The sequence below is a fragment of the Streptomyces sp. NPDC057702 genome, from assembly GCF_042799315.1.
Classification (GTDB): Bacteria; Actinomycetota; Actinomycetes; order Streptomycetales; family Streptomycetaceae; genus Streptomyces.
Window position 1 is genome coordinate 1 of record NZ_JBHVJC010000033.1, and the last position, 106,655, is coordinate 106,655.

Genomic DNA, 106,655 nt, shown 5'->3' on the forward strand with positions numbered 1-106,655 from the left:
CGGTCTCATTCCGAACCCGGAAGCTAAGCCTTTCAGCGCCGATGGTACTGCAGGGGGGACCCTGTGGGAGAGTAGGACGCCGCCGAACAATTTTTGAGAAGAGGGCCTTGCCCGGAGATTCCGATCTCCTGGGCGAGGCCCTTTTCGCGTTTGCCAAAAAATTCTGGAGATCGCGGTCCCCGACTGCGATGCTGGGCGTATGAACTACGTGGTCAGGGGCATCAAGAGCGACGAATGGGCCCGGCTCAAGGAGCTACGCCTGGCCGCGCTCGCCGATCCGGTCGCGCGTATCGCCTTCGTGGACACCCACGAACGGCAGATCCAGGAACCGGACACGCGGTGGCAGGAGCGCGCCGCGCAGGGCGAGGCCGGCGAGGAGCTGAAGACCTTCGTCGTGGAGGCCGGTGGCGACGGCCCCGACGGGCAGCCGCCGCTGGTGGCGATGGCCGTCGTCCTCGTCGAGCGCGACCGGGCGCAGACCCACCTGGTCGGCGTCTACATCCGCCCCGAACACCGGGGCACCGGACTCGCCCGGCGCCTGTTCGACACCGCGCTGGAATGGTCCTGGAACCTGCCCGAACCCCGCGTCGAGCGCGTACGACTGTGGGTGCACGAGGACAACGCCCGCGCGCGCGGCTTCTACGCCAAGCTCGGGTTCACCGAGACCGGCAACACCATGGCGTACCCGAACCAGCCGCGGGAGACGGAGTACGAGCTGGCCCTGGCCCGGCCGTAACCCCACGGGTGGGCCGCCCCGTGACCGGAGCGGTGCGCGGCGATGGCCGGTCGGTCAGCCGACGAGGCTGCCGTGGGTACGGGGCCAGCGGGCCCGCGCCTGCTCCGGCGAGCGCATCAGCGCCAGCGCGAGCAGGCCCCGCGCGGAGCCGCCCGCCACCAGCTCCGGCAGCGCGGGGAACGGCGCCACGCCCGCGACGTCGTCCAACACCAGCGTCAGCGGCGGGTCCAGGCGGCGGCCGGGAGAGCGCTCGGCCAGGCACCGGCCGTGCTCGACCACGCTCGCGACCAGCGCGGTCAACAACGGCATCGCCCCCGGCTCCGACCGCGGGTTCTCCAACGACTCGCCCACCACGTACAGCGTGCCGCCCTCGGCGATGAGGGAATCCAGGGCCAGCACGTCGGCCCGGCCGGCGTTGCACGCGTCACGGATGTGGATCGAGGACAGCGCGCCGAGCGCGCGGGCCGTCAGCTCCCGTGCCAGCTCCCGGCGCTCGGGGTGCGCGGTGAGTGTGGACTCCAACTCGCCGGCCATGCCGCTGGCCGCCTTGGCGTTCGTCCGCAGAATACGGACCGGCTCGTGCGCCGAGTGGCCCTGGGCCCAGCGGTGCACCTGGCGGAACGGGCGGCCGTCCACCGCCGCCGCGTGCAACCAGCAGCGCAGCAACGTCTCCGCCGCGTCGGCCGTGGTCGACTCGATCAGCGAAGCGGGGCGTACCGGAGCCAGTAGGGCTACCGAACGGGCCGCCGCCACCTCGCGCGCCTCGCAGCCCGTGGTCGGGTTCCAGCGCAGGCGGGCCGGGGTGTCCAGCAGATGGCTCGGGTCGTAGACGTGCACCGGGCCGAGCTTGGCGCGCGTCCCCGTGGTCTCCGCCCACAGCCTCGCGTCCCCGCTGGTCACCAGCAGCGGGCCGGGCGCCTCCAGGATCGCGTGCAGCGCCGTCTCCTGGCGGCCCTCGGGCGTGTCGAACCGGACCCGCGCCGGCGAGGACTCCGCTCCCGACCAGGTCGCGCCGCGTTGCGCGGGCACCCCGCCCGGCGCGGCGCCGGTGGCGTACGGGGCGGTCGGTCGCGCTTCGGGCGGCGCCGGGGCGGCCTCGGCGGCAGTGGGTGTGCTGGGCGGCTGGAGGGTGGCGGCGGCTGCGTGGTCGCCCGGGTCGGGGGGCGCGGGGTCGCTGGGCTGGGCCGGCTCGGGCCGCGTGGTGGGGAAGACGGCCGTGAAGTAGGCCGCCGGGTCGACGGGGGGCTGTGGTTCGGCGACCGGGGCGGGAGTGGCTCGCGGGACGCCGGGCTCCGGGAGGGCTTCGACGGGCCCCGTGACGGGCGGGTGCGGCGCGGTGGGCTCCGTACGCCGCTCCCGAGGCTCGACGGGCGCTCCCCGCTCGGCGGCGCTCGCCTGCCGTTCGGCGGCGCGGCGGGCCCGCAGCAGGCGGTAGCGGGCGAGGGTGCCGACCACGAAGACCGTGGCGACCACCAGGATCAGCACCTCGCTGATGAAGATGCCCCAGAACAGCCCGTACCCCGACAGCTGTGCCGGAGGCGTGTGCGGCCAGGCGGTGGCCAGGTCCCGCGGGTCGCCGACCAGGTGACGGGCGGCCAGCGGCGTACGGATGAAGGAGACGTTCTCGGGCCAGGCGCCGTGCGCGAACAGGCCGGCCAGGCCGGTGGCCGTCCACGTCAGCAGCGTCAGCCCGATCAGGAACAGCAGCGCCCCGACGAGCAGGCCGTCCGGGACGCCGCGCTCGGGCGCGCGGTCCCGCTTCGGGTCCGCCATCGCTAGGCCACCGTGGACTCGGACGAGGAGCCGGACGCGGGGGGACCGTAGGGGGCGTACGGGCCGTACCGGTCGTACTCCGCGGGGTCGCCCGCGAGGTCCTCCTCCGCCAGGTGCTGCTCGACGGCCGCCGCCGCCCGGGCCTCCGCCTTGGCCTCGGCCTCGGCCGTCAACGCGGCACTGATGGAGTCCTCGGTCATGGCGCGGTCGGTGTAGACCAGCGGGCGTTCGGCCTCGGTGATCAGGTGCTTGACGACCTGGACGTTGCCGTTGACGTCCCAGACGGCGATGCCGGGGGTGAGGGTGGGGATGATCTCCACCGCCCAGCGCGGTAGGCCCAGTACCCGGCCGGTGGCGCGGGCCTCGTCGGCCTTCTGGGCGTAGATCGTGCGGGTCGAGGCCATCTTGAGGATCGCCGCGGCCTCGCGGGCGGCGGCGCCGTCGACGACGTCAGACAGGTGGTGGACGACGGCGACGAAGGACAGGCCGAGCCGGCGGCCGAACTTCAGCAGCCGCTGGAAGAGTTGGGCCACGAACGGGGAGTTGATGATGTGCCACGCCTCTTCGACCAGGAAGATGCGTTTCTTGCGGTCCGGCCTGATCCAGGTGTGCTCCAGCCACACGCCCACGATCGCCATCAGGATCGGCATCGCGATCGAGTTGCGGTCGATGTGCGAGAGGTCGAAGACGATCAGCGGCGCGTCCAGGTCGATGCCGACGGTCGTCGGGCCGTCGAACATGCCGCGCAGGTCACCGTCGACCAGCCGGTCCAGGACCAGCGCGACGTCCAGGCCCCAGGCGCGTACGTCGTCCAGGTCCACGTTCATCGACTCGGCCGACTCCGGCTCGGGGTGGCGCAGTTGCTCGACGATGTCGGTGAGCACCGGCTGCCGGTCGGTGACGGTCTCGTTGACGTAGGCGTGCGCCACCTTCAGCGCGAAGCCCGAGCGCTCGTCCAGGCCGTGGCCCAGGGCGACCTCGATGATGGTGCGCAACAGGGCGAGCTGGCCGGTGGTGGTGATGGAGGGGTCGAGCGGGTTGAGGCGGATGCCGCCGTCCAGGGCGGCCATCGGGTCCAGCCGGATGGGCGTGATGCCGAGCTGCTGGGCGATCAGGTTCCACTCACCGACGCCGTCCTCGCCCTGCGCGTCCAGGACCACCACCTGCCGGTCGCGGAAGCGCAGTTGGCGCAGTACGTACGTCTTCTCCAGCGCGGACTTGCCGTTGCCGGACTCGCCGAGCACCAGCCAGTGCGGGGCGGGCAGCTGCTGGCCGTAGAGCTGGAAGGGGTCGTAGATGTAGCCCTTGCCCGAGTAGACCTCGCGGCCGATGATCACGCCGGAGTCGCCGAGTCCCGGCGCGGCGGTGGGCAGGTAGACGGCCTGGGCCTGGCCGGTGGAGGTGCGGACCGGCAGCCGCGTCGTCTCCACCTTGCCGAAGACGAAACTGGTGAAGGCCTCGGTGATGACGCCCATCGGATCGACCACGGTGCGGCCCCTATCGTCGGATGCCGGTCGCGAACGGCAAGGTGTTCACAAAGGCCCGGTGGTGTTCGCGGTCGCACCACTCCAGCTTGAGGTAGCTCTTGCCGGCCGAGGCGCGGATGGTGCGCTTGTCGCGGGCGAGGGCCTCGGGGGAGCGGGAGGAGACGGTGATGTAGCCGACGAGGTTGACCCCGGCCGCGCCGCTGGCGAGGTCGTCGCCGCGCTGGTCAAGGCGGCCGTGGGCGGCGATGTCACGCGGGTCGACCGTGCGGTTCATCTTGGCCTGGCGGCTGGCCTCCGCCTCGTCGTTGGTCTTCTCCGTCAGCATCCGCTCGATGGCCAGCTCGGTGGGCTCCAGGTCCATGCAGACCGCGACCGTACGGATCACGTCGGGCGTGTGCACCAGCAACGGGGCGAGGAAGTTGACGCCGACGGGGGTCATCGGCCACTCCTTGACCCAGGCGGTGGCGTGACACCAGGGGGCGCGGGTGGCCGACTCGCGGGTCTTGGCCTGGAGGTAGGTGGGCTCCATGGCGTCCAGCTCGGCCGGCCAGGCGTTGCGCTGGGTCATGGCCTGGATGTGGTCGATGGGGTGGTCCGGGTCGTACATCGAGTGCACGAGCGAGGCCAGCCGGCCCTGGCCCAGCGGCTGGCGGACCCGGATGTCGGCCTCGGTGAGCCGGGCGCAGATGTCGGTCAGCTCGCGCGCCATGACCACGGCCAGGCCCGCGTCGCGGTCGATGCGCTTGCCGCTGTGCCGGGAGGCGCGGGCCATGGCCTGGGCCTCGGAGGCCAGCTCGCGGGTGTAGTGCATGCAGGCCACGAGGTAGGCCCGGTGCTGCTCGGAGGAGGTGGAGACCATGGACTGGAGCTGGTCGTAGGAGTCCTTGAGCCAGTCGGGAGAGGCGGCGGCGCCGCGCCGCTCGACGTCCTTGGCGTGCGCGTCGGGGTCGGCGGGCAGCGTACGGGCGAGCATCTGGAGGCGGGTGACGAAGCCGTCGCCGTTGGCCACGTGCTTGAGGAGCGTGCCGAACCGGTCGACCAGCGCCTCCTGGTCCTCGCTGTCGCGCAGGCCCACGCCGGGGCCCTCGATCTCGATGGCGGCGGTGACCGTGCGCCGGTCGGCGTGCAGCAGTACGGCGATCTCGTCGGGGCCGAAGGGTGCCGCGAGCCAGTTGATGGTCCCGATGCCCGGCGGCGGGCCCACCTCGATCTCCCGGCCGTCGAGCTGGGTGCCGGCCTCGGCGGCGGCCGAGCGGTAGGCCGCGCCGCGGCGGGTGATGCGCCGGTAGGAGCGGTTGACCTCGAACCACTTGTAGAACGTGCGACCCCGGTACGGGACGTAGACCGCGCCGAGGGCCAGCGCGGGGAAGCCCACCAGGGTGATGATGCGCAGCATCAGGACGGGAACGAGCAACCCGCACATCATGCCGACGAAACCGCCCGCGATGATCAGGGCGATCTCGCCCGTCTCGCGGTTCTTGCCGACGATCGCGTTCGGGCGTGCCCGACCGATCAGATACGTGCGGCGGGGCGCGATGGGGTGGGACTGGGCCTCGATCGTCAACGCCGGTCACCTCCCGAGGTGTTGCTCGCATTGCTGGTGTTGCTGTTGCTGTTGTTGCGGTTCTGGGCGCGGGGCGCGGGGGCGGCGGGCGGGCGGTTGCCGCCGCTGTCGCCGCCCGAGCCGCCGCCACGGGCGCTGTGGGCGGCCACGCCGCCGGAGACGGGGTTGGCGGGGCGGGGCTGGGACGAGCCGCCTCCGCCGCCCTCGCCTCCGCCGCCGGCGGGCGGGCCCACGGCGCGGTTGCTGTGCGCGTTCATGCCCTGCTTGACCAGGGCGGCGGGCGAGCTGACGATCGCGGCGGCCTGCCGCGAGGCGGCGTCGCTGCTGGCGTTGCGGCTGTTGATGATCTCGTCGCCGAAGCCGGGGACGAAGCGGTAGATCATGGCGCTGGCGAAGATGGCCAGGATGATGATCGACAGGCCGGAGACCACGGCCGAGAACGCGTCCGGGCCCTCGTCGCCGGAGAGCGCCCCGGCCAGCCCGAGCACGACGACGATCACCGGCTTCACCAGGATGACCGCGATCATGAGGCCGGCCCAGCGGCGGACGTGGCCCCACATGTTCTTGTCGACCAGGCCCGCGTAGACGGCCGTGCCGAGCAGGGCGCCGACGTAGAGCAGGGCCGCGCGGATGACGAGTTCGAGGCAGAGCACACCGGCCGCGAGGATGGTCACCAGGGACACGACGATGAGCATGATCGGCCCACCGCCGATGTCCTCGTCCTTCTTGAGCGCCTCGGCGAACGAGCCGAAGAACGCGTCGTTGTCGGCCCCCGTCCCGGAGGCGATCACGTCGGTCACGGCGTCGGTGGCCGAGACGACGGTGTACAGCACCAGCGGCGTGAAGGCCGAGGCCAGCACCGTGAGCCAGAGGAAGCCGATGGCCTCGGTGATCGCCTCCATGAACGGCACCCCGCGGATCGCCCGCTTGGCGACCGCCAGCAGCCACAGGAGCAGGGTGAGCACGGTGGAGGCGGCGAAGACGATCGCGTACTGGCGCAGGAACGTCTCGTTGGTGAAGTCGACGCCGGCCGTCTCGTTCACCATGTCGGACAGCTTCCCGACGAGCCAGGAGGCGGCCTTGGCGCAGGACCTCGCGAGCGAGGCGGCGGGGTCTATGGGGGAGGTGGGGTCGCTCTTGCCGGAACCTCCGCCGCCGCCGTCATCGCAGAGGTCCTTGAACCCGTCGGGGTAGTCCTTGCAGGGGTCTTCACCATCGTCCGACGGCTTCGGTGACGGGTCGGCCGCCGCGTGTGTGGCCAGCAGCAGGATCGCGGTGGGGCTCAGGGTGAACAGCGCGGCCAGCGTGAGGGAGCGGCGACGTTTAACGGGCATAGGTGAACCCTCCGAACCCTTGAACGGCGTCGGCCATCTCTTCGGCCGATGACGCGGTCTGGTCCCGGCCGACGGGTGTCGGACCGTCTTGCTGCTGGTAGTCGGCCACCTTCCAGTCGCCGTTGATCCACTTGAGCTCGAACGTCTTGGTGTACCAGCCCTCGGTGACGGGCCTCTTGGAGTTCTCTCCGGCCAGCCCCACGAGCGTGGAGTACCAGACGGCCACGCTCGCGGTGTTGTCGGCGAAGTCGACGATCCGGGTGCCGATCGGGCTCGTCCGGCAGACGAAGGTCATGCCCTTGGGCGCCTTGCCGTCCTTGTCGAGCCCGATGGCGGTGCGGAGCCGTTCGCCGGAGTACACCTTGTCCAGCGGGGCCTGTCGCGCGGTGGCCACGTCGGGGGCGTAGACCGTGTTCACGATCGCGTGTCGGGTGTCCTGTGTGTACATCTCCACCGACCCCAGGGCCACCGCGTAGTTCGCCGCGGCGCTCTGGGCGCCCTGTTCCGTGCGGGGGAAGCCGGTGGCGATGCCGGTGGTGGTGTCCTTGCCGGTGACGGGGCGTTGGCCGGTGGGGGCGGTGGGTTGGGCCCGGGGGCCCTTGTCGCCGCCGGAGCCGCCGCCGCTGCCGCCGTCGGACTCGCCGTCGCCGTCGCCGCGGTTGGCGAAGGCGATGGCCGCGATGAGGAGCACGACCACGGTGACGATGGTCAAGAGGCCGCGGCTGGGCTTGGTGGTGGGGCGCGGGCGGCGGGCGGTGCCGAACGCCTCGCCGTCGCCGTCGGGGAGCCGGGTGCGGGTCAGTCGGCCGTCGGAGCCGGCGGGGTCGTCCGCGCCGTAGTGGTCGTCGCCGTGGGGACTCATCGCGTGCCCGCCCCTTCACCCGTGGCCTCGGCCGCCACCGCACGCCCGGGCACGGGCGCGCCCGCTCCGCGCGGGGCGACCGGCCGGGGAGGCGTCGTGTCGACCGTCGTCTGGTGCGCCGCCGCTCTCGCGGCGCCCGGGTACGACGGTAGCGGCGCGAAGCGCGGCGCGCGGGTGGTGGTGTGAGTGCACATCAAGCTGACACAACCTCAGCAGCGGGGCCAGGGGAATGGAGGGAGGTCGGGGTGGCGACGGCGCGGCGTGGCTGTCGCCGGTTCCGCCCGGGCCGCGGGGAGCGCGGAGGGCGGTCCGGGTGGCCTGGCGGAGTCGGCATCAGCGTGCGGCCTCGTGGGGAGGGAGGGGCGAGCGGGGGGCTCGTGGACGTGGGTCGGGGCGGAGCGGTGGACGGGGGCGGGGCTCGCCGCGAGGCGTTCGGGGGAGGTCCGGACGCGGCGCGCCCGTGCGGGCGGCCGGGGCCGCGTCCGCACGGGCGGGTTCGGTGGCCTAGACGGCCATGCCGTACACGATGGTGAAGAGCGTGCCCAGCGAGCCGATGATGAAGACGCCGGTCAGGCCGGCGACGATCAGGCCCTTGCCCTGTTCGGCGCTGAACGTGTCGCGCAGGGCCGTGGCACCGATGCGTTGCTTGGCGGCGCCCCAGATCGCGATGCCGAGGCACAGCAGGATGGACACGGCCATCACGACCTCGATCATGATGCGCGCTTCGTTGCCCAGGCTTCCGAAAGGCCCCCAGTCGGGGGCGATTCCGCCGATGATGGTGGTGATGTCGCCTTTTTCGGCTGCCAAGTGCATGTGAACTCACCGCCCCTTATGGGTAGTTGTGTACCGCCTTGTCGTGCGGCACGGGTCAGTCTCTATCTTCGCTGAAGTTGCCACTGTCGCATGTCGATTTGGCGGCATTTCTTGGCGGATCTCGTATCGGATCTGGGCCTTGCCGCTCTGACCTGCGGTCAAACCGTACAAACCCGGCCCGATGGAGCGTCAGTGCGGGGGGTGACCGTCACGCTGCGTGCCGTTTTCCGTGGCGGTGGGTGATGCGAGGGGTGGAGCGTGCTGAGCGCGGTGCGTCTACGGGTGTACCCGTCGGTGGCCCCGGGTACCCACCGGCCCGCCTCACCGCGCGAAGGCGTCGCACTCGCCCGCCTTGACGCCCACGGCGAACGCCTCCCACTTGGCCCGCGTGGTGACGACGACCTGGTCGCGGTCGTGGCTCTCCCGCGGGGAGCTCCGGTCGTCGGGTCCCGCGGCCGCCTCCAGGTACGCGGACGGGTCCTCCCCCTGGGGTGCGGCGCGCTGCCAGTCGAGCTGGTTGGTCTTCATCGCGTTCGTCCTTGTCGCGGGTGCCGGCGGGGCGGTGACGGGGCGTGGGGCCCGGGCGGCGGGGCCGCGCCGCGTGGTCGCAGGGGGGACTGTAGCCCTCCGGTCGGCGCGGGCGGTCGTCCGTCGGCCGCGTCGGCGAAGCGGACCTGAGCCGCCGCCGGCCCGGGCGTACGGCACCCTCGCCGGCGCCGGCTCGCACCGCCGGGCCCGGCGCCCGCCCGGGGTGGCCCGGTGGCGTCACGGGCGGGGTGCCTGGCGCCGGGGCGGTGTGTCGTGTGCCGTGGGCGTGCCCCGGCTGTGCCCCCGCCGTGCGTCGGTGGACGTCAGATGCCCTCTCGCCAAGGTGGTGGCCGCCGTCGTACCGTGCGAACCACGTTCGTGAAGCGGCCGGATGGGGGAGGATGGGCCGGTGCGTAAGAAGGTCTGGCTCGGTGTCAGCATCAGTATGGGGCTGTCCTTTTCCTTCGTCGCGCTGCTCGTGCTGGGGACGTACATGGTCGCGAGCAGGGTCACCCACGGTGGTGTCGGCGGCGACGTCCAGCTCGCGGAGGGAACGGTTCCGCCGGCGTACCAGGACCTGGTGCGCCAGCACGGCAACCGCTGTCCGGCCATCAACCCGGCGCTGCTCGCCGCGCAGCTCTACCAGGAGAGCGGCTGGAACCCCAAGGCCCGCAGCCCGGCCGACGCGCGCGGGCTCGCGCAGTTCATCCCGGGCACCTGGGCGGCGTACGGGGTGGACGGGGACGGTGACGGGAGCCGCGACATCTGGAACCCGGCGGACGCCATCCCCTCGGCGGCGGCGTACGACTGCGCCCTGGCCAAGTACGTCAAGGACGTGCCGGGCGATCCCACGCACAACATGCTGGCCTCGTACAACGCCGGTTCCTACGCGGTGATCAAGTACGGCGGCGTCCCGCCGTACAACGAGACGCAGAACTACGTGCAGCGCATCACCACGCTGGCCAAGAGCTTCGCCGCCCCCACGCGGCCGGTGGCCGCGTCCAAGCAGGCCGCCGCGGCGATCTACTTCGCGCAGAAGCAGCTGGGCAAGCCCTACCTGTGGGGCGGCAACGGGACGGCGGCCGACGGAGGACGGTTCGACTGCTCGGGTCTGACGAAGGCGGCCTACCGGTCGGTGGACATCGAGCTGCCACGCGTGGCCAACGACCAGTGGAACGCCGGGCCGCACCCCAGCCGCGACCAGCTGCAACCCGGGGACCTGGTCTTCTTCGCGTACGACCTGCAGGACCCGCGCTCCATCCACCACGTGGGGATCTACGTCGGCGGCGGCAAGATGATCAACGCTCCGTACACGGGTGCGGTGATCCGCTTCGACCCGATCGATACGCCGGACTACATCGGGGCGACCAGGGTCACCAAAGATGGCGCGAAAGCGCTCCCCGCGCCACGGGATCGCACCACCTGACGCCGCGCCGATCCCGTGCGCCGGCGGGGTCGGGGCGCTGACCGGAATCCGATCGACGCCCTCCATCGGGGTGTAGCGTGGCTGGAACTCTGCGTGATGCCGTCTTTCTGAGCTGCGACGATGGGTCACCCTTCGATAACGTCCTGGTGATCGTTGGGTGGAGAGTGGAACGCGCTGCCCCACACAGGCGTTTCTTTCGGGTGGAATAGCAGCACACTTCGTTTGTCGACCGCGGGGGCGGCCGGTCGCATGCGGCGACGGGCGTGACGGGCACAGAGATAAGGGGCCGCGGCAGATGGCTGGACTCGCACTGGGGTCCCCCCTGGCAGCAGACGCCAGGGAGGGGACGAACCCGGATGTCAGCCTGCTCTACGACATCAACGGTCTGGCCCAGGACGCGCCGCACTGGTTCGACCGTCTGATGGAGTTCGTCGGCGAGTTCGGCATCGTCTTCGGCCTGTTGGCGCTGCTGGCCGGCGCCTGGTGGAGCGCGCGGGGGCGCACCGACGCGGTCAGCGCGGTCGCCGGCCTGCTGTGGGCGCCGCTCGCCGCCGGCCTGGCCCTGCTGGCCAACATCCCGATCCGTGGCTTCGTGGAACGCCCCCGCCCCTTCGTGGACCACCAGGGGCTTGAGGTGCTGGTGGCGGGCAAGAGCGACTACTCGTTCGTCAGCGACCACTCCACGCTCGTCGCGGCCATCGCCGTGGGCATCTTCATGGTCAGCCGCAAGTACGGCGTCTTCGCGCTGGTCCTGGCGCTCTTCGCGGGCTTCTGCCGGGTTTACATGGGAGTGCACTACCCGACCGACGTGGTGGGCGGGTTCGCGCTGGGCACGGCCGTGACGCTGCTGCTCGCGCCGCTGGCCATGATGTTGCTGACGCCGCTGGCCACCACCGTGGCCGGCTCGCGGGCCGGCTGGCTGGTGCGGGCCCCGCGCGGTGCCGCGTCGGTGGACGCGACCGGCCCGGTGGGTCAGCGCGGGGCGGGTGGCGCCGCCGTCACACCGGTCGCCGACAAGCGACGCGACAGCGATCTGGCCGCCTGAGCCGCCCCTCCCGAGACAGCGCGCCGGCCGCGCCGGATCGTGGCGTACGCGCCGCGCCGGCCGCGGCCGGTCGTGTGTGCGGGGCCGGGCGCGCCCGGCCGTCGCGTGCCGGTCGCGTAGCGCGGACCATCCGACCCGGCCCCGCCCGTTCGTGACGCGCCGTGCGGGGCGCACCCGCCGTGTGCGGGCGGCCTCCTGACGGGGTGTCGCCGCTTTTCGGAGCGGTCCCGTCCGTACGGGGAGAGGGGGGCCTTAGGGGTCAGGCGGGGTCTGGTGGTTCACAGTGCCTGCGGGAAGGTGAACAGGCGGTGGGGGTCGTAACGCTTCTTCACGGTGGTCAGCCGGTTCGCGGCGGGGCCGTAGTAGGCCGTGCGCCAGTCCTTCAGGCCGGCGTCGGTGTAGTTCTGGTAGGCGGCGCCGGAGGCGTGGCGGCGCATGGCCGCGTGGGCGCTGTCCAGCCAGGAGGTCTGCGCGGTGCCCGGGCGGCCCACCGGCCACGCGGCCGTGTACTGGGCCAGCATCCGCGACCTGCGGTGGACGAAGGCGGTGGCCAGCGGCGCGACGCGGTTGACGGCGCCGCCCAGCGCGGTGAGGGCGACGCTGACCGAGCCGCCGCCGCTGCCCCGGCCGTACCGCTCCACCTGGTCGAGCAGCGCGCGGACGCCCTGCTGGTTCAGGGAGCGGTCGAAGAAGTCGGAGCGGGCCCCGTAGGTCTCCCGGCGCAGGGTGCCCGCCGCGGTGCGGCCCGGGGTGGTGCCCGGCAGGTGGCACTGCGCGGTCGAGGAGGTGGCGCAGCCGGCGTAGCCGCGCATGGCGTCCAGGTAGCCACGGCGGCGCAGGCTCACGCTCTTGGCGGGGGCGCCGGCCGCGTCGGCCAGCCGGTCGACGGCGTTTTGCAGGTCGCCGTAGGTGCCCAGGGAGAACGCGCTGACCGAGACGGTGGGGGTGCGGCCCGAGGTGGCGGAGAAGTGGACCGAGGACCAGATCTCGTCCGGCTGGGCCGGGCCCCAGGTCTGCCAGGCGCGCAGGACGGCCGCGGCCCTCGTCCAGGGCCAGGTGAGGTACGCGGTGACGCCGGGGGCGGCCCGGTGGGTGCGGAAGCGGAGTTCGGTCACGACGCCGAAGTTGCCGTTGCCCGCGCCGCGCAGCGCCCAGAACAGGTCCGCCTCCCGGTCCTTGGAGGTCTGCACGGTCCTGCCGTCCGCGGTGACGAGGGTGGCGCCGACCAGGCTGTCGGAGGTGAGGCCGTACGCGCGCGAGACCACGCCGTGGCCGCCGCCGAGGGTCAGGCCGGATATGCCGACGGTGGGGCAGGAGCCGGCGGGGATGGTGACGCCGTGGGCGCCGAGGTCGGCGTAGACGTCGATGAGCTTGGCGCCGGCGCCTATGGTCGCGGTGCCGGCGCCGGTGCGTATGGACTTCAGTCGCGAGACGTCGATGACCAGGCGGTCGGTGCCGCCGGAGTAGCCGGCGTAGCTGTGGCCGCCGCTGCGGATGGCGACGGGGGTGCCGTGCCGGCGGGCGAAGGCCAGGCACTCGGCGATGTCGGAGGTGTGGGCCACGTAGGCGACGGCGGCCGGGCGTTGGTGGTCGAAGCGGGGGTTGTAGAGCTGGCGGGCCTGGGCGTAGTCCGCGTCGGAGGGGCGGATCAGGCCGCCGCGCAACCCCTTGCCCAGCGCGCTCCAGTCGGCGGCCCGGGGTTTGCCCGCGCGGGCCGAGGCGGAGGTGACGGGTGGGGCGGCGGAGCGGGTGGCGCCGGCGGGGGTGCCGGTCTCCTCGCGCAGGGCGGGGGTGCCGGCCTTCTCGTTGCACGCGACGGCTCCCGTGGCCGCCACGGCCAGCCCGGTTCCGGCCGCCAGCAGTGTGCGCCTGTCCATCCTGCCCTCCGCTGCTCGATGTGGTCTTCCTCTACGCAGAGGGTGTGCGGGCCAGGACGGTTCCGTGGCGGTGGCGCCGAGTCCGCTTGACTGTACATGTCCATGACATTCTCGGCCAGGTCGCGGACCCGACACCACCCCAGGTCAGGGGCGTACGACACGCGGCGCGGCCCGACCCGGCAACGCGCGGGGCGGCTACCCCGGATGACGGTCGGGCAGGTGAGGCGCGCGCGCCCGCGTCAGGGGGCGCGCGTGATGGGTGAGTGCGCCGGAGTCAGCGCCGGTACGCCATTAATGGCCGGTATACGGAGGGCAGGGAGCGACGGGGCGCGGGGCCTGCGCCGAGCGGTGCTCGTCCGCGTCCGTGCGAGCTCGGGAGCGGGCTCTTCGCGCGGGGCCCGACCAGCCGCAGGAGCAGCGAGCCAGGCAGAAGGCGCCGGTTTCCGTAGTGGTCGTCTCGTGTTCTTCGGGGCCCGAGTCAAGCACGTACCCACGCTACCGGGCCGTGACGGGCCTCTGGGGCGATCGTTGAACGGAACATATTTCACCGTCGTCCCGACGGCCCGGCCAGCGCCGCGTTCGGCGCGGTGAGCGGGGTGCGGCGCGACGCGCGGGGTACGGGCGCGACAACGGTCAGGGGGTCGGACGTCGATGAGAGTCCAGAGATCGGTCCGCATGCCGGTACGACGGCACAGGTGCGGCGGCGGCGCGGTCGCCGCCGTGGCGGGTGGGCTGGTGGTCACGCTGGTGGCCACCGCCGGGTGCTCCTCGCGCACCGATCCCGAGGGGGCCGGCGAGGGGCTGGCCCAGGAGCGCGTCGCCGACGAGTGGGACATCGACGGCGGCCCGGCCGGCGCCCACGGCGCGGGGCGCACCGGGGGCAGCGAACTCCCCGAGCGCGAGGTGGGCGCCGCGCCGGCCGCGCTGCGCGAGGCCGCGGGGGCGCTCGCGCGGGCGGGCAGCGCACGGATGCGCACGTCGGTGGAGACGGACGCCGGCGCGACCCGGGTCGCGATCCAGGGCGGAGGCGGCTACGACTTCGCCCGGCGGATGGGGCGGCTGCGGGTGCGGCTGCCGAAGGACGCGGTGGGCACCGACGAGCACAAGCCGATCACCGAACTCCTCGCGCCCGCCGAGCTGTTCCTGTTCAACCGGGGCGCCGGGGTGCCCGACGACCGCTGGGTGCGCGTGGACAGCACGCGGGTCGCGGACGGCAACCTGGTCACCGGGGGCGCCACCGACCCGCTGGTGTCGGCCCAACTCCTGCGCGGCGCGCGGCAGGTCAGCGTCGTCGGGCGCGGGGCGTCGGCGCGCGGCGGGCTGCGGCACTACCGGGGCGTCGCCGACCTGGGAGCGGCGGCGCGGGCCGCGGAGCCGTACGCCCGGGGGGTGCTGCGCGCCGCGGCGCGCGGGTTCGCCACCGACGCGGTGCGCTTCGACGCCTTCCTGGACGCGCGGGGGCGGCTGCGCAAGATCCGCCACCGGTTCACGATGACCAACGCCGCGGGCGGGCAGCGTCGGGAGACGGACGTGGTCTCCACGACCGAGCTGTACGCGTTCGGTACGACGGTCGCGCTGCGCCCTCCCAAACCCGCGGATATTTATGCGGGCACGGTCGATTCGCCGAAGAATTAGCCCCGCGAACGGGTTCGGCCCATGGAAATGACCCATCCGTGCCATGTGCGCGGTGTGTGCCTGTCCCTACGCTGGAACGCTGGCGACACGGCCGGCGACCGGACCGGCCGGCGGGCCGGCACTCGGAGGAGGTGACACACATGGTGACGCGTCACGGGTCGTCGGTCTCGGACCATGTGGCCCTCGTCGAGATCGACCTGTACGGCGAGCTGATGATCGCCGCGTCGAACGTGGCCGAGGAGCGGATGAGCGCGGACCACATCGACGCCGTGCTGCGCGTCCATATGGACCGACCACATTCGGCCACTTCTGAGCCGGCTCATGAATGTGGGCATGACATCGGACACAGTGCGTCCTAAGTCGTGTGACACGACGTGCGGAGCCGGTGGCGCGCGTCGGTGACCGGCCCTGGAGGCGGGCCGGCGCGGACCGCCGCGCGGTGCGCGTCAGGTGCGCAGCAGTCGGGCGATGGCGGCCGTGGCCTCGGCGACCTTGGTGTCGGCCTCCTCCCCGCCGCGCACCGCGGCGTCCGCGACGCAGTGCCGCAGATGCTCTTCGAGGAGTTGCAGGGCGAAGGACTGGAGCGCCTTCGTGCTGGCCGAGACCTGGGTGAGGATGTCGATGCAGTAGACGTCCTCGTCGACCATTCGTTGCAGGCCACGGATCTGGCCCTCGATGCGGCGCAGCCGCTTGAGGTGCTGGTCGCGCTGCTTGGTGTACCCGTGTGGTCCGGGCGGGCTGCCCGCCGAGGCGCCGGGCAGGGTCCCGGCCCCGTGGCCCGCGCACGACACGGTGGTGTCACGGGTCTGGTCGGGGGCGCCGTCGGCGCGGGACACTGTGACCTGCGTCGCCGCCGTGACCTCGCCGGTTTCGGCTGAGGTGGTGGCGGGCAGGGCGTCGCTGGGAGCTTGGGGCTGGTCGCCATCGCGGGCGGCCCCGCTGTCGGCTGCCGTCGTCGTCATGGCGTCCTTTCGACCGGTGAGAGCCTCATATACCCCTACGGGGTACATGGTACCGAATGGAGCTGATGGCGGCCGGGCCCCGTTATAGGCACTCTGCCCGATAGGCGACACTGGTGGAATGCCGGTTAGCCATGGCCGGATGTTGTGCCTAGCATCAACGAGACCGAATCCGCTGCACCCAGAGGATGCCCCAGTGCGCTTTCGTCTGACCCCCAGGGAGACGAGCTTCTACGACATGTTCGCCGCGTCAGCGGACAACATCGTGACCGGCTCCAAGCTCCTCATGGAACTGCTCGGGGCGGACTCCTCCGCTCGGGCCGAGATCGCCGAGCGCATGCGGGCAGCGGAGCACGCGGGCGACGACGCCACCCACGCGATCTTCCACCAGCTCAACTCGTCCTTCATCACGCCCTTCGACCGCGAGGACATCTACTCGCTGGCCTCCTCGCTCGACGACATCATGGACTTCATGGAGGAGGCCGTCGACCTGGTCGTCCTCTACCAGGTGGAGGAGCTGCCCAAGGGCGTCGAGCAGCAGATCGAGGTGCTGGCCAGAGCGGCCGAGCTGACGGCCGAGGCGATGCCGAACCTGCGCACCATGACCAACCTCACGGAGTACTGGATCGAGGTCAACCGGCTGGAGAACCAGGCGGACCAGATCCACCGCAAGCTCCTGGCCCATCTGTTCAACGGCAAGTACGACGCGATGGACGTGCTCAAGCTCAAGCAGATCGTGGACGTGCTGGAAGAGGCGGCCGACGCCTTCGAGCACGTCGCCAACACCGTCGAGACCATCGCGGTCAAGGAGTCCTGACCCCCGGTGGACACCTTCGCGCTCGTCGTGACCATCGGGGTCGCGCTCTTCTTCACGTACACGAACGGCTTCCACGACTCCGCCAACGCCATCGCGACCTCGGTGTCCACCCGGGCGCTGACGCCGCGTGCCGCGCTGGCCATGGCCGCGGTGATGAACCTGGCCGGCGCCTTCCTCGGCAGCGGGGTCGCCAAGACCGTCAGTGAAGGGCTGATCCAGACGCCCGAGGGCGACAAGGGGATGGGCATCCTCTTCGCCGCGCTGGTCGGGGCGATCGCGTGGAACCTCGTCACCTGGTACTTCGGTCTGCCGTCCTCGTCCTCGCATGCCCTGTTCGGCGGCATGGTGGGCGCCGCGCTGGCCGGCGGCATCGATGTCATCTGGTCCGGGGTGATCGAGAAGGTCGTCATCCCGATGTTCGTCTCGCCGGTCGTCGGCCTGGTTCTCGGCTATCTCGTGATGGTCGCGATCATGTGGATGTTCCGGAACGCCAACCCGCACAAGGCCAAGCGCGGCTTCCGTATCGCGCAGACCGTCTCGGCGGCGGGCATGGCGCTGGGACACGGTCTTCAGGACGCGCAGAAGACGATGGGCATCGTGGTGATGGCCCTGGTCATCGCCGACGTGGAGGATGCGGGCGACCCCATCCCGGTCTGGGTGAAGATCGTCTGTGCGCTGATGCTCTCGCTGGGCACGTACGCGGGCGGCTGGCGCATCATGCGCACGCTGGGTCGCCGCATCATCGAGCTCGACCCGCCGCAGGGCTTCGCGGCCGAGACGACGGCCGCCTCGGTGATGTACACGGCGTCGTTCATGTTCCACGCGCCGATCTCCACGACGCACGTGATCACCTCGGGAATCATGGGCGTGGGCGCCACCAAACGGATCAACGCCGTCCGCTGGGGTGTCGCCAAGAACATCATCGTGGGCTGGTTCATCACGATGCCGGCCGCGGCGGTGGTCGCCGCGTTGAGCTACTGGGTCGTCCAACTGGCCTTCGGCTGATCCGCCGGCCGCCGTCGAGGACGGCGTACCACCTTCGTCCGCGCGCCTGACGCGGCGCGCACGGGGGAACACGGGCCTTCGCGACATCTGTCGCGGGGGCCCGTGGTGCGTGCGGGGCCGGTGTGGGGCGGGTCGCCGGGTGGGCCTGGCGGGTGGGTCGGTGGGGCTGTGTGGTGCGTCGCGGTGGGCTGGGGTCAGCCGTCGCGGGCCGGGGCGCGGCCGGGGCGTTGGCGGGGCCGAAGCGGCCGGGGGCCGGATCGGGGCCGGGCGTGGTGACCGGGTTCGACCGCCGGGGGTTGGCTGCCGGGGGCGGGCCGTTCGGCTGGCCGGTTCGGTGTGGCCGGGCCGGGCCGGGGTGGTGGGTCGGTGGTGGCGCGTGGGTCGAGGACGGTGCGGCCCGCCCCCCGGGAGCCAGGGGGCGGGCCCTTCGCCTTGCGGTGGCACCGCCATGCAGCACCGCAAAGCTGCTCTTTCTCGGCCCGCCCCGTGTGGTGTGCTCCGGGGCGGGCGCCGGGCCGGTTAGCCGAAGCGGCCGGAGATGTAGTCCTCGGTGGCCTGCACGGACGGGTTGGCGAAGATCCGCTCGGTCTCGTCGATCTCGATGAGCTTGCCGGGCTGGCCGACGGCGGCGAGGTTGAAGAAGGCCGTACGGTCCGACACGCGGGCCGCCTGCTGCATGTTGTGCGTCACGATGACGATCGTGAAGCGCTCCTTGAGCTCACCGATCAGGTCCTCGATGGCGAGGGTGGAGATCGGGTCGAGCGCCGAGCACGGCTCGTCCATCAGGAGCACCTGCGGCTCGACCGCGATCGCGCGGGCGATGCACAGACGCTGCTGCTGGCCACCGGAGAGGCCGGAGCCGGGCTTGTTCAGCCGGTCCTTGACCTCGTTCCAGAGGTTGGCGCCCTTGAGGGACTTCTCGACGACGTCGTTCAGCTCGCTCTTGCGGTACGAGCCGTTCAGGCGCAGCCCCGCCGCCACGTTGTCGAAGATCGACATGGTGGGGAAGGGGTTGGGGCGCTGGAAGACCATGCCGATCGTGCGGCGCACGGAGACCGGGTCGACACCGGAACCGTAGAGGTTCTCGTCGTCCAGGAGCACCTTGCCCTCGACCCGGCCACCGGGGGTGACCTCGTGCATGCGGTTGAGGGTGCGCAGGAAGGTGGACTTTCCGCAGCCGGAGGGGCCGATGAAGGCGGTCACGGAGCGGGGCTCGACGGTCATCGAGATGTCCTCGATGGCCTTGTGCGAGCCGTAGTACGCGGTCAGGCCGCTGACGTCGATGCGCTTGGCCATGTCAATCACTTCTTTTCTACGTCGACCCCGCGGCGGCGGAGCCGGAATGCGGGGCCTCAGCGGCCGGTCTTCGGGGCCTTCCAGCGAGCGATGCCGCGCGCCACCAGGTTCAGGATCATGACGAAGGCGATGAGCACGAGTGCCGCTGCCCAGGCCCGGTCGTAGGACGCCTCGTTGCCGAGGCTCCACTGCTCGTAGATGTAGAACGGCAGGGACGACTGCGCACCCTCGAACGGGTTGTTGTTGATGACCTTCTCACCGAAGACCAGCAGGACGATCGGGGCCGTCTCGCCGGCGATGCGCGCGACGGCGAGCATGACGCCGGTGGTGATGCCGCCGATCGCGGTGGGCAGGACCACCTTGAGGATGGTGCGCCACTTGGGCACGCCGAGCGCCAGTGACGCCTCGCGCAGCTCGTTCGGGACGAGCTTGAGCATCTCCTCGGTGGAGCGGACCACGACCGGCATCATCAGGATGGCCAGCGCCATGGCACCGGCGAAGCCCGAGTAGTCGAAGTCGAGGATGATGATCCACAGGCTGAGGATGAACAGGCCGGCGACGATCGAGGGGATGCCGGTCATGACGTCCACGAAGAACGTGACCGCCTTCGCGAGCTTCCCGCGCCCGTACTCCACCAGGTAGACGGCGGTGAGCAGGCCGATGGGGGCGGCGATCAGGGTCGCGATGCCCACCTGCTCCAGGGTGCCGATGATCGCGTGGTAGATGCCGCCACCGGGCTGGGTGGTCAGCACGCCGTTCATCGAGTGGGACAGGAAGGCGCCGTCGAGAACCTTGCGCCCGCGGTTGATCGTCTCGTACATGAGCGAGGCGAGCGGGACGATCGCCAGCACGAAGCAGACCCAGACCAGGCTGGTCGCCAGCCGGTCCTTGGCCTGCCGCTTGCCTTCCACCTGGGCGGTGAGGGCGAAGGTGATGGCCACGAACAGGACGGCCGATATCAGGCCCCACTGGATCCTGCTGTCCAGGTCGGCGGCGAGACCGATGCCGCAGCCGAGCGCGACCGAGAGGGCGACCAGGGCGATCGGCGACCAGACGGGCAGGCGCGGCTGGTACAGCGACGACTGGCGCGGGGCGCTGTCGGGGGTGGCGGTCTTGTCGACCAGGGTGCTGTTCTTCATGCCCCGCACCTTTCGATGATCTCTCCGCCCACACGGCGCGAAGGTGCGGCGAGCTGGTCCGTCTGCGGCTGGGTGGCCAGGGGGGCGTGGCTCATGCGTTGGCCCCCGAGTACTCCTTGCGGCGCGCGACGATCAGGCGGGCGGCGCCGTTGACGACGAGGGTGAGCAGGAAGAGCACCAGACCGGAGGCGATCAGGGCGTCGCGGCCGTCGTCGTTGGCTTCCTTGAAGCCGCTCGCGATGTTCTGGGCGATGGTGCCACCGCCGGGGTTGAGCAGGCTGGCCTGGATGTCGAAGCTGGTGGAGAGCACGGTGGCGACGGCCATCGTCTCACCGAGCGCGCGGCCGAGGCCCAGCATGGAGGCGCTGATGATGCCGGAGCGGCCGAAGGGCAGCACCGACATCCGGATGACCTCCCAGCGGGTCGCGCCGAGGGCGAGCGCCGCCTCCTCGTGCATCTTCGGGGCCTGGAGGAAGACCTCACGGCTGACGCTGGTGACGATCGGCAGGATCATGATCGCCAGCAGGATGCCGATGGTGAACAGCGAACGCGGCGTGGTGTCGTCGTACGCGAGGATGCCGGTCCAGCCGAGGTAGTCGTCGAACCACTTGTAGAGCCCTTCGAGGTGCGGCACCAGGAAGAGCGCGCCCCACAGGCCGTAGACGATGCTGGGCACCGCGGCGAGCAGGTCGATGACGTAGCCGAGCGGCGCGGCGATCGCGCGCGGGGCGTAGTGCGAGATGAACAGGGCGATGCCGACGGCCACCGGGACCGCGATGGCCATCGCGATGATGGCGCTGACGACGGTGCCGAAGAGCAGGACCGCGATGCCGAAGGAGGGCTTGGCGCCGTCGGCGTTCCACTCGAAGGTGGTGAGGAAGTTGCCCTCGTTCCTGCCGAGCGCCGAGGCGGCCCGGACGGTCAGGAAGATGGCGATGGCGGCCATGACGACCAGCAGGGCGATGCCGGAACCCCGGGAGAGGCCGAGGAAGATCCGGTCACCGGGCCGGGTGGCCTTGCCCGAGTTCACCTTCTCCGCCGCGAGCGGCGGCTGCTTCTCGGGTGGCGGACTGGTGGGGGAGGTGGGTGTTATGTCCATGTGTTTCTCCGGTCTGCGGAGCCTGGCTGCGGCTCCTGGCGCGGCGGTGCACCGGAAGGCGCGGCTGGCCCCCTGTGCGGTGCCGCACGCCCACCTGGGGTGCGAGCTACCGGGGACCAGCCGCGCTCGGGGTTAGGAGAGGGTGGCGACGGTGTCGCGGACCTTGGTGGCGACCTCGGTCGGCAGCGGAGCGAAGCCGAGCTCCTTCAGCGAGCTCTGGCCGCCTTCGCTGGCGGTGTAGCCGAGGAAGGACTTGAGGGCCTCCAGGCTGCCCTTGTCGTTGCCCTTGTCGCAGGCGATCTCGTACGTGACCAGGGTGATCGGGTACGCGCCCGCGGCCTTGGTGTCGTACGCGAGCTTCAGCGCGAGGTCCTTGCCGGTGCCGACGATCTTGGCTTCGGCGATGGCCTTGGACGCGTTCTCGACGGTGGCCGGGACGGCGGTGCCGGAGCCGGTGTCCAGGTCGACGGTCTTGGTGCCGTTGGAGGCGGCGTACGAGAGCTCGAAGTACGAGATCGCGCCGTTGACCTGCTTGACCTGCGCGGCGACACCGGAGGAGCCGTCAGCGGACAGGCCGCCCTTGCCCGCCCACGCCTTCGCCGGCTCGTACGGCCACGCCGAGGGGGCGGCGGCCTTGAGGTACTTGGTGAAGTTGTCGGTGGTGCCCGAGTCGTCCGAGCGGTGGAACGCCTGGATCTTCAGGTCGGGCAGGTTGGCGTCGGGGTTGAGCTTGGCGATCGCCTCGTCGTTCCACTTGGTGATCTTCGAGTCGAAGATCTTGGCGACGGTCTCGGCGTTGAGCGTCAGCTTGTCCACGCCGCTGACGTTGAAGCTGATCGCGATCGGGCCGCCGACCATCGGCAGGTTGATGCCCTGGCCGTCCTTACAGACCTTCTTCGACGAGGCGACCTCCTCGGGCTTCAGCGCCGAGTCCGAGCCCGCGAACTGCGTCTTGCCCTGCAGGAACTCCTGGATACCGGCGCCCGAGCCGGTGCCCTTGTAGTTGACCTTGATGTCCTTGCAGTCGTTGCCGAAGTTCTTGACCCACAGGTCCATGGCGTCGCGCTGCGCGGACGAACCGGAGGCCAGGAGGTTGCCCTTGCCCTCGCACTTGATCGCGCCGGTGGACGTCTTCTTGTCGCCGTCCCCGCTGTTGTCGTCCGAGCCGCACGCTGTGAGGACCAGGGCGCCGGACACGGCGAGGGCACCGGCGGCGATGGCGCGAAGCCGGTTCTTGCGCTGAAGCTTCACTTTCGGGAGTTCCTTCCAGAAGCCGCCGGTGGGGACGGCGTGCGAAGAGAGTCGATGACGTGGCAGGGACTACGTAAGTAACTGCCTGGCGCGACGCCCACTGATTGGTGCGACTCGCACTGCGTAAGGCCGAAATTAGGCAGATCAGGTGAAGCCGTCGATTGGCATGAGTGAACGGGGGGTGAACCTCACCCATCGGTGTGGTGGCCTTCCCGGAGAACCCGACGGAGGGGGTGAATCAGTGGTGCTGAGCTGGCCCTTCGGTGGTGCGGGGGTGTCCGCGCGGCGATGGGTCGTTGGTGGCCTGTTGGGGTCGGCGCGTACGGGTGTGGCGCGAGGTTCGGGTGTGCGATCCGGGGCCTGGGGTGCGGGGCGCCGGGGTGGCGTCCAGGCCCCGGGGCGCGAGGGCGGGTGCGGGCGCCGTGCGGTGCGCGCCGGAGTGGCCGGGGGCGGGGCACGGGTCGGCGGTGGGCGACGGGCCCGTTGGGTGGGGCGGGAGAGCCCGAGGTGGTCCGTGTGGGGGAAGGTGGTCCGGCTCCCCTCAGGGTTTTTCCACAGCCCTGTCGTTTGTGGGCGTGACATGGCACGATCCGGCGTTACGTGTCAGTAGGTCCGGTGATCGCGCGGGGAAACGGAGGCCGACCGGTGCGACGGGAGCGGGAGAGGTACGGACGGAGCGGGGTGCGCTCCGGACGCGGGCTGGTGAGCGCGACGGCGCTGGTGTGCGCGGTGGTCGGGATACTGGCGACGCCCGGGGTGGCGCAGGCGGCCCCCGACAAGCCCAGACCCAGGAGCGCCGAGGAACTCGCGGAGGTCCACCGCCGCGTCGAGGCCCTCTACCAGGAGGCGGAGCGGGCCACCGACGCGTACAACCTGGCGCGGGAGCGGCAGCGCGCGCAGGAGAAGGAGCTGGGCCGCATCGCGACGTCCGTCAGCGCCGCCCAGCGGGAGATGGCCGCGCTGCGCAAGCAGGCCGGGGCGATGGCACGGGCCCAGTACCGCGGCGGCGGCATGCCCCCCGAGGCGCGGGTGCTGCTCAACACCGACCCGGAGGGCTTCCTGGACGGCGTGGCGCTCGTCCGCAAGGGCCAGCACGCCACCAAGGGCGTCCTCGGCAGCCTGGCCCGCACCCAGACCCAGCTCGACCGGTACGCCAAGGACGCCACCGCCAAGTGGACCCGCCTCGAACAGACCCGCACCCAGCGGGACGCGGCGCGTAAGAACGTCAAGGGCAAGCTGGACGCGGCCAGGAAGCTGGAGTCCCAGCTCGCCGCCGAGGAACGCGAGCGGCTGCGCGAGCTGGAGGCCAGGAAGGCGGCCAAGGCCCAGTCGACCTGGCTGCGCTCGGGCGCGCTCAAAGGCGCCAAGGCCACCGCGAGCCCGGCCGGTGAGCGGGCGGTCGCCTTCGCCACGGAACAGATCGGCAAGCCGTACGAGTGGGGCGCCGAGGGCCCCGGGACCTTCGACTGCTCCGGGCTGACCCTGCGGGCCTGGGAAGCGGCCGGCCAGACCATCCCCCGCACGTCACAGGAGCAGTGGAAGCGACTGCCCCGGGTGGACATCAAGGACATGCGCGCGGGCGACCTGATCATCTACCACCGGGACGCCAGCCACGTCGGGATGTACGTGGGCGACGGCACCATCGTCCACGCCCCGCGCCCTGGCCGGAACGTGACCCTGGCGGGCGCCGGCTCGATGGAGATCCTGGGCGTGGTGCGCCCCGACGCGCCCCGCGACTGACGCACCCCACCAGGCGGCGCGGCGGCCCCCTCCCGGCGCGGCGGCCGTCCCGCTCGGCGACCCCGGACCGGGCCACCGACGCGCGCCGGACACCCGGCCGGGGCGCGGCGAGGGAGGGTGACCACCAGGCGCCGGCGGGAGAGGAGCGGCGGCGGGAGAGGGGCGGCGGCCGGGCGCGGCCGGGCCGCGGCTGTGGGCGGGGACGCGGACGTGTGAGGGGTGCGCGGCTGGGCTGACCGGGCGGTGGGCCGCCGGGGCGCTGGGTCGCTGGGCTGCCGGGCCGCTGCGGGTGCGGTTTCGCCTGACGGCCGGTCGGGGCGGGAGGTGGGGGAGGGGCGGGGAGGGGGGAGGGGGAGGGGGAGCCCCCCATTGGCGCGTAACCGTCCCGGTCCGTGGTCCGCCCATACCCGTACGGGCCACGGCATATGACCCTGGCCAGCGTGCCGGGTGGCATTCCGTTGTGCCGTCAGGGTTCGCTAGGGTCGCCAGGCAGCACCCGGCCGCACCCGGGCCCAGCCGAACCGACGGTTGCGGCGCGCGTGGTCGGGGCGGGCGGTCACATGCCGCCCGGAGCCCGGCCACCCGCGTACCGACGCCCGCTCCGCGCGGCCGACGGGGCGCGACGATCGGGCCCGAAAGCCCCCCACACCATGGGACAGCCGCGACGCGTCAGGCACCACGGGCCGACCGCGACCGTGGCCAGGCGCCATGGACGGGGGCGGATCGCGACGCGTCTCGGGGGAGACAAGGAAATGGATCGATGCCCGTACCGGCACCCGTACCCGTGCCGCGCCAGCGAGAGGCATCGGCTGCCGCGTTACCCAAGCCGCCGGGCCCGCTGCCGGACCCCGGGATCAGCCTGCTGGTGATCGAGGACGACCCCGCCGGGGCGCTCGCGATGCCGGAACTGGTGGACGCCGAGGGCAAGCCGGTCCGGGTCAGGACGGCCCGCAACCTCACCGAGGCGGAACGGCTGCTCACCGACGAGGCCCAGTGCATCGTCCTGGACCTGGCCTTGCCCCGGCCCGACGACGGCGAGGCGTGCGAGGGCGAGACCGACGAACTGGAGACGCTGCGCCAGGTGTTGCGCATCGCCCCGGGGCACGCCGTGCTCGCGCTGACCGCCGAGGAGGACGCGGAGCGCGCGGCCGAGGCGGTGCGCGTCGGCGCCCAGGACTACCTGTTCCGCGACGAGCTGGACGACCGGGTGCTCAGCCGCGCGGTGCGGTACGCGGTGGAGCGCAAGCGCGCCGACCGCGCGCGCCGCCAGCTCAGCGAGTCGCGGCTGCGCGCGCGGGAGAACGCCCGCCTGGAGCGCGGGCTGTTGCCGACCCCGCTCCTGGAGGGCTCCGACCTGCGCTTCGCCGCCCGCTACCGGCCCGGTCGCAGCCGCGCGCTGCTCGGCGGGGACTTCTACGACACCGTGCGCACGCCCGACGGGGTCGTGCACGCGATGATCGGCGACGTGTGTGGGCACGGCCCGGACGAGGCGGCGCTCGGCGTCGAACTGCGCATAGCGTGGCGGGCGTTGACGCTCGCCGGGTTGAGCGGGGACGCCCTGCTGGGCACGCTCCAGGAGGTGTTGGAGCACGAGCGGGACGACGAGGAGATCTTCGCGACGCTGTGCACGGTGGACATCGACCCCGACGGCCGCCGCGCCGGGCTGTGCCTGGCCGGCCACCCCGCCCCGCTGCTGGCCCACCACGGGCAGCCGCCGAGCCTGCTGCCGTACGAGGACGGCGGCCCCGCGCTCGGCCTGCTCCCGGGCGCGCGCTGGCCGCGTCGTGTGGTGGAACTCGGCTCGCGGTGGAGCCTGATGATGTACACCGACGGGCTGATCGAGGGCCGCGTCGGCGCGGGCAGCGACCGCCTGGGCGAGGAGGGCATGGTCGAGCTCATCGGCGCGCTCCGGGCGGCCGGTCTGACGGGTGAGACGCTGCTGGACGCCGCGGTGACGCAGGTGCGCGAGCTCAACGGCGGCGAGCTGACGGACGACGTGGCGGTCCTGCTGCTGGGCAGCGGCGACGCGTGACGCGGCCCCGGGCCGCGCGCTCGGGGCGGGCCCGCGCGGGGGAGCGGGCCGTGGGCCGGGGCTGGCCAGGGGCTGACCCGTGGCGACGGCGCTCGCGGCGACGACGCTCCTGGCGGGGCGGCCTGGCGGGTGCGCTCTCGGCGGGTGCGCTCTCGGTGGGGGCGCGGGCCGCGTGGGGCGGCCGTGGGGGAAGTCGGGGTGTGGCGCGCGGGGTCAGCCGGCTCCTCGTACGGCGCGCCGGCTCCGCGCGCGGGGCTCAGCGGCCGTTGAACGGGCCGTACGGGCCGTCCGAACTGGAGCCACCGCGCCGACCACGGCCACCGGAGACCTGCCGCAGCGCCGGCCGCACGTCCACCATGTACACGATCGTCGCGATGAGCCCGATGATCGGGATGAACGAGATCACGGGCAGGAACAGGTTCGATGCCGTCGCGATACCCAACAGGATCAGCCAGAAGGGCTTGCTCTGCTTGTCCGCCGCCCGGTACGCGTCCTCGCGGCGGGTCGCCGCGTCGATGAAGGCGAACAGGCTGAAGAGCAGCAGGCCCCAGGAGACCCAGTACAAAAGCTCGTTGAATCCCTGCACCAGCACGTCATCCACCGCCTGAGATGTAGTGATCGTTCGTCGCGTCCGTCGGGCGTGTCAGCGGCAACGGTACCCGTACGGACGAACGCGCACGCGGGGCACGCGCGGCCCGCCACCAGACCGGCGTCTCCGTGGTCCCGCCGTCCCCCGCACCCCCGCCGGGCCCCCGTCGGCGCGGGTTCCCGGTCGGGGGCGCGGCGGGCGCGGTCGTCACTCCGCGGGCTTGGGCGCGGGCTGGTCCGTCGCCGACCCGCCGGTCGGCCCGGCGGCCGGGGTCGCGTCCTGGTCACCGGCCGGCGGCGTGGCGGGCGCGGTCCGCTCGCCGCCGGGTCGCTCGTGGGCGGGCCGGGCGGCCGGGGCGCTGCCGCCTGCCTCCGTGACGCTCGTGCCGTTCGCGCGCCGCGCGCCCCCGCCGTCGACCGGACCGCCGTTCGCGCCGCCGTTGACCTTCGCGGCGCCGACGCCCTTGGCCTCGCTCGCGCTCACCGCGCCGGCCCGGGTCTGGGTCTCGCCCGTGGGCGCGGGGGCCTGCTGGGCCGCGCGGGCCTTCGCTGTGCGACCCGAGGGGGTGGTGGGCGGCGGGGTGGCGATGCGGTGGGTGGGGCGGGTGCGGGCGGGGCGCGTGTCCCGGGTGGTGCTCAGTTCGCTCGGCGCGGCCTCGACCTCGGGCTCCTCGTCGGCGGCGTCACCGCGCCAGGTCCGCACAGCCCCCCGACCGCGTACGGCCAGCTCGTCGTAGGTGTCACGGGCCCGCACCGCGTACTCGGCGACCCGGCCCACGCCCTGCAGCGTGAGGTCCTGCGCCGTCTCGCGCAGTTTCTTGATGTCGGTGTCCAGGCCGCTCAGCAGCTCGCTGACCCTGGCCTGGGTCTGCTGCGCCTGCTGGGAGACCCGCTCCTGTACGGCCTTGGGGTCGGTGTCCCGGACGGCCGCGATCCGCTCCGGGGCCTCGGCGAGCAGCTTGTCGAACAGTGCCGGGGCCTCCTTCAGCTTCTCGGCCGCGAGGTCGGCGGCGCCCGCCACCACGTACAGCGGGGTCGGGTCGGTGATGCGCTTGCGGAGATCGTCGGTGCTGGCCATGACGGATGTCCTCCCGGATGGATCAGGGTGTGCCGTGCGGGTGGGCGGCGCGTGCGCGTCCGCCGCTGTGGCGTGGGTGCCGTCGTGCGGGGTGGGCGGGGCGGGGGCGCCGAGTGGTCGGGGTCGGGTCGGACGCGGGCGGCGGTTGCCGGCCGTGCCGTGGGTGGGGCGAGTGGGGTGATCGAGCTGGTCAGCCGCGCCGGCCGGCCTGCGGGTCGTCGCTGGTCGGGCCGGTGCCGGTCGGGCCGTCGCGGTCGGCCGGGTCGCCGCTGGTCGCGCCGTCGGGGCGCGGGGGCGTCGAGTCGTCCGGGTGGGGCGCGGCGGTGTCGTCGGGCGCGCCGCTCGCGTGGTGCCGGGGGCCGCTGTCGGCGGCGTCGGCTATCCGGTCGCGGGGGGTGGCGGCCGACGTGGCGAGGCCGGGCGTGGCGGCGGTGGCCGGGGCGTCGGCGGCGGGTCTGTGGCGTCCCGGGGCGGGAGTCGGGCGGCCCGGCTCGGTGCCGTTCTCCTTGCGGAAGGACTCGTAGATCTGGAGCAGCACCTGCTTCTGCCGCTCGGTGAGGGTCGGGTCGGTCAGGATCGCGCTGGTGACCTCGGCTTCGGCCCGGTCCCGCGCGTCGAGGATGCCGGCCTGGACGTACAGCGTCTCGGCGGAGATCCGCAGTGCCTTGGCCAGCTGCTGGAGGATGTCGGCGCTCGGCTTGCGCAGGCCGCGTTCGATCTGGCTGAGGTACGGATTCGACACCCCCGCCGCGTCCGCGAGCTGCCGCAGCGAGAGCTGGGCCGTGCGCCGCTGCTCGCGCAGGAACTCGCCGAGGTTGCCCACGTTCAGTGCTCCCATGACGGCGATGCTGCCCCCCGCCGCTAACTTTTGCAAGCGGACGCTTGCAAAAGTGGTGCGTCCCACGCGGGCCCTGAGCGAGACAAGTGGGCGCCCGAAATCTCGCTGAACCTGAGGCACCCCAGCTCAGAGGGCTGCCCTGGCTCAGGTTCGGAGAGACCGGACAGCCGCCCTCCGGGTCGCCTCGGGGGAACCGTAGGGGGCGGTGGCCGCGTCCCTCCCCCACGTACCTGATCACGGACGTGGACGGAGGGACGGGGGTGGCGGAGGTGGCTGACCGGTATCTCTATCTGGCGCGGCACGGTGAGGCGACGGCGGACGAGACGGCCCTGACGGACGCCGGCCGGCGGCAGGCGGTGCTGCTGGGGGAGCGGTTGCGCGGTACGCCGCTGTCGGCGATCCACCACGGGCCGCTGCCCCGGGCCCGACAGACGGCCCGGCTGGTCGCCGCCCAACTCGATGACGTACCGCTGTACGCGTCGGAGGTGGCCGGCGACTACGTCCCCCACGTGCCGGCGGCGGACGAACTGCCGGCGGACGCGGCCGAGCGCCTGCTCGCCTTCCTGGCGCGGATTCCGGCCGCCGAGCGCGAGCAGGGCCCGGAGCTGGCCCGGCGGGCGCTCGCGCTGTTCACCGGGCCGGTCGAGGGCGACCGGCCCCGGCACGAGCTGGTGATCACGCACAACTTCCTCGTCGGCTGGCTGGTCGGGGCCGCCCTCGACGCGCCCGCCTGGCGCTGGCTGGGCCAGAACCACGCCAACGCCGCGCTGACGGTTATCCGTTACGCGCCCGGCCGGCCGTCCGCCGTGCTCGTCTCCAACGACACCCGGCACCTGCCGCCGGAACTGCGGTGGACCGGCTTCCCGCCCGAACTCCACGTCTGACGGCCCGCCGTGGCCCGCGCCACCCCGGGCCGATCCCCGGGGGCCTAGTCGGTCGGGGGCCCGAACCAGCGGGGCAGGTGGGCGAGCAGGTCGCGCTGCGAGTCGCCGGCCCAGGCCACGTGGCCGTCGGGGCGCAACAGCACGGCGGGGGCGGCCAGTTCCTCACTGGTGTCCACGACGTGGTCGACCCGGTCGGCCCAACCGGGGACCCGGAGCCGACCGGTCTGGTCGAGCAGCAGCCCGCGCCCGCCGTGCAGCAGCCCGTACAGGCGGCCCCGCTTCAGCCCGACGTCGCGCTGGCGCCGGCCGAGCAGGGGGTGGCCCTCGCCGAAGTCGTAGCGCACCGCGAGCGCGGTGATCTTCTCGATCAGATACTGGTTGACCTCCTCGAACCCCATCAGCTCCCGGACCAGCCGGCGTACGGCCACGGCGCCGGGTTCGGCCGAGAGCAACTCGGTCTGCGCGCGGGTGTTGTCCAGCACGGCGGCGGCCACCGGGTGCCGCTCGGTGTGGTAGCTGTCCAGCAGCCCCGCCGGTGCCCGACCGCCCACCTCGGCGGCCAGCTTCCAACCGAGGTTGAACGCGTCCTGGATGCCGAGGTTGAGCCCCATCCCGCCGGTCGGCGGGTGGATGTGGGCCGCGTCGCCGGCCAGCAGCACCCGGCCGGTCCGGTAGCGCTCGGCCAGCCGCGTGGCGTCACCGAAGCGTGAGAGCCAACGCGGCGAGTGCGCGCCGAAGTCGGTGCCGGCCACCGCCCGCACCCGGGCCTTCAACTCTTCGAGCGTGGGTGGTGCCGCGCGCCCCACGCTCACCCCGTCGGCGGGCACGATCAGCCGGTACACCCCGTCCCCGAGCGGCATCGTGCCGAACCGGACGCAGGTCTTACGGGCCTCACCCACCACCTCCGCCAACTCTTCCGGCGATACGGTCACCTCCACCTCGCCCAGCAGCGTCTCGGTCCGGCTCGGTTCGCCGGGGAAGCCGACGCCGAGCAGCTTGCGCACCGTGCTGCGGCCCCCGTCACAGCCGACGACGTACCGCGCGCGCAGCGAGGCGCCGCCCCCGCCGCCCGCGTCCCCCGTGCCGCCCGGACCCTCGGCGGCCAACTCGACACTCACCCCGTCCGCGTCCTGGCGCAGCCCGACGAGTTCGCGGCCACGCCGGATGTCGACGCCGAGTTCGACGGCGCGCTCGGCCAGCAGGCGCTCGGTGGTGCTCTGCGGAATGGCCAGGACGTAGGAGTGCGCGGTGTCCAACCGCTCGGGCCAGGGCCTGTCGATGCCGGCGAAGAAACCACCGACCGCGAACCGCTGCCCGAGCGCGAGAAACCGTTCCAACAGTCCGCGCTGGTCCATCAGCTCGACGCTGCGCGCGTGCAGGCCGAGTGCGCGCGAATGCGTGGGCGGCACGGCCTCCTTTTCCACCACGACCACGTGTACGCCGTGCAGCCGCAATTCACTGGCCAGCATCAGCCCGGTCGGCCCGCCGCCGACCACGATGACGTCAATCAAGAAATCCCCCTGGGACGAAAGTGCTCCACCGGCCGACCCACCCGCCACCGTGGCGTACGCGCCACCCGGCGCGTACCGCGTACGGCACCGAACTGCCTGGTCACCGGCCTCGGTCGGCAATAGTGCGGGATGCCCCGGGCCTTGCCGCAAGCCCCCCGGTGCGCTATATGTTGACAGTGGCGAGGAGCGGGAATCCGCCGGTCTGACGGCGGCGTGACCTCCTTGGCGGCGAATGGTCGACCACCGTCTTTCCCCGGCGCGATATCGCGTGAGCTGTCCGCGTTCCGCGTGGTCCGGCGGCCCGTGCTTTCGACGCGTTCCGTGCTTTCCCCGCGTTTCAGGTCCCCCGGAATGCGACCGCCCGCGCGGATTTCTGCGCGGTTCCGTGCCGCACCGTGCCGCCGTTTCGTACGCGTTCTGCCGTGCCGTGGTGCTCTTCGCCGCCGTTCGGCGTCCTGGGGTGTCATGCGGCGCCGTTCGCCGCCCTGACGCGCCGGGGTGCCCTTCCGGCTGTCGCGCGGGCATCTCGCGTCGCGGGCCCGCCCCCCGCTCGCGCGGGGTCGATAAGGAGTTGCGCGGTCGGTGTGTCGTGGCGATGTTCTTGGGCGGGTGGTCGGCTCGGACCACCGTGTGGGGAAGGGAACGGGGACGCGGATGCGGATCGTCGGGTTACGCCGGTTCGTCGCCGCCCGCACCCTGTCGATGCTCGGCGACCGGGCCGCCGAGACGGCGTTGCCCCTCGTCCTGCTGTGGGTCACCGACGACCCGGTGGTGGCCGGACTCGTCACCGCCGCCAACATCCTGCCCACCCTTCTCTTCGCGCTGCCCGTCGGCCAACTCGCCGACTCGCGCGAACGCCGCCGGCTGATGGTCTCCGCCGACCTGTGGCGGGCGGCCCTGGGGCTCGGCCTGGTGGGGGCGCTGGCGATGCCGGAGCCGTCGGTCGCCCTGCTGGTCGGCATCGCCTTCCTGCTGGGCTGCGGCGACGTTCTCTTCTCGGTGGCTGCCCACGCCTACCTGCCGGCCCTGGTGCCCTCCGCCCGGATCGTGCGGGCGAACGCGGCCGTGGAGGCGGGAGACGCGGCGGCCACACTCGCCGGGCCCGCCCTCGCCGGCCTCCTGATCTCCCGTTTCCCGCACCCGGTGGCCCTCGCCGTCAACGCGGGCTCCTTCGCCCTCTCGGCGGCCCTGCTGGCCCGGCTGCCCAAAGACCCCGCGTGGCGGGCCCGCGACCTGGCGGACGTGGACGCCGGCGGGCGTGGAACCGACCCCGCCCAGGGCGCTGACCTGGGGAAAGAGATTGGCTCAGGGGCCGGGGCCGGGGCCGGGGCCGGGGCCGGGGCCGGGTCCCGGGTCGAGGCCGGGGTCCGGGTCGGGGCCGAGGAGGGCGCGGGGTCGGTGTGGGGGCGGCGCGATGTGTTCGCGGGGTTCCGGTGGCTGGTGGGGGAGCGCCGCCAGCGGCTGCTGCAACTGGCGTTCGCGTATCTGCATGTGGCCGCCGGCGCCGCCGTCCTGGTCGTCGTCGCGCTGTCCGTACGAACCCTGCACCTGGCTCCCGCGCGGGTGGGGCTGGTCCTGTCGGCGGCCGGGGTGGGCGGGTTGCTGGCGACGCTGGTGGTCGTGCGGTACGTCGAACACTTCCCCTGGGGGCCGCTGTTGGGGTGTGCGCTGTGCGGGCTGGCGGTGTCCTTCGGGTGGCTGGCGACGGCGCGGGGATTCGGGGACACCTTTCTCGCGGTGCTGTGCCTGGACGCCTGTTCCGCGCTCGCGTTCGTCACGGCCGGCTCGGCCCGGCAGGTGTTCACCCCGCCCGCCCTCCTCGGGCGGCTCACCGCCGCGAGTGGCCTGGTCAACGCGGCGGTACGCGCCGCCGGAGTCCTGGCCAGCGGCGTCGCCGTGGCCGCCCTCGGCCCCCGCGCAGCCGCCGCCGCCCTCGCCGGCACCGGCCTGGCCTGCGCGTTCCCCCTCCTCCTGGCCCGCTCGGCCCGCACCCCGATCACCGCCGACCCGGCCCCACCCCCCGACCCGGCACGGCCCACCGCGCCCTGAGCGGGACCGCCGCGCCCTGAGCGGGACCGCCGTGGATCTGGACCCGTCGCGCTGTGGGCTGGCCCCACCCCGAGCGCGACCGCCGTGGGCACCTCCACTGTGGGCCGGCCCCACCCTGAGCCGGCGACATCCTGGGCCCGTCACACCCTGAGCCGGCGCCACCCTGAGCGTGACCGCTCCGGGCACGTGGTGGTCGCCGCGTACCGGCTACTCGGCACGTGGGGTGGCGAGTTGAGTTCGCGAGCGGGTGCTGCCCGGTGGGCGGGGCTCTCTCCCGTCTGCCGCATGGAGCACACCACCTTCCGCGAGCGTCACCACCGCCGGCCCGGGCCGCGAGGTGGGTCGACGGAGCATCGCGGGCTGGTGGGGGCTGTCGCCCTCGCGGTCCTCGCGCTGTTCAGCGGCGCCTTCGTCGCGCTGGTCGGGCCGTGGCTCGCCATGGCCCGCGACCCCTGCCAGGACGGCGTCCGTGGCCCGTTGGCCTTCGGGGCGGCGGTGTTCCCGCTCGCGCGGTGCGGCGGTCCGCTCGTCGCGGTGGGCGCCGTCGCCGCCATGGTCGGTACCCGGCGCGCGGCCGGGGCGTGCGGTGTCGGGCTCGGTGTGCTGGCGCTGCTGTTCGTCGTGATCCTGGCCCTGGGGCAGGTGGCGGCCTGAGCGGGGCCGCGCCGCACAGCGCTTCGGGCCGCGCCCCCGAGGAACCCGTAGGGGACCGTCCCCTTCTCGCCGGATCGGTCTCGCACGGCCGGCAATCGCGTCAGGGTGCCGTACGCGAGGTGTGCGGCCATGCACCCTGGGCACTCGCTCCTCCCGTACGGGGCCACGGGGTTCGGGGCGGGAGACGCGACATGGTGGTGGCACTGACCGGCGGGACGGGCTTCGTGGGGGCCCGGGTCTGCGCGGAGTTGTTACGGCGGACGGACGGCGCGGTGGTCTGTCTGGTCCGGGCGCGGGACCCGGAGGAGGCCGAGGGGCGGATACGGGAAGCGTTGGCCGGGCTCGACCCGGCGGCGGCCGAGTCGCCCCGGCTGCGGGCCGTGCCGGCCGACCTCTCGGCCGACCGGTTGGGGCTGGAGGGGGACGCGTACCTGCGGTTGGCCGACGAGGTCGGGGCCGTCTACCACTGCGGGGCCTCGGTGCACCTGGCCGCGCCGTACGAGCGGGTGGCGCCCATCAACGTCGAGGGCACCCGACGCGTGGTCGACTTCTGCGTCACGGGCCGGCCCAAGCACCTGCACCACGTGTCCACGCTGGGGGTCTTCCTCGCCGCGCGCGAGGCGGGACTGGACCGGGTGGACGAGTCGACGGAGCCGACCCTCCACACCTGCGGTCCCTTCGGCTACCCGCGTACGAAGGTCGAGGCCGAGCGGGCGGTGGCGGCGGCCGTGGCCGAGCGCGGGCTGGTGGCCACCGTCTACCGGCCGGGGCTCGTGCTGGCCGACTCGCGCGACGGGGCGGCGCCCGCCCACGACTTCACCACCTGCGTCATCGCCGCGGCCGTCGTCACCGGCTGCTACCCCACCGCGCTGGGTTCGCTGCCGGCCGCTACCGTCGACCACACGGCGCGGGCCATCGCCGCCCTGTCCCTGTCGCCCCGGGCTGCCGGCAGCGTCTTCCACGTCATGCGCCCGGCGCCGCTGCCCATGCGGGAACTCTTCGAACGGGCCCGCGCGCACGGGTACCGGCTCCGCGAGGTCAGCGGGGAGCGGTGGCACCAGGCCCTGCGCGAGCACCAGGACAACCCGTGGGCGCGCGCCGCGCACAGGCTGCGGATCGCCACGTACACCCTCGGGCTCACGCCCGACCGGCTGCCACCGGAGGTGGGCGGCGACGCGTCCGTTCGCGCCGCGGGCGCGGCAGGCGTGACGGCGCCGGACACCGGCGACGCCTACTTCCACCGCCTGTTGACCCGGCTGGAGAGAGACCACGGCGCGTCACTCACCTGAGTCCCGCGCTCGCCCGACCAGCGATCGGGCGATGTGATGAGTTGGCGGGTTGGTGGGTCCGGCCGGTTGGTTGGAAGGTTGGCCGGCCGGGCGCGCCGGTCGGTCGCGTACGGGGTGGCGTAGGGGAGGCGTACGGGGTGACTCCGGGGCGGGCCGCTCAGCCCTCCGGGTAGAACACGAACAGGGTGCAGCCCGTCGTGGTCTGGGGGACGTGGGAGGTGCCGGCGGCGGCGTGGATGAAGGAGCCGGCCGGGTAGTCGCGGTCACCGTCGTTGAAGGTGCCGGAGACCACGAACACCTCCTCGGGGCCCGGCTCGTGCACGTCGATCCCCTGCCAGCTCGCGCCCGGGTCCATCTCCAGGAGGTGGGCCATGGCGCCGTTCTCGCCGCTCCACAGCGGGCGCAGCCGGATGCCGGGGAAGAGTTCGCGTACGGGGGCGTCCCGCACGTGGGACCACACATAGGAGAGGGCGTTCCGTTCTGTCGTCATGCGCCCAGCCTGTCGGGCGGCGCGGCCTCCGCCGAGTGTCAGGAATGACATCCTGCGGTACTTTCCTGCCATGCATCGCGTCGCGGCGCTCGTACGCCCACCGCAGTCGACCTTCGAACTCGCCTGTGCCGCCGAGGTGTTCGGCATCGAGCGGAGCGGGCTGCCGACGCGGTACGCGTTCGGCGTGTGTGCCGAGCGCCCCGGGCGGGTGGCCACGCGCGCCGGCTACGACATGCTCGTCTCCGACGACCTGGGCGCGCTGGACGCGGCGGACACCGTGGTCGTGCCGGGGTGGCTGCCGTTGGGGGAGCCGCCGTCGCCGGCCGTCGTGGCCGCCCTGCGCCGCGCGCACGACCGTGGGGCGCGGGTGGTCAGCATCTGTTCCGGCGTCTTCGCGCTGGCGCACGCCGGGCTGCTCGACGGACGGCGGGCGACCACGCACTGGGCGCACGCGAAGGTGTTGGCCGCGCGCTTCCCCGCCGTCCGGGTCGACCCGGACGCGCTGTACGTGGACCACGGCGACGTCGCCACCAGCGCCGGTTCCGGGGCGGGCGTGGACCTGTGCCTGCACCTGGTACGCCGCGATCAGGGCGCCCGGTACGCCGCCCACGTCGCGCGGACCATGGTCATGCCGCCACACCGGGAGGGCGGGCAGTCGCCGTACGCGGCCCCGCCGCACCCCGAGCAGTTCGACGGCACGTTGGCGCCGCTGCTGGACTGGGTCACGGGCCGGCTCGACGAACCGGTCACCGTGGACGACCTGGCGGCCCGTGCGGGTGTCTCGGCGCGCACTCTGGCCCGCCGCTTCGCCGACCAGCTCGGCACCAGCCCGGGACAGTGGCTGTTGGCCCAACGCATCGGTGCCGCCAGGGAGTTGCTGGAGTCATCCGACCTGCCGCTGGAGGCCGTAGCCCGACGCGTCGGACTCTCCTCGGCCACCAATCTCCGCCGCCGTTTCGTCGGCGCCCTCGGGACGACTCCCGGTGCCTACCGCCGAGCGTTCCGAGCCACCCTGCCCTGACCCCGCCCGCCCCCGCGTCTGCCCCGCCCGACCCTGCCGACCCGGCCCTACCCCGCCCCGACTCGGCCCCACCCTGCCCTGCCCCGACTCGGCCCTACCCTGCCCTACCCTCCCCTGACCCCGCCCTACCCGACCCTGACCCCGCCCCGACTCGGCCCTGCCCTACCCGGCCCTACCCCGACCTGTCCCTGCCCTGATCCGACCCCGCCCTGCCCTACCCTGCCCCTCCCCTGACCCCGCCCTGCCCCGACCCGCCCCTGGCCCTGCCCGCACCCGGTCGCGTACGCCGCGCTACGGGGTCACCCCGACGCGACCCCGGCTCGCCCCCTGCCCCCGCCGCCTGCCTCAGGGTGCGTACGACGCGTCGCGTGCTCGCCGGCGCGTCGCGCGTTCGGTGGTGATCTTGCTCGGGGTGCGGGGGCGGGCTAGGGTCGGCCGGGTGACTGCCGGGTCGGCCATGGGCCACACACGAGTGAGGCGCCCGGCCTCGGCGTGAGCGCGGGGCGGGCCCGAGCCCCGCCGACCCTTCTCCGTATCGCCATCCGGCGCCCTCGCGCGGCGCCCTCCGCTCATCGGCCGACACTTCGGAGAATCGCCTCACATGTCGCATGACCAGCAGCAACACCCGTCCACTTCCGAACTGCCCATCACCGGGGCCGAACTGCCCACCACCGGGGCGTTCCTGAACCACACCGTCGTCCACGCCCGTGACCGGCGGGTCTCGGCGGAGTTCCTCGCCATGGTGCTGGGGCTGACCGTCGACGCCCCCTTCGGCCCCTTCCTCCCGGTCGAGTTGGGCAACGGCGTCACGCTCGACTACTACGAGACGCGCGACGAACCGATCCAGGGGCAGCACTACGCGTTTCTGGTGCCCGACGACCGGTTCGACGCGATGGTGGCCCGCCTGGAGTCGGCGGGAGTGACGTACTACGCCGACCCTTCGCACACCCAACCCGGCCAGATCAACCAACTCTTCGGCGGGCGCGGGGTGTACTTCGACGACCCGGACGGCCACAACATGGAGATCATGACCCGGCCCTACGCGCGGGCGTGAGCGGGACGGCGCGAAAGGGGCCGGACATGACGGCTGACTGGCGGAGCGACCGGATCGGCAGCGCGCTGCGGGGCGAGAACCCCACGGTGTTGCGGCGGTTGGGCTCGGGGTTCGCGGTGATCGGGGACGTGCAGTTCCTCCCGGGGTACGCCGTGCTGCTCGGTGACGACCCCGCGATCGAGCGGCTGTCGGAGCTGCCACGGGAGCGGAGGCTGGGTTTCCTGTCCGACATGGACCGGCTCGGCGAGGCGGTCGAGCGCGCCTGCCGGCGACTGGACCCCGCGTTCCGGCGGGTCAACCTGGAGATCCTGGGCAACGCCGACCCGTTCCTGCACGCGCACGTGTGGCCCCGGTACGCGTGGGAGCCGGCCGACCTGGTGGGCAAGCCCGTGTGGCGGTACCCGGCCAAGCGGTGGAGCCAGCCGCGCCACGCGCTCGGCCCCCAGCACGCGGCGCTGCGCGCGGCGATCGGCACGGAACTCGACCGCCTCACGCCCTGACCCGTCCGTCCCCACACGGCGGCGCCCCCCGCCCGCTCCCGGAGGGAGCCCGCCCGGTGCCGCTCCCCGCCACCACCGTCCGGTGCCGCTCCCGCCGTCTCTTCCACCGCCTTTCCGCCGTCTCTTCGGTGGGCGGACGGTGGGGCGGACGGGTCGACGTCGGGGGCCCACGCGGGGTCGGGCCCTGGCCGGAGCACCTCCGGTCAGGGCCCGACCTTGACCCTGTCATTGGTGTCAGCCTTTAGCGTCATCCACGTGACCTGGTCATTCGCGCACCCCGACGCTCGTGCTGGCGCCCGCCCGCCCGAGGGGCCCGCCGTTCGGCGGCCCTCGGAGCGTGGGCGCGCGGCGGCCGTGCGTACGGGGTGCGGCGGCGCGGGCGGCGGGTTCCGGGGCGGGTGACGGCCCGCTCACCCACGTGCGACGGCGCGCTCGTGGCGCACGACGTACGGCGGACCGCGTACGGCGCGGCTGGTCGGCCCCTTCCGGGTGCGGTCGGCGACCCGAGCCGCTCGGTCCGAGTTCCGCTCGCTCCCCTCCGTTCTTCGCTTCCTCTCTCCTTTCTTCCTCCTTGAACCTCTCAGCACCTCGTAGGAGCCCCTCATGACGTCTTTCGTTGTTCAGCGCGACGGCCAGGCGGCCACTGCGGAAGAGTTGACGCCGCTCGCGTTCGCGGGTTACGCGCACTTCACCGCCGCGCAGGTCAGGGACGGTCGGCTGCGGGGGCTCGATCTGCATCTGGAGCGGCTGCGGGTGGCGTCGGACGAGTTGTTCGGGCGGGCCGTGCCCGAGGAGCGGGTACGGGAGTACCTGCGCGCGGCGTTGGCGGCGGGGCCGGCGGACGTCTCGCTGTTGGCCACGGTCTACTCCCGGGCGGGCGAGTTCGCCGCGCCCCGGGCCGACGTCGAGCCGACGGTGCTGGTCCGCACCGGGCCACCCTCCTCCGGGCCGGCGGGGCCGCTGTCGCTGACGACGGTCACGCACGAGCGGGACCTGCCGGGGATCAAGCACGTGGGGGAGGTGGCCAAGACGTACCTCCTCAAGCAGGCCGTCGCGCAGGGCTTCGACGACGCGGCCTTCCTCGACCGGCGGGGCCGGATCAGCGAGGCGACCATCTGGAACCTGGCGTTCTGGGACGGCGACGCCGTGGTGTGGCCCGACGCCGCGATGCTGCGCGGCATCATGATGGGCGTGGTCAGCCGGCAGTTGGAGCGGCTCGAGGTGCCGCAGCGCGTCCGGGAGGTCACGCCGGCGGACCTGCCGTCGCTGGCCGGCGCCGTGGTCATGAACTCCTGGACGCCCGGCGTGCCCGTGCGCCGGCTGGGCTCCGTGGAGTTGCCCGAGGCCCCCGCGTTCGTCGAACTGCTCCACCGCGCCCACGAGGCGGAACCGCTCACCGCGCCCTGAGCTGGGCCGCGCGGGCGGGGCGGGCCGCGCGGGCGGGGCGGGCCGCGCGGGCGGGGCGGGTCCCGTCGGCGCGGCGGAAGGGGGCGCGCGCGTGAGACGGCTGCTCCCCGGTGGGGCCCCGGCGCCCACGACCGGGGTGCTTGGCCGATGCCGGCCGGGTGGGCCTCCTCCGGCCGCTGACTCAGCCCGCCCCGACCCTGCCCTGACCCGCCCCTGCCCCGACCCGACCCCGCCCGACCCCGACCCGACCCTGACCTAGCCCGGCCCCGCCCTGACCCGATCCGACCCGGCCCCGACCCTGCCCCCGACCCGGTCTGACCTCGCTCCGCCCCCCCCGCGAGGGGTCACCTGCGGTGTCGCCGCCAGCGGGTGAGTACGCCGTGGGTGGGGCCGGCGAAGAGCAGGGCGCACAGCAGGCCGAGCGCGAGGAGTGCCACGTCGCCCGAGCGCGATGCCAGCGCGCCGGCGGTGAGGGCGGTCGCGGCGAAGCCGTTGAAGATCCCCACACAGGCCCACTCCGCGCCGGAGGGCCGCCCCCGGGGCCCGCCGTCGGCCGGCGGGTCAGGGGAGGGCGAGCCTCCCGCCGGCGCCCGCCACGCGCGTACGTCGCCGACCAGCAGCAGGGCCAGCAGGGCGAAGTGCAACGCGCCGAAGCCGGCCACGCCCAGTTCCACGCCGAGGCCCTGCTCGTCCAGCACGACCAGCAGCACGCAGCCCGTGCCCAGGGCCGCCACCCCGCACCGCAGCCCGATCGCGGACAGCGTCGTCATCCAGGGGGCGTTCCGTACCCGGTCGAGCAGCGGTTGCCGCGCCCGCTCGGGCGGGTGCGCGCGCCGCCGCCCGGCCCACCACAGGAGCCGTCCCAGCCCGCCGACGAACGCGCCCGCCACCGCGAGGGCGAACCCGTCGTGCCACGGCGGTTCGAACGCCACGGCGCCGCCGAGGACGACACCGGCGGCGCCCACCACCTCCAGGACGCGGCCACCCACGCGCAGGAGCCGGCCCCGCCGCGCCCGCACGTCGGCCATGGAACTCCCTCCCCCTCGTGACGGTCGGGCCCGCTGCCGCTGCCGCTGCCGCTGCCGCTGCCGCTGCCGCTGCCGGCCGACCGGCCCGTCCGTCCGGCCCACGCCCCACGAGGCGAAGGCTGAGCGACGATCGGAAACGGGTCCCGGCCGGCCGACGGCCGCGCCGCCCGACAGGCTGCCGGAGGCCGACCGGCGCCGACGCTAGCCCCACCACTCGGGGAGGGGACCCGAACCCCTGGCCGGCGCCGGTCGTGGACGGGCCTTGGCCGGGGCCGGCCGGGCACGGCGGTGAGCGGGTTGGGTCGGGTGCGGCCCCTGGCCGGCCGCGCGTGAGGATGAGCGGGTTGGGCCGGGTACGGGCCGTGGTCCGGGCGGTCGCGTGTGAAAAGCCCGGGGCGGGTCGTGTACGCGCTCTGGGGGCCGGCCGCGTACGAGGGTGAGTGTGATGGGTCGCGTATGAGCCCTGGCAGGACGGCTGTGCGCGGGAGTGGCTGGGTCGGGTACGGGCCGGGGCCGGCCGCGTACGAAAGAGCCCGAGGCGGGTCGCGGACGAGCCCCGGCGGGGCCAGCCTGGGACGAAGGCGATCGGGGTCGGTCGCGTACGGCGGTGGTCCGGTCATGACCGGGTACGGGAGCGACCGTCGGGCGCGGCTCGACCCCCGCCGACACCGGCCCCGGGAGAGCGAGGGGCCGGGTCCCGGCGCGGGGGCCCGTTCCCGATCACGCCCGACCGGCGTCAGGTCCCGGCAGTGGCCAGGGGTCCAGGACGGCCAGGTCGAGCTGGCAGAGGCGGGCGGGGTCGGCGATCACCTCGTACGCGGCGACGCGGTCGTCCCGCACCGTGACCACGATGGCCAGGCGGAGTCGGCCGTGCGGGGCCACGACGATGCCCACGTGCCCGTCGACCAGCGCGGGTACGGCGCGGCGTGAGCCACGGCCGAAGACCAGCGTCGTCTCGGCGACCGCCCGCGCGCCGCGTACCGTCGTCGGCGCGCCGGGTGGCAGGGCGGCGGGGTCGGCCCGGCGGACGACGTCGGGGGCGAGCACGGCGAGCAGCGCGGACAGGTCGCCGGTGCGCGCGGCGGCCAGGAACGCCTCCACGACGTGCCGGTGCCGGGCCAGTTCGGCCGCGTCGACGGCGGGGGTGCCGCGCACCTTGTGGCGGGCGCGGCTGGCGAGCTTCTTGGTGGCGACGGGCGTACGTTCCACGATCGGCGCGAGCTGCTGGAACGGCACGGCGAACAGGTCGTGCAGCACGAACGCGACCCGCTCGGCCGACGTCAGCGTGTCCAGGACGACCAGCAGCGCCCGCCCCACCGAGTCGGTTAGCAGCGCCTCGTGTTCCGGGTCCGTGCCGGGGCGCGGCCGGCCCGCGCCGGGCCCCTCGCCGGCGCCCCCGGGCGCGCCGTCCCACCGGTCGGGCAGCCGCGCGCCCACCAGGTCCTCCCGCCGCGCGGTGCGCGTACGCAGCATGTCGAGGCAGATCCGGGACAGCACGGTCGTCAGCCAGCCGGCCAGATTGGCCACGTCGCTGGTGTCGGTCCGGCTCAGGCGCAGCCAGACCTCCTGAACGGCGTCGTCCGCGTCGTCGCCCGAGCCGAGCATCCGGAAGGCGACCGCCCGCAGCCGGCCACGGTGGGGCTCGAACCGCTCCGCCAACCCTTCCTGCCCGTCCATCGGTCACCTTTCGTCGTCGCGTCCCGTCGCCCTGATGACGTACGCACCCGGGCCGAGGTGACCGAGCCTGCCGCAGTCCCGCGCGCCCGGCCCGCCGACGAGGAGAGACACGCCATGAGCACGACCCCCACGACCCCTACGGGATCCGCCCGCTCCACGACCTCCACGGGACCCGCCCCCTCCACGACCCCTCCGGGATCCGCCCCACCCAGGACCCCTACGACCTCCACGACCGGCGGGTTCACCGCGCCGCCGGCCGCCGAGCCCGCCGGTGCGCCGCCCCCGGTCGCCAGCACCCCTGCCACGTCCGCTACCTCCGCCGTGTCCGCCACCGGCGTCACCTCCGCCGCACCGCCCGCCGCCGCACCGCCCTCCGCCGCACCGCCCGCCGGTGCGCAGCCGCTTCTCCGTGGCCTGGACATCGGCGGGTTGCGGCTGCCCAACCGGGTGGTGATGGCCCCGATGACGCGGGCCCGGACGGCGAACGCGGCGCTGGTGCCGACCGCGCTGCACGTCACCTACTACGCCCAGCGCGCCAGCGCGGGCCTGATCATCACCGAGGGCACGTGGGTGAGCGAGCGGGCGATCGGCTTCACGCACGTACCGGGCGTGTACCACGACGAGCAGGTCGCCGGGTGGCGACGGGTCGCCGACGCGGTGCACGCGCTCGGCGGGCGCGTCGTCCTCCAGCTCTGGCACACGGGCGCGGCCTCGCACCCCGACCACCTCGGGGGCGCGCTGCCCATGGGCCCCTCGGCGATCGACCCGCGGGTGCGGTGCTTCACCACCGGCGGGTTCCGGAAGTCCGTCGTGCCCCGCGCGATGACCCGCGCCGACATCGACGCCACGGTCGCCGACTTCCGCGCCGCCGCGCGACGGGCACGGCGCGCGGGGTTCGACGGCGTGGAGATCGGTGCCCTGGGCACGTTCCTGCTCGCGCAGTTCCTCAACCCGCGGCTCAACCACCGCACCGACGCGTACGGCGCGGGCCGGGCGGGCCGGCGACGGCTGCTCCTGGAGATCGTCGACGCGGTGACCGACGCGTGGCCGGGCGGCTGTGTCGGCGTACGGATCTCGCCGTTCTGGGACGACGGCGAACGGTTCGTCGCCGACGCGCCCCTGCTCGCCGACTACGACGAACTGGTAGCCGAGCTCAGCGACCGCCCCGTGGCCTACCTGCACCTACGGGGCGCCGACCCGGCCACCGCCGGCGCCCCCGACCTCGCCGGCTTCGCCCGCTACCGGCCCCTGTTCGACGGCCCGCTGATCGTGAACAACGGCTTCGACCAGGCGTCCGGCAACGCCGCCCTGGACACCGGCCTGGCCGACGCCGTCTCCTACGCCCGCGACTTCGTCGCCAACCCCGACCTCGTCACCCGCTTCGCCCTGCACACCCCCCTGGCCACCGGCGACCCGCGCACGTACTACGGGGGCGGCGCGCAGGGGTACGTGGACTACCCACCGAGCGGGTGGCACGAGCCCGCCGGCTGACCCGAACCACACGCTATGCCCGATACGGGGTGACCTCCCGGCGGAGTGGCCTCCCGGCGGGGTGGCCTCGCGGCGGAGTGGCCTCCCGGCCGGGGGAAGGGGGCTTGCCTGGGGGGCTTCTGGCGAGGGTGCCCGCCGGCGGGTGGCCTGCCGGCGGGGGAGCGGGGCTTCCCGGCCGGGAGCGGGGGGCCCTCTCGGTCGGGGTGGGGCGGGTTGGCCTTGCGGGCGGGTGGAGGGGGCACCCTGTGCCGAGGGTTTCCGGGCTGGGAGCTTCCGGTGGGGTTTTCCCGGCCGGGTGGAGTGGGCTGGTCCCTCGGTCGGCGGCGGGGTGGCCTCCCGCGTCGGGGTTTCCCGGTGGGGGTTTCCCGTCGGGTGCGGAGGGGAGTGGCCTGCCGGCCCGGACAGGGGTCCTCCCGGCCAGGGGCGGAGTGGGCGGCCCTCGCGGCCGGGTGGGTTGGTCTGCCGGCCGGAGTGCTCTCCCTGCCGAGGAGCGGAGTGGGTGGCCCTTTCGGCCGTTCGGTGGGGTGGCCTTCTGGTGGGGGCTCTCAGCCGGGGAGCGGGGTGGGATGGCCCTCCCGGTCGGGTGGAGAGGGTGACCCTCCCGGTCGGGTGGGGGAGGGGTGGGCCGGCCCTCGGGTGTCCCGTGCCCGGGTGGTGCGCGGATCGCCGTGGGCGTGGAGGTGCCGGCCCGGGGGTGGCCTCCCCGCGCGGCGGACCACGGCGCGGGGGCGGCTCGCCGTGCGGGGGCACCCAGGACACGTGGGCTCCGCCGTGCGCGGCGCTCGGTCGGGCCGGCCGCTGAAGGTACTCGCCGCCCGCCGCTCACGCCCGGGATATTCGCGTGCCGCCGCCGCGTAACGCCGCATACGCTGCGGCGATGCCAGCACAGCAGCCCGCCCCGGACCCCCGGCCCACGCCCGGCGGCGCACCCGCGCCCCATGCAGTGCTCAGCGACGGGGTCGAGCTCCAGCTCCTGGCGCCTCGGCACGCGCCGGCGTTGCTCGCCTTCGAGCGCGCCAACCGCGCCTACTTCGCCGCGTCGATCCCCGATCGCGGTGACGCGTTCTTCGCGGAGTTCGCCGCGACGCACCGGAGCCGGCTCGCCGAGCAGATGGCCGGCGTGTGCTTCTTCCACGTCCTGGTGACCGCCGACGGCGAGATCGTGGGGCGGATGAACCTGGTGGACGTGGCGGAGGGCGGCGCCGAACTCGGGTACCGCGTCGCCGCCCGAGCCGCCGGCCGTGGCCTGGCCACCGCCGGGGTCCGCGCGGTCTGCGCGCGTGCCGCCACGGAGTACGGGCTGACCACGCTGCGCGCCGCCACGACGCGCGACAACGCGGCCTCCCGCGCCGTGCTGGCCCGGACCGGCTTCGCGCCCGCCGGCGAGACCACGCTGAGTGGCAGGCCCGCCCTGCGTTTCGTACGCGACCTGCGGGCGTGACCCGTCGCGTACGCCGTACGCTGCCGCGCCGGCACCGGCCCGAGGACAATGCGGCCTGAGGGCGCGGCCCGAGACCGGACCGCCCGGCGCCCGGGGCGAGGGGAGCGGCACATGACACAGCGAGACCACGAGCCGGAACACCAGCGACGCGAACACCAGCAGCGCGAAAACCGGCCGGAAGACCAGCGGCAGGACGGACAGCGACAGCCGCACCCCCCACAGCCACCGCGACCCCCGCAGTCCCCGCAGCAACACCAGCGGGAACCGCAGCCCCGGCCCGGCCAGCGGCAACAGGGAGGCGAGCAGCGGCAACGGGCCGGTGCCCAGCCACCAGGCGCCTCCCAGCGGCGGGCTGAGCACCGGCAACAGGCCGAGCGCCAGCAGCGAACCGGGCCCCAACAGGCCAGCCCCCAGCCACCGGACGGGCCTCAGCGACAGGCCGAGCGTCAGCAGCAGGCTGCCCCCCAGCCACCGGGCACGTCCCAGCAGGAGACCGCGCCTCAACAGCAGACCGGGTCCCAGCGACAGGTCGGTCCCCAGCAAGAGGCCGGTCCCAGGCGCCAAGCCGATCCCCAGCAAGAGGCCGGGCGGCAGGCGCGGGGTGGGCGAGACGGGCTGGGCGGGGCACCTGGGGCACCTGCGGCGGTCGGGGCGGGGCGATCCGGGGTGGTGGGAGACGTGGTGGGGCGGTTCGCCGCGCTGACGACGGCGCACGTGGCCGACGCGTGCGTCCGCGCCCGGGTGGCGGTGCGCTGCGCGCCCCCGGCCGTCCGGGCCGTGGCGCCGGGCGGTCGTCTCGCCGGGCGCGTCCTGCCCGCCCGGCACGCGGGCAGCGTGGACGTCTTCCTGGAGGCGTTCGAGGCGGCGCGCCCCGGAGACGTGCTGGTGGTGGACAACGGCGGGCGGCTCGACGAGGCGTGCGTGGGCGATCTGGTGGTGTTGGAGGCCCGGGCCGCCGGGCTGGCTGGTGTCGTCATCTGGGGGTTGCACCGCGACACGGCGGACATCCGGGTCATCGGCGTACCGGTCTACAGCACCGGCGCGCTGCCGACCGGCCCGCTCAGCGTCCGGGAGCGCCCGGCCGACGCGCTGGACGCCGCCACCGTCGGCGACTGGACCGTGAGCACGGACGATCTGGTCCTCGCCGACGACGACGGCGTACTCTTCGTCCCTTCCGATCGGGCCGAAGAACTGCTCGCGCTGGCCGAGACGATCCGCGACACAGAACGGCGCCAGGCCGAACAGATCCACGCCGGCCACACCCTCCGCGCCCAGGTGCGTTTCGACACGTACCTCGCCCAACGCCGCCAGACGCCGACCTTGACCTTCCGCGACCACCTGCGCACCGTCGGCGGCGCGATCGAGGAGTAGCGCAAGGCGGCAGGATCAGAGGCCGGCGCGTCACTCGTACGAGGGAGTCCAACTCGTCCGGGGCATACGGCGGTTCCGGCGCCACCCGCTCGGCGAGGAGCGACGGGGCACTCCTTCGCGGTGCCCGCCCTTCGAGCCGTGGTCGGCACCGCTGGCGCGCCGGTGCCGGTGGTCGGGGTGGGTGCGGGGTGGGCCCAGGGTGTCGCTCGGTGGCGCGCTGGTTGTGGCGAGGCCGCTGGCGGTGGAGGGGTGGCTGACGCTGAGGGGCCGTCAACGTCCCCCGGTGTGACGGCTCGACGCCGCGACTGGTCCGTCCGGGCCCGCGCCGGCGTCCCGCAGTCTGGGGGTACGTTCGCGACATGACCCCCCAATCTCGCACTTCCCTCCCACGTCAGTACTGGACGGACGTGCAGGGCATCGGTACCGGCCGGCCGACCATGGGGTGCCCGCGCCAGTGCGGCGCGTACCTGGCGGCCGAGCCGTACCGACGGCTGGTGCGGTGGAGGTGTGAGAACCCCGCGTGCGGGTACGTCGCGTACTCCTAGCGCGCCACCCGAACCCGGGGTGTGGCGTGGCCCGGCGGGCCGGTGCGGGCGGGGGCGGGGCGGTGGCCGTCGCGGGGCGGCGCGTCGGTGGCGGCGGCAAGGGCCCGGCGCGCGGTGGCGGGCGGGGGGAGTGTGGGGAATCGCTGGACCGGAAGGCGCGGGTCACCGCAGGCTTGCGGGCATGAACGACTTCTCCCCTTCCGTCTCACGGACCTCAACGGCCTCTTCCGGTGCGCTCGCCGCCGGAGGCACCCCCGGAGCGCTCGCGTGGTACGCGCGGCCCGCCGCCCGAGGCTGGACCTGTTCCCCCGCGCCGGTCGCCGCGCGCGCCTTCCACGCCGCACTGTCCGGCTACGCCCCCACGCGCCTGGTCGAACTGCCCGCCCTCGCAGTCGAGTTGGGCGTAGGTCGTGTCTTCGTCAAGGACGAGTCGGCGCGCCTCGGGCTCCCCGCGTTCAAGGCGCTCGGCGCGTCCTGGGCGCTGCACCGCGTCCTGGCCGAACGAGCGGACGCGACGGGTGAGCCGAACACGGCCGCTGGGGCGGGAGGGTCGGCTACGACGGGTGCCGCCGCGAACGGGTCGGGTGCGGCGAACGGGTCGGGTGTCGTGGACGGGGCGGGCGCGGCGGGTGGCGCGGGCGCGGGGCGCGCGGCGGGCGAACCCGTCACGTTCGTCACCGCCACCGACGGCAACCACGGTCGGGCCGTCGCGCGGCTGGCCCGGCTTCTCGGGCAGCGGGCCCACGTCTTCACCTCGCACGGCGTGCATCCCGCCGCCGTAGCCGCCATCGCCGCCGAGGGCGCGCGCGTCACCCGGGTGGCCGGGCCGTACGACCAGGCCGTACGCGCGGCGGCCGAGGCCGTAACCGCCGGCGCCCCGGACGCGGGCACGGCTGGGCATGCGACGGCCGGCGTCCCGGAGACCGGCGCGGGCACGGTGGCCGCCGCCCCGGATACGCGCACGGGGCGGAGTGCGGCGGCCGGCGCGGTGGCTGGCGCCCCGGGGGCGGGCACGGGCGCGTCGGGCGCTGGCGTGGGGGCCGGCGCGGGCGCGTCCGGGGCCGACACGGGAAACGGTGCGGGCGCGGAGGGTGGTGTCGTGGGGGTTGGCGTGGAGGCGGCGGCCGTCCTCGTCCAGGACAGTGGGTGGCCCGGTTACGAGCGGATTCCCGGGTGGATCGTCGAGGGGTACGCCACCCTGTTCGCGGAGGTGGACGACCAGTTGGCGGCGGCCGGTGGCGGCGGGCCGGACCTGGTGGTCGTCCCGGTGGGTGTGGGCTCGCTCGCCCAGGCCGCCGTCACCCACTACCGGGCCGCGCCGGCCACCGACGCCGTGACCCCCGGCCCGGGCGCGCGGGCCGGTACCGCCGTGCTGGCCGTCGAGCCCGAGGCGGCGGCGTGCGTGCTGGCGAGCCTGCGCCGGCGCGAGCGGGTCAGCATCGACACCGGCGAGACCGCCATGGCCGGCCTCAACTGCGGCACCCCCTCCAGCCTCGCCTGGCCCGTGCTGCGGGACGGGTTGGACGCGGCGGTGGCCGTCACGGAGGCACAGGGCGCGCGGGCGGCGGGCGACCTCGCCACGCTCGGCGTCTCCGCCGGGCCGTGCGGCGCCGCCTCACTCGCCGGCGTACGGGCCGCGCTCACCGGCGCGGGAGCGGCCGACCGACGCGCGGAGCTGGGCCTCGGCCCCGCGTCCACCGTCGTCCTGCTCAACACCGAGGGCACCGAGGCCAACCCACACGGCCCCACCTCGCCACACTGACCACACCCCCGGCCGGACCGCCCTCCGGCCATCCGGCCGCGCCCCCGCCCCGGCCGGCCCCCCGGTCGGGGCGGCGCCGGCCGCGCCGTACGCGCCCCCGGCCGCCCGCCGCGAGGGCGCGTACGACAGGCCGGCGCTCCCGTCCGTCACCGCCTCCCTGCCCGTCACCGCCTCCCTACGCCCGCGAACGCTCTGCCGGCCACCCGCTCGTCACCGCCTCGGCCGCGCCCCCGGGCAGCCCCCGGCCTTCGGGACGTCCCCGGCTCCGGCGGCAGCGTGCTAGCGGTCCAGGACCAGCAGCACCTGGCCCGGTTTCAGCGAGTGTTCCGGGCCGGGGGTGGGCACCAGGCGGAAGCCGCACCGCTCCAGCAAGCGCACGGACGCGACGTTGCTCGCGAACGGGTCGGCGTACAGCGGGCGGTGGGGCACCAGGTCGAGGTAGCGGGCGAGGGCGCGGGTGCCCAGACCCCGGCCCCAGAAGGGGCGGCCGAACCAGTAGCCGACCAGGTGGCGGCCCTCGTCCTCCCAGCTCACGATGTTGCCCGCGACCTCGCCGTCGGCCAGCACCGTCTGTGTGAACGTCGTCGGGTCGCTCAGCACCCGGTTCTCCCAGTGCGTCATGAACCGCTCCCGCTCCCGGGAGGGGAAGTGGGCCCGCCGCGCCGCCTCCTGGTCCTGCTCGAAGGCGAAGAACACCTCCAGGTCCGCTCGCTCGACGTCGCGCAGGCCCACGTCACCGATCCGCGTCGCGGCCCCGTCGCCCCCACCCCGGATGGCGTTCGCACTGGTCATCGTTGAACTCCTCGCATCGATCGGCGTGCGGGTCCGCCCTTCGGCGACCACCGCTTCGGAGTCTCGCACCCCCCTCTGACAATCACCCCGACCACCGACCTCCCGCGAGGCCCCGCACGCGGGGCCCCACCCGCCACCGCCCGACCCGACGCGGGGCCGGCCCGCCAGGCCCGACGGCCACGCCAGCCCCGCCCGAGGCCCACCGCCCCGGCCCCGCGCGAGACCCCCCGGGGGGTGCCCCGCGGACCGAGCCCCCCACCGGCTCCGCTAACCCAGCTCAGCCGGCCGGATGTTGTGGTTGAGGCGGAACAGGTTGCGCGGGTCGTACACCGCCTTGAGCGCGCGCAACCGCGCGTGGTCCGTGGCGTCGTACGCGCTTCGCACCAGCTCCTCGGCCGCGTCCGCCACCGCCCCCGCGCCGTCGACCGGCGTCCCCGCGCCCCCGGCCGCGCCCCGCGCGCGCTCCCCGCTCGCGCCCATGAACGTCAGCGAGCGGCCGACGGTGCTGGGCGCGGCGGCGCCGAGCAGGCGCCCGTGGACGGGGCGCAGGACATCCGTGGTCAGCGGGCCGCGCAGGGGCGACAGGACGCCGAGCAGGTACGCCGCCTCGCGCAGGCCGACCGCGTTCGGGGTGGGGCCGCGCCGGGCCAGCGCCCCGCCCAGGTGGCGCACCTCCACGATGCACGGCACGCCGCCCGGCCGGGTCACGTCGAGGATCGCCTCCAGCGTCGGCTCGGTCAGCTCGTCGAGCAGCACGGTGTCCCCGTCGTAGGGCATCGGGTTGTCCGGCTCCTGGAAGATGCTGGCGCACGCGGTGTACGGCATCTCGGCCAGCGTGTCGATCAGCCGGGGGCCCACCGCGCGCAACGGCGCCACCAGGCGCTCGCCCTCCTCGGCGGTCCCGGTGTACGCCACCCGTACGTGCACGACCAGCCGGCCGCGCAGCGGCTCGGGCAGGGCCGGCACGTCGGGCGCCGGGAACAGGGCGATGGACGACGTCAGTTCCTCGGGCAGGTCGGCCGTCCAGTCCCGGTAGGCGCGCAGGACGTCGGCGCCCTGGGTGGCCCCGTCGAAGTAGAGGCCGCCGCCGTAGAGCCGGGCCACGGGGAAGAGTTCGATCTCCACCCGGGTGACGACGCCGAAGTTGTCCCGGCCGCCGAGCAGCGCCCAGAACAGGTCGGGCTCGCTCGTGGGCGTGACCCGGCGCGGCGTCGCGTCGGGCGTGACCACCTCGATGGCGCGGACCCGGTCGGCGGCGAAGCCGTGGCTGCGGGCGAGCAGGGGGACGCCGCCGCCCAGGAGGTAGCCGACGACGCCGACGTGCGGGGCCGAGCCGTTCAGCGGCGCGAGGCCGTGCCGCGCGGCCTCGGCGACGACCTCGCCCCAGCGGACGCCGGCCCCGATCCACGCGGTCGCGGCGGCCGGGTCCACGCTGACGCCGCCCAGGCCACGGGTGGTGATCAACACGCCGTCGGCGCTGGCGACCGCTTGGCCGTGCCCGGTCGACTGGACCGCGACCGGCAGCCCGCGCGCGCCCGCGAAGGCCACCACGGTCGCCACGTCCGTCGCGTCCGCGACGCCGGCGACCAGCGCCGGCCGGTGCTGGACGGCGCTGTTGAAGGTGGCGCGCCCCGCGTCGTACCCCGCGTCACCCGGCCGGAAGAGATCCCCCTTGAGCCGGGCGGCCAGCGCGTCCAGCGCCGTGTCGAGCGTGCCCGCCCCGAACTCCTCGGCCAGCGGGCCCGGCGCGCTCCACCGCGCGTCGCGGCCCAGCCAGGCCGCCAACTCCTCGTACGCCGTGGCCCCTTCGGGCGCCGACAGCGCGGGCCCGAACGGCACCCCCGCGCCCCGCCGCGCGGCCGGCAGCAGCTGGCGGGCCGTCCCCAACGTGAACTCGGCCAACTCCTCGTCCAGCGCCCGCCCGTCCCCCAGGGCACGCGCCAGGTCCCACGCGTGGGCGACGACGTCCAGCACATGGGCCGCCAGCACCTGCCGCCCCGGCACCTCGCCCCACGGCATCCGCACGGGCGCCGCGAGCGCCGCGCCGTCGGCCCAGGCGGCCAAGAGTTCGGCCCGCGCCCCCGCGTACGCCGCGGCCCATCCGTCGTCCGGCACCTCGACCCCGGCGCCCTCCCGCCCGCTCAGGCCCTCGGGCGCGCCGCCCCCGCCCGCCGCCCCGCCGGCGCTCGCCGCGCGCCCCAGCCCGGCCGCGCCGCGCGTGCCCGCCACCACGTGCCCGACCAGCGCGCGTACGTCGAAGCCGGTACACGGCGTGGGCGCCTCCCACCGCCCCGGGCCCACGGCCTCGATCAGGGCGGCCAGCTGGTCGGCGGCGCGCTCGTAGTGCGCGCGGGGATCCACCTGGGTGTTCGCTGTGCTCACGTGGGCTCTCTCCGTTCGGTCGGGGGCGGTTGGCCCGTGCCGGCGGCGCCGGACACGGGGGCGGCACGGCACGGCGCACCGCGAACCGGCGCGCCGGCGACGTACCGCCGACCCATGACGGAGGCTTCCGCCCTAACGTGACACGTGCCGTCAGGTTTTCCCGACCGGACTGCGAGGATCGGCGGATGAAGTCGGACCGCCTGCTGTCGATCCTGCTGCTCCTCCAGACCCGCCGCCGGGTCCCGGCCGCCGAACTGGCCGAGCGGCTGGAGGTGTCGGTACGCACCATCTACCGCGACGTCGAGTCACTGTCCGCCGCCGGCGTCCCGGTCTACGCCGAACGCGGCCGACACGGCGGCATCGCCCTGCTCCCCGGCTACCGGACCGACGTCACCGGGCTCACCTCGCACGAGGCCCGAGCGCTGTTCGCGCTGACCGCGCCGGGCGGCCACAGCGCGCTGGGCCTGGACGGGGCGTTGCGCTCCGCGCTGCGCAAGGTCATGGTCGCGCTGCCCGCCCCGCACCGGCCCGCCGCCGAACTCGCCAGCCGGCGCATCCTCATCGACCCGGACGGCTGGCTGACCGGGCCACGCCCCGCCGTCGACCTGGCCGCGCTGGAGACGGCCGTGTTCACCGACCGCCGACTGCGCCTGCGCTACCGGCACAGCGGCGCCACACACCCGCGCACCTACACCGTCGACCCCTACGGGCTCGTCGCCAAGGCGGGCACCTGGTACCTGGTGGCCGACCGGGGCGAGGCCCCGCGCCTGTTCCGCGCCGACCGCGTCGTCGCCGCGACCGTCACCGACGAACCGATGCGCCGCCGGCCCGGCGTGGAACTCGCCGACGCGTGGGAGTCGCTGCGGCGTGACGTCGAGGAGCGCCCGGTGGCGATCCGCGTACGGGCCAGGGTGCGGCGTACGCGGCTGGACATGTTCGTCCGCATCGTCGGCTCACTGCTGGCCACCCGGGTCGAGGTGCTGCCCGCCCCCGTGGACGCGACGGACGGCGACCCGGCCCGCGAGGGGGGCGACGGGACGGCGGACGCCCGGGCGTGGGCGGAGGTCGAGATCGGCTACGCCGTGCTGGGCGCGACCCGCCAACTCCTCCAGTTCGGCGCCGACGTGGAAGTCATCGACCCGCCGACGGTCCGCGGGGAACTGGCCGCCGCGGCGGCGGAGATCGTCGCCCGCTACGCCACGGGGGCGAGTGAGGTCGACGGGTCGGCGAGTTGAGGCGTTCGGGGTGGCCGGGGGCGGGGCGGGCCCCGTCGCGGCGGGTTGCCGGGTTGGGCCGCCGGGGTGTTCGGGAGCGACGCCCTCGCGAGCGCGGGAGGGGGCGGCCGTCGCTGGGTGGTGGGGTCGGCCGGGGCACGAGCGGGGGCGGTTCTCGGGGCCGGGCGGTGGGCTGGCGGACGCGACCGGCGGCTGGGCCGGCCGCCGTCCCTGAAGGCCGGGGTGGGGCCGGGGCCGGGCGGTCGTGACCCAAGGTCGGGGCGGGGTCGGCCCGGCTGGCCCGCCGCGCGGGGAGGGTCTCGCGCGCGGGCGTGCCCGGATCGGTGACTCCGAGGTAAGCACTCACTTTTTTGTACGTACTTGTCGGGCCGGCGCGGCCGGGAGAGTCTGATGGGGCGCGCCCGGCACCGACCCGTGGCCCCGGTCCACCCGGGCCGTGACCGCACCCGGCACGGCGAGCGCATCCCCCCCGCGCCCCCCACGACGCGCACACCCACCCAGCAACACGAGCACCGGCCAGCACAGCACCAGCACCAGCACCAGCCACGACCCGGCGAGTTCGGTGCCCCGGCCCCGTAGCGCCGGTCGCGCACCCGACACCACGACCGCCCCCACCATCCGAGGAGCCCCGTGTACCCACGCCGTACGACGCGGCAGCCATGCCGTACGACACGATCCCCGCACGTCAGCGCCGCATGGCGGCCGACGCGTCGGACCTGAGGACCACCGCGCGCGGGCCCGTCGGCCGCCGTCGGGTGGGCCGGCTGTGCGGAGCCGGCCCACCCGGGGCCGGGCCCGAACCACGCCGCCGCCCCGGAGCGCACCGGCCGAGCGCTCGCCGACTCTCCGTCGAGACGTGGCAGGTTGTCGCGGGGCGAGGCGGATTAGGAGGCAGCCGCGTGTCGCTCGGCGCCGGGGTAGTCGATGCCGAGGCCCACCATGCGGCGCGTGCCCCAGGCGCCGAGCGGGCCCAGCGCGGCGTTGAGCTCCCTGCCCGCCGTGGTCAGTGAGTACTCCACCTTCGGCGGCACCTCGTCGTACACCTCACGGTGCACGACGCCGTCCGACTCCAGCTCCCTGAGCTGCTGGGCGAGCACCTTCTCGCTGATGCCCGGCAGCAGCCGCTTGGTCTCGCCGAAGCGTCGTGGCGCTTCGTGGAGGGCCCACAGGATCAGGACCTTCCACTTGCCGTCGATGACGTCGACGGCGGCGTCGAGGCCGCACACGTACGGCCGGTTCTTCTTCGTCAGCGGTTGTTCGCTCATCCCCACCTCACCGTGGCCCGTTCCTGGCGCAACGCGTGCCGGGTCCGCGCTGTTCCGGCCGGGCGCACCATCCTCGTCCCCCTCGCGGGACCAACGCACCCATTCCGGTACGCAACCGCGCGGGACCGCGACCGCCGCGTGCCCCCGCCCACCCGCCAGCCCGCTCCCGCCCGCCCCCGCCGACATCCCGCTCATCCGGACACCACCCGCCTCCACGAACTCGCCAACCCAGCACGGCGTTCGGCGCGCCGCACCCACCCCTCAACCCCGACCGACCCGCCGTCCATCCCGAACCGCCCGTACCGCCGCCGAGCGGCACCGTCCCAGCACACCCACGCCTCACCCAAGGAGCCCGCCATGACCTCGACGCCCGCGACGCCCGAACCCGCCACGGACGCCTCCCCCCGTACCGCCGCCCCCGTGACCGTGCTCGGGCTCGGGCCGATGGGGCGGGCGCTGGCCTCGACGTTCGTCGCGGCCGGCCACCCCACCACGGTGTGGAACCGCACCGCGGGCAAGGCCGACGAACTGGTCGCGCGGGGCGCGACGCTCGCGGAGACCCCGGCCGCGGCCGTCGCGGCCAGCGAACTGGTGGTCATCTGCGTGATCGACTACGACGCCTCGGACAGCATCCTGGAGGCCGCGGGCACCGCCGTCGAGGGCCGCACGCTGGTGAACCTCACCGCCGACTCGCCCGACCGCGCCCGCACCGCGGCGACCTGGGCCGCCGAGCGGGGCGCCGACTACCTCGACGGCACGATCCTCACCCCGACCGTCACCATCGGCACGCCGAACGCGGTCTTCCTGTTCAGCGGCCCCGAGGCGCTGTACGAGCGGCACCGCGAGACACTGGCCAGCCTCGGCGGCTCGGCCACCTACCAGGGCACCGACCACGGCCGGGCCGCGGCGTACGACGTGGCGTTGCTGGACTTCTTCTGGACCTCGGTCAGCGGCCTGCTGCACGCGTTCGCGCTGGCGAGGAAGGAGGACATCACGGCCCGCGAGCTGGCCCCGTTCGCGCGCGGGATCTTCGACATCCTGCCGCCCATCCTGGACCTGCTCGCGGGCAACGTGGACGACGGCGTCTACCCCGGCGACGACTCGCACATCATCTCGGTCGCGGCCGGCATCGACCACGTCATCCACGCCGCCGACGACCGGGACCTCGACACCGGGGTGCTGCGCGCCGCGCGCGCGGTGGCCCAGCGGGCCATCGACGAGGGCCACGGCACCGACGGCATCGAGCGACTCACCGAGGTGCTGGGCCGCACGGGCAAGTAGCCGAACGCCGGCGGCGGTTCGGCGGGTCCCCGCCCGCCGGCCACGCGCGGCGGATCGGCGGGTAGCGGAACGGGGCGCCCGGTCGCGGCGACGGCCGGGCGCCCACGCGCGGCGCGACCCACCGGCCAACCAGGCCCGCGCGGGCCGGGGTTCGAGCGTGTGGCCGAAGCGGCCCGGTGCGGACCAGCCCTGACCCCGGACCCTGACCCGACCCCGGCCCCCGAACCCGAACCCGAACCCGGCCCCCGACTCCACTCCCGGCCCCGACCCTGGCTCTCACTCAGACCAGGCCGCACCCTCACTCCGGCTCCGGCTCCCACTCCGACTCGTGTCCGGTTGGTCAGGGCTCCGGTGCCCGGGGGGCGCGGCGCGTACCGGAGTGGCAGGTGGCCGAGCGGCAGCCGGGGGCGGGCTGTTCACGCGAGGTCCGCGCGGCCGGCGCGGGCCGCTCGGCGCGCGGGGTGAGCGGGGTCTGGTACCAGCGGCTCATGAACGCCACGGCGGGCCTCCTGTGGTCACGGTCGGGCGGCGGCGATGCGGGGGCGTGGGGGCGGAGGGAGTGCGGTGCGAGGTGGGGGTGGGGGTGGCGCGGGCGGGTCGGCGGGGCGGGGGAGCCCCGGGCCGCCCGCGCCACGTACGGGATGGCCGACGCGCTACCCCGCGTACGGGTGGTCCTTCTTCGCCTCGCGCAGCGCGCGGCCCCACCAGACGAGCTGGTCGAACAGCGCCTTGGCGGCGGCGTTCGGCGCCTCCGGACTCTTCAGCCCGCCGTCCTGGTCGAAGAGTTGGCCGGCCATGGTGAAGCTGACGGTCTCGCGGACGGTGACCGAGTGCAGCTCGGCGAAGACCCCCCGCAGGTGTTCCACGGCGCGCAACCCGCCGGAGACCCCGCCGTACGAGACGAACCCGACCGGCTTGGCCTGCCACTCCGCGTGGTGCCAGTCGATGGCGTTCTTCAGCGAGGCCGGGTAGCTGTGGTTGTACTCCGGGGTCACCACGAGGAAGGCGTCCGCCGCCGCCAGGCCGGGGGTCAGCTTGGCCAGCTCGGCCGTCGCCTCCGGGCCGGGGGACTGGCCGTACGCGGGCATCGCGGTGGGCAGCGCGATCTCGGCGAGGTCGATGACGTCGAGCTCCAGGCCACCGTGCTGGCGGGCCCGCTCGGTGATCCAGTCCGCGACGACGGGGGCGAAGCGGCCACCACGGTTGCTGCCGATGATGATGGCCAGGCGGATGGTGGTGTCGGACATGAGGTCTCCTCGGAAGGCGGGTGGGCGAGGGGGCGTACGGCCGGCGTCGGCGCGGGCCGTACGGTCACGGCACGGGCCCCGACAGCGCGGCCGTGCCTCGGCCCGGAGCGGGGTGACCGCCGCCCTCGGGCCGATACACAAAGCCTCCGACTTAAACGTTGGTTGAAGTCAAGCTACGGTGAGCGGCATGACCCAACTCTCCAAGAACCGCTACGAACTCACCGTCGGCGAACTCTCCGAACGCAGTGGCGTGCCCGCCTCCGCGCTGCGCTTCTACGAGCGGCAGGGGCTCATCAGCAGCCGACGTACCAGCGGGAACCAGCGCCGGTTCGCCCGGGACACGCTGCGCCGGGTCGCCTTCGTCCGGGTCTCGCAGCGCGTGGGCATCCCGCTGGCGACCATCCGCGACGTACTGGGCCTGCTCCCCGAGGAACGCACGCCCGACCGCGACGACTGGGCGCGGGTCTCCCAGTGCTGGCAGGCGGATCTCAACGGGCGCATCCGCCAGTTGGAGCAGCTCCGCGACCACCTGACCGACTGCATCGGCTGCGGCTGCCTGTCCATCGACCGCTGCGCGCTGGCCAACCCGTACGACCGACTCGGCGCCGAGGGCAACGGCCCCCGCCGACTGCTGACGGCCGCGACCGACGACACCACCCCCGCCGAGGGAACCGACCCGACCAGGTCGCCCCAGCACGCGACCGCCGCCCCCCGACGCGCACCGGCCCGCCGCACGACCCCCGCCACCACCCCCGAGTACGACTGCGGCACGGGCTGCGAGAGCGTGTGCGACTGCGCCACGGGCTGCGAGAGCGTGTGCTGACCCCTCCCCGCCACCACCGGAGAAGCCCACACCGGGCCGGCAGCGGGCCTCGTCGCCTCGTCGCCTCGCGGCGGGCCACCTGGTAGTGCTGCGGCCTTGCGACGGACCGGCCGGTGCCGGGCCGTGTGGCGGCGGGCTGCTTGGTGTCGGTGCGGCCCCGCATCGGGTGCGGCCCGCTGTCGGTGCCATCTCGCGTTGACGCGGCCCCGCGTCGGGCCGGCCGGTGCCGGGCTCCCTGGTGTCGGTGCGGCCCCGCGGCGAGTTGCCCGATATCGGTGTGGCCACGCGTTGGCACCGCCCCGCGTTGACGCGGCCCCGCGTCGGGCCGGTTGGGGAGAGGCCGACGGGCGCCGGCCCGGTGAGCGCCGGCCCAGCGGGGCCCAGCCCGCCCCGCGACCGACGTGCCCGGGAGGTGGTCCGGCTCCGGTACGCGCGAGCCTGCGAGGCCACCTCGCTCCGGCAGCGGCCCGCCTGGGAAGCCGCTTCGCTCTCTGGCAGGCGCCCGCCCCGCTCCGGCGGCGCTCCGCCCGGGGATGGGCGCCGCCGCGACAGGGCCCCGCTCGGGAGCCCGCCACGCTCCGGGAGGCACCCGGGTGGGAGGCCGCCCCGCCTCGGTAACGGCCCACCCCGGGGAGGCACCTCGGTGCGGTAGGTGCCCGTGGAGAGGGCCACTCCGTTCCGACCGGCGCCACTCGGGGGGGGGACACTCCGCCCCGTAAAGCACCCGCCAGGAAGCCCACCCCGCTCCGGCGGACCCCCGTCCGGACCGCCAGCTCACAGCACCTCGCCCGGTCGAGCCCCCGCTCCCACCGGCCTTCGCGCGGACAGCCAGCCCACAGATCCGCGCCCGGGGGGACCACCGCTCCGGCGGCGCTCCGCCCGGGGTGGGCAGCCCGCCACGATAGGGCGCCCCGCTTTCGTGAAGCGCCCGGACGGCCACCCCGCTCCCACCGGCCTCCGCCCAGCCAGCCAGCCCACAGGCCCCCGCCCGGCCGGGCACCCCGCTCCGGCAGCGTCCCGCCAGGGGACCCCCACTCGGGACGCGCGCCGCCGCGACAGGACCTCCGGATCGAGCACCCCCCACAGGTGCAGCCCGCGGGGGCGCCCCGGCTCAGAAGACGTCCGCGCACCACGGGCGGCGCCCGGTCCGCAGGAGCGTGTCGGCCAGGGTGGCGGCGCCCGTACGGTGCTCCTCGACGCGGCCGAGGGTGACCAGCCGGGCCGTCGACTCGTCGCCCAGCCACAGCGTTCCGAGTTCGCCGACGTCCATGCTCAGGTCGGGCTCGCGCGTGGTCGGGGCGCAGCGCGCGCCGTCCGGCCCGGCCTCCAGCGCGAATCGCCCACCGGCCAGGCCCGCCGCGTCGTGGACGTCGAGTACGAGCGCGCCCGCGACGGGGTAGGTGCGGGCCTCCAGCAGGCGGGGCACGTCGAGCGGGCGTATCCACAGCCAGTCCGCGTACGACTGGGGGGTGGCCGCGCGCGGGTCGCCGAGCAGCAGCGGCATGACGTCGTCGGGGGCGCGGTACCAGGTGTCGACGCGGACCACCCAGTCCACCGAGAACAGGAAGTACCACAGGGCGCTCTCCGCCGCCGGCGTGGTCGCCAGCAGCGAGCGCACCCGGGCCGTGTTCTCGGGCACCTTCGCGGCCCAGTGCTGCTCGACGGTGTACGTGAGCAGGCCCTCGACGGTGCCGTCGGGGCCCCGGTACAGCGCGTGGAACGGCTCCTTCCACGGCGTGCCCGGGTAGCGCAGGTCGCCGGTCTCCAGGCGCCACGCGCGCTCGTCGCGGTTGACCATGCCGTGCAGCGAGCGCCGCAGCCGGTCGTGCAGGGCGGGGCCCTCGGCGAGCATCTCCGCGCCGTCGACCATGTCCACGCGCCCGCCCGCGTCCGCGATCCGCGCGGCCCGGCCCTTGGCCGAGAGGGTGCCGGCGTCCCCCGGCCGGGCGTAGTTCGCGTTCAGCCCGGCCCTGGCGACGTCCACGGTCCACCGACTGGTCCAGGCGCCGGGGCCGAACCCGTACCGCCCGTAGATCGGGTACTCGGCGGCGATCAGCGTGGCGGCGGCGTCGCCGCGCTCCTTGGCGGCGCGCAGGTCGCGGTCCATCATCGTGGTCAGCAGCCCACGGCGGCGGTGGGTGGGGACGATGCTGACATTGGTGATCGCGTTGGTCGGCACCGGAGCGCCGCCGACGGCGGTCAGCTCCTGGGAGAAGCTGCGGAAACAGCCCACGCACCGGCCGTCGTCGAAGGCGCCCTGTGTGCGGTCCAGGTCCAGGCCCGGCCGGCGCAGCTCCGCCTCCTCCTGGCTGATCGCGGGCTCCAGCAGGAAGCCGGTGTGACGGGCACGGAGCCAGTCGGAAACCTCGGATTCGGTGATGGTGCGAATATCTAGCGACATGAGAGCACGCTAGGTATCAGCGGCCCCGGCTGCATCACATTTCGCGTGGACCTCACGAGCCCGCCATGTCGCAGCGGCCCCAGCGGGCCCCGGCTCTCAACGGGCCCCAGCTCTCAGCGGGCCCCCTGCGGCACGCGACACACCAAGCTCCCCGTCGCTGTCCTGCGTTCGGCCGGCCCGACGCCGCCGTACGTCGCTGTGCCGCCACAGCCGAAGCCCGCCGCAGCCCGGCCCCGCGTACCGTACGCCGCTGCCCCGTCACGGCCGGGGCCCGCCACGGCCCGAGACACGGCCAACCTCCCCGGGCCCCGGGTACGGCGCCGGGCCCGTGCCCCGAAAGGCGCCGCCCCGGCTCCCCCCGAGGTCCGTGCTCCGTGCTCCGTACGCCGTCGGCCCCGTACCCCCACGCGTCGCCGCGTGCCACGGGCCCCCACGCCGCTCAGAAGGCCGCCCGTACCTGACCGACCCGCTCGCCGCCGCCGAGCAGCGGTACGTCCGCGATCCGGGCCAGGACCGGCGCGTCCACTCCCATCGCGGTCAGCGTGCGCGCGAGGACGGGGCCCAGCGCGCGCGAGGCGCCGTCGTCCAGCTTGAACGCCAGCGCCCGCCCGTCGGCCAGCGCCACCGCCTGCACCGCCTCGGCGCCCATCTTGGCCAGCGTCCCGGGCAGCTCGCGCATCAGCCAGGTGTCCGCGCGGCGGGTGCCCGCCACGTACTCGGGGTGGGCCCGCATCGCGTCCGCGACCCGCCGCTCCGCGCTGCCCGGCTCGGCGCGCACGAACGAGCGGAACGCGCGGGCCAGGCCGGTCAGCGAGAGCGCCAACAGGGGCGCCCCACAGCCGTCGACACCCACCTGCGTCACCCGCTCCCCGCTGGCCTCCTCCACCACCTGGTGCACCAGGCGCTGGAGCGGGTGCTCGGGCGCCAGGTAGCTCTCCAGCGGCCACCCGTTGCGGGCGCTCGCCGCGAGCATCGCCGTGTGCTTGCCCGAGCAGTTCATGGTCACGGGCTCCCGCACCTGCCCGGCGGCCAGGTACGCCTCCGCCTCGACCGGGTCCAGCGGCAGGTCCGGCGGGGTCCGCAGGGCGCTCTCCGGCAGGTTCGCCTCGGCGAGCATCGTGCGCACCAGGTCCCGGTGGAAGCCCTCGCCGGAGTGGCTGGCCGCCGCCAGCGCCAGCCGCTCGCCGGACAGCTCAAGGCCGGCCCGCAACACGGCCGCGGCCTGCATCGGCTTGTTGGTCGAGCGGGGGAAGACGGGGGTGTCGACCGCGCCCAGCGACCACTCCACGCCGCCGTCGGCGTCGAGCACCACGAGCGAGCCGCGGTGGCGGCCCTCGACGAAGCCGGAGCGTACGACCTCGGCGAGGACCGGGGCTATGTCGGTCGGCTGGGCGGCGCCAGCGGCGGTGGCGGGGGAACCTGGGGAGGAGGTCATCGTCGGCCTTCCTGCGTACGGTGCGGGCGGGGAGTGCGACCTCCCCGGGCACCTCTACGGGAGCAGGTCGTCGACTTGCGCTTCCCCCTCACGGTACCTGCGCGTGATCTCGGCCCCGCAATCGTCGGCCGTGCGCTGCAACTGCTGCCGACGGCCGGAAACCCGCTGCTCGTAGGCAGTGAGGCGGCCGATGGCGCGATCCAGCTCCTCACTCGTCCTGGCCCGCAGGTCCGACAGCTCGACCTCGGCCAACATCTCCTCGGCGAGCTGCCGGTACGGGCCGCTGCGCGGCGCGCCCAACGTCACGTGGCGGGCCGAGGACCGGTGCCGCGTGGGCCCGTCGGTCAGGATCTCCGAGAGCCGGTCCACGACCGTGCGCGGCGCCTGCGTGACCGGCGCCGGAGCGCTGGGCGCCGCGCGGTGGGCCAGCTCGGCGCGGATGATGTCGATCCGCCCCTGGAGCAGCCGGCGCACGTAGCTCAGGTCCGCCTCCTCCGCCTGCGAGCTGCGGCGCAGCGCGCGCAGCTCGGCCAGCCGCAACCCGTCCAGGGCCAGCACGGTCGCGGTGGCCTCCACGAGAGGCCCGGGCCGCCCGCCCGGCGAGCGCGTGTGCGGTACGTCCACCGTCCCGCCGAACCAGGTGTCCCGCACCGGGTCAGCGACGGCCCGCGGCGGGTACGCCGAGGCCCCCGGGGGCGTCGCGGACGACGACCGAGCGGTTGGTACGGAGCCGGGAGACTGTCCGGCGCCGGGTGTAATCATGCGTTTCCGTCCCCTCAAACGGTGCGCGAGCTGGTCGCGTTGTCCACATAACGCACCGCCTGCACGCATCGTGCCACTCTGCGCGGTCCGTCCGCACTGACGGGACACCCGAACAGCCCAGATGGCGGCAGGGCATCATGGTGCACATGCGTGCTGTGATACAGAGGGTCGACGGGGCGAGGGTCACCGTGGACGGCGAGACGACCGGCGAGATCGTCGGCGAGGGCCTGTGCGTCCTGGTCGGCGTGACACACGAGGACACCCCGGCCAAGGCCGCGCAACTGGCCCGCAAACTCTGGTCGGTGCGCGTCCTGGACGGCGAGAGGTCCTGCTCGGACGCGAACGCCCCGCTCCTGGTCATCAGCCAGTTCACGCTCTACGGCGACGCCCGCAAGGGCCGCCGCCCCACCTGGAACGCCGCCGCCCCCGGCCACCTGGCCGAACCCCTGGTCGCCGAGGTCGTCACGGCCCTACGCCAGTTGGGCGCCCACGTCGAAACGGGCCGCTTCGGCGCCGACATGAAGCTCTCCCTCACCAACGACGGCCCGTTCACGGTCCTGGTGGAGGTCTAACGGGGCGAGGCGTCGGAGGCGGCAGCGGGGTCCACGGCCTCACGCACCGTCTCCACCCGCCGCAGCACGCTCTCGGCGAGATCCCGGAACTCGCGGTAGCAGGTCTGCACGTACGTCTGCGTACTGCCGAGGGCCCCGTCCGCCGCCTTGAGGTCGAACATCGGCTTGCGGGCGTCGTGGGCGAGCGGCATCAGACTCCGGTAGTTGCGCAGGGTCGCGATGCGGTACTGGTTGTCGTCGTGCAGGGGTGCCGCCTGGTCGAGGACGGCGGAGGAGTAGACGGTCGGGATACGCTGCAACCAGCGCTCGTACGCCTTGACCGGCCGGTCAAGGCGCATCTCTGGCTGCATGATGACGTACCCGAGAGGGGCCATCGTCGCGGCCGGGGCGGGGATGTGCGCGGGCACCTGCGGAAGGACGAGCGTCTGCCAGCTGCGACGCCATCCGCGCAGTGTCGGACCCAGGTTGCTTAGCCCCTTGAGCGAGAAGAGGTCCGCCGCGAGCGGCATGAGCACGGAGTCGGCGGCGATGAGCGCGGCGCGGTTGATGGCCCCGAGGTTCGGGCCGACGTCGATGAGCACCACGTCCGCCTCGATGGCCGTCGCCGCGTGCTTGACGACGCGGTGGAACGCGGTTGTCGTGCGCACCGCCGCAGGGTCTCCGGCGAAGGACTTGAACCATTCGTTGGACAGCTTGTCCTCGAAACGGCTGAGGTCCAGACTGCCAGGCAGTAGCCATAACCCGGACTTCAGTCGAACCGGCTGCACGTGCGCCGCGTCTCCGGTGCCTTCCAGGATCGGCCGCACCGCGTCAGCGATCGTCTGACCCATCTGGACCCTGCCGGTGCCAGGCAGGGTGGCGAACGCCTCGCCTTGGTCGATCAACTCGGACGGCCTGTCCCACAGCTCTTCGATTTCGCTCTCGTCCAGACACATGGCCGTCAGGTTGGCCTGCGGGTCCAGGTCCACGGTGAGGACCTTGTACCCGAGCCGGCTGAGCATGTGGGCGAGATGGTAGGTGAGGGTCGTCTTGCCGACCCCGCCCTTGTTGTTGAACAGCGCGATGGAAGTCATGCGGCTCTCCGGATGGTCACGGCCCAGGATGCGTGGTCGACCCGGCAGCCGGCGGTAGACAGCGGCTCATCTACGCCCGAGCCCGGCCGAAGCGGTCGACGTAGCCTATGCCGCGCGGCGTCGGCGCGCCCGAGGCTTGCGAAGGTCGTCAGCGCGGTCTAAGTTGCCCTCCCGCGACTGCCTGGGCGATCCCCCCTAAAGCGCGCGTTGACGTGGACCGTCGGTCGACCAACCCGCTGTCGCGGGCCGAGCCGGGTGTGCCGGCCCGGCCCATCAGCGTGGCCCGCACCGCGCCCCACCCCCACCCCCGCACCGCGCCCCACCCCCGTGCCCTGCGGCCGGGGTGGGGGCTGGGCGGCGGGGTTACGGCTCGACCACGGCCTCCTGGGCCGCTGCCGTGGTGCCGGCCAGGAGGGGGGCGTCGAGGGGGACGTTGCGTTTGACCAGGGCCAGGGCGATGGGGCCCAGTTCGTGGTGGCGGGCCGAGGTGGTGAGGAAGCCGAGTTGGCGGCCTTCGGGGCCGTCGGAGGCCAGGCGGAGGGGGGTGCCGTGCGGGGGGAGGTGGACCTCGCTGCCGTCCAGGTGCAGGAAGACCAGGCGGCGCGGCGGTTTCCCCAGGTTGTGGACGCGGGCGACGGTCTCCTGGCCTCGGTAGCAGCCCTTCTGGAGGTGCACCGCCGTGCCGATCCAGCCCAGTTCGTGCGGGATCGTCCGGTGGTCGGTCTCCAGGCCGAGCCGTGGCCGGTGGGCTTCCACGCGCAGCGCCTCGTAGGCCAGGACGCCGATCGCCGGGCCGTGCGCGTCCGCGAAGGCGGCGAGGTCGGCGCGCGGGACGAACACGTCCCGGCCGTGGGGCGTCTCGCGTACGGTCGCGGTGGCGAAGGTGGTGGAGAGGTCGGCGATCGAGCCGGCGGGCAGGTGGACGACCGCGAACTCCTCGGTGCGGTCGGTCACTTCCACCCGGTAGAAGAACTTCATGCTCTCCAGGTAGGTGATCAGCTCGGTCTGGGTGCCCGGCTCCACGTGGGCCCAGACCGTCGTGCCGTCGTCCACCAGGTACAGCGCGTGCTCGATGTGACCGTTGGCGGAGAGGATCAGCGACTCGGTGGCGTGCCCCACGGGCAGGTCGCTGACATGTTGGGTGAGCAGCAGGTGCAGCCAGCTCAGCCGGTCGTCGCCGGTGACGGTGACCACGCCCCGGTGGGAGAGGTCGACGAAGCCGGTGCCGTCGGCGAGCGCGCGCTGCTCGCGGAACAGGTCGCCGTAGTGCCCGGCGACCCCTTCGTCCGGGCCCTCCGCCGGTACGGCGCCAGGCAGCGACAGCAGCGGACTGGCGGGTGATTGTCGCAGCATGCCCCCAGCCTACGGCGCCGGCGGCGGCTCCCCACCGGGTTCCCCGTCGTCCGTGCACTTCGCACACCGCCCGAAGATCGCGAAGTGCTTCAAATCGGTGTCGAAGCCGAAGCTCTCCCGGAGCTGGCGGGTGAACTGCTCGGCGATGGTCTGGTCGGCCTCCAGCACGTCCGTGCAGTCCCGGCACACCAGGTGCAGGTGGTGGTGCCGGGCGGCCAGGTGGTAGGTCGGCGCGCCGTGCCCCAGATGGGCATGGCTGAGCAGGCCCAGGTCCTGTAGCAGTTCCAGCGTGCGGTAGACGGTGGAGATGTTCACCCCGCTCGCCGTCCGGCGCACCTCGGTGAGGATGGCGTCCGGGGTGGCGTGCTCCAGGGTGTCCACGGCCTCCAGCACGAGCTGCCGCTGCGGGGTCAGCCGGTAGCCGCGCGCCCGCAGATCGCTCTTCCAGTCGGTGGTCGCCACGCCGCCAGTGTAAGTGACTTAGGTCTCCCTTACTTCTTCTCGTTCCCGTCGAGTCGCACGCCGCGCAGGTACGTGCCGAGCGAGACGACGGCCGCCGCGTTGCGCGGGCTCTCCACCAGGTCCACGTAGTCCAGGGTGAAGATGCGCTTGTTCCTGATCGCCGAGACGTTGGCCAGCGGCGGGTAGGCGAGCAGGAAGTCGCGCTTCTGCTGGGCGCTGGTGTCCCCGTAGTCGTTGATCACGATCACCTCGGGGTCGCGCTCGACGACGGTCTCCCAGCCGACCGCCACCCAGGAGTCCTTGAGGTCCTTCATGACGTGGTCGCCGCCGGCCTTGGTGATGATGTCGTGCGGCCCGGCGTACTTGCCCGAGGTGAACGGCTTGTCCCGCCCGTCGTCGTACAGGAAGACCGTCGGCCGCTTCGTGGGCGCCTTCGCCTGGGTGTCGGCGATCTGCTTCTGGTAGGTGCTCACCAGCTTCTCGGCCCGCTCCTCCACGTCGAAGATCTTCCCGAGCGTGCGCAGGTCGGTGTAGAGCGCGTCGAGCGGGGACATCACCCCGCGCGCCTTGCCCACGCCGTTGCGGCAGGACTCGGTGAGCAGGTACGAGCCGATGCCGAGCTTCTTCAGCGCGGCGGGCGTGAAGCCCTCCGACTCGCGGAAGCCGTAGTTCCACCCGGCGAAGACCAGGTCCGCCTTGGCGTCGAGCACCATCTCCCGGTTGATCTCCCGCTTGGCGAGCCAGGGCACCTTGGCGTAGGCGTCCTTGTACGGGACGGCGTCCAGGTCGCCCTTGTCGTCGGGCATGACGTAACCGGCCATCCGGCCTTCGAGGCCGAGCGCGAACATGATCTCGGTGATGCCGACGTCGTTGGTCACCACGCGCTCGGGCGCCTTGTCGTACGTCGTCCTCGTGCCGCAGTTGGTGATGGTGACCGGGTAGTGGCCGTCGCCCTCGCCGGCGGCCTTCTCGTCCTTCTTCCCGTCGTCGGAGACGTCGGCGCCACAGCCGGTGACGGTCAGGGCGAGGGCGAGCGAGGCGGCGACGGCGGCGGGGGCACGGAAGCGGGATATGCGCACGGGACTTCCTCAGCAATGGTGGGACGGGACGGGGGGGCGGGCTGGTGCGGGGGTGTACGGGCAGCTCAGGGAGCCGGGGCGGGGGCGCCCTGGGCGGGCGTGGCCTCGGCGGGCGGTGTCGGGGTGGCCCGCGCGGGGGCCGGTGCGGGGCGGGGGGCCGGCAGGCGGTCGAAGAGCAGTTGCGGGACGCCGCTGACGGGGTGGCGCACCTGGTGCCCGCGGACCTGGAAGACCTCGGCGAGCAGGTCGGGCGTGAGCACCTCGTGCGGCGGGCCCGAGGTGACGATGCGGCCCCGCGCGATGACGTACAGCAGGTCGCAGTGCTGGGCCGCCAGGTTCAGGTCGTGCAGCGCGGTGAGCACGGTCAGGCCGGCCGTCGCGGCGCCGGGGCGCGGGGCGGCGGGGTCGGCCACCGGGACCGGGCCGGTGCTCGTGGCCGACTCGGTGGGGTCGGCGGGACCGGTCGGGCCCGTGGGGTCGGTCGGGTCGGCCGGGTCCTTCGGGGTGGCGCTCGTGGTCGGGCCCGTGGGGGAGGCGGCGCCCGGTCGCGCCGCCGCGTCCGCGTCCGCGCTGGCCCGGAGCAGGGCGAGCACCTCCAGTTGCTGGGCGATGTCCAGGTGGTTGGTCGGCTCGTCCAGGACCAGCACGCGGGGTTGCTGGGCCAGCGCGCGGGCGATCAGCACGCGCTGCTTCTCGCCGCCGGACAGCGTCAGGAAGCCCCGCTCGGTCAGGTGCCCGGCGCCGACGGTGGCCAGCGCCTCGGCACAGGCCCGCGCGTCGGCCTCGGACGCGCGGCCGGTGGCGCTCTGGTGCGGTAGCCGCCCCATCGCCACCACCTCGCCGACCGTGAAGTCGAACTCGCTGGAGGACTCCTGCGGCAGCGCCGCCAGCCGCCGCGCCCCCTCGCGCGGCTTGAGGGCGTGCAGGTCGTCCCCGTCCACCAGGACCGCACCGGCGCTGGGCCGCAGCGCCCGGTACGCGCAGCGCAGCAGCGTGGACTTGCCGCTGCCGTTCGGCCCGACCAGGCCCACCACCTGCCCGCTGGCGACCCGCACGGTGGCGTCGGCGACCAGCTGGGCGCTGCCGATGTGGACCGAGACGTTCTCGATGTCGATGCGCATCAGGCGCCTCCGCTGCCGGACTCGGGACGGGCGTGGGGGTGCGGGCGCACCCGCCGGTGGCGGGCACCCGGGTCGGACGAGGCACACCGGACACCCGTGGCGTACGCGGCGCACGGGGTGTGCGGGCCGTACGAGGCGTGCGGGGCGTGCAAGGTGCGCAGGGCGTACGAGGTGTGCGGGGCGTGCGGCGGGTACGAGGCGTACGGGGCGGGGGTGGGGGTGGGGGTGGGGAAGCGCATCACGAGCCTCCGAAGGTGTAGCCGCGGCGGCGCATCAGCAGCACGAAGCAGGGCACGCCGACGACGGCGGTGATCACGCCGACGGGCAGTTCCACGGGGGCGAGCAGCACCCGGGAGAGGATGTCCACCCAGACCAGCAGCACCGCCCCGAGCAGCGGCGCGACCGCGAGCACGCGCCGGTGGTCGGCGCCGACGAGCATCCGCGCGAAGTGCGGCACCATCAGGCCGACGAAGCCGATCGCCCCGCTGACGGCCACCACCGCGCCGGTCACCGCCGCCGTGGAGAGGAAGAGTTCGCCGCGCAGCCGGCGGGCGTCCACGCCCAGGGCCGCGGCGGTCTCGTCGCCCATCGCCATCGCGTTGAGCCGGCGCGCGGACCACAGCAGGTGGGCCAGGCCCAGGGCGACGACGACGGCGGCGATCGGCAGCGACTGCCAGGTCGCCCCGCCCAGGCTGCCGAGCAGCCACATCATCGCCGAGCGGGCCGCCTCGCCGTGTTCGGCGCTGAAGACCATCAGGGTGGTGACGGCGGAGAAGCCGTAGTACATGGCCGTCCCGGTCAGCACCAGCCGCAGCGGGGTCAGCCCCTGCGGGGTGCGGGCCGCGGCGTACACCAGGGCCATCGAGGCCAGCGCCGAGGCGAACGCGGCGCTGGACAGCGCCCAGATGCCGAGCCCGCTGAGCGCCCCGAACAGCAGCACGGCGTTGGCGCCGACCGCCGCGCCCGAGGAGATGCCCAGCACGAACGGGTCGGCCAGCGCGTTGCGCACCATGGCCTGCACGGCCACGCCGATCCCGGCTAGGCCCGCGCCGACCACGGCGGCCAGCAGCGCCCGGGGGAACCGCAGCTCCCAGACGATGGTGTACGGGGCGACCTCGTCGGAGGCGATGGTGCCCCCGCCGAGCCCGGCCCACAGGTAGCGCACCACCTCGCCCCAGGTCAGCCCGGAGGAGCCGAACGCGACGCCGCACACCAGGGAGAGGGGCAGCGCGACGACGAGCGCGATGATCAGCGGGAGGAGGGGCAGTCGGCGGGGCGGGCGCCGGGTCGCGGGCGTGCCGGGCCGGCCGCCCGCCCCGGGTGGGGCGGCATCCTCGGTCGTGGTCGCCACGGGGGCTCCCCCTTCACCTCGGGCCGCGCGACCGTACGGTGAAGGAGCGGCCCGGAGCGTACGCCGAGTGCGTCCCCTCGCAGTCCGCGGCGAGTTGTCCTGGAACAGACGCCACCACGGGTATTCGGGCTCGCGGCACGCGTCCCTGGGGACGCGCGGTGCCGCCTACCGTTGCGGGTCAGCGCCGGACTCTCACCGGACTTCCCCCGTGGGGCGCGTATGGAGTTGTGGGGCCCGCGTCCGCCCGCCGCGCGGGCGAGCGCACCGGGCCCGGGGCCCGGCCTCGCGACCTCGGGCCGCGCTCGCTACCGCACCACGGCCGGCCCCCGGCGTCACCGGGCGCGGCCGAACGGACACGACACGCGGTCCGCCGCGCCCCGGTCACCTCGGCGGGCCGGGTCCCGCCGCGCGGGATGGCGTACGCGGTCGGGCTCGGGCGCGGTCGGCGCGGGTGAGGCTACTTGAAGAAGGCGATGCCGTCGTCGGGCAGGTCCTTGAGGTCCTTGGCCCACTCGCTCGGGTCGACGACCTTCTTGAGGTGGGCCGACATGTACGGGCGCAGCGGCACCTCGGGGGTGGCCTTCTCGCCGACCCACATCAGGTCGCTCTTGACGTACCCGTACAGCCGCTTGCCGCCGGTGTACGGGCCGGCGGCGGCGGTGCGCGCGACGGCGTCGGTGACCAGGTCGATCTGCGGCTTCTGGTCGGCCAGCTCGCCGTACCAGATCTCCACGACGCCCTGGTCGCGGATCATGACGACCTCGACCTTGCGCTCCTTGTCGATCCGCCAGTACCCGGACTCCGACTCCAGCGGGCGGACCTTCTTGCCCTTGTCGTCCAGCTCCCAGGTGTGCGAGACGTACTCGACGAAGTCGCGGCCGTCGTGCGTGAAGGTCGCCTCCTGCCCGAAGTTGCACTTCTCGGCGCCGGGGAAGTCGAAGACGCCCGCGCCCTCCCAGTTGCCGAGGAGGAAGGCGAGGGGCACGAGGTCCGGGTGAAGGTCGGACGGGATCTCGATCATGAACTCAGGCGATCTGTAGTGAGGACGGGGACGGCACGTCACGCCCGCGGGTGCCGGGCGCTGCCGCGGGGGCCCGCGCTACGGCGCGGGCGCGAGAGGTCCGTCAGCGCTGGCCCTGGTACAGCTTGAACAGGGTGAGCCCCGCGAAGGCGGCGATGAGCACGGCCATCAGGGCCAGCAGCAGGGTGAAGACTGTCTCAAGCACGAGCGCGCTCCTCGGACACAGTGTGGTGTTACGGACCGGACCCGAGTCTAGTCCGCGCCACGACGGCCGGCGCTGTGAGGTCCGCCGCCCCCTCCGTACGCGGCGATGCCGCCCCCGCTGTCCCGGTCGCCCCGGCGCGCCGGGCCCCTGGCGCCGGGCGGACCCGGGCCGCGGGTGCCCGTGCCGTGACCCCCGGCGCGACCGGGTCGGGGCGCGCCTACAGTGAGCGCATGGCGAAGAAGCTCGTGATCAAGGTGACGGCGGGCGCGGACGCGCCCGAGCGGTGCTCGCAGGCGTTCACGGTGGCGGCCGTCGCGGTGGCCAGTGGCGTCGAGGTCTCGCTCTGGCTGACCGGGGAGTCCACCTGGTTCGCGCTGCCCGGCCGGGCGGCGGAGTTCGAGCTGCCGCACGCGGCACCGCTGCCCGAGCTGATCGACGGCATCCTCGGCGGCGGTGGCGTGCTCACCGTCTGCACGCAGTGCGCGGCCCGCCGCGACATCGAGGAGTCCGACCTCATCCCCGGCGCCCGCATCGCCGGCGCTCAGGTCTTCGTGAGCGAGATCATGCCCGACGGCGTCCAGGCCCTCGTCTACTGACCGGGCCGGGGAGTGGTTCCCCGACCCGTGAGCTCGCGGGGGCGCCGGCCGGGGACGGTCCCGGAGGCGCCGGGCGCTCCCCGGGAGGGCCGCCCGCGGACCGCCCGCGATCCGGTGCGGGCCGGTCGGGAGCGCGCCGACCGTGGAGGAACTGGACGGGAGCCGCTGGCCGGACGTGTCGGCGAGCGGTCGGTCACGGGCCGGGCGGGGGCACTGGCCGGGCGCCGGCGGCAGTCGACCCGGCGACGGCGAAGCGGTGGCCGCGCGCCCTGCCGTGAGCTGGTGGGAGCCGGGCGGCTGGGGCGGCCGGGCCAGTGGAGAGGGGCGCCGCCTGGCCCGGCGGGCGCGCGGCGCGGTCGGCCGCGTCCCGCTCAGCGGTGGTGTTTGCCGTCCAGCTCGTCCCACCACGCGTCGGACTGGGCGTCGCCCGTGCGGGCGCCGTGGTCGGCCGAGGCGCCGCCGCGCGCGGGGGGTGGTGACGGGGGAGCCGCGTCCTGGCGGGGGTCGGGCCAGGGGTCTCGCCCGGTGCTGTCGGGGTCCGGGTCGGTGCGTTGGCGGGGTGGTTCCGGGCCGGGTTCGTCGAACCACCGGTCGTCGGGGCCGCGTCGGTTGGCCACGATCGCCGCGATCGGCGGCAACACCATGGCCACCACGCACATGCCGACCGCGACCGGGATCGACCACAGCCGTACCACGGCCCATGCCAGGACGAAGAGCGTCAGGCACGTACCCATCATGAGGAAGTAGCCGCGTCGCCGCCGCGCGTACATGCCTCCAGCGTACGACTGGTGGGCGCGCCCGCACCCGGTGCGCGGACCGGACGGTGCGAGGTCACTTCCCCGCCCCGCACCGGCCCTGCCCATCGCGCTGCCCGCCCCCGAGCGGGCAGCGCGATGTCCCCGACACCGCGCGCACGAAGGGCCGCACCCCGGTACTCAGGCGTCCAACCCGTGGGGTGCGGCCCTTCGGCCACGCTGGCGCGGGAAGCGTCAGACGGCGATGGCGACCTCCGCCAGGCCGCCCTGCTGGGCGACGACGGTGCGGTCGGCGGTGGCGCCCGGCACCAGGGCGCGCAGCGTCCAGGTGCCCTCGGCCGCGTAGAAGCGGAACTGTCCGGTGGCCGAGGTGGGCACCTCGGCGGTGAACTCGCCGGTGCTGTCGAGCAGGCGCACGTAGCCGGTGACGGGCTCGCCGTCGCGGGTCACGCTGCCCTGGATGGTGGTCTCACCGGGCTTGATGCTCGCCGCGTCCGGGCCGCCGGCCTGGGCTCCACACATGGGTGTCTGTCCTTACGTCAGGGAGAAAGAAGGTCGCGAGGGACCGGAAGGGGAGGGAGAGCGGGGTGGGCGGTGGCTCAGGAGCCCGAGCCGACCTCGATCGGCACGCCGACCAGCGAGCCGTACTCGGTCCAGGAGCCGTCGTAGTTCCGCACGTTGCTCTGGCCGAGCAGCTCGTGCAGCACGAACCAGGTGTGAGCGGAGCGCTCACCGATGCGGCAGTAGGCGATGGTGTCCTTCGCCAGGTCCACGCCCTCGCCCTCGTACAGGGCCTTGAGCTCGTCGTCCGACTTGAACGTGCCGTCGTCGTTGGCGGCCTTCGACCACGGGATGTTGCGGGCGCTGGGCACGTGGCCCGGGCGCTGCGACTGCTCCTGCGGGAGGTGCGCCGGGGCGAGCAGCTTGCCGGAGAACTCGTCGGGGGAGCGCACGTCGACCAGGTTGAGCGAGCCGATGGCGGCCACGACGTCGTCACGGAACGCGCGGATCGAGGAGTCCTGGGGCTTGGCCTGGTACTCCGTGGCCGGGCGGGTGGGGACCTCGACGACCAGGTCGCGCGAGTCCAGCTCCCACTTCTTGCGGCCACCGTCGAGCAGCTTGACGTCCTGGTGGCCGTACAGCTTGAAGTACCAGTAGGCGTACGACGCGAACCAGTTGTTGTTGCCGCCGTACAGCACGACCGTGTCGTCGTTGGCGATGCCCTTCTCGGAGAGCAGCTTCTCGAAGCCCGCCTGGTCCACGAAGTCGCGGCGCACCGGGTCCTGGAGGTCGGTCTTCCAGTCGATCCGGACGGCGTTCTTGATGTGGTTCTTGTCGTAGGCCGAGGTGTCCTCGTCGACCTCGACGATGACCACCTTCGGGTCGTCGATGCGGGCCTGGACCCACTCGGCGTCCACCAGGACGTCGCTGCGGCTCATGCTGTTCTCCTCCGGGGCAGATACGGATGGTGCACGGTTACGCGGGAAGGCGAACCGGCAGGCGGCGGCGGAATGCGCGGCGCTGCACGGGGGTGGGGTACGAAGCCGGGCCCGGCGGGCGGGTGGTGGGGCGGACCTGCGGGACGTGCGCGGTGCGTCCCCAACGACGGGGCCTCGTTCAGGCGGGGCGACAGAGCATGGCGGCGACGCGGCACAGGTCTACTGCCCGCCGCTTCGTGAGATCCGCCTGTCGCTTCATGCGTTCGATCGTAAGGACGGGGGGCTGGCGTGTCACCGATGTGTCGCATGTTGAGACGGATATGCCTGGCATGCGAGACGGTGAAGGGGTGGAAGGGGCGGGAAGCCCGGCGTGGTGCGGGGTTTTCCCGTGCTCCATCTGCACTGCGGACCCGCCCGTCTCAGGGGCTGGACACTCGCGTATCGGCAGGCGTCGTCGCCCGCGTCGGGCCGGCCCCGGTCACTCCGATCCGTCGACTCGCCGCCGCGCCCCGGCGGAGTCCTCGCGGCGCGCCCGCCCGTTGGTGGGACGCGGGGAGGGCGGCCCGGGTGCCGTGGGGCCCGCCCTCCCCGCGTCCGGTGCGGGCGCTCAGCCCGTCAGCTCGACCGCCTGGCCCTCGGCCTCGATGTCCACGCCGTCCGGGGTGGTCTCGATCGACTTCAGGTCCAGGCCGGCCGGCAGCCCGTCCACCTTGCGGTCGATGTCGGTGCGCTGCCGGACCTTGTCCTCCCAGCCCGGCACCGCGCCGGCGGGGATCTTCTCGGCGCGCAGCCGGATGGTGTCGCCGTTGACCACGGTGACGCTGCCGTACGCGCTGATCTTGAAGCCGAGCAGTCCGCCGCTGATCTTCACCCGGCTCTTGCCCTCGGAGTCCTTGCCGGCGTAGCCGACGGTGATGCCGGGGCCGGCGGCGTCGGAGAGGTCGGCGTAGCTGACGTGGGCCCGGCCGGTGGCGTGCTCGGCGACGGCGGAGGAGAAGTTGTTGGAGACCTTGACGTCGCGCATGGTCGCCTTCATCTGGCTGATGTGGATGGCCCGACCGTTGTCCTCGCTGGTCAGCCCGTCGAACGTAACCTCGATCTCGTCGAACTTCTTGCTCGCGACCTGGGTCAGGAAGGGGAAGCCCTTGATCGACACCTCGGGGGTGCCGGTCAGGTTCTCCTTGCTCTTGATCTTCTTGGCCGCCTCGGACTCCACGACGTTGACCGCGATCCGGTCGGCGGCCACGAACAGCCCGCCCAGCACGATGACCAGGATCAGCAGGATGCGCAGGCCACGCCCGCGACGGCGGCGCGGCGTCGGGGCGCCCCGGTCGTCGTAGTCGCCGTAGCCCCCCGTGGGCGCGGCCCCGTGGGCGTCGTACCCCTCGCCATAGCCACCGGCCCCCTGGTGGTACGGCGCGCCGCTCGGGCCGCCTCTGTTCGCTGCGTCCGTATGCGCCGCGTCCGACATGCTTCGCCCCCCAGAGTCTCGGTCAGGTGTGTCTCAAGGCTGTGAGCCTAGCCGTACGCGTCCGATATCAGCCGAACGTGCGCTCGTATCCGGGGGGCCTCGCGAGGAAGTCCGGCCGGTTTCCGCGCCCGACGTCCGGCCTTCGTACGCTCGCCGGGTGTCGACGGGGCCGGCCGGGTCAGCCCAGGGCGCGCCCGAGCACGTACACGGCGGGCGCCGAGGCCGTGAGCGGCAGCACCACGCCGGCCGTGAGGTGCACGAACCGCGACGGGTAGTCGTAGCTGGCCACCCGCAGTCCCACCAGCGCGCACACCCCGACGGCCAGCCCGAGGGCCGCCCCGGCCGTGCCGAAGTCGGTGGCCCGCCCGAGGGCGAGGCCGGCGCCGGTGGCGGCGGCCAGCGCGAGCGGCACCGAGACGAGGCCCGGCAGCGGGAGCGCGCGGGCCAGCGTCGCGGCGCCCACGCCGGCCGCGCCGATCACGACCGGGTCGGCGTCGCTGGCCAGGTAGCCGGCCGCGACGACGGCGAGCGCCGCCGAGGTGGCGGTGGCGGTCAGGCCGTACAGCCGCTCGTCGGGCGGGCTGAGGTTGCGCAGCTGGAGCACGATCACCAGCAGCAGCCAGCAGCCGAGGGTGCCGATGAGCACCGTGGGCGCCTGCTCCCGGTCGGTGGTCAGCAGCCCGATGTCCGCGGCGACGCCGGCGAGGAAGGCCAGCGCGATGCCCTGGCGCGCGGGCCACATGCCGTTCAGCCGGAACCAGCCCGCCGCCGTCACCGCCTGCGTCAGCACCACGGCCACCGCCAGCGCCGGCTCGGCCACCGGCGCGGTCGCCGCCAGCAGTCCGGCCAGGACGAGGGTCAGCAGCGCGGGCTGGAGCCCCGGCCCGAGGATCTGCGGCCGGCCCTCGGCCCGCGCCTTCTCGGCCGCCGTCATCGGCGCCGGGGCCGGCGCGTCGGCGCCTCCCGTCCCGGCGCTCGCCGCGCCGCCCCCGTCACTGGCGGCGGCGTGGCCGCCCCCACCGGGGGGCGCGTGCTCGGACGCGGGGGCGGGGGAGGCGTACGGGGTGGTGTCGTAGGGCGCGCTGTCGTGCGCCGCCTGGCCGTGCGCCGGGCCGCCGCGCGCCCCGCCGCCCGGCCCGGCGTACGGGTGCCCGCCGGCGACGGGCCCGCCGGTGTCGTAGCGGGGGGTGTCGTACGGGGTGCCGCCGTACGCGGCGGGGGCCTGCTGGCCCGGCCCGGTCTGGTGGCCGTGCCCGGTCTGGTGGCCCTGGCCGGCGGGGTGGCCCTGACCGCCCTGGCCCTGACCGCCCTGGCCCGGCCCGTAGGTCCGGGCCTCAGCTCCGTACGCCTGGGTGTCGGCCCCGTACGCCTGGGCGGCAGCTCCGTACGCCTGGGTGTCCGCTCCGTACGGTGTGGTGCCGGGCGGGTAGGAGTCGGCCCGCGCCGGGGTGGTCGGGCCGTGGCCCGGCGGGGCCTGCCAGTGCCGCGCGGCCGGGTCCTGCGGGAGGTGCCCCGACTGGTCCTGCCCGCCGGCCTGTTGGTGGCCCTGGGGGGTCGGGCCGGGGTGGCCGTGGGGCGTCGGGTAGCGGGCGCCGGTGGCCGGGTCGGCGTAGTCGTCAGGGCCCGGGGCGGGCGTGGGCCGCTGGTAGGGGTGGTGCGGGTGGGGGGCGTAGGGCTGGGCGGTCGGGTACGCGGCCGGCTCGTCGTCGTAGCTGGGCCAGACCGGTTCGCCGGGGTAGCTTCCGTAGCCGCCCTGCCCGACGCCCGCGTCCGGCGCGCCGTAGCCGGCGGCGGTGCCGTGTGTGCCGTAGCCGGCGTACGGGTCGTGGCCGGGCTGGGCGCCCTGACCGTGTCGGGGGTCGTAGCCGGGGTGTGGGGGGTGGCCGTGCTGGGCGCCGTGGCCGCCGTACTCCGGGTACCCCGACCCGGGGTCGCCCGCGTACGGCGCGTGGTCCGCGTATCCGTCCGGCTGGGCGTACGGGGCGGGGGCCGACGGGTACGGGCCGGGGTGGCCCGTGGCCGGGTCGTGGGGTCGCCGGGCGGACGCCGGGTCGTGGGGCGGGTACGTGGCGTCGGGTGTGGGCCGCTGGCCGGGCGGCTCGTGCGGCGGGTAGGCGTCGCCCTCGTACGGGCGGTAGGGGTCGTTGGGCTGGTCGCTCATGGTCGGGGGCTCACCCGCCCGCGAACGGGGGGAGGACCTCGACCGTGCCGCCGTCCACCAGGTGGACGGTGCCGTGGTCGCGGGTGCCGACCGGGTCGCCGTCGATCAGGAACGAGCAGCGCAGCAGCACCCGGGCGAACTCCGGCCGCGCGCGATGCCGGTCGCGGGCCGCGTCGAGCGCCTCGGCGAGCGTGCGCGCGGCGTACGGCTCCTCCGAGGTGCCCGCCGCCGCCTTGGCCGCCGCCCAGTACCTCATGGTCCCGGTCGGCGGGGCCACCGTGTCCGTTGCCGCCATGGGACTCCCTCGTCTCGTTCCGCTCGTAGCCGTCGTCGCGCCCGCCCGTCCCGGGGACGGCGGGCGGGGCCCGCCCGGCACACCGGGCGCGCGCCGCCCTCCATGATGACGCCTGTCGCCCGCCCCGCTTCCCGCGCCCGCCCCACGGCGGGGGCCCGAGGCCCCGGACCCCCACGCCAGGTCCCGCCTCCCCCGTCAGGGCCCGCCTCTCCCTGTGAGGGGCCCGCGCCCTACGTCAGGGCCCGCCCCGCCGAGCCGGAGCCGGCCCCCGGCGCCCACTCCCGGGTCCCGCCGCGTAAACCCCGGGCTCGGTGCACGGGGCCTCACATAGGGTGCGCGATGTGTTGGTCCGACTATTGCGGGCGTACCTGCGGCCCTATGCGCGCCCGATCGCCGCCATCGTGGCGCTCCAGTTCATCCAGACCCTGGCCACCCTCTATCTGCCGACCCTGAACGCCGACATCATCGACAACGGTGTCGTCAAGGGGGACACGGACTACATCCTGCGCGTCGGTGGCGTGATGCTCGCCGTGACGTTGCTCCAGATGGCCTGCGCGATCGGCGCCGTCTACCTGAGTGCCCGCACCGCCATGGCCCTCGGCCGGGACGTGCGCGCCGCCGTCTTCGAGCACGTGCAGTCCTTCTCCGCGCGGGAGTTCGCCCACTTCGGCGCGCCCTCGCTGATCACGCGTACCACCAACGACGTCCAACAGGTGCAGACGCTGTGCCTGATGACGTTCACGATGATGGTGACGGTGCCGATCATGTGCGTCGGCGGCATCGTGATGGCGCTCAACCAGGACGTGCCGCTCTCCGCGCTGCTGCTGGTCATCGTGCCGGTCCTGGGGGTGGTCGTGACGCTGATCGTGCGCCGCCTCAAGGACGCCTTCCGGGGCGTCCAGGAGAACGTGGACAAGGTCAACCGGGTGCTGCGCGAGCAGATCGCCGGCATCCGGGTCATCCGCGCCTTCGTCCGCGACCGGTACGAGCGCGAGCGTTTCGCGGGCGCCAACACCGACCTGATGAACGTCGCGTTGCGCGCCGGCCGGCTGATGTCGCTGCTGTTCCCGGCCGTGATCCTGGTCATCAACGTCTCCAGCGTCGCCGTCGTCTGGTTCGGCGGGCAGCGCATCGACGGCGGTGACATGCGGATCGGCGCGCTGACCGCGTTCCTCTCCTACCTGATGCAGATCCTGACGGCCGTGATGATGGGCACCTTCATGCTGATGATGGTGCCCCGGGCCGAGGTGTGCGCCGAGCGGGTGCAGGAGGTGCTGGGCACCGAGAGCAGCGTGACGCCGCCGGCGAACCCGGTCAGCCCCGCCTCCCCGTCGGGCCCGCGCGGGCGACTGGAGCTGCGTGACGTGGAGTTCCGCTACCCCGGGGCGGAGGAACCCGTGTTGCGCGACATCTCGTTCACCGCCAGACCCGGCCACACCACGGCCCTCATCGGCAGCACCGGCAGCGGCAAGTCCACGGTGATCGGCCTGGTTCCCAGGCTGTTCGACGCGACCGGCGGCAGCGTGCTGATCGACGGCCAGGACGTGCGCGACCTCGACCCGGAGCAGGCCGGCGGCCGGGTCGGACTCGTACCGCAGAAGCCGTACCTGTTCAGCGGAACCGTGGCCTCCAACCTGCGGTACGGCAACCCGGAGGCCACCGACGAGCAGTTGTGGCACGCCCTGGAGGTCGCGCAGGCCCGCGACTTCGTGGCGGCGCTGGAGGGTGGCCTGGAGGCGCCCATCGCGCAGGGCGGCGGCAACGTCTCCGGTGGTCAGCGCCAGCGCCTGGCCATCGCCCGCGCGCTGGTGCGCGAGCCACGGATCTACCTCTTCGACGACTCGTTCTCCGCGCTGGACTACGCCACCGACGCCCGGTTGCGCGCCGCGCTCGCCCGTGAGGTCGCCGACGCCACGGTGATCATCGTCGCGCAGCGGGTCAGCACCGTCCGGGGCGCCGACCAGATCGTCGTCCTGGACGAGGGGCGGGTCGTCGGCACCGGCACCCACGCCGAGCTGATGGCCACGAACGAGACCTACCGGGAGATCGTGCTCTCCCAGCTCACCGAGCAGGAGGCGGCATGAGTTCCCCCGAGCCGGACCCGGAGGGCGCGACTCCACCCGCCCCCGCCCCGGCCCCGCGCCCGGCCGGCGGTCCCGCCCAGAGCCCGGCCCGGGGATCAGCCCAGGGCCCGGCCGAGGGCCCGGCCGACGCCCCGCCGGCCAGGGCCAAGGCCGCGCCGCGCGGCCCGGGGCCGGGTGTCGGGGTCGCGCGGTTCATGGGCGGCCAGCCCACCGAGCGCACCATGGACTTCGCCGGGTCCAGCCGCCGCCTGCTGGCCACGCTGCGGCCCGAGCGCGCGCCCATCACCGTGGTGGTGGCGCTGGCCCTGGTGTCCGTCGCGCTGACCGTCATCGGCCCCAAGCTCCTCGGACACGCCACCGACCTGATCTTCGACGGTGTCGTGGGCCGCCAGCTCCAGGAGGGGCAGAGCAAGGCGGAGGCCGTCGAGCGGCTGCGCGACGGGGGCGAGGGCACGGTCGCCGACGTCGTCGCCGCGATGGACGTCGTCCCCGGTCAGGGCATCGACTTCGACGCGGTCGGGGTGACCCTGCTGTGGGTGCTGCTGATCTACGTCGTGGCCGGCGCCTGTTACTTCCTCCAGGCCAGGATGGTCACCTCCGTCGTGCAGCGCGCGATCTTCCGGATGCGCGCCGAGGTCGAGGAGAAGCTGTCCCGCCTGCCGCTGAGCTACTTCGACCAGCAGCCGCGCGGGGAGGTGCTCAGCCGGGCCACCAACGACATCGACAACGTCGGGCAGGCCCTCCAGCAGACGTTCAGCCAGATCATCTCCTCGTTGCTGACCATCGTGGGCGTGCTGGCGATGATGTTCTGGATATCGCCGCTGCTCGCGCTGGTGGCCCTGGTCACGGTGCCGGTCTCGGTGGTCGTCGCGACCCGGATCGGCAAGCGCGCGCAGCCCGAGTTCGTCCGCCAGTGGAAGACCACGGGCGCGCTGAACGCGCACGTGGAGGAGATGTACACCGGGCACGCCCTGGTCAGGGTCTTCGGGCGGCAGCGGGAGTCGGCCGCGACCTTCCGCGAGGAGAACGAGAGGCTGTACGCGTCCAGCTTCCGGGCCCAGTTCATCTCGGGCGTCATCCAGCCCGCGATGATGTTCATCGGCAACCTCAACTACGTGCTGGTCGCCGTCATCGGCGGGCTGCGGGTGGCCAGCGGCTCGCTGTCCGTCGGTGACGTGCAGGCGTTCGTGCAGTACTCGCGGCAGTTCAGCCAGCCGCTCACGCAGGTCGCGAGCATGGCCAACCTGGTCCAGTCGGGCGTCGCCTCCGTCGAGCGGGTCTTCGAGCTCCTGGACGCGGACGAACAGCGCCCCGACCCCGAGCCGTCCCGGGTCGACCTCGACAAGACCCCGGCCGGGCGCCCCGGCGCGGGCGGGGGACGGCCGGCGCGCGGGGGCCCCCGGCCGGTGCGGGGCGAGGTCGCCTTCGAGCGGGTCCGCTTCCGCTACGCGAGCGACCAGCCGCTGATCGAGGACCTGTCCCTGACCGCGCGGCCCGGCCAGACCGTCGCCATCGTCGGCCCGACCGGCGCGGGCAAGACCACGCTGGTCAACCTGCTGATGCGGTTCTACGAGGTCAGCGGCGGGCGGATCACCCTGGACGGGGTGGACATCGCGACGCTGCCCCGTGAGGAGCTGCGCGCGCACATCGGCATGGTGCTCCAGGACACCTGGCTCTTCGGCGGCACCATCGCGCAGAACATCGCGTACGGGGCGCCCGAGGGCCTGCCCATGGAGAAGATCGTCGCGGCGGCGAAGGCCACCCACGTGGACCGCTTCGTGCGCACCCTGCCCGAGGGCTACGACACCGTCATCGACGAGGAGGGCGCGGGCGTCAGCGTCGGCGAGAAGCAGCTCATCACCATCGCGCGGGCGTTCCTGGCCGAGCCGGCGATCCTGGTCCTGGACGAGGCGACCAGCTCCGTGGACACCCGCACCGAGGTGCTCATCCAGCAGGCGATGGCCTCGCTGCGCACCGGTCGCACCAGCTTCGTCATCGCCCACCGGCTCTCCACGATCCGCGACGCCGACCTGATCCTGGTCATGGAGGCGGGCGCCATCGTGGAGCAGGGCACGCACACCTCGCTGCTCGCGGCTCAGGGGGCGTACGCCCGGCTGTACGCGGCGCAGTTCGCCGGCGAGGAGGAGGCCGAGGCGGTGCCCACCCCCGGCGGCTGACCACCCCGACCCGGCCGGCCGGACCGACGCGGCCGGGGCCCCTGCCGTGAGCCCCGCCGGGCGCCCGTCCGGCGGGGCTCACGGCATGCGAGGGGGCGGCGCGGCTGGTCGGCGGCCGGGCGTGCCGGTCGTTGCCTTGACGCCGGGGTCAACGTCTAGCGTCGTGCCATGCGCATCGGCGAACTCGCGGAGCGGGCGGGTGTCAGCACCCGGACGCTGCGCTACTACGAGACCCGCGGGCTGCTGCCCGCCCGGCGCGGCGGCAACGGCTACCGCGTCTACGGCGACGAGGACCTGCGGCTCGTGGAGCAGATCCGCACGCTCCAGGACTTCGGCTTCGGTCTGGAGGAGACCAGGCCGTTCGTGGAGTGCCTGCGCGCCGGCCACCCGGCCGGGGACGCGTGCCCCGCGTCGCTGGACGTCTACCGGCGCAAGCTCGCCGAACTGGACGACCTGGTGGCGCAGTTGCGGGCGGTGCGCGACCAGGTGGGCGCGCAGCTGCTGAAGGCCGAGGCGCTGGTGACGGGCGGCCCCGAGCCGCGCTGCGAACTGAGGGGATGACGATGATGAGCAGAGCCGAGGGTGTGGACGAGGTCACGGACGCGACGTTCGCCGAGGAGGTGCTGGGGGCCGGGCTGCCGGTGCTGGTGGAGTTCACCGCCGACTGGTGCCCGCCGTGCCGGCAGATCGCGCCCGTGCTGAGCGCGGTCGCGGCCGAGGAGGCCGGCCGCGTCAGGGTGGTCCAGCTCGACGTGGACGCCAGCCCGGCGACGACCGCCGCGTACGGGGTGCTGGCCATGCCCACGCTCATGGTCTTCCGGGACGGCGAGCCCGTGCGGTCGATGGTGGGAGCCCGTCCCAAGGGCCGGCTGCTGCGCGAGCTGGACGAGGTGCTCTGAGCTCCCGCCCCGTCGAGCCCCCGGCCGACGGGGCGGCTACCTCACCCGTGCGGCCGAGGGCAAGGCTCTCGCGCGAGAAGCGTGCCCGTGCGCAACCATGCGCCCCTCGCGCCTCAGCCCGTCCGGGCGGCCGGGATTCGCCCCCGCGTCCGTACGTCGCGTACGCACATCGGCGCACCGCGTCACGGGGGCGGGCGCGCGGCCGGGCCCGGCGTCCTGGGGGAGGCCCGTCCCGTCGATGGCCGGACGCCGGCCCGCCGGGCCGTCGGACGCGGTGGCCGGGGCGACGGGGGCGGGCCTGCGACGCGGCGGCCGGGGGCGCCCGTGGCCCGGGAAATCCGCGAACCATCACCCGTTCGGCGGCTGGCGTGGCCGGTCCCCACGGGCCGCTACGTGACCGAGGGAACAACGGAAGGTGCACATTCGGCCGTGGCCGGCGCCGGCGGCTGGGCTATCCTGCTGGACAGAGGACCTGGGCAAAGCAGCCCCCAGGTCCTTTTGTGCTTTCAGCCACGCACCCCGTGTGCTGAACGTCACCGTACGAAGCAGGGCCGACAATTCCCCCAGGCCGCACCTGGGAGGTGCCCCACGCAGGGACCGAGGAGGAACCGACGCATGGGCAAGGCAAGCGAGCACGACAGTACGCGCAGGGCGACGACCGGCGGCAGTGAGGCAGGTACGCGCGCATGAGCTCACTCCTGTTGCTGACGAACGCCCTCCAGCCGTCCACGGAGGTGCTTCCCGCGCTCGGCCTGCTGCTGCACGGCGTGCGCGTGGCGCCGGCCGAGGGCCCGGCCCTGGTGGACACCCCGGGCGCCGACGTGATCCTGATCGACGGGCGGCGCGACCTGCCCCACGTACGCGGCCTGTGTCAGCTCCTGCGGTCCACCGGGCCCGGCTGTCCGCTGCTGCTCGTGGTGACCGAGGGCGGGCTGACCGCCGTCACCGCCGACTGGGGCGTGGACGACGTGCTCCTGGACACGGCGGGCCCCGCCGAGGTCGAGGCGCGGCTGCGGCTGGCGATGGGCCGCCAGCAGATCGTCACCGACGACGGCCCCACGGAGATCCGCAACGGTGACCTGTCGGTGGACGAGGCGACCTACAGCGCCAAGCTCAAGGGCCGGGTCCTGGACCTGACCTTCAAGGAGTTCGAGCTGCTGAAGTACCTGGCCCAGCACCCGGGCCGGGTCTTCACGCGGGCCCAGCTGCTCCAGGAGGTGTGGGGGTACGACTACTTCGGCGGCACCCGCACCGTGGACGTCCACGTGCGGCGGCTGCGCGCCAAGTTCGGCCCCGAGCACGAGTCGTTGATCGGCACCGTACGCAACGTGGGCTACCGCTTCGTGGTGCCGGACAAGGTCGAGCGGGCCGCGGCCGAACGCGCCGCCGAGGCGGCCACCGCGGAGCCGACGGGTGACGGTGGCGGCGGTGCGGGCGGTGCCGGTGAGCCTCGTGGTGCGAAAGGGGCAAACCCCCGCGACACGGTCACCAGGCGCCCCGGCGCGGCGGACGGAGCGAAAGCAGGGGCCGCACGCCGGGTAAACGGCTAGGGGGACCCGCGTAGACTTCCGCGCGTGGCCAAGGTGACGCGGGATGATGTAGCACGGCTTGCGGGTACGTCGACCGCGGTCGTCAGTTACGTCATCAACAACGGACCAAGGCCGGTCGCCCCGGCCACGCGCGAGCGGGTACTCGCAGCGATCAAGGAGCTGGGCTACCGGCCGGATCGCGTCGCCCAGGCGATGGCCTCCCGCCGCACCGACCTCATAGGGCTCATCGTCCCCGACGCCCGGCAGCCCTTCTTCGGCGAGATGGCGCACGCCGTCGAACAGGCCGCGGCCGAGCGCGGCAAGATGGTCCTGGTCGGCAACTCGGACTACCTCGACGAGCGCGAGGTGCACTACCTGCGGGCCTTCCTCGGGATGCGGGTCTCCGGCCTGATCCTCATCAGCCAGGGCCTGAGCGAGAACGCGGCGGCCGAGATCGAGGCGTGGGACGCCCGCGTGGTGCTCATGCACGAGCGACCCGAGGCGATCGACGACGTCGCGGTGGTCCTGGACGACGTGGGCGGCGCCCAACTCGCCGTCCGTCACCTCCTGGAGCACGGCCACCCGTACGTGGCGTGCATCGGCGGCACGGAGGAGACACCCCCGGTCGGCGACCCGGTCACCGATCACGTCGAGGGCTGGCGGCGCGCGATGCTGGAGGCGGGTCGCTCCATCGAGGGCCGCCTCTTCCAGGCCCCGTACAACCGGTACGACGCCTTCCAGGTGGCGTTGAAGCTGCTGGCCGGCCCCGACCGGCCGCCCGCCGTCTTCTGTGCCACCGACGACCAGGCCATCGGTGTCCTGCGAGCCGCGCGCGAACTGCGTATCGAGGTCCCCGACGAGCTGGCCGTGGCCGGCTTCGACAACGTCAAGGAGGCGGGCCTGACCGACCCGCCGCTGACCACCGTCGGTTCCGACCGCCCGGCGATGGCCCGCGCCGCCGTGGACCTGGTCCTGGACGACGGCCTGCGGGTGGTCGGCTCCCGCCGCGAACGCCTGAAGCAGTTCCCCTCGGCGCTGGTGGTCCGCCGCTCCTGCGGCTGCGGGTAGCGCCGCCGGGGCGGCGGGTTCGCGGGGCGGGGCGGGGCGTTGAGCGGGGCGCGGGGTTCGACGGGGCGGGGAGTGTTCCGTGGTACCCCCACCGCCCGCCGCGCCCATCCCCCGTGCGGGGTCTCCGCGCCGAGTGGGGCCTGCCCTGGCCCGCCACCCGCGAACGGGCCGGCAAGCGCGTGTGGTTCGCCCTGAACGAGCCGCCGAGCGGGTGGGGGCGGGGTGTGAGGGGAGGGGTGCGGCCGGGTGGGCGTGGGCACGCACGACAGCCCCCCACCGTGTGGGCTCAGGGGCTGTTGGGTGAACTGGCTACCGCACTCGACACGTGCCGGCCGGTGCCGGTCGACACCCCGTCCGACGCGCCCCTTTATCCGCACCCAACGCGCTTCTGTCGGGCTTCTCAGGTCGGTCTCAGGCAGTTCTCATAAACGGCCCGCACAGTCGTAGCCATGACCGACGACCTCCGCCGCGATGGCGACTTCACAGGCCCCGCCCAGGTAGCAGGCTCCGCCTCCTCCGCCGCGCAGGCGGAGGGTTCGGCGGCGACGTATCGGCCGACGGGGGTGCCCGGCGCGACTCCGCCGCCCGCCGCGCCGCCCGCGCCGTCGTACGGGCCGGGCCCGACGGCGACCACCGGTTCCGACAGCCAGGCGTGGCCCGACGAGGCCCCCACGCGCACGCTTCCCGCGCAGGGGCACCTCGCGCGGGGGCACGCCACCCAGGGGCTTCCCCCTCACGGGCACCCCGCTCAGCCGTACCCCGGTCAGCCGCACCCCACCCAGCCGCTCCCCGCGCAGGGGCCCGGCGGGGCGTACGCCAGCTTCGGCGCGGACACCCCGTCGGGTGGCGGGGCCGGGGCGGGCCGGCGGCGGACGGGCGTGCTGCTGGCGGCCGTCGCGCTGGTCTCGGCCGTGGTGGCGGGGGCGACCGGCGCGTACGTCGGCAGCCGGCACGACGGGGGCTCGACGGACAACTCGGCCGCGCCGGTGGTGAGCGCGGGGGCCAGGGACGGTGCCGTCGGCAGCGTCTCCGAGGTGGCCAAGGCGCTCGCGCCGAGCATCGTGGAGATCACGGCGCGCACGGCGCAGGGCCAGTCGCTCGGCTCCGGCGTGATCATCTCCTCGGACGGCGAGGTCGTCACCAACAACCACGTGGTCGCCGGCGCCGAGGACATCACCGTGGCGCTGAGCGACGGCAGTCGGAAGAAGGCGACGCTGGTCGGCGCCGACGCCTCCAAGGACCTCGCGCTGGTCAAGGTGGCGGACGCCAGCGGCCTGCGCGCCGCCAAGCTCGGCGACTCCAAGGCGGTCAAGGTCGGTGACGAGGTGGTGGCCATCGGCTCACCCGAGGGCCTGACCGGCACGGTGACCAGCGGTATCGTCTCCGCGCTCGACCGCGAGGTGACGGTGGGCAGCGACGAGGGGCAGCAGCCGGACCCGCGTGGCGGGAGCGGCTGGCCGTTCGAGTTCGAGGGCCGCGAGTACAACGGCGACGTGGGTCAGTCCAAGACCAGCTACCAGGCCATCCAGACCGACGCCTCGCTCAACCACGGCAACTCCGGCGGCGCCCTCATCAACATGCGCGGCGAGGTCATCGGCATCAACTCGGCCATCTCCTCACCCGCCTCGGCGGGCGGCTCCGGCGGCAGCGTCGGGCTCGGCTTCGCCATCCCCAGCGACACGGTCAAGCAGGACCTGAACGCCCTGCGCGGCGGCGGCACCAACGTCTGACGCGCGGGTGAGTCCGGATGCGGTGTGAGCGGGGGTACGCGTGCGGGCGCGGGTGTACGCGACGGGGTGCGGCGACCGGGCTGAGCGTCCCCACCCCGCCGCGCGGGGGCGGGCCTCCTGTGGGGGGCGGCCCGCCCCCGCGCGTCCGGGTGCCGCCCCTCGTGGTGGGCGTCGGACCTCGCGTCCGGTACCCGGACGCCCCCGGCCGCGTCCCGCGTACGACCACGGCTCCCCCCCCCGCGGCCCCCGGTCGCCCCGCCCCGGGCCGGGCGACCCCGGGGCGGCGGGGTGTTCCGTGCGAGGCTGAGGCCGGGCCCGGCCACCGGGGCGGGTCCGGCCCCGCGCGTATCCGACGACGCGCGGGACGCGTCCCCCGACCGGCCGTGGCAGAGCGCCCCGTGCCCGTACCCGAGAAGGAATCGCGCCGATGAGCCCCGCCGAGCATGGTGAGCGCCCCGCCCGCATCCTCGTCGTCGACGACGAGCCCGCCGTACGGGAGGCGCTGCGGCGCTCCCTGGCGTTCGAGGGGTACGAGGTCACCGAGGCCGTGGACGGGTTGGACGCGCTGGAGAAGGCCGAGAGCCGGGCGCCGGAACTGATCGTTCTCGATGTGCTCATGCCGCGCATGGACGGGCTGACGGCGGCCAGGCGGCTGCGCGCCGCCCGGGTGACCGTGCCGATCCTGATGCTGACGGCGCGCGACACGGTGGGCGACCGGGTCACCGGCCTCGACGCGGGCGCCGACGACTACCTGGTCAAACCCTTCGAGCTGGACGAGCTGCTGGCCCGCATCCGCGCGTTGCTGCGCCGCAGCGCGTACGCCGACGGCGCCGGCGAGGTGGAGCCGGCCCCGAGTCAGCTCCTGGAGTTCGCCGACCTGCGGATGGACCTGGCCACGCGCGAGGTCAGCCGGGGCGGGCGGCCGGTGGAGCTGACCCGTACCGAGTTCACCCTCCTCGAACTCTTCCTGGCCCACCCACGCCAGGTGCTCACCCGCGAACAGATCCTCAAGGCCGTGTGGGGCTTCGACTTCGAGCCCTCGTCCAACTCGCTCGACGTGTACGTGATGTACCTGCGCCGCAAGACCGAGGCGGGCGGCGAACAACGGCTGGTGCACACGGTGCGCGGCGTGGGCTACGTGCTGCGCGCCGACGGCCACGGTGACGAGCGCGGGGCCGCCGAGTGAGCCAGCCCCCGCCCCCGCCGGCCGCTGGCCCCCCGCCGCCGGCCCACCCCCCGCACCGGCCCGCCGACGCGGGCGGCCCCCCGCCCCCGGGCGCGGCCGTCCCGCCGCCACCTCCCGCCCCCGGACACCCCGGCAGCACGGCCACCCCGCTGGCCGTGGCGCGGCGCTCGCTGCGGACGCGGCTGCCGCTGCGTTCCCGGCTCGCGCTGCTGACCGCGCTCGCGGTGGCCGTCGCCGTCGCGCTGTCCGCCGTCGCCTGCTGGGTGATCACCCGCGAGCAGTTGCGCGACGAGCTGGACAAGTCGCTGCGCAGCTACCGGGTCACCCCGCTCTACCTCCAGGCCACGCTGGAGCGCTGCGCGCAGGGCGAGACGGAGCCCAGCCGGGACGCCGGGCCGAGCGTGGCCTACGGCCAGACCGTGGGCCCGGACGGGCTGCGGTGCGTGGGCATGGGCGCCAAGCCGGTGAAGGTCACCGACGCGGACCTGCGGGTGGCCCGGGGACTGAGTGAGGAGGTGCTGCGGGACGGCCGGACCGACAAGGGCGCGCCGGTGCGGGTGCTGACCAAGTCCTACGCCGTCGACGACACCGTCTTCGCCGTGTCGCTGTCCCGACCGCTGACCGAGACCAACAGCGCGCTGCGCACGCTGTCCCTGGTGCTGGCGGCGGTCGCCGGGATCGGCGTGCTGGGCGCGGCGACCGCCGGCCTGGCCGTGGCCCGGGCCGGGCTGCGCCCGGTGGACCGGCTGACCGGGGCCGTCGAGCACATCGCCCGCACCGAGGACCTGGCCACCACCATCCCGGTCGAGGGCCAGGACGAGATCGCCCGGCTCTCGCGCTCGTTCAACTCGATGACAGCCGCCCTCGCCTCCTCCCGCGACCGGCAGCAGCGACTCATCGCCGACGCGGGGCACGAGCTGCGCACCCCGCTGACCTCGCTGCGGATGAACGTCGAACTCCTGGCCCGCAGCGAGGACACCGGCCGCGCGCTGCCGCCAGACGACCGCCGGGAGCTGCTGGCCAGCGTCAAGGCGCAGATGACGGAGCTGGCCTCGCTCATCGGCGACCTCCAGGAACTCTCCCGCGCCGACGCCCCGCCGGGCCAGGGCTCGCCCCGGGTGGCCGCCCTGCACGAGGCGGCGGGCGCGGCGGTGGAACGGGCCCGGCTGCGCGGCAAGGACGTGCGGATCACGGCGCGGCTCGCCCCGTGGTACGTGCCGGCCGAGCCCGCCGCGCTGGAGCGGGCCGTGATCAACCTGCTGGACAACGCGGTCAAGTTCAGCCCGCCCGGCGGCGCCGTCGAGGTGGTGCTCCACGAGGGCGTGTTGACCGTACGCGACCACGGCCCCGGTGTCCCGGCCGACGAACTGCCGCACGTCTTCGACCGGTTCTGGCGCTCCCCGTCGGCCCGCAGCATGCCCGGTTCGGGCCTGGGCCTGTCGATCGTGGCCCGCACGGTGCAGCGGGCCGGCGGCCAGGTCGCCCTCCGCCCGGCCGACGGCGGCGGCACCACAGCCGTCGTCCACCTCCCCGGCGCCCCCCACCCCCCGCCCGACACCCCGGCCCCACCACCACCGCCCACCAACCCACCCACACAGCGCCCCTGACCGGGGGGTCGCCCCTCGGCGGGCGCGACCTCTCCTGCCGGGCGCGTCGCCCTCGGGCGGGTGCGCTCCCCTGCCCGGGGCGCCCCTTGGTGGCGCGTGCCCCGCTGGCGGGTGCCGTTCCCCCTTGGCGGGCATGGCCCTGTGGTGGGGCGTTCCCCCTGGTGGGCGCGGAGCGCGCCACCTCACGCCACGCGGCCGAGTGCCCCGTGACGGTGCGCCCCTCGGCGGAGCGGCCCGTCGAGGGAGAGCGCGCCGGGGCCGGTGAAGACGAGGAGCAGGAAGGCCCAGCAGAAGACCGCGGCACCCTCGCCGCCGTTCTGGAGCGGCCACAGCGCGGTGGGCTGGTGCACGTCGAAGTACGCGTACGCCATCGAGCCCGAGCAGACCAGTGCCGCCGTGCGGGTCCCGAACCCGAGCATCAGCAGGGCGCCGCCGACGAGTTGGATGACCGCCGCCGGACCGGCGGGCCAGTCCGCGAGTCGGGTGTGGCCGCCCATGCCGTGCGGGGCCTCGGGCAGGTCGAAGAAACCGGAGGCGCCGTGACAGAGGAAGAGCAGCCCGAGGGCGAAGCGGGTGGCGGCGACGGCGTACGGGCCGGCCGTGTCCCGGAGGGCGGAGACCCGGTCCGCGATGCCGGGCGGGCGGTCGGCGCGGCCCCGCCGGCCGTGGCCGGGCGCGGTACCGGGGCGACCCGGTGAGGAGAGGGCGGTCGGGGAGGGCATGGCGGCCTCCTGGTGGTGGCGTGGTGTCCGCCCCGGCGCGCGGCGGCGTGTCGCCCCGCGCGACTCGCGGGGCGAACCGGCTGGCCCCCAGCGTCGTCCGCCGACTCCCTTCGCCGCGTCGTCCCCCGGGCGGCCCTCGCCGTGCTCCGTACGCGGTACGCGACGCGGCGTGGGCGGCCCGCCCGGAGTAGGCGCGCCACCCGTCAGCCGGGGCGCTCCCGCCAGCGGCGCCGCGCCCGACTGGCCGTGCCCCGTACGGCCGTTACCCCCGGGGCGAGTCCCCGGCCCGGCGCCGCCCCCTCGGACGGGTGAGCCCCGGCGGACACGCGGTCCCCCGAACGGGTAAGGCGCGAACCGGCCCCGGGAGCGGCCGGGTAGGCCGGTGGCCGGGCGGCCATGCCCCGTGGCGGTGCGGGGTGGGCCGGGTGGGCGGGGTGGGCGGGGTGGCCTGGCGGCCGGTCAGGCCGGTGACCGCGCGGGCTGGGCGAGCCAGGTAGCCGGTGGCCGGCGGGCCGACGCCCCCTGGCTGTGCGGGCCGGGCGGGCGACCGCGTAGCCCGAGCAGACCTGCGGCCCTGCGGCCCGAGCGACCGCGTAGCCCGAGCAGACCAGCGCCCCCGCCGCCCGAGCGGCCCTGCGGTCCCGCCGCCCGGGCGACCCCCTGGCCCGAGCGGCCAGCGACCTCGCCCCGGGCGGTGGGCCTACCAGTGGGTGGGGCGGGTGAGGCCGGTTGGCAGGGTGGTCCGGGCGTCGCCCTGGGCCGCGTTGAGTTGGGGTTGGGTGAGGAAGAGGGCGCCGGTGAGGTCGGCGCCGTGGAGCGCGGCGTCGCGTAGGTCGGCCCCGATCAGGTCGGCGTCGCGCAGGTCGGCGTCGCGTAGATCGGCGGCGATGAGGAGGGCCCCGCGCAGGTTGGCGCCGCGCAGCGCGGCCCGGACCAGGCGGGCCCCGACGAGGTCGGCGCCGCGACGGTTCTTCTTGCGACCCGGGACGCGGTCGCGGACCACTTCGCTGGTGCGGAGCAGCAGCGGGTTCACGGACTGGCGCAGCGCGGGAACGTCCAGCGCGACCAGGGTCGCGGCGTCCGCGTTCACCAGTCGCCGCACCTCCTCGGCGGCCTGGCGCAGTTCGGCGTGCAGCGGCCGGGCCGCGTCCCAGGTCAGCGCCTGGGTGAGGTACCAGAGCACCTCGTGCACCTGGCGCACCACGGTGAACACGTCGAACATCTGCCGCGCGGTCTCCGGCGCCGATCGCCAGTCCCGCCCGCCGAAGGTGACCTGGGAGACGTGCTGCCCGGCGCCGAGGCAGTCGAAGACGGTGCAGCCGCTGAAGCCGCGTTCGCGCAGGTCGGTGTGGATGCCGCAGCGGAAGTCGGTCCGCAGGTGGGTGCACGGGCGGCCCGCGGCCTTGTCGGTCGCGAAGGCGGTGGAGGCGGTGAAGGGCAGCGCGACGCAGCACAGCCCGAAGCACTGGCCGCAGTCGGCCCGCAGCGCCGACGCGTCCGCCGCCTCCGCCGGCGCGGCGCGGTCGGGCGCGTCCGACGGTCGGGTGTCGGGCGGGGTCGGCGTGTGGTGATGTTGTGCCAAGGTGAGAACTTCCTGCGAGGTTCGGGCCGCGCGGCGCCCCACCCGTGCGGGGCAGCCCCTATTGTCCCCGTACCGCGCCGACGCCGTGGCCGGGCCCGGGGCGGGGTCGTACGGCGGGGCTGTCGGCGTCCGGAACGTGGGCGCGGCGTACGGGGGCTCGGGCCGGTGACGCCCGGCCTCTCGCGGCACTGAGTGCCGCACGAGGTGGCCGCCGGGCGGGTCGCGGACGGGCCGGCGAGGGTCGTCCCGGTGGTGGCGGCCGGGGTGCACGCGGTGCCCGGAGCGGGCCCCACCACCCCCAGAATAAGCATACTTATAGGGGTTATCCCGGGCGCTTGGTCCGTGGAGTGCCCCGCCGGTAGTGCTCCCTCACGCCGTTGTGACGTCGCGGTACTTCGCTGTGCAATCGAAACCGTCGCCTGAATCGGCGGCGATTGGCCGGCACGGCTCCGAGGGGGAACATGGTAGACGGCATTCGTATGGTTCTCACCACCGTATGCGGTGTGGGGTGGATCATCACGTATGTGCTGGCGGTGCGGGTCGGGCTGCGTGACAAGACATACTGCATTCCGCTCGTGGCACTGGCAATGAACATCTGCTGGGAATTCCAGTTCGTCTTCTTCCGGTCCGCCGACCACATGTCGGGCGGAAACTCGGAAGTGGAGGGCGCCGAAGTCCTCATCGGCGTCATCTGGCTCATTGTCGACTGCGGCCTGTTGTACACGGTGCTGCGGTTCGGGCCGAAGGAGTTCCCTTACCTGCAACCGCGCGTGTTCTACGCGGGTTTCGTCGTCGTCCTCGGCCTGGCGTACGCGGGCATCGAGATCCTCTCCCGGGAGTTCGACGACGGGGATGTGGTCCTCACCAGCTTCGGGATGAACGTGGCCATGTCCGGCCTGTTCCTCGCCATGTTGGCCGCCCGGAAGTCCAGCCGTGGCCAGTCGATGGGCATCGCCGTCTGGAAGTGCGTGGGTACGACGTCCACCTGTATCGCGTGGTTCTTCGACACCTCGGAATACCCCGGCCCCTGGCTTCCCTTCTGCACGGTGGCCTGCGTACTGCTCGACGTCGCGTACATCACCGCCCTCTCCGTCGTGCTCCGCAAGGAGCGTGAGAACGACCGGCCCGTCGGTGATCGGTTCGAACTCCGGGACATCGAAAGGAATGCTTCGTTGTGACGAACTCCAACCCCTCGACGATCGTGCCAACGTTTATCACCGAGCCGTTGACGGACAACTGCCAGTCCGTCTCGGCGCGCGGTGAACACGCGCTGGTCGGCGTATCGCCGGGGAACAGCTACTTCAGCGAGGCACGCATGACCGACCTGCTGCGCTGGGCCGGTTCGCAGTTCCGTCGCGTGGACGTCATGGTCCCCGACTCGGCCCGGGTCAACACGTGGCTGGCGGTCGGGTACGAGCGCGACCAGGCCGAGCGCAAGGCCCGTGGCGAGGCGTCCCGCCTCTACAACCGGGCCGCCCGGGCCTGGCAGGCGGCCGACGTACCCGGCCTGGAAGGCGGCCTGCACCGGCTCTCCGAGATCGAGAAACGCCCCAGCTACCAGGCGCTGTTGCGGGAGAGCGAGGACCTCATCGCGTCCGACACCGCCACCCGCGAGTCCTACGACCAGGTCGTACGCCAGGTGCTGCGCAACTACCTCCAGGGCGCCGAGCCCACCGTCGAGCAGACCTCCCGGGCGGCCAAGTACCTGATCGCGGAGACGCCGTTCCTGATCAACACGCCCACGATCATGGGCGTGGGCAGCTCCACCGCCATCTACCAGCACCGGATGGACTTCCTCGACCGGATCTACACCGGCCAGACCGCCCTGCGCCGCAGCGAGCAGCAGGCGTTCGTCATCGCGCGGCCCACGTCGTGACCGCCCGCGAACTGGACGCGGCCGAGATCCGCGACCCGCTGCTGCGCGAGGCGTACGCCCTGTGCGAGACGATCCTCCAGGACGACAACCACGCCTCCCACACCTGGATGCGCGACCAACTACGGCTCGACCAGCGGCCGTACTGGGACGCCATGATCGCCTTCTGCGGGCACGCGGACGACCTGGCCGACGCGCAGAGCGTGCCGCTGACGGAGCGGCTGCGCCTGTACGACGCGTTCACCCGGGACTTCTTCCGCATGCTCCAGGCCACGCGACAGGCCACCCCCGCCGCCGTGCTCGGCACGCTCTCCGGCACCGCCGGCCGCCGCTCGCCCGGAGACGGGGTGCACCTGGTGTCGCTGGCGTTCTGCGACGTCATCCACACCTGGCGGCTGTCCGAGACGGGCGTGCGCCGGGCCGGGGACGCGCTGCGCGCCGACATGACCCTGGAGGCGTACGACACGGTCGCCGCACTGGAGCGGTACATGCTCGGGGTCAGCGGCGAGCCCTCGCGCTGGCTGGCCACCCTGCTGGGCCAGCGCGGTGCCCCACTGGCCGACGGCGCCGAGAACGCGGCGATAGCCTGGGGGTTCGGGCTCCAGACGCTGGACTTCCTCCTCGACATCGAGGAGGACCTGCGCCTGGGCAAGCTCTACGTCCCCCTCGACGACCTGCGCGCCTGTGGCCTGAGCCGGCCCGAGCTGGAGGCGGCCGTCGCCGCCCGGCAGCCCTCGCAACCCCTACGTGACGTGGTGGCCCGCCAACTGGTGCGCGTACGCCGCTACTTCGCCGACGCCGAGCGCTGGATCGACCACGCGCGGCCGGTCGGCTGGGAGGCCGTCCGCGACTCGCTCGCCGAAGGGCGGGCGACGGTCGACCGCCTCACCCGCTGCCACCACGACGTCTTCGCCCTGACCGCCGAGACCACGTAGCCCCGCGACGCCCGCCCACTGCTGCGCCCCCGGCACCGCCTCCCGCCGGGGGCGCAGCGCTCTTCCCGAACGCCACCGGGCCGAACGCCACCGGGCCGAACGCCACCGCGCCGAACGTCACCGCGCCCGGGCCCGGCCCGGTCAGCTCTCGCGCACGTACGGCGTCGTCGTGGCCAACCGGACGAAGCCCAGGCGCTCCAGGATGGGGCGGCTGTCGTCGGAGGCGTCGACCTGGAGGTAGCGGTAGCCGTGCTCGGCCGCGAGGCGGGCGCGGTGGGCGACCAGGGCGCGGTAGATGCCCCGGCCGCGCCAGGCGGCGACCGTGCCGCCGCCCCACAGGCCGACGAAGTCGGTGCCCGGGTTGAACTCCATGCGCGCCGCGCACACCGGCTCGTCACCGGCCATGGCGAGCACGGCGTGCATCGTCTCGGAACCGTCCTCAAGCTGCTCCAGGACGCGCTGATGCAGACGGGTGGCGTCGGTGCCAAACGCCCGCGCGTGCACCTCGGCCATCAGCGCCACGTCCGCCGCGTCCCGCACCGGGCGCAGGCTCACCCCCTCCGGCGGTCGCGGCTCGGCGGCCTGCCGCGCGACCTCCGCCACCATCAGCGCCTCCGCCGGCTCCGCCGTGAACCCGGCCGCCAGCAGCCGTCGCCCCAGGTCGGCCGGCTCGTCGTAGTCGTAGAGCTTCCACTCGAAGGCCACCCCGCGCGCTCCGAAGTGCCGGACCTGTTCGGCGATGGCGGCGTCGGCGGTCGCCTCGGTGAGGTCCGACCAGATCACCCCGTTCCAGCCGGCGGGGGTGCTGGTGTGCCGTACGACGCCGCCCACCCGCTCGACGGTGGAGTCGGGGCCGTCGGGGCGTACGCCCTCCCTCAGCTGCCGGTCGAACTCCGCCCGCAGGCGCGCCCGCCCGTCCGTGTCGCCCGGGTCCGCGCCGCCTCCCGGGGCGGCCGTGGCATCGCCGCGCGTGGGGTCGGCCGCGCTGCCGCGCGCGCCGTCGTCGGTCGTCGAGTGCGCCTCACTGTGGTTCATGCGGCACACCTCAGCACCCGGGGCCCCGCCCGGCAACGCGATTTCGCCCGCGCGCGGCGCCGCCGCGCCCGGGTGAGCGGGGCGCGCGGGCCCGGCGAGGGTGGGCCGGGCGGGGGCGGCGCGGGCCCGGCCGTCCGGGTGGGGGAGGGGGAGGGAAACGCGGTCGCCGGCGCCCCGGGGGGCCTGTTACGGTCGCCGGCATGAAGCCAGTGATCAGCACGACGACGCCGGAGAGTGTCCCGGCGCGCTGACCGTTGTCTTCGAGAGTCTTCGAATCCACAGCCCCGGGGCGAGCGCCCCGGGGCTGTCGTCGTGGGGTCCGGCCGCCGCGTGGCGCCGCTCGCTCGCCCCACGACCGCGAGGAGACCGCCATGTCCGACCACCGCACCCTCGGCCGCGAGCTGGCCCTGTTCGACACCGACCCGCTCATCGGCGCCGGCCTGCCCTACTGGCTGCCGGACGGCGCGGCCGTACGGCACGCCCTGGAGGAGTACGTCCGCGAGATCGAGTGCCGGGCCGGCTACCAGCACGTGTACTCGCCGGTGCTCGGCAAACGGGAGCTGTACGAGATCTCGGGCCACTGGGCGCACTACCGCGACGACATGTACCCGCCGATGGACGTCGGCGGTGAACAGGTCGTCCTGCGCCCGAGCCTGTGCCCGCACCACGCGCTCATCTACCGCTCCCGCGCCCGCAGCTACCGCGAACTACCTATGCGTATAGCCGAGTTGGGCGGCATGTACCGCTCCGAGCTGTCCGGGGTGCTCGGCGGGCTGACCCGGGTACGGGCGATCCAGCTCAACGACGCGCACGTGTTCTGCGCCCCGGACCAGGTCGCCGACGAGGTGCGCGGCGCCCTGGCACTGATCGGCCGGGCCTACGCGGCGCTCGGCATCACCCCCGCCCGCTACCGGCTCTCGCTCCCGGGCGAGGGCGGCAAGTACGCCGCCGCCCCCGAGCCGTGGCGGCGCGCCACCGCGCTGCTCGTCGACGCGCTGGAGGGCGCCGGCCTGCCGTACGAGGCGGTCGAGGGCGAGGCCGCGTTCTACGGGCCGAAGATCGACGTGCAGATCGTCGACGGCGCGGGCCGGGAGTCCACCCTGTCCACCGTGCAGGTCGACTTCCACCAGCCCGAACGCTTCGACCTGCGCTACGTCGGCGCGGACGGCGCCCGGCACCGGCCGGTGATGGTGCACCGCAGCGTCATCGGCAGCGTCGAGCGGGCCGTGGCCCACCTCATCGAGGTGCACGGCGGCGCGTTCCCCGCCTGGCTGGCCCCCACCCAACTGGTCCTGCTGCCGGTCGGCGACGCGCAGGTGGCCCTGGCCCACGACGTGGCGGGGCGGTGCCGGGCGCGCGGCCTGCGGGTGGAGGTCGCCGGCCCCGAGCGCGGCACCCTGGGCGCCCGGGTCCGGGCCGCCCGCCTGGCGCCGTACCAGGCCGTCATCGGCGCCCGGGAGGCCGAGGCGGGGCAGCTCGCGGTGCGGCTGCGCGACGGGCGGCGACTACCGGCGCGGCCCGTCGGGGAGGTGCTCGCCCGCGTGGTCGCGGCCGTCGCCGCGCGCGGTGGCGACCCGTGGCCGGCGCCGGCGGCCGACTGAGGCCCCGGCGCGGTCTCCCGCGCCGCCGCGCGCCGGCCGGGACGCCGCGGCGGCGTGCGGCGCGCCGGCCCGGGTCCTGATCCACGGTGTAGGGGAACTGATCCACGGAGCAGCGGATGAGGTCTGGAACGCGCGGAAGCCGCCGTGGCAGGCTCCCTTTCGAGCCCCGAACTCCCCTTGTCCCGCCGGGGACCACGCGATGCGCGGGCGCGCGCTCGGCGTGGCCCCGGGGCTCGTCGCGGTGCCCGTGCCAGGGGGTACGCCCCGCGCGGCGCCGCCCGCGCGCGACCCCCGCCACGCGACGCACTCCCGACCCAACGAACTCCACCCGTACCTCAGGAGCGGAAACCCCGTGCGAAACATGACGTCCATCGCCACATCGGCGGTCGCGATACTGGCCCTCACCCTGACCGGTTGCGGCGGTGACGACGACCAGGACAAGGACGCCGCGAAGAGGCCGGGCGCGGCCGACAAACCGGCCAGCCAACCCGCCGACCCGGGCGGGTCCGACGCCCCGAAGCCGAGCGCGTCCGGGGAGGCCGAGCGGCCCGACCCCAGCGCCTCCCCGCACGCCCCGTCCGCGAAGCCCGCCACGCCCACCGCCGACCCCGAGCCGACGAAGGACACGGACGCCAGCGGCGGTTCGGGCGGCGCCAGCGGCTCGGGCGGATCAGGTGGCTCGGGCGGGTCCGGTGGTGGCGCGGAGAAGGCGAAGGGGGACGGCGGCGCCTCGGGCGGTACGTCCTCCGGCGGCGCCTCCGCCACCGGGGGCGGTCAGTCCGCCAGCGTGCAGGGCGTCTGGTACCACGCGGCCAGCGAGGCCCTGGGCAAGCTGATCACGGTCACCATCAGCGGCGAATCGGTGTCCATGGTGGCCCCCGGCGGCAAGTCCTGTTCGGGGACGATCAAGGCCGACAACGCCATGAGGATGGTCTGCGAGGGCCAGACCATGTCCGGCAAGGCCGAGGTCACCGACGGCGGCGAGAAGCTGGCCTGCCACTGGAGCGACGGCAGCACGGACCGCTTCCAGCGCGCCAAGCCCGCGCTCTGACCCCCGGCCGCGCCCACGCGCCCCCGGCACCCCCGCGTCACCCGCGCCCCGCACTCCGCGTCACCCGCACCCCGCACCCCAGGCCCCGCACTCCCGCGTCACCCGCACCCCCCACCCCGCGCCCGCCGCGCCGCGTACCCCCGAGACCCCGCCGCGCCACGCTGACCCCACCTCGCCCCGTACCCCCACACCCCACCCCGCCGCGTCCACCCGCACCCGCGCCGTGGCCGAGGCCCGTCAGGGCCGCACCCCGTCACCGCCGAGGCCCGCGACCCCTGACGGGGGCGCGGGCCTCGGGGTGCCCCGCACGGGCGCGGGCGTCCGGCGCGCGGGCGGCCCGCCACGGGGCCGGCCGGTGCGGGGCAGGCCCGGTGCGGGGTCGGTGCTACTTCACGATCGTGACGCGGTCCGCCTTCGGCGGGGTGAGCGGGGCGTTCGGTGTGGAGTTGGCCTCCAGGTAGGCCGTGAAGACGTCCAGGTCGGAGGCGGCGACCAGCTTGTTGCCGCCGTCCTTGAAGACCGGGAAGCCGTCGCCACCGCCGGCGAGGAACTCGTTGACCGCGACCCGGTAGGTCCGCTTCGGGTCCAGCGGCTTGCCGTTCAGCCGCACCGAGTCGGTGACGACGCGGTCCGCGCCCGCCCTGGTGAGGTCGAGCGTGTACGTGAGGCCCTTCGAGACCTGCAGGACGCGCGGCTGCTTCTCGTTGACGCCGCTGACCTGCTGCCGCAGCACCGTCAGGAGCTGCTCACCGGTCAGGTCGAGCACGTTCATCATGTTGGTGAACGGCTGCACGGTGAACGCCTCGCCGTAGGTCACCACCCCGTCGCCCTCACCGCCCGACGCCTTGTGTGCCAGGTCCGCGCGGATGCCGCCGGGGTTCATGAACGCGACCTCGGCCCCGCCCTTGTCCGCCGGTGCCAGCCCCGCCTGCTGCGCGTCGCTGATCAGGTCGCCCAGCGGGGTCTCGTACGCGTTCAGGCCACGGCCGGGGATGTCGGCGGAGATGTAGCCCACGGGCCGGTTGGCCACCGGGGCCGCCAGCTCGCTCCAGCGCCTGATGAGCGCGCTCATGTCGCGGGCCCTGGGCTGCTCCCGGTCCACGACGTGGTTGGCGGATCGGACGCGGGTGCGCACGATGTCGCGGGTGCGGCGGTCGTAGGTCAGCGTCGTGTCGGTGTAGAGCCGACCGAAGGAGGCGGCCGAGGTCACGGTGCGCGGCACGCCGTCCGGGTCCGGGATCGAGCACGCGTACGCCTGGTGCGTGTGCCCGGTGACCAGCGCGTCCACCTGCGGGCTCACGTTCTTGGCGATGTCCACGATCGGGCCCGAGATGCCGTCGCCGGGGCCGGGGCTGTCGCAGTCGTAGTCGTACGCGCCGGAGGCGGGCATGCCGCCCTCGTGGATGAGGGCGACGACCGCCTTGACGCCCTGGCGGTTCAGCTCCCGGGTGTACTTGTTGATCGTCTCGACCTCGTCGTGGAACTTCAGGCCCTTGACACCCTCGGCGGTCACGACGTCCGGCGTGCCCTCCAGGGTCACGCCGATGAACCCGATCCGCACGCCCTTGTGCTTCCACACGGTGTACGGCTTGAGGATCGGCTTGCCGGTCTTCTCACTGGTCACGTTGGCCGCGAGGTAGGGGAAGTCGGCGCCGGGGAACCGCTTGCCCTTCTCGTAGCACCCGTCCTTGGGGTGGCAGCCGCCGTTCTGTATCCGCTTCAGCTCCGCCGAGCCCTCGTCGAACTCGTGGTTGCCCACCGCCGAGACGTCCAGGCCCAGCTTGTTCATGGCCTCGATCGACGGCTCGTCGTGGAAGAGGCCGGACAGCAGCGGGCTCGCGCCGATCATGTCGCCGCCGGCGGCGGTCACCGAGTAGCGGTGGCCCGCGCGCGCCTCGCGCAGCGAGGTGGCCAGGTACTCCACGCCGCCGGCCGGAACGGCCTTGGTGGTGCCGTCCGGCTGGGTCTGGGTGACGTTGCCGGCCGAGCCCTGCGGGGGCTCCAGCGTGCCGTGCAGGTCGTTGAAGGAGAGCAACTGGACGTCGACGGTCCGGCCGTGGCCGCCGCGCTCGGCGCCGCGCGCGGTGCTCTCGGTGTCGGCGCCGGCGGGCAGGGCGGCGGTCAGTACGCCGGCCGCTGTGGCCAGGACCGCCGCCGTCGCGGTCACTCCGCGCGCCGCGCGACGCCGTCGAGGTGTGGCTGGCATGGGCTTCCCTTCACGAACTGCGAGTGCGGCGCGTCGCGCACGCCGAGGCGGGCGGGCACCGCGCGGGGTCGGCCGCAGCATACGGTTGACGCGCGTAGCGGGTCAGTGGGGTTGAGGTGACGAGTTGGTTGCGCCTTGGCGCACGCCGGCCTCCCCGCGCGCTCGTCGCGCACCCCGGAGCGGCCGCCTCGGTCCGCCCCGGCCGGCCCCGCGCCCCGGCCCCGCACCCGCTGGACGGCCTCGCCAGGCCGCCGCCCCCGCACCCGCCGGCCCGCCCCCGCCGGCCCCGGGCCTCCGCGTGCCCGGCCCGCCCCTGACCTCGCGTCCCCGGTGGCCCGCCCGCCGGCCCGCGCCCGCCGGAGGGGTCGCTCTCTGGGGTGGCGTGGCGCGGGGTCGTAGGCTCGGCGCATGACTGACGTGGTGGATGAGCCGGGCGGGGCGCGGCGGATCGAGATCGTGGACGAGCTGACCCCCGACGCGGCGAGCGAGGTGCTGGAACTCATCACCGAGGCGGCCAGGACCGACGGCCAGCCCGCCGTATCGGAACAGGGCCGGCTGCGGTTGCGCGGCGGCGGGCGGACGGGCGTACGCCATCTGGTGCTGCGCGGCGGGGGCGGGCCGCTGCTCGGCTACGCCCAACTGGAGGACACCGACCCGGTGGAGCCGCCCGCCGCCGAACTGCTGGTACGCCCCGGCTCGCGCGGCCACGGTCACGGCCGGGCGCTGGGCAACGCGCTGCTGGCCGAGTCCGGCAAGCGACTGCGGGTCTGGGCGCACGGCGGCCACCCGGCCGCCCGCCACCTGGCCCAGGTGCTCGGCCTCGCGCTCTTCCGCGAGCTGCGCCAGCTCCGCCGCCCGCTGGGCGAGCACGCGCTGACCGAGCTTCCCGAACCCACACTGCCGGCCGGCGTGAGCGTGCGCGCCTTCGTCCCCGGCCAGGACGACGCCGCCTGGCTCGCGGTGAACGCGGCGGCCTTCGCCCACCACCCCGAACAGGGCTCGCTCACCCAGCGCGACCTGGACGACCGCAAGGCCGAGGAGTGGTTCGACCCGGCCGGCTTCTTCCTCGCCGAGCGCGCGGGCCGGCTGGTCGGCTTCCACTGGACGAAGGTGCACCGCGAGGAGGAGCTGGGCGAGGTGTACGTCGTCGGCGTCCACCCCGACGAGCAGGGCGGCGGCCTCGGCAAGGCCCTCACCGCGATCGGCCTCCGCCACCTGGCCGAGCGCGGCCTGCCGACCGGCATGCTGTACGTCGACGCCGACAACGTGCCGGCCGTCACCGTCTACGAGCGCCTGGGCTTCACGACGTACGAGACCGACCTGATGTACCGCGCGGAGAACTGACCCGACAACCGCCTCGCCGGCGGGGCCGTTCCACGTTCGCCTTGCTGGCGGGGGTGTTCCGTGTTCGCCTTGCCGGCGGGGCCGCTTCGCGTTCGCCCTGCCGGCGTGGGTCGTCTCGTGCTCGCGTTGCTGGTGGGGGTGCTTCGCGTTCGCCTTGCCGGCGGGGCCGCTTCGCGTTCGCCTCGCTGGTGGGGGTGTTCCGTGTCCGCCTTGCCGGCGGGGCCGTTTCGCGTTCGCCTTGCCGGCTGGGCTGTCCCGTACCCGCCTCGCTAGCCGGGTTGCTCCGTATCTGCCTTGTCGGTGGGGCGCTTCGTGCTCGCCTGTCGCCGTACCGCGCTCGGTCCGCCTCGCGTCGATCCTCGCTGTGCGCCCGGGCCCGGCCGCCCCCGCCTCGCCCAGGCCGTCGCTCGGGCCGCTCCCCGCCGGTCCGGGCCTTCCCGTGCCGCCCCGGCTGCCCTTCGACGCCCCGGCCGCCGCCCTACCACCCCCGGCCCCCACCCGCACGGCGAAGCCCCCCACGCGGCGAGGCATCCCACACGGCGAAGCCCCCACCTACGCCGCACAGCCCACCCCCGTAGCGAGGCACCCGGCACGGCGAAGCCCCCGCCCACGGCGTAGCGAGGCATCCCACACGGCGAAGCCCCCACCCACGCCACACAGCCCACCCCCGTAGCGAAGCCCCCCCATGTGGCGAAGCCACCACACGACGCGGTCGCCTCCGCGTGGCGAGGCACCCGGCACGGCGAAGCCCCCACCCACGGCGCACATCCCACCCCCGTAGCGAAGCCCCCCTCGCCGCGAAGCCCCCGCGCCGCGTGGTCTCACCCGGGTGTGTGTGCCTCATCCGCCTCACCCGCCCCACCGTCCGGTGGCCGAAAGGCCGGCCCGCGCCGCCCGGTTGGGCGAAGCGGACGCGTGAAAGCGTGCGAGCCGGGCACATACCCCAGGCGCCGGTAGGGCGCGGGCGCGCGGGGCGCGTGAGGGGGAGGCGGTTCCGGCGGCGCGGCCGTCGCGGGACGTGTCGTGGCCACCCTGGCGAGGGGACCCGCTTGCCTGACAGCCATGTGCCCGTTACCGGCGATTCAACGTCGCTTGCGAGCATCGCTGAATGCAGCCCGCTGTGCCCAATGCCCCGAACCGGAGGCTCCACGCAGTTCCGCCTCCCGCTCCCGCCGCCGAGCCCGTACGGCTCGATGCGCGGGAGAATAAGGACATGCAGCAGTCTTCCGGGGAACCTGCCCCTTACCCCCACGAATCCAGCGCCCACGACCAGACCCGGCCGCAGGGCCCGGGGACGGCCCAGGAGACCCCCGCGCGCGGCCAGGCCGAGCCCACGGCGCGTAACCGACGCGGCCCCCGGCCCACCGCCGGCGCCCGGGTCGGCGAGGACACGCGAGCGACCCGCCCCGGCGACGCGACACCCCACGGCACGACCGGTCCGCACACCACCGCGCCCGCGGCGCCCACGAGCAACGGAGCACTGGCTATTTACGGCGCACACGGTACGCCCGATACCGACCACCAGGCACGCCCCGCCCCCCAGCCCTCGATCGGCTCCATAGCCGCCCACCGCCCGCACGCGGTCGGCGCCCCGCCCGTACGGAGTCTCGAACCGGACATCGATGCCGACGCGGACGCCTACGTCGCCCCCGACGAGGAGGCCGACGAGCTGCCCCAGGGCCGGTTCCTGGACCGGGAGCGGAGCTGGCTGGCGTTCAACGAGCGCGTCCTCGAACTCGCCGAGGACCCGGACACCCCCCTGCTGGAGCGCGCCAACTTCCTGGCGATCTTCGCCAGCAACCTGGACGAGTTCTTCATGGTCCGCGTCGCGGGCCTCAAGCGGCGCATCCACACCGGCGTCGCCACCCGCTCGGCCTCCGGCCTCCAGCCGCGCGAGGTGCTGGACCTCATCTGGCACCGCACCCGCGAGCTCATGGCCCGGCACGCCGCCTGCTACCAGACCGAGGTCGGGCCCGCCCTCGCCGACGAGGGCATCCACCTCGTGCGCTGGCCGGAACTGACCGACAAGGAGCAGGAGCGGCTGACCGCCCTCTTCAAGCAGCAGATCTTCCCGGTGCTCACACCGCTGGCGGTGGACCCGGCGCACCCCTTCCCGTACATCTCGGGCCTGTCGCTGAACCTGGCCGTCGTCGTCCGCAACCCCGTCAGCGGCCACGACCACTTCGCCCGGGTCAAGGTGCCGCCGCTGCTCAACCGTTTCCTTGAGGCGTCCGCGCAGCGCTACGTGCCGCTGGAGGACGTCATCGCCGCCCACCTGGGCGACCTCTTCCCGGGCATGGACGTGCTGGCCCACCACATGTTCCGGGTGACGCGCAACGAGGACCTGGAGGTCGAGGAGGACGACGCGGAGAACCTGCTCCAGGCCCTGGAGAAGGAGCTCATGCGGCGTCGCTTCGGGCCGCCGGTGCGCCTGGAGGTCGAGGAGACCATCGCGCCGTACGTGCGTGACCTGCTCGTCCGCGAGCTGGACGTCTCCGAGTCCGAGGTCTACCCGCTGCCCGGACCGCTCGACCTGACCGGCCTGTTCAAGATCGCCTCGCTGGACCGGCCCGAGCTGAAGTACCCCAAGTTCGTGGCCGGCACCCACGGCGACCTGGCCGAGGTCGAGTCGGCCTCGGCGCCCGACATCTTCGCGGCGCTGCGCGAGCGCGACGTGCTGCTGCACCACCCGTACGACTCGTTCTCCACCTCCGTGCAGGCGTTCCTGGAGCAGGCCGCGGCCGACCCGGACGTGCTGGCCATCAAGCAGACCCTGTACCGCACCTCCGGCGACTCGCCCATCGTGGACGCGCTGATCGACGCGGCCGAGTCCGGCAAGCAGGTGCTGGTCCTGGTGGAGATCAAGGCGCGCTTCGACGAGCAGGCCAACATCAAGTGGGCCCGCAAGCTGGAGGCCGCCGGCTGTCACGTCGTCTACGGGCTCGTCGGCCTCAAGACGCACTGCAAGCTCTCGCTGGTGGTGCGACAGGAGGGCGAGACGCTGGCCCGCTACTCGCACGTCGGCACGGGCAACTACCACCCCAAGACCGCCCGGTTGTACGAGGACCTCGGACTGCTGACTGCCAACAGCGAAGTCGGCGCCGACCTGTCCGACCTGTTCAACCGGCTCTCCGGCTACTCGCTGCGCGAGAACTACCGCCGGCTGCTCGTCGCGCCCAAGTCGCTGCGGGACGGGCTGATCAAGCGGATCAACAAGGAAGTGGCCAACCACCGGGCCGGCCAGCCCGCGTACGTCCGGATCAAGGTCAACTCGATGGTGGACGAGGCCATCATCGACGCCCTGTACCGGGCCTCGCGGGCGGGCGTGCCGGTCGACGTGTGGGTGCGCGGCATCTGCGCGCTGCGCCCCGGTGTCGCGGGCCTCTCCGAGAACATACGGGTACGCAGCGTGCTCGGTCGCTTCCTGGAGCACTCGCGGGTGTTCGCGTTCGGGAACGCCGGTGAGCCCGAAGTCTGGCTCGGCAGCGCCGACATGATGCACCGCAATCTGGACCGGCGGATCGAGGCGCTGGTCAGCGTCGCCGACCCCGCCCACCGGGCCGCGCTCAACCGCCTCCTGGAGACCGGGACATCGGACTCCACGGCGTCGTGGCACCTGGGGCCCAGCGGCGACTGGACCCGGCACGCGCTCGACGCGGACGACCGGCCGCTACGGCACGTACAGGAGATGCTCATCGACGCCCGGAGGCGCCGGCGTGGTTCAACAGCGACATGACCTGGCGGTTGAGGTTACGGGGGCCAGGCAGGGACCCGTCACCGGTACCGCCTCCGGTACCAGGGGACACGAAATGACGGACTACGCCATGGGCTCAGCGGTCACCAGCGGCGACCAGGGCCAGGCGACGACGACGGCGGGCGACGTGCTCTCCCGCTACCTGCACGCACAGGCGGGGGACTTCCTGCGGAGCCTGCGGCTGCACCGCGAGAGCGGTTCGGACGCGGAGGAGGCGGTGGAGGCGGCCCGGCTGCTACGCCAGTCCGCGCGGCGGATCAGCGGCGTGCTGCACACCTACCGGCCGCTGACCGACCCGGTCTGGGCCGACCAGCTGCGCGCCGAACTGGCCTGGCTGTCGGGCATGCTGGCGCGCGAGCACGCGTACGCCGCCCGGCTGGCCCGGCTGCGTGGCGCCCTGCACCGGCTCTCCGGCGCCCCGCTGCCCGACCCGGGTGCCGGCCGGCCGGTCGGGCCGCCGCCCGGTGCCGGGCCCGACACCGAGCGCGGCCGGCCGGCCGGCGCGGACAACGGTGCCGCGCCCACGGCCGCCGCCGGCCGCGCACAGGCGCCCTGCGCACCGCGCAGATAGCCGGCCACGACCATCGCCGCGCCGCCCA

General features: G+C 74.3%; 90 protein-coding genes, 1 rRNA gene and 1 riboswitch. Of the genes, 45 read left to right on the top strand and 46 right to left on the bottom strand.

What is annotated here, in order from left to right; translation table 11 throughout:
• Positions 1–88, top strand: a 5S ribosomal RNA gene (rrf, locus tag ACFVFR_RS24160); the annotation flags it as partial.
• Between the two features lie 111 nt (positions 89–199).
• Positions 200–736, top strand: coding sequence for a GNAT family N-acetyltransferase (locus ACFVFR_RS24165; protein ID WP_383705109.1), 537 nt, complete (start codon positions 200–202; stop codon positions 734–736).
• Between the two features lie 54 nt (positions 737–790).
• Here the strand turns inward: ACFVFR_RS24165 and ACFVFR_RS24170 are convergent, their stop codons facing one another.
• The 7 genes from ACFVFR_RS24170 to ACFVFR_RS24200 form a co-directional block, all read right to left on the bottom strand.
• Positions 791–2,509, bottom strand: a complete 1,719-nt coding sequence (locus ACFVFR_RS24170; protein ID WP_383705111.1) for a type VI secretion protein — start codon at positions 2,507–2,509, stop codon at positions 791–793.
• Positions 2,510–2,511: 2 nt separating this feature from the next.
• A complete protein-coding gene (locus ACFVFR_RS24175) occupies positions 2,512–3,996 on the bottom strand; it encodes an ATP-binding protein (protein ID WP_383705113.1) in 1,485 nt (494 codons plus the stop codon).
• A 10-nt stretch (positions 3,997–4,006) separates the two neighbouring features.
• Entirely contained in the window at positions 4,007–5,554 is a 1,548-nt protein-coding gene (locus ACFVFR_RS24180; RefSeq protein WP_383705291.1) for an SCO6880 family protein, read from the bottom strand.
• Between the two features lie 2 nt (positions 5,555–5,556).
• On the bottom strand, positions 5,557–6,894 hold the full coding sequence (locus ACFVFR_RS24185; protein WP_383705115.1) for a hypothetical protein: 1,338 nt from the start codon (positions 6,892–6,894) through the stop codon (positions 5,557–5,559).
• Complete coding sequence (locus ACFVFR_RS24190) at positions 6,884–7,756, bottom strand: hypothetical protein (RefSeq protein WP_383705117.1); 873 nt, start codon at positions 7,754–7,756, stop codon at positions 6,884–6,886. Before ACFVFR_RS24190 ends, ACFVFR_RS24185 begins: the two co-directional genes overlap by 11 nt.
• A gap of 504 nt (positions 7,757–8,260) precedes the next feature.
• Positions 8,261–8,569 carry a hypothetical protein gene (locus ACFVFR_RS24195; RefSeq protein ID WP_383705119.1) on the bottom strand — a complete coding sequence of 103 codons (309 nt, stop codon included), beginning with the start codon at positions 8,567–8,569 and terminating at the stop codon, positions 8,261–8,263.
• 321 nt (positions 8,570–8,890) lie between these two features.
• A complete protein-coding gene (locus ACFVFR_RS24200) occupies positions 8,891–9,097 on the bottom strand; it encodes a DUF397 domain-containing protein (protein ID WP_383705121.1) in 207 nt (68 codons plus the stop codon).
• Positions 9,098–9,542: 445 nt separating this feature from the next.
• Between ACFVFR_RS24200 and ACFVFR_RS24205 the strand changes: the two genes are divergently transcribed.
• Together ACFVFR_RS24205 and ACFVFR_RS24210 are read left to right on the top strand one after the other, a co-directional pair.
• Positions 9,543–10,523: an NlpC/P60 family protein gene (locus ACFVFR_RS24205; protein ID WP_383705293.1), complete on the top strand. Its 981-nt coding sequence runs from the start codon at positions 9,543–9,545 to the stop codon at positions 10,521–10,523.
• A gap of 295 nt (positions 10,524–10,818) precedes the next feature.
• Complete coding sequence (locus ACFVFR_RS24210; RefSeq protein WP_383705123.1) at positions 10,819–11,568, top strand: phosphatase PAP2 family protein; 750 nt, start codon at positions 10,819–10,821, stop codon at positions 11,566–11,568.
• Positions 11,569–11,846: 278 nt separating this feature from the next.
• On the opposite strand, the gene ACFVFR_RS24215 is transcribed toward ACFVFR_RS24210, so the two are convergent.
• Positions 11,847–13,445 (bottom strand): FAD-binding oxidoreductase, encoded by a 1,599-nt coding sequence (locus ACFVFR_RS24215; RefSeq protein WP_383705125.1) that lies wholly within the window; start codon positions 13,443–13,445, stop codon positions 11,847–11,849.
• Positions 13,446–14,120: 675 nt separating this feature from the next.
• On the opposite strand from ACFVFR_RS24215, the gene ACFVFR_RS24220 reads away from it, so the two are divergent.
• Both ACFVFR_RS24220 and ACFVFR_RS24225 read left to right on the top strand, forming a co-directional pair.
• Entirely contained in the window at positions 14,121–15,080 is a 960-nt protein-coding gene (locus tag ACFVFR_RS24220) for a hypothetical protein (protein ID WP_383705295.1), read from the top strand.
• A gap of 140 nt (positions 15,081–15,220) precedes the next feature.
• Complete coding sequence (locus tag ACFVFR_RS24225) at positions 15,221–15,439, top strand: hypothetical protein (RefSeq protein WP_383705127.1); 219 nt, start codon at positions 15,221–15,223, stop codon at positions 15,437–15,439.
• An 87-nt stretch (positions 15,440–15,526) separates the two neighbouring features.
• Here ACFVFR_RS24225 and ACFVFR_RS24230 read toward each other — a convergent pair whose 3' ends face one another.
• Positions 15,527–15,841 (bottom strand): metal-sensitive transcriptional regulator, encoded by a 315-nt coding sequence (locus tag ACFVFR_RS24230; RefSeq protein ID WP_383705297.1) that lies wholly within the window; start codon positions 15,839–15,841, stop codon positions 15,527–15,529.
• Between the two features lie 394 nt (positions 15,842–16,235).
• Between ACFVFR_RS24230 and ACFVFR_RS24235 the strand changes: the two genes are divergently transcribed.
• Together ACFVFR_RS24235 and ACFVFR_RS24240 are read left to right on the top strand one after the other, a co-directional pair.
• Complete coding sequence (locus ACFVFR_RS24235; protein WP_349993760.1) at positions 16,236–16,856, top strand: DUF47 family protein; 621 nt, start codon at positions 16,236–16,238, stop codon at positions 16,854–16,856.
• Between the two features lie 6 nt (positions 16,857–16,862).
• Entirely contained in the window at positions 16,863–17,861 is a 999-nt protein-coding gene (locus ACFVFR_RS24240; RefSeq protein WP_383705129.1) for an anion permease, read from the top strand.
• Positions 17,862–18,380: 519 nt separating this feature from the next.
• On the opposite strand, the gene pstB is transcribed toward ACFVFR_RS24240, so the two are convergent.
• The 4 genes from pstB to pstS all read right to left on the bottom strand — a co-directional run bounded on the left by pstB (position 18,381) and on the right by pstS (position 22,646).
• Positions 18,381–19,157 (bottom strand): phosphate ABC transporter ATP-binding protein PstB, encoded by a 777-nt coding sequence (gene pstB, locus ACFVFR_RS24245; RefSeq protein ID WP_383705131.1) that lies wholly within the window; start codon positions 19,155–19,157, stop codon positions 18,381–18,383.
• Between the two features lie 56 nt (positions 19,158–19,213).
• Positions 19,214–20,296: a phosphate ABC transporter permease PstA gene (gene pstA, locus ACFVFR_RS24250; RefSeq protein WP_383705133.1), complete on the bottom strand. Its 1,083-nt coding sequence runs from the start codon at positions 20,294–20,296 to the stop codon at positions 19,214–19,216.
• A gap of 91 nt (positions 20,297–20,387) precedes the next feature.
• The gene (pstC, locus tag ACFVFR_RS24255) at positions 20,388–21,395 is read right to left on the bottom strand and encodes a phosphate ABC transporter permease subunit PstC (protein ID WP_383705136.1); all 1,008 of its coding nucleotides are present in this window, start codon (positions 21,393–21,395) and stop codon (positions 20,388–20,390) included.
• Between the two features lie 132 nt (positions 21,396–21,527).
• Positions 21,528–22,646 (bottom strand): phosphate ABC transporter substrate-binding protein PstS, encoded by a 1,119-nt coding sequence (gene pstS / locus ACFVFR_RS24260; RefSeq protein ID WP_383705138.1) that lies wholly within the window; start codon positions 22,644–22,646, stop codon positions 21,528–21,530.
• Between the two features lie 681 nt (positions 22,647–23,327).
• On the opposite strand from pstS, the gene ACFVFR_RS24265 reads away from it, so the two are divergent.
• Positions 23,328–24,386 (top strand): NlpC/P60 family protein, encoded by a 1,059-nt coding sequence (locus ACFVFR_RS24265; protein WP_383705140.1) that lies wholly within the window; start codon positions 23,328–23,330, stop codon positions 24,384–24,386.
• A gap of 760 nt (positions 24,387–25,146) precedes the next feature.
• Positions 25,147–26,418, top strand: coding sequence for a PP2C family protein-serine/threonine phosphatase (locus ACFVFR_RS24270; protein ID WP_383705143.1), 1,272 nt, complete (start codon positions 25,147–25,149; stop codon positions 26,416–26,418).
• 256 nt (positions 26,419–26,674) lie between these two features.
• On the opposite strand, the gene ACFVFR_RS24275 is transcribed toward ACFVFR_RS24270, so the two are convergent.
• The 3 genes from ACFVFR_RS24275 to ACFVFR_RS24285 form a co-directional block, all read right to left on the bottom strand.
• The gene (locus ACFVFR_RS24275) at positions 26,675–27,010 is read right to left on the bottom strand and encodes a DUF2516 family protein (protein WP_383705299.1); all 336 of its coding nucleotides are present in this window, start codon (positions 27,008–27,010) and stop codon (positions 26,675–26,677) included.
• Positions 27,011–27,214: 204 nt separating this feature from the next.
• Positions 27,215–28,084, bottom strand: a complete 870-nt coding sequence (locus ACFVFR_RS24280) for a hypothetical protein (RefSeq protein WP_383705145.1) — start codon at positions 28,082–28,084, stop codon at positions 27,215–27,217.
• 190 nt (positions 28,085–28,274) lie between these two features.
• Positions 28,275–28,922 (bottom strand): helix-turn-helix domain-containing protein, encoded by a 648-nt coding sequence (locus tag ACFVFR_RS24285; protein ID WP_383705147.1) that lies wholly within the window; start codon positions 28,920–28,922, stop codon positions 28,275–28,277.
• Between the two features lie 269 nt (positions 28,923–29,191).
• On the opposite strand from ACFVFR_RS24285, the gene ACFVFR_RS24290 reads away from it, so the two are divergent.
• The gene (locus ACFVFR_RS24290) at positions 29,192–29,806 is read left to right on the top strand and encodes a histidine phosphatase family protein (RefSeq protein WP_383705149.1); all 615 of its coding nucleotides are present in this window, start codon (positions 29,192–29,194) and stop codon (positions 29,804–29,806) included.
• Positions 29,807–29,850: 44 nt separating this feature from the next.
• Here ACFVFR_RS24290 and rox read toward each other — a convergent pair whose 3' ends face one another.
• Positions 29,851–31,317: a rifampin monooxygenase gene (gene rox / locus ACFVFR_RS24295; RefSeq protein WP_383705152.1), complete on the bottom strand. Its 1,467-nt coding sequence runs from the start codon at positions 31,315–31,317 to the stop codon at positions 29,851–29,853.
• A 654-nt stretch (positions 31,318–31,971) separates the two neighbouring features.
• Here rox and ACFVFR_RS24300 point away from each other — a divergent pair.
• The 3 genes from ACFVFR_RS24300 (at position 31,972) to ACFVFR_RS24310 (ending at position 35,309) form a co-directional block, all read left to right on the top strand.
• On the top strand, positions 31,972–33,366 hold the full coding sequence (locus ACFVFR_RS24300) for an MFS transporter (RefSeq protein ID WP_383705154.1): 1,395 nt from the start codon (positions 31,972–31,974) through the stop codon (positions 33,364–33,366).
• A gap of 285 nt (positions 33,367–33,651) precedes the next feature.
• A complete protein-coding gene (locus ACFVFR_RS24305) occupies positions 33,652–34,020 on the top strand; it encodes a hypothetical protein (RefSeq protein ID WP_383705156.1) in 369 nt (122 codons plus the stop codon).
• A 191-nt stretch (positions 34,021–34,211) separates the two neighbouring features.
• Entirely contained in the window at positions 34,212–35,309 is a 1,098-nt protein-coding gene (locus ACFVFR_RS24310) for a thioester reductase domain-containing protein (RefSeq protein WP_383705159.1), read from the top strand.
• A gap of 157 nt (positions 35,310–35,466) precedes the next feature.
• On the opposite strand, the gene ACFVFR_RS24315 is transcribed toward ACFVFR_RS24310, so the two are convergent.
• On the bottom strand, positions 35,467–35,799 hold the full coding sequence (locus ACFVFR_RS24315) for a cupin domain-containing protein (RefSeq protein WP_383705161.1): 333 nt from the start codon (positions 35,797–35,799) through the stop codon (positions 35,467–35,469).
• Positions 35,800–35,869: 70 nt separating this feature from the next.
• Here ACFVFR_RS24315 and ACFVFR_RS24320 point away from each other — a divergent pair, with 70 nt between their 5' ends.
• The 4 genes from ACFVFR_RS24320 to ACFVFR_RS24335 all read left to right on the top strand — a co-directional run bounded on the left by ACFVFR_RS24320 (position 35,870) and on the right by ACFVFR_RS24335 (position 39,781).
• Positions 35,870–36,820: a helix-turn-helix domain-containing protein gene (locus ACFVFR_RS24320; RefSeq protein ID WP_383705163.1), complete on the top strand. Its 951-nt coding sequence runs from the start codon at positions 35,870–35,872 to the stop codon at positions 36,818–36,820.
• Between the two features lie 601 nt (positions 36,821–37,421).
• Positions 37,422–37,874, top strand: coding sequence for a VOC family protein (locus tag ACFVFR_RS24325; RefSeq protein ID WP_383705166.1), 453 nt, complete (start codon positions 37,422–37,424; stop codon positions 37,872–37,874).
• A 26-nt stretch (positions 37,875–37,900) separates the two neighbouring features.
• Positions 37,901–38,374, top strand: a complete 474-nt coding sequence (locus ACFVFR_RS24330) for a diadenosine tetraphosphate hydrolase (protein ID WP_383705170.1) — start codon at positions 37,901–37,903, stop codon at positions 38,372–38,374.
• A 603-nt stretch (positions 38,375–38,977) separates the two neighbouring features.
• Positions 38,978–39,781 carry an aminotransferase class IV family protein gene (locus tag ACFVFR_RS24335; protein ID WP_383705173.1) on the top strand — a complete coding sequence of 268 codons (804 nt, stop codon included), beginning with the start codon at positions 38,978–38,980 and terminating at the stop codon, positions 39,779–39,781.
• Positions 39,782–40,125: 344 nt separating this feature from the next.
• Here the strand turns inward: ACFVFR_RS24335 and ACFVFR_RS24340 are convergent, their stop codons facing one another.
• On the bottom strand, positions 40,126–40,809 hold the full coding sequence (locus ACFVFR_RS24340) for a hypothetical protein (protein WP_383705176.1): 684 nt from the start codon (positions 40,807–40,809) through the stop codon (positions 40,126–40,128).
• Between the two features lie 720 nt (positions 40,810–41,529).
• On the bottom strand, positions 41,530–42,486 hold the full coding sequence (locus ACFVFR_RS24345) for a sigma-70 family RNA polymerase sigma factor (RefSeq protein WP_383705178.1): 957 nt from the start codon (positions 42,484–42,486) through the stop codon (positions 41,530–41,532).
• 321 nt (positions 42,487–42,807) lie between these two features.
• Between ACFVFR_RS24345 and ACFVFR_RS24350 the strand changes: the two genes are divergently transcribed.
• The 5 genes from ACFVFR_RS24350 (at position 42,808) to ACFVFR_RS24370 (ending at position 49,096) form a co-directional block, all read left to right on the top strand.
• Positions 42,808–43,977, top strand: coding sequence for an alkene reductase (locus tag ACFVFR_RS24350; RefSeq protein WP_383705180.1), 1,170 nt, complete (start codon positions 42,808–42,810; stop codon positions 43,975–43,977).
• Between the two features lie 877 nt (positions 43,978–44,854).
• The gene (locus ACFVFR_RS24355; RefSeq protein ID WP_383705182.1) at positions 44,855–45,418 is read left to right on the top strand and encodes a GNAT family N-acetyltransferase; all 564 of its coding nucleotides are present in this window, start codon (positions 44,855–44,857) and stop codon (positions 45,416–45,418) included.
• Between the two features lie 678 nt (positions 45,419–46,096).
• Entirely contained in the window at positions 46,097–46,789 is a 693-nt protein-coding gene (locus ACFVFR_RS24360) for an RraA family protein (RefSeq protein ID WP_383705185.1), read from the top strand.
• A gap of 359 nt (positions 46,790–47,148) precedes the next feature.
• The gene (locus ACFVFR_RS24365; RefSeq protein ID WP_383705187.1) at positions 47,149–47,334 is read left to right on the top strand and encodes a hypothetical protein; all 186 of its coding nucleotides are present in this window, start codon (positions 47,149–47,151) and stop codon (positions 47,332–47,334) included.
• A gap of 181 nt (positions 47,335–47,515) precedes the next feature.
• Positions 47,516–49,096 (top strand): pyridoxal-phosphate dependent enzyme, encoded by a 1,581-nt coding sequence (locus ACFVFR_RS24370; RefSeq protein WP_383705189.1) that lies wholly within the window; start codon positions 47,516–47,518, stop codon positions 49,094–49,096.
• Positions 49,097–49,375: 279 nt separating this feature from the next.
• Here the strand turns inward: ACFVFR_RS24370 and ACFVFR_RS24375 are convergent, their stop codons facing one another.
• Both ACFVFR_RS24375 and ACFVFR_RS24380 read right to left on the bottom strand, forming a co-directional pair.
• Positions 49,376–49,888 carry a GNAT family N-acetyltransferase gene (locus tag ACFVFR_RS24375; RefSeq protein WP_383705191.1) on the bottom strand — a complete coding sequence of 171 codons (513 nt, stop codon included), beginning with the start codon at positions 49,886–49,888 and terminating at the stop codon, positions 49,376–49,378.
• 267 nt (positions 49,889–50,155) lie between these two features.
• Positions 50,156–52,270, bottom strand: coding sequence for a TIGR03086 family metal-binding protein (locus tag ACFVFR_RS24380; protein WP_383705193.1), 2,115 nt, complete (start codon positions 52,268–52,270; stop codon positions 50,156–50,158).
• A 185-nt stretch (positions 52,271–52,455) separates the two neighbouring features.
• On the opposite strand from ACFVFR_RS24380, the gene ACFVFR_RS24385 reads away from it, so the two are divergent.
• Positions 52,456–53,505, top strand: coding sequence for a helix-turn-helix transcriptional regulator (locus tag ACFVFR_RS24385; RefSeq protein WP_383705195.1), 1,050 nt, complete (start codon positions 52,456–52,458; stop codon positions 53,503–53,505).
• Between the two features lie 884 nt (positions 53,506–54,389).
• Here ACFVFR_RS24385 and ACFVFR_RS24390 read toward each other — a convergent pair.
• Positions 54,390–54,770, bottom strand: a complete 381-nt coding sequence (locus tag ACFVFR_RS24390; RefSeq protein WP_383705198.1) for a winged helix-turn-helix transcriptional regulator — start codon at positions 54,768–54,770, stop codon at positions 54,390–54,392.
• Positions 54,771–55,127: 357 nt separating this feature from the next.
• Between ACFVFR_RS24390 and ACFVFR_RS24395 the strand changes: the two genes are divergently transcribed.
• Positions 55,128–56,051: an NAD(P)-dependent oxidoreductase gene (locus ACFVFR_RS24395; RefSeq protein ID WP_383705200.1), complete on the top strand. Its 924-nt coding sequence runs from the start codon at positions 55,128–55,130 to the stop codon at positions 56,049–56,051.
• A gap of 340 nt (positions 56,052–56,391) precedes the next feature.
• Here the strand turns inward: ACFVFR_RS24395 and ACFVFR_RS24400 are convergent, their stop codons facing one another.
• Together ACFVFR_RS24400 and ACFVFR_RS24405 are read right to left on the bottom strand one after the other, a co-directional pair.
• Entirely contained in the window at positions 56,392–56,550 is a 159-nt protein-coding gene (locus tag ACFVFR_RS24400) for a hypothetical protein (protein WP_383705203.1), read from the bottom strand.
• A 154-nt stretch (positions 56,551–56,704) separates the two neighbouring features.
• Positions 56,705–57,298: an NADPH-dependent FMN reductase gene (locus tag ACFVFR_RS24405; RefSeq protein ID WP_383705205.1), complete on the bottom strand. Its 594-nt coding sequence runs from the start codon at positions 57,296–57,298 to the stop codon at positions 56,705–56,707.
• 187 nt (positions 57,299–57,485) lie between these two features.
• Here ACFVFR_RS24405 and soxR point away from each other — a divergent pair, with 187 nt between their 5' ends.
• Positions 57,486–58,121, top strand: a complete 636-nt coding sequence (gene soxR, locus ACFVFR_RS24410; protein WP_383705207.1) for a redox-sensitive transcriptional activator SoxR — start codon at positions 57,486–57,488, stop codon at positions 58,119–58,121.
• Between the two features lie 1,111 nt (positions 58,122–59,232).
• Here the strand turns inward: soxR and ACFVFR_RS24415 are convergent.
• From ACFVFR_RS24415 to ACFVFR_RS24425, 3 genes are all read right to left on the bottom strand, one after another.
• Positions 59,233–60,522: a GNAT family N-acetyltransferase gene (locus ACFVFR_RS24415; RefSeq protein WP_383705209.1), complete on the bottom strand. Its 1,290-nt coding sequence runs from the start codon at positions 60,520–60,522 to the stop codon at positions 59,233–59,235.
• A 439-nt stretch (positions 60,523–60,961) separates the two neighbouring features.
• Positions 60,962–61,957: an asparaginase gene (locus tag ACFVFR_RS24420; RefSeq protein ID WP_383705211.1), complete on the bottom strand. Its 996-nt coding sequence runs from the start codon at positions 61,955–61,957 to the stop codon at positions 60,962–60,964.
• A 54-nt stretch (positions 61,958–62,011) separates the two neighbouring features.
• Complete coding sequence (locus ACFVFR_RS24425; RefSeq protein ID WP_383705213.1) at positions 62,012–62,719, bottom strand: hypothetical protein; 708 nt, start codon at positions 62,717–62,719, stop codon at positions 62,012–62,014.
• Between the two features lie 146 nt (positions 62,720–62,865).
• Between ACFVFR_RS24425 and dtd the strand changes: the two genes are divergently transcribed.
• Complete coding sequence (gene dtd, locus ACFVFR_RS24430; protein ID WP_383705215.1) at positions 62,866–63,291, top strand: D-aminoacyl-tRNA deacylase; 426 nt, start codon at positions 62,866–62,868, stop codon at positions 63,289–63,291.
• Here the strand turns inward: dtd and ACFVFR_RS24435 are convergent.
• From ACFVFR_RS24435 to ACFVFR_RS24470, 8 genes are all read right to left on the bottom strand, one after another.
• Complete coding sequence (locus ACFVFR_RS24435) at positions 63,288–64,364, bottom strand: ParA family protein (RefSeq protein ID WP_383705217.1); 1,077 nt, start codon at positions 64,362–64,364, stop codon at positions 63,288–63,290. The genes dtd and ACFVFR_RS24435 overlap by 4 nt on opposite strands.
• Positions 64,365–64,727: 363 nt before the next feature.
• Positions 64,728–65,717, bottom strand: a complete 990-nt coding sequence (locus ACFVFR_RS24440) for a YgfZ/GcvT domain-containing protein (RefSeq protein WP_383705219.1) — start codon at positions 65,715–65,717, stop codon at positions 64,728–64,730.
• Between the two features lie 9 nt (positions 65,718–65,726).
• A complete protein-coding gene (locus ACFVFR_RS24445; RefSeq protein ID WP_383705221.1) occupies positions 65,727–66,179 on the bottom strand; it encodes a Fur family transcriptional regulator in 453 nt (150 codons plus the stop codon).
• A 29-nt stretch (positions 66,180–66,208) separates the two neighbouring features.
• The gene (locus tag ACFVFR_RS24450) at positions 66,209–67,252 is read right to left on the bottom strand and encodes an ABC transporter substrate-binding protein (protein ID WP_383705301.1); all 1,044 of its coding nucleotides are present in this window, start codon (positions 67,250–67,252) and stop codon (positions 66,209–66,211) included.
• Between the two features lie 71 nt (positions 67,253–67,323).
• The gene (locus ACFVFR_RS24455; RefSeq protein ID WP_383705223.1) at positions 67,324–68,379 is read right to left on the bottom strand and encodes an ATP-binding cassette domain-containing protein; all 1,056 of its coding nucleotides are present in this window, start codon (positions 68,377–68,379) and stop codon (positions 67,324–67,326) included.
• Positions 68,379–68,618, bottom strand: coding sequence for a hypothetical protein (locus ACFVFR_RS24460; RefSeq protein ID WP_383705226.1), 240 nt, complete (start codon positions 68,616–68,618; stop codon positions 68,379–68,381). The genes ACFVFR_RS24455 and ACFVFR_RS24460 overlap by 1 nt, the downstream gene beginning before the upstream one ends.
• Positions 68,618–69,730: a FecCD family ABC transporter permease gene (locus ACFVFR_RS24465; protein ID WP_383705228.1), complete on the bottom strand. Its 1,113-nt coding sequence runs from the start codon at positions 69,728–69,730 to the stop codon at positions 68,618–68,620. Before ACFVFR_RS24465 ends, ACFVFR_RS24460 begins: the two co-directional genes overlap by 1 nt.
• Before the next feature lie 118 nt (positions 69,731–69,848).
• Positions 69,849–69,937, bottom strand: a riboswitch (cobalamin riboswitch).
• Between the two features lie 250 nt (positions 69,938–70,187).
• Entirely contained in the window at positions 70,188–70,751 is a 564-nt protein-coding gene (locus ACFVFR_RS24470; RefSeq protein ID WP_383705230.1) for an FABP family protein, read from the bottom strand.
• A gap of 435 nt (positions 70,752–71,186) precedes the next feature.
• On the opposite strand from ACFVFR_RS24470, the gene ACFVFR_RS24475 reads away from it, so the two are divergent.
• On the top strand, positions 71,187–71,552 hold the full coding sequence (locus ACFVFR_RS24475; protein ID WP_383705232.1) for a DsrE family protein: 366 nt from the start codon (positions 71,187–71,189) through the stop codon (positions 71,550–71,552).
• Positions 71,553–71,923: 371 nt separating this feature from the next.
• Here the strand turns inward: ACFVFR_RS24475 and ACFVFR_RS24480 are convergent, their stop codons facing one another.
• From ACFVFR_RS24480 to ACFVFR_RS24505, 6 genes are all read right to left on the bottom strand, one after another.
• Entirely contained in the window at positions 71,924–72,322 is a 399-nt protein-coding gene (locus ACFVFR_RS24480) for a DUF3099 domain-containing protein (protein ID WP_383705234.1), read from the bottom strand.
• A 219-nt stretch (positions 72,323–72,541) separates the two neighbouring features.
• Positions 72,542–72,829: a DUF1416 domain-containing protein gene (locus ACFVFR_RS24485; protein ID WP_383705236.1), complete on the bottom strand. Its 288-nt coding sequence runs from the start codon at positions 72,827–72,829 to the stop codon at positions 72,542–72,544.
• Between the two features lie 77 nt (positions 72,830–72,906).
• Complete coding sequence (locus ACFVFR_RS24490; RefSeq protein ID WP_383705241.1) at positions 72,907–73,746, bottom strand: sulfurtransferase; 840 nt, start codon at positions 73,744–73,746, stop codon at positions 72,907–72,909.
• Positions 73,747–74,353: 607 nt separating this feature from the next.
• Positions 74,354–75,217, bottom strand: coding sequence for a DUF2993 domain-containing protein (locus ACFVFR_RS24495; RefSeq protein WP_383705243.1), 864 nt, complete (start codon positions 75,215–75,217; stop codon positions 74,354–74,356).
• A 178-nt stretch (positions 75,218–75,395) separates the two neighbouring features.
• Positions 75,396–77,378, bottom strand: a complete 1,983-nt coding sequence (locus ACFVFR_RS24500) for a hypothetical protein (RefSeq protein WP_383705245.1) — start codon at positions 77,376–77,378, stop codon at positions 75,396–75,398.
• Positions 77,379–77,388: 10 nt separating this feature from the next.
• Positions 77,389–77,634 carry a MoaD/ThiS family protein gene (locus ACFVFR_RS24505; RefSeq protein WP_383705304.1) on the bottom strand — a complete coding sequence of 82 codons (246 nt, stop codon included), beginning with the start codon at positions 77,632–77,634 and terminating at the stop codon, positions 77,389–77,391.
• 380 nt (positions 77,635–78,014) lie between these two features.
• Here ACFVFR_RS24505 and ACFVFR_RS24510 point away from each other — a divergent pair, with 380 nt between their 5' ends.
• The 9 genes from ACFVFR_RS24510 (at position 78,015) to ACFVFR_RS24550 (ending at position 89,953) form a co-directional block, all read left to right on the top strand.
• A complete protein-coding gene (locus ACFVFR_RS24510; RefSeq protein WP_383705247.1) occupies positions 78,015–79,757 on the top strand; it encodes an ABC transporter ATP-binding protein in 1,743 nt (580 codons plus the stop codon).
• A gap of 194 nt (positions 79,758–79,951) precedes the next feature.
• Positions 79,952–81,934 carry an ABC transporter ATP-binding protein gene (locus ACFVFR_RS24515; protein WP_383705306.1) on the top strand — a complete coding sequence of 661 codons (1,983 nt, stop codon included), beginning with the start codon at positions 79,952–79,954 and terminating at the stop codon, positions 81,932–81,934.
• Between the two features lie 168 nt (positions 81,935–82,102).
• The gene (locus tag ACFVFR_RS24520; RefSeq protein ID WP_383705249.1) at positions 82,103–82,495 is read left to right on the top strand and encodes a MerR family transcriptional regulator; all 393 of its coding nucleotides are present in this window, start codon (positions 82,103–82,105) and stop codon (positions 82,493–82,495) included.
• Between the two features lie 5 nt (positions 82,496–82,500).
• Positions 82,501–82,833 carry a thioredoxin family protein gene (locus ACFVFR_RS24525; RefSeq protein ID WP_383705252.1) on the top strand — a complete coding sequence of 111 codons (333 nt, stop codon included), beginning with the start codon at positions 82,501–82,503 and terminating at the stop codon, positions 82,831–82,833.
• Positions 82,834–83,519: 686 nt separating this feature from the next.
• Complete coding sequence (locus tag ACFVFR_RS24530) at positions 83,520–84,383, top strand: response regulator transcription factor (protein ID WP_383705254.1); 864 nt, start codon at positions 83,520–83,522, stop codon at positions 84,381–84,383.
• Between the two features lie 24 nt (positions 84,384–84,407).
• Complete coding sequence (locus ACFVFR_RS24535; protein ID WP_383705256.1) at positions 84,408–85,430, top strand: LacI family DNA-binding transcriptional regulator; 1,023 nt, start codon at positions 84,408–84,410, stop codon at positions 85,428–85,430.
• 449 nt (positions 85,431–85,879) lie between these two features.
• Positions 85,880–87,160 (top strand): trypsin-like peptidase domain-containing protein, encoded by a 1,281-nt coding sequence (locus tag ACFVFR_RS24540; RefSeq protein ID WP_383705258.1) that lies wholly within the window; start codon positions 85,880–85,882, stop codon positions 87,158–87,160.
• Between the two features lie 427 nt (positions 87,161–87,587).
• The gene (locus ACFVFR_RS24545; RefSeq protein WP_383705260.1) at positions 87,588–88,346 is read left to right on the top strand and encodes a response regulator transcription factor; all 759 of its coding nucleotides are present in this window, start codon (positions 87,588–87,590) and stop codon (positions 88,344–88,346) included.
• Between the two features lie 155 nt (positions 88,347–88,501).
• A complete protein-coding gene (locus tag ACFVFR_RS24550) occupies positions 88,502–89,953 on the top strand; it encodes a sensor histidine kinase (protein ID WP_383705262.1) in 1,452 nt (483 codons plus the stop codon).
• A gap of 182 nt (positions 89,954–90,135) precedes the next feature.
• On the opposite strand, the gene ACFVFR_RS24555 is transcribed toward ACFVFR_RS24550, so the two are convergent.
• Positions 90,136–90,675: a DoxX family protein gene (locus ACFVFR_RS24555; protein ID WP_383705264.1), complete on the bottom strand. Its 540-nt coding sequence runs from the start codon at positions 90,673–90,675 to the stop codon at positions 90,136–90,138.
• A 700-nt stretch (positions 90,676–91,375) separates the two neighbouring features.
• Positions 91,376–92,257, bottom strand: coding sequence for a pentapeptide repeat-containing protein (locus tag ACFVFR_RS24560; protein ID WP_383705266.1), 882 nt, complete (start codon positions 92,255–92,257; stop codon positions 91,376–91,378).
• Positions 92,258–92,760: 503 nt separating this feature from the next.
• Between ACFVFR_RS24560 and ACFVFR_RS24565 the strand changes: the two genes are divergently transcribed.
• Genes ACFVFR_RS24565 through ACFVFR_RS24575 form a run of 3 tightly spaced genes read left to right on the top strand, consistent with a single transcriptional unit; the run spans position 92,761 to position 95,065 of the window.
• On the top strand, positions 92,761–93,435 hold the full coding sequence (locus tag ACFVFR_RS24565) for a hypothetical protein (RefSeq protein ID WP_383705268.1): 675 nt from the start codon (positions 92,761–92,763) through the stop codon (positions 93,433–93,435).
• Positions 93,432–94,133: a tRNA-dependent cyclodipeptide synthase gene (locus ACFVFR_RS24570; RefSeq protein ID WP_383705271.1), complete on the top strand. Its 702-nt coding sequence runs from the start codon at positions 93,432–93,434 to the stop codon at positions 94,131–94,133. The genes ACFVFR_RS24565 and ACFVFR_RS24570 overlap by 4 nt, the downstream gene beginning before the upstream one ends.
• Positions 94,130–95,065, top strand: coding sequence for a squalene/phytoene synthase family protein (locus ACFVFR_RS24575; RefSeq protein ID WP_383705273.1), 936 nt, complete (start codon positions 94,130–94,132; stop codon positions 95,063–95,065). The genes ACFVFR_RS24570 and ACFVFR_RS24575 overlap by 4 nt, the downstream gene beginning before the upstream one ends.
• Positions 95,066–95,206: 141 nt before the next feature.
• Here the strand turns inward: ACFVFR_RS24575 and ACFVFR_RS24580 are convergent, their stop codons facing one another.
• A complete protein-coding gene (locus ACFVFR_RS24580) occupies positions 95,207–96,100 on the bottom strand; it encodes a GNAT family N-acetyltransferase (protein ID WP_383705276.1) in 894 nt (297 codons plus the stop codon).
• 254 nt (positions 96,101–96,354) lie between these two features.
• Between ACFVFR_RS24580 and thrS the strand changes: the two genes are divergently transcribed.
• Positions 96,355–97,701 (top strand): threonine--tRNA ligase, encoded by a 1,347-nt coding sequence (gene thrS, locus ACFVFR_RS24585; protein WP_383705278.1) that lies wholly within the window; start codon positions 96,355–96,357, stop codon positions 97,699–97,701.
• Positions 97,702–98,053: 352 nt separating this feature from the next.
• Entirely contained in the window at positions 98,054–98,752 is a 699-nt protein-coding gene (locus ACFVFR_RS24590) for a hypothetical protein (protein WP_383705280.1), read from the top strand.
• 385 nt (positions 98,753–99,137) lie between these two features.
• Here ACFVFR_RS24590 and ACFVFR_RS24595 read toward each other — a convergent pair whose 3' ends face one another.
• The gene (locus ACFVFR_RS24595; RefSeq protein ID WP_383705282.1) at positions 99,138–100,958 is read right to left on the bottom strand and encodes a bifunctional metallophosphatase/5'-nucleotidase; all 1,821 of its coding nucleotides are present in this window, start codon (positions 100,956–100,958) and stop codon (positions 99,138–99,140) included.
• Positions 100,959–101,366: 408 nt separating this feature from the next.
• Between ACFVFR_RS24595 and mshD the strand changes: the two genes are divergently transcribed.
• The 3 genes from mshD to ACFVFR_RS24610 all read left to right on the top strand — a co-directional run bounded on the left by mshD (position 101,367) and on the right by ACFVFR_RS24610 (position 106,627).
• Positions 101,367–102,302 carry a mycothiol synthase gene (gene mshD / locus ACFVFR_RS24600; RefSeq protein WP_383705284.1) on the top strand — a complete coding sequence of 312 codons (936 nt, stop codon included), beginning with the start codon at positions 101,367–101,369 and terminating at the stop codon, positions 102,300–102,302.
• A gap of 1,213 nt (positions 102,303–103,515) precedes the next feature.
• Entirely contained in the window at positions 103,516–106,038 is a 2,523-nt protein-coding gene (locus ACFVFR_RS24605) for an RNA degradosome polyphosphate kinase (protein ID WP_383705286.1), read from the top strand.
• 73 nt (positions 106,039–106,111) lie between these two features.
• Entirely contained in the window at positions 106,112–106,627 is a 516-nt protein-coding gene (locus ACFVFR_RS24610; protein ID WP_383705289.1) for a CHAD domain-containing protein, read from the top strand.
• Positions 106,628–106,655 lie beyond the last annotated feature (28 nt).

Excerpts from the sequence above, each read along its gene's own strand:
- ACFVFR_RS24165 (WP_383705109.1), top strand. The coding sequence starts at position 200 with ATGAACTACGTGGTCAGGGGCATCAAGAGCGACGAATGGGCCCGGCTC.
- ACFVFR_RS24170 (WP_383705111.1), bottom strand. The coding sequence starts at position 2,509 with ATGGCGGACCCGAAGCGGGACCGCGCGCCCGAGCGCGGCGTCCCGGAC.
- ACFVFR_RS24185 (WP_383705115.1), bottom strand. The coding sequence starts at position 6,894 with ATGCCCGTTAAACGTCGCCGCTCCCTCACGCTGGCCGCGCTGTTCACC.
- ACFVFR_RS24190 (WP_383705117.1), bottom strand. The coding sequence starts at position 7,756 with ATGAGTCCCCACGGCGACGACCACTACGGCGCGGACGACCCCGCCGGC.
- ACFVFR_RS24195 (WP_383705119.1), bottom strand. The coding sequence starts at position 8,569 with ATGCACTTGGCAGCCGAAAAAGGCGACATCACCACCATCATCGGCGGA.
- ACFVFR_RS24200 (WP_383705121.1), bottom strand. The coding sequence starts at position 9,097 with ATGAAGACCAACCAGCTCGACTGGCAGCGCGCCGCACCCCAGGGGGAG.
- ACFVFR_RS24205 (WP_383705293.1), top strand. The coding sequence starts at position 9,543 with ATGGGGCTGTCCTTTTCCTTCGTCGCGCTGCTCGTGCTGGGGACGTAC.
- ACFVFR_RS24210 (WP_383705123.1), top strand. The coding sequence starts at position 10,819 with ATGGCTGGACTCGCACTGGGGTCCCCCCTGGCAGCAGACGCCAGGGAG.
- ACFVFR_RS24215 (WP_383705125.1), bottom strand. The coding sequence starts at position 13,445 with ATGGACAGGCGCACACTGCTGGCGGCCGGAACCGGGCTGGCCGTGGCG.
- ACFVFR_RS24220 (WP_383705295.1), top strand. The coding sequence starts at position 14,121 with ATGCCGGTACGACGGCACAGGTGCGGCGGCGGCGCGGTCGCCGCCGTG.
- ACFVFR_RS24225 (WP_383705127.1), top strand. The coding sequence starts at position 15,221 with ATGGTGACGCGTCACGGGTCGTCGGTCTCGGACCATGTGGCCCTCGTC.
- pstB (WP_383705131.1), bottom strand. The coding sequence starts at position 19,157 with ATGGCCAAGCGCATCGACGTCAGCGGCCTGACCGCGTACTACGGCTCG.
- pstA (WP_383705133.1), bottom strand. The coding sequence starts at position 20,296 with ATGAAGAACAGCACCCTGGTCGACAAGACCGCCACCCCCGACAGCGCC.
- pstC (WP_383705136.1), bottom strand. The coding sequence starts at position 21,395 with ATGGACATAACACCCACCTCCCCCACCAGTCCGCCACCCGAGAAGCAG.
- ACFVFR_RS24270 (WP_383705143.1), top strand. The coding sequence starts at position 25,147 with ATGCCCGTACCGGCACCCGTACCCGTGCCGCGCCAGCGAGAGGCATCG.
- ACFVFR_RS24280 (WP_383705145.1), bottom strand. The coding sequence starts at position 28,084 with ATGGCCAGCACCGACGATCTCCGCAAGCGCATCACCGACCCGACCCCG.
- ACFVFR_RS24285 (WP_383705147.1), bottom strand. The coding sequence starts at position 28,922 with ATGGGAGCACTGAACGTGGGCAACCTCGGCGAGTTCCTGCGCGAGCAG.
- ACFVFR_RS24300 (WP_383705154.1), top strand. The coding sequence starts at position 31,972 with ATGCGGATCGTCGGGTTACGCCGGTTCGTCGCCGCCCGCACCCTGTCG.
- ACFVFR_RS24305 (WP_383705156.1), top strand. The coding sequence starts at position 33,652 with ATGGAGCACACCACCTTCCGCGAGCGTCACCACCGCCGGCCCGGGCCG.
- ACFVFR_RS24310 (WP_383705159.1), top strand. The coding sequence starts at position 34,212 with ATGGTGGTGGCACTGACCGGCGGGACGGGCTTCGTGGGGGCCCGGGTC.
- ACFVFR_RS24315 (WP_383705161.1), bottom strand. The coding sequence starts at position 35,799 with ATGACGACAGAACGGAACGCCCTCTCCTATGTGTGGTCCCACGTGCGG.
- ACFVFR_RS24320 (WP_383705163.1), top strand. The coding sequence starts at position 35,870 with ATGCATCGCGTCGCGGCGCTCGTACGCCCACCGCAGTCGACCTTCGAA.
- ACFVFR_RS24325 (WP_383705166.1), top strand. The coding sequence starts at position 37,422 with ATGTCGCATGACCAGCAGCAACACCCGTCCACTTCCGAACTGCCCATC.
- ACFVFR_RS24330 (WP_383705170.1), top strand. The coding sequence starts at position 37,901 with ATGACGGCTGACTGGCGGAGCGACCGGATCGGCAGCGCGCTGCGGGGC.
- ACFVFR_RS24335 (WP_383705173.1), top strand. The coding sequence starts at position 38,978 with ATGACGTCTTTCGTTGTTCAGCGCGACGGCCAGGCGGCCACTGCGGAA.
- ACFVFR_RS24340 (WP_383705176.1), bottom strand. The coding sequence starts at position 40,809 with ATGGCCGACGTGCGGGCGCGGCGGGGCCGGCTCCTGCGCGTGGGTGGC.
- ACFVFR_RS24345 (WP_383705178.1), bottom strand. The coding sequence starts at position 42,486 with ATGGACGGGCAGGAAGGGTTGGCGGAGCGGTTCGAGCCCCACCGTGGC.
- ACFVFR_RS24355 (WP_383705182.1), top strand. The coding sequence starts at position 44,855 with ATGCCAGCACAGCAGCCCGCCCCGGACCCCCGGCCCACGCCCGGCGGC.
- ACFVFR_RS24365 (WP_383705187.1), top strand. The coding sequence starts at position 47,149 with ATGACCCCCCAATCTCGCACTTCCCTCCCACGTCAGTACTGGACGGAC.
- ACFVFR_RS24370 (WP_383705189.1), top strand. The coding sequence starts at position 47,516 with ATGAACGACTTCTCCCCTTCCGTCTCACGGACCTCAACGGCCTCTTCC.
- ACFVFR_RS24375 (WP_383705191.1), bottom strand. The coding sequence starts at position 49,888 with ATGACCAGTGCGAACGCCATCCGGGGTGGGGGCGACGGGGCCGCGACG.
- ACFVFR_RS24385 (WP_383705195.1), top strand. The coding sequence starts at position 52,456 with ATGAAGTCGGACCGCCTGCTGTCGATCCTGCTGCTCCTCCAGACCCGC.
- ACFVFR_RS24390 (WP_383705198.1), bottom strand. The coding sequence starts at position 54,770 with ATGAGCGAACAACCGCTGACGAAGAAGAACCGGCCGTACGTGTGCGGC.
- ACFVFR_RS24395 (WP_383705200.1), top strand. The coding sequence starts at position 55,128 with ATGACCTCGACGCCCGCGACGCCCGAACCCGCCACGGACGCCTCCCCC.
- ACFVFR_RS24405 (WP_383705205.1), bottom strand. The coding sequence starts at position 57,298 with ATGTCCGACACCACCATCCGCCTGGCCATCATCATCGGCAGCAACCGT.
- soxR (WP_383705207.1), top strand. The coding sequence starts at position 57,486 with ATGACCCAACTCTCCAAGAACCGCTACGAACTCACCGTCGGCGAACTC.
- ACFVFR_RS24415 (WP_383705209.1), bottom strand. The coding sequence starts at position 60,522 with ATGTCGCTAGATATTCGCACCATCACCGAATCCGAGGTTTCCGACTGG.
- ACFVFR_RS24420 (WP_383705211.1), bottom strand. The coding sequence starts at position 61,957 with ATGACCTCCTCCCCAGGTTCCCCCGCCACCGCCGCTGGCGCCGCCCAG.
- ACFVFR_RS24425 (WP_383705213.1), bottom strand. The coding sequence starts at position 62,719 with ATGATTACACCCGGCGCCGGACAGTCTCCCGGCTCCGTACCAACCGCT.
- dtd (WP_383705215.1), top strand. The coding sequence starts at position 62,866 with ATGCGTGCTGTGATACAGAGGGTCGACGGGGCGAGGGTCACCGTGGAC.
- ACFVFR_RS24435 (WP_383705217.1), bottom strand. The coding sequence starts at position 64,364 with ATGACTTCCATCGCGCTGTTCAACAACAAGGGCGGGGTCGGCAAGACG.
- ACFVFR_RS24440 (WP_383705219.1), bottom strand. The coding sequence starts at position 65,717 with ATGCTGCGACAATCACCCGCCAGTCCGCTGCTGTCGCTGCCTGGCGCC.
- ACFVFR_RS24455 (WP_383705223.1), bottom strand. The coding sequence starts at position 68,379 with ATGCGCATCGACATCGAGAACGTCTCGGTCCACATCGGCAGCGCCCAG.
- ACFVFR_RS24460 (WP_383705226.1), bottom strand. The coding sequence starts at position 68,618 with ATGCGCTTCCCCACCCCCACCCCCACCCCCGCCCCGTACGCCTCGTAC.
- ACFVFR_RS24470 (WP_383705230.1), bottom strand. The coding sequence starts at position 70,751 with ATGATCGAGATCCCGTCCGACCTTCACCCGGACCTCGTGCCCCTCGCC.
- ACFVFR_RS24475 (WP_383705232.1), top strand. The coding sequence starts at position 71,187 with ATGGCGAAGAAGCTCGTGATCAAGGTGACGGCGGGCGCGGACGCGCCC.
- ACFVFR_RS24480 (WP_383705234.1), bottom strand. The coding sequence starts at position 72,322 with ATGTACGCGCGGCGGCGACGCGGCTACTTCCTCATGATGGGTACGTGC.
- ACFVFR_RS24485 (WP_383705236.1), bottom strand. The coding sequence starts at position 72,829 with ATGTGTGGAGCCCAGGCCGGCGGCCCGGACGCGGCGAGCATCAAGCCC.
- ACFVFR_RS24490 (WP_383705241.1), bottom strand. The coding sequence starts at position 73,746 with ATGAGCCGCAGCGACGTCCTGGTGGACGCCGAGTGGGTCCAGGCCCGC.
- ACFVFR_RS24495 (WP_383705243.1), bottom strand. The coding sequence starts at position 75,217 with ATGTCGGACGCGGCGCATACGGACGCAGCGAACAGAGGCGGCCCGAGC.
- ACFVFR_RS24500 (WP_383705245.1), bottom strand. The coding sequence starts at position 77,378 with ATGAGCGACCAGCCCAACGACCCCTACCGCCCGTACGAGGGCGACGCC.
- ACFVFR_RS24505 (WP_383705304.1), bottom strand. The coding sequence starts at position 77,634 with ATGAGGTACTGGGCGGCGGCCAAGGCGGCGGCGGGCACCTCGGAGGAG.
- ACFVFR_RS24515 (WP_383705306.1), top strand. The coding sequence starts at position 79,952 with ATGGGCGGCCAGCCCACCGAGCGCACCATGGACTTCGCCGGGTCCAGC.
- ACFVFR_RS24520 (WP_383705249.1), top strand. The coding sequence starts at position 82,103 with ATGCGCATCGGCGAACTCGCGGAGCGGGCGGGTGTCAGCACCCGGACG.
- ACFVFR_RS24525 (WP_383705252.1), top strand. The coding sequence starts at position 82,501 with ATGAGCAGAGCCGAGGGTGTGGACGAGGTCACGGACGCGACGTTCGCC.
- ACFVFR_RS24530 (WP_383705254.1), top strand. The coding sequence starts at position 83,520 with ATGAGCTCACTCCTGTTGCTGACGAACGCCCTCCAGCCGTCCACGGAG.
- ACFVFR_RS24540 (WP_383705258.1), top strand. The coding sequence starts at position 85,880 with ATGACCGACGACCTCCGCCGCGATGGCGACTTCACAGGCCCCGCCCAG.
- ACFVFR_RS24545 (WP_383705260.1), top strand. The coding sequence starts at position 87,588 with ATGAGCCCCGCCGAGCATGGTGAGCGCCCCGCCCGCATCCTCGTCGTC.
- ACFVFR_RS24555 (WP_383705264.1), bottom strand. The coding sequence starts at position 90,675 with ATGCCCTCCCCGACCGCCCTCTCCTCACCGGGTCGCCCCGGTACCGCG.
- ACFVFR_RS24580 (WP_383705276.1), bottom strand. The coding sequence starts at position 96,100 with ATGAACCACAGTGAGGCGCACTCGACGACCGACGACGGCGCGCGCGGC.
- ACFVFR_RS24595 (WP_383705282.1), bottom strand. The coding sequence starts at position 100,958 with ATGCCAGCCACACCTCGACGGCGTCGCGCGGCGCGCGGAGTGACCGCG.
- mshD (WP_383705284.1), top strand. The coding sequence starts at position 101,367 with ATGACTGACGTGGTGGATGAGCCGGGCGGGGCGCGGCGGATCGAGATC.
- ACFVFR_RS24605 (WP_383705286.1), top strand. The coding sequence starts at position 103,516 with ATGCAGCAGTCTTCCGGGGAACCTGCCCCTTACCCCCACGAATCCAGC.
- ACFVFR_RS24610 (WP_383705289.1), top strand. The coding sequence starts at position 106,112 with ATGACGGACTACGCCATGGGCTCAGCGGTCACCAGCGGCGACCAGGGC.